This window comes from Allobosea sp. GW822-FHT05A11 (assembly GCF_058800455.1).
Window position 1 is genome coordinate 568,775 of sequence record NZ_JBXAMI010000002.1, and the last position, 112,326, is coordinate 681,100.

A 112,326-nucleotide genomic window follows, 5' to 3' on the forward strand; every position below is an offset into this window, starting at 1 on the left:
TGGCCGAGAATACGCCGAAGCTTGACCGCCAGCGCCTCGCCGAAGCGGGCCGAGAGCGTTTCCGAAGGGCGCTCCGCGAGATGGGCCAGCGTCTTGAGGCCGGCACGGGAGAGCGCGATCACGGTCTCGGCGTCGGTATCCAACGCGGCGGTCGGCAGCGGGCGCAACAGCGCCTCCTCCTGGCCGGGCGGGATGATGCCGCCGCGGCCGTGCCGCGCGCAGGCACGGGCGGCGTCAGGCGTGCCGGCGATGGCGGCTTTCACCTTGAGGCCGCCGTGCTGCATGGCGCGCCCGGCAAGATTACCGAGCCCCCTCTCTCCGCCAAAGAGATGGGCGCAGCCGGTGATGTCGAGGATCAGGCCATGCGGCTCGTCGAGCGCGACCAGCGGGGTGAAGCGGTCGCAGAAACCGGCAAGCGCTTCGAGGAATTCGTGGTCGGCCTGAGCTTGCGTCTCCAGCGCGACGAGATCGGGAATGCGAGCGCGAGCATCGGCCAGCGTCATCCCGCGCGTCAGGCCGAGATCGACGGCGCGCTGGTCGCAATCGACGAGGCGCAGGGCGTTGCCCTGCATCTCGGTCAGTACGTGCGGCTTCTCAGCCGGCGCGCCGGAGGCCGGTATCGCGCCCGTCCGCCGCAATCTGTCCGTCGCCAGAAAGGGGAACCAGAGGGCGAGATAGCGGCGCGGCATGGTCTGTCCGGAAAGATCGATCGAAAAGGCTGCATTCCGCAAAGCGATGTCGGTCACGGTCCCACTCCACACGCCACTCACGCTCGGCCACGCCACCACGCTGGCGCAGCAATCTCAGGGCGAAGGCCGGCGCGCCCGGCGCATTCGCCTCCAAGGCCCGCGAGGCCAGCGCCCTCACCTGCCAGCGCGTGCGCGCCGCGCTCGGCGCCTCGGCAGCGGCCACGCGCAGCAGCAGCACCGGCACGCCCGAGGCTTCCGCCGCCAGGGCGAGACGGCGGCTTGCGGTCAGATCGAAAGGGCGCGGCTCGCCCCAGGGCTCGATCAGCACGGCGCCCAGCGCGGCACAGCGCGCCGCCTCGGCGCCCGCCCGCAACACGCCCTCGCCGTCGCGCGCCCGCACCAGCAGGAGGCGTGACGGATCGAGGCCAAATTCGTTCAATCCCGGCGCGTGCAATCGCCCGGCTTCGGCATCGACGAAATCCTGCCGCGCCCACAGGATGGAGCGCTCGCTGGAGCCATTCCGCGTTTCTTCACGCGAGCCGGGGGCGGCTTCGCTCGAAAATGCTCCGGCCTTCTCATCTGCCGCCCCCGCCCGCAGCGCGAGGCCGAGCGCGAAGCCGGTCGCGGCGGCGAGATCGGCGACCTCGGCAGCGTAAACCTCATGCAGCGCCGCCCGCGCGAGCCCGCCGTTCAGGGCTTCGTCCAGCCCAGGCACGCCGAGGCCGATCCGCCCGGCCGCAACCGGCCCGCCCCGCAAGGCGGCCTCTGAGAGGCTGCGGCGCAGATCGGACAGGGTCGAGGCGGTTTCGGGCATGGGGCAAAGCTTATGTTCTCTCTTTGTTCTTTATAGAACGCTCCCCACCGGAAGGCGAGTCGAGTCTTCCCCGCCTTCCCCATGCCCCTGCCAGAGAGTGACGCGGGGCGGGTCTCGTCATTCCGAAGCTGCTTGCGCAAACAGCTCTCGAGGCCACGGCGCTGACTTATGCAGAGGCGCGTTCGGAAGAGCAGCGCCCGGAATATCCGCTCCGCCGAGGCTCTCGGTTTTCATTTATCGCAATTTCTTCACGCGAACCGACGCCCACTTCGCTCGGAAATGCTCTAGCCTCAGCGGCATGTGGGGGATTCTCTCGACCTATTGGCCGCATATCCTCGCGGTCATCACGATCGCGCTGTCGGCCGTCGCCGGCGCGCATGCGGTGATGACCAAGGACGAGGTGCGCGCCGCCATCGGCTGGGTCGGCGTCATCATCCTCTCGCCGATCATCGGGCCGCTGCTCTACGCCATCGCCGGGGTCAACCGCATCCGCCGTGCCTCGATCCTGGCCCAGCGCCCCGGCCATGGCATGGCGGCGGCCGATTTCCATGTCGAGGACGAGGCGGTCGCGACGCATTTCGGCCGGCGCTTCCTCGCGCTCAAGACGCTCGGCGACCGCGTCGCCCGCCACCCCCTGACCACCGGCAACCGCATCGACACGCTGGAAACCGGCGACGAGGCCTATGGCGCGATGCTCGCCGCCATCGCGGCGGCTGAGCGCAGCATCATCCTGGAAAGCTACATCTTCGACCGGGACCCGATCGGCCTGCGCATCGCCGATGCGCTGATCGAGGCGCAGAAACGCGGCATCGCGGTCCGGGTGCTGATCGACGCGGTCGGAGCGCGCTATTCGGTGCCGAGCATCGCCGGGCACCTGCGCGAAGGCGGGGTCGCGGTCGACGTCTTCAACGGCAACATCATCATGGGCCTGCGGCTGCCCTATGCCAATCTCAGGACGCACCGGAAGATCATCGTCGTCGACGGAATCATCGGCTTCATGGGCGGAATGAACATCCGCGAGGGTTTCACCCGCGAATTCGCCGGCGACGCCTTCGCCCATGACACGCATTTCCGCATCGAAGGGCCTGTGGTGGCCGATCTCTTCGCCGTCGCAGCCGAGGACTGGTGCTTCGCCACCGGCGAAGCACTTGCCGGCCCGGCCTGGGAGATTCCGGAGCTGGCGCGGGGCGGTATGCCGGTGCTGGCGCGCGCGGTGCCCACGGGACCGGATTCCTATCTGGAAACCAATCACAAGCTGTTGATGGGTGCACTGTCGGTGGCGCGCCAGTCGGTCAAGATCATGTCGCCCTATTTCCTGCCCGACCAGGAGCTGATCAGCGCGCTCGTCACCGCGGCGCGACGCGGCGTCGACATCGATATCGTCGTGCCCTCGGTCAACAACCTCGTGCTGGTCGACCGCGCCATGACCGCGCAATTCGACCAGATCCTGAAGAATTATTGCCGGATCTGGCGCTCCACCGGTGCCTTCGACCATTCCAAGCTCCTCGCCGTCGACGGGAGCTGGGCCTATGTCGGCTCCTCCAATCTCGACCCGCGTTCGCTGCGCCTGAACTTCGAGATCGACCTCGAGGTTCTCGACCATGGATTCGCCCGCGCGATCGAGCGCCGGATCGAGACGGTGATGTCGACTGCGACCCCGGTCACGCTTGCCGGCCTGCGCGCCCGGCCCTATGTCATGCGTCTGATCGACAGGCTGATCTGGCTCGGCTCGCCCTATCTCTGAGCCGAAGCAGTCATATCCCTGATGCCAGAGGCGCCTAAACCGTTGCCCGCCCTACCAAGGCGGGTCCGGAGCACGAGCCGGCGGAGCGATGCAGAAGAAGAACCAGAGCCTGCCCGCCAGCATCATCGCCTCGCTGCGCCAGCGCAACAACCGCCCCGGCACCGTTTCGGCCGGAGAGAACGGTCGTGCTGGAGGCACGCTGGTCGCCTCCTATAACGTCCATAAATGCGTCGGCGTCGATGGCCGCTTCGATCCCGGCCGGATCGGGCAGGTGATCCGCGAGATCGCGCCGGATGTCATCGCCCTGCAGGAGGCCGACAAGCGCTTCGGCGCCCGCCACGGCCTGCTCGACCTCGCCCGACTGAAAGACGAGACCGGCCTCGTCCCTGTTCCCGTGGAAAGCACCAATGCCGCGGCGCATGGCTGGCACGGCAATGTCGTGCTGTTCCGGCAGGGGCTGGTGCGCGACGTCCATCAGGTCTCGCTGCCGGGGCTGGAGCCGCGCGGCGCGCTGGTCGTCGATATCGACCTCGAGAGCGGCGCGGCACTTCGGATCGTCGCGGCCCATCTTGGCCTGCTCAGGCGCTCGCGCTCGCAGCAGGCCCGGATGATCATCGACCTGATGCGCAGCCGGGACGAGCGCCCCACCCTCCTGCTCGGCGATCTCAACGAATGGCGCCTCGGCGGCCGCTCGGCACTGAGCGCGCTCGATGCCGCCTTCGGCGCGATGCCCGTGCCGGTCCCGAGCTTCCCGGCCGGGCTGCCCTTGCTGGCGCTCGACCGGATCATCGCCAACCGCCCGGAAATCCTGTCGCAGGTCGCGGTCCACGATACGCCGCTCGCGCGCATCGCCTCCGACCATCTGCCGATCAAGGCCTTCGTCGATCCGGCCATGGCGGCGCTGCCGGTCAGCGGTCCCGATTTCATGATCGCGCCGGCCGAGCCGGCGGGCCCCGGCAGGGCAGCCTTGCATGCCAGGGAGGCGCCCCTGCCCCTTCCCGCGTCCTCACCAGGCGGCAAGGGACGCGCGGGCAGCAATCGCGAACTCGTGCGCAAGGCCGGCGCCCAATTGAAGCGCGCCGTCAAACGCACCTTGCGACGGCCGGACGCCCCTTCCCGCTGATAGGCCGTTTGGAAAACCCCTTAGCCCTCATCCTGAGGAGCCATTCTGACAGGAATGGCGTCTCGAAGGATGCTCCAGGAGGCTCAGGAACCATCTGGAGCATCCTTCGAGACGCGCCTGCGGCGCTCCTCAGGATGAGGGCTCCTTATTTCAGACAGCCTCTGCAGAGCACTGCTTCATGCGGGCAATGCGCTTCAGCGCTGGCCAATCCTGGTGAAGCCTGCTTTCTGGATTCATCAGCCGTCTCATGGCGCAGAATCAGATGCCGGATAACTTGGCCGAGCGCCCGAGCGCGCCGCAGCTCTTCCTGATCTTCACGCGGATCGGGCTGACCAGTTTCGGCGGCGGCCTGAGCGGCTGGATGCTCCGGGAATTCGTGCAGCGCCGGCGCCTGATGAGCGAAGAGGATTTCCTCAACGGGCTCTCGGTCGCGCAGGCCCTGCCCGGCGTCAACGTCACTAACATGGCGATCTGGATCGGCTACAAGCTCGGCGGACGCAACGGCGCCATCGCCTCCTGGCTCGGCATCGTCGTGCCCGCCGCCTTCGTCATCGTCCTGATCGGCAGCGCCTTCGCCTCGCTCAGCAGCTATGAACTCAGCCATGTCGCCCTGAGCGGCGCGGCTTCGGGCGCGATCGGCCTGTCGCTGGCGATGGGGCTGACCGCCGCGCGCCGGGTACCGCGCCGGGTCTTCCCGCTCGCGATCATGGCCGCGACCTTCGTCGCAGTCGCGATCCTGAAATGGCCATTGCTCTGGACGGTGCTCGGCTTCGGCTCGCTCAGCGTCGCCGTGACCTACCGGGACGGTTGAGCGACCGGATGCAATCCCTGCCCTTCAGCATCCTGCTCGTCTTCCTGCCGCTCTCGCTGGTGACCATCGGCGGCGGCCAGAGCGCCATCGCCGACATGCATCGCCAGATCGTCGAGGTGCATCAGTGGATGAGCGCCGCGCAATTCGTCGACGCCTTCGCGATCGCGCGGCTGGCGCCGGGGCCGGGCTCGCTGCTGGCGACGCTGATCGGCTGGCAGATCGCCGGGTTCTGGGGCGCGCTCGCCGCCACCGCCGGCATCTTCGGGCCGACCGCCTTCCTGATCTACGGGGTCGCCCATATCTGGTCGCGCTACGAGGGCGCCCGCCTGCTGCGCGCCCTTGAGAAGGGCTTGCGACCGGTCGCTGCGGGCATGATCCTGGCGGCGAGCTATGTGCTGATCCAGTCCCTCGACAGCGGCTGGCTCGGCCGCGGCATCGCGCTGGTCTCGACAGCCCTGCTGATGCTGACGCCGGTCAATCCGCTCCTGCTGATCGCCGGCGGCGCCGGCTGTTTCGTCGGGCTGCACCTGCTGGCACTGATCTGACCGCCGCCCGCGGAGCCGGGGCCAAGGCTCCAGTTTCACTGGCCACGGAACATTGAACAAAACCCCTTCCTATTTGTTCAGATAGGGCTTTACACAACAGATTATTGTAATAACTATATTATATCGAAGGCTTTTCTTTTGAATTATAGCAATTATTATATTGCTATCACACAAAGAATCAACTTGCGAATCCTTTGATAGGACTATTACACGCCCCGGACATGGGACTGGGGTTACGTAATGAATAATAATTCTAGATTGGCTTTCCTGGCAGCTTTGCTGTCGACAACAGCTCTTTCGGTGGCACAGGCACAAACGCAAGCGCCGCAGGTCAATGCGCCCAGCAGCGAGCAGATGATCCCGCTCGACCAGATCACGGTCACGGCATCGCGCGGCGAGAAGCAGGCTCTCGATGTTCCCGGCACCGTCAGCGTGATCACGCGGCAGGAACTCGACGAGCGGATCACGCGCGATACGCAGGACCTCGTGCGCTACCAGCCCGGCGTCAGCGTCAACCGCATCACCAGCAGCACCGACCCGTTCGGCAATTACGGCGGTTTCACCATCCGCGGCGTCGGCGGCAACCGGGTGCAGATGCAGGTCGACGGTTCGCGCGTGATCGAGCGCGTCACCGACGGCAACCGCGACTTCGTCGACCTGCCCTTCCTCAAGAATGTCGAGATCGTGCGCGGGCCGGGCTCGGTGCTGTGGGGCGCGGACGCGCTCGGCGGCATCGTCGCCTACCGCACGCTCGACCCGGAAGACCTGCTGAAGGGCAAGGACAAGCCCTACGCCGCCAGGCTGAGCACCAGCTATGACAGCCTCGACCGATCCTTCGTGAAGACCGGGATCGCGGCCTTCCGCTTCTCACCGATGCTGGAGGGCATCGTCGGCGTCAGCCAGAAGAGCGCCCAGGAGGCACGGTTGACCAAGGCGCGGGCCGATGGCGGCCGCTGGGGCTGCCCGGTGCCGACGATGCGCTTCCTCGGCTGCGACAGGCTTAATCCGCTCGACGTCACCGTCTGGAACAGCTTCGCCAAGCTCGTCTTCAAGCCGACAACAGACCACACCTTCAAGCTAACCGGCGAATACTACGACAGCGATTCGACGGTGAACCAGCTCTACAACTACAACGTCGTGAGTTCCGGCATCCGCAACGGGCCGAACATCCGCAACCAGGTCAAGAGCCGCAAGCGGGTCGCGCTCGAGCACGAATGGCAGGCGGGCTTGAGCTTCCTCGATTCCGTGCGCTGGCAGGCCTCGTTCTCGCCGCAGGAGCGGACCTTCGTCACAAACAACCTGCAGACACTCGCCAACGGCCAGCAGCGCCTGACACGCGGCCTGCACGACTATTCCGAGCAGTTCTCGCAGCTCGACATCCAGGCAAAGTCGAGCTTCGGGCTCGGCCCGAGCTTCCATCGCCTGACCTACGGCTTCCAGGGCGACATCACCAAGACCAACTACAAGCGCCAGGACGACGTCAGGAATCTCGCCACGGGCGTGACGACGACGACGATCGCCGGCGGCTTCAACTTTGCGAACTCGACGACGAACCGCTACGATTTCTATCTCCAGGACGAGATCGAGCTGCTGTCCGGCCGCTGGACGATCACGCCCGGCCTGCGCTACGCGAACTACAATATCGATCCCAAGCCGGGGCCGGGCTACCAGATCGCGGTGGGCAAGGAGCCGCGCGAACTCACCTCGCACCGGCTGGTCCCGCAGATCGGCACGATCTTCAAGCTCGACGACACCTATTCGATCTATGGCCGCTATGCCGAAGGCTTCAAGATGCCGACGGCCGAGCAGCTCTATACCTCGCTGCCGTCGACGGGCTTCAACCTGATCCCGAACCCTGACCTGCGGCCGGAAAGCGTCCGCTCCTACGAAGCCGGTTTCCGTGGCAAGTTCGCGGATGGCTGGTTCTCGGTCGGCGTTTTCCACGCGCGCTACAAGGACTTCATCCAGTCCCTGTACAACATCCCCGGCACCAACGATTACACCTCCCGCAACCTGTCGCAGGTGCAGATCTCCGGTATCGAGGCCTCCGCCGAATGGCGCTTCCACGAGCGCTGGCTGGCGAGCGCGACGCTCAGCTACCAATACGGCAAGCAGCGCGTCGAGGCGGGCCTGCCCGTCACGCCCTTCGACGTCAATCCGTTCAAGGCCGTCACCGGGTTGAAATACATGATGCCCGAATACGGGCTCGAGGCCGAAGTGATCGGCACCTTCGCGGGTGGCGCGACCCGGGCAAGCTCGCCCACCCTCTTCAAGCAGGGCGGCTATTCGGTGTTCGACGCCTATCTGAGCTGGAAGCCGACCTCGGCCATCACCGTGCGCGGCGGCGTCGATAACATCTTCGACAAGCGCTACTTCGCCAACCTGGTCGGCGGGACGACCTATGCGAACACGACTGCTGTGTGCACCAGCCCGGCCAGTTGCGTTGCCGCCGCCAACCCACTGGAATTGCAGACGGCGCCGGGACGCACCTTCAAGCTCTCCGCTTCCGTCGAATTCTGATCCTGTTCGAGACGCCGGACGCCAAAAGCCCGGCGGATCAGCGGCGCCCCGGCCGAGACCCCGGGGCGTCGCAACCCTTTTGGAGACCATCATGAGCAACGAGACCAACCCGCGCGAAAAGCTCGTGCAATCGCCGGCCGAAATCCTGCAGAGCCTGCCCGCCATGGGCCGCGTCATGCTGAGCACCCGTTCCGGCGGTGCCACCCATGAACGGATGGGCGCAGTCGAGACCGTGACCATCGCCGGGAACGAAGCCCGCCTGTCCGGCGCCTTCCACGACAGCCGGATCGACCTCGCAACCGTCGTGCGCATCGTCGCCGACCGGACCAGCAAGATGCGCGAGCGCGTGCTGCCGCGCCTCGAATGCCAGGATGCTGCCGGCGAAACCCTGTTCAGCCTGATCGGGCTCGACGGTCTGGAGCCCTTCGACAAGGCGCTGGAGCCGTTCGGCGCCGGCGAGACGCTGGAGCCGGTGCAGCGCGAAGCGCCGGGCGGCAGCGGCCCGTCAGACGTACCTGAAGATGATCTCGGCGCCCGCAGCTTCGCGGCGATCCTGGCAACCGGTGAAGCGATCGCCATCGATGTCGAGCGCTCCGGCCTGTTCCAGCACTGGCAGGGCGCCCTGCCCGAACCGAAGCCGGCGATGGGCTTCGTCAACATCATGCAGGGCGATTTCCACCTGCATCTCAAGGCCGGCGCGGTTTCCGGCTGGGCGCTAACGGAGAGCGATGGAGTCGTTTCCCTTCAGGCCCGCGACGCCGACGGCAAGGACTTCGGCCTCACCCTGCGTGGTCCGGCGGCAGCTTTCGCAGGGGTGCCTGATGTCTCGCGCGGCTGACGCTGGTCCGGCAGGGGCAAGCTTCGCCCATCCGCGCGCAAGCTGGCTCTACCCGGAGACGGGCCGGCTGGTGGAGCAGGGCGAACTGATGCAGGCGATGGCGCGAAAACGCGTCGTCCTGCTCGGCGAGACGCATGACGTTGCCGAAATCCACCGCTGGCAGCTCCATGTCACGACCTGCCTGCACCTGCTGCGGCCACAGATGGCTGTCGGCTTCGAGATGTTTCCGCTGCGCATCCAGCCGGTGCTCGACGCCTGGGTCGCGGGCGAGATGAACACCGAGACCTTCATCCAACGCAGCGAGTGGGCGCAGGTCTGGGGTTTCGATCCCGAGCTTTACCTGCCGCTGTTCCATTTCTGCCGGCAGCAGCGGGTGAAGATGCTGGCACTGAACTGCCATCGGCCTCTGGTCACGCGGGTCGGACAGGTCGGCTGGGAAGCGATCCCGGTCGACGAGCGGGACGGCGTCACGCCGGCCGCCCCTGCGACCGAGGGCTATCGTGCCTATCTCGCGGCGATCACCGGCCGGTTCAGCGGATCGGCCCGACCGGAAGCGATGGCGCCGGAGCGGTTCGACCGCTTCGTGCGGGCGCAGCAGTGCTGGGATCGCTCCTTCGCCTGCCGGATCGCTGACCATCTCGCGGCAACGGAGGACGATCCGCTAGTCGTGGGGATCATCGGGCGTGGCCATCTCGAATACGGCCATGGCACGCCGTTCCAGCTGCGCGATCTCGGCATCGAGGATGTCGCGGTACTGCTGCCGGAGACAGCCGCAACCCATGACCCCAGCGCCGTGGCCGGCATCGCCGACGCGCTCTTCCGACTCGATACGCCCGAGCCTCCGCAATCGCGGCGGACGACGCGGGCCGCGTGATGAAGGCCGTGCTCTCGCAGATCGTCGGGCTGACCCGGCTTTGCATCGCCGGGCCGGGCGGCAAGGTCGGCGCGCTCTATTTCCTGCTGATCTTCGGGCTCGGCCTCGCCAGCGTTCAAGTCATGGTCCGGCTGATTTCCTGGACCGCTGATTTCTACAACGCGCTGCAGAAGCTCGATGTCGACGGCGCGCTGAGGCAGATCGCGGTCTTCTTCGGCCTCATCGCGATCAGCGTGGGCCTGCATCTCTCCAGCGCCTATCTGCGCAAGATGGTGCAGATCCGCTGGCGGCGCGCGCTGACCGAGGCCGCGCTGGATCGCTGGCTCGCCGGCAAGGCCTATTGGCATCTGCGCGAGCGCACCGACCACGGGCTCGACAATCCTGACCAGCGCATCGCCGAGGACTGCCGCATCTTCGTCGAGAAGCTCACGATCGAAGGCATGGAGCTCGCCACAAATAGCGTCGCGCTGGTGACCTATGTCTCGATCCTCTGGTCGCTTTCAACGTTCGCGCTGTCGTTCAGCCTGTTCGGCTACGCGATTGAAATCCCGCGCTACATGGTCTGGGCCGCGCCGCTCTACGTGGCGATCGCCACTTTCATCACGCATGGGCTCGGGCACCCGCTGAAGGCGCTCAACATCGAGCAGCAGCGGCGCGAGGCCGATTTCCGCTTCTCGCTGGTCAGGCTGCGCGAACATGTCGAGGCCGTGGCGCTGGCCGATGGCGAGCCGGCCGAGCGAAGGCTGTTCCGCGAGCGCTTCGGCGCGATCGCCGGGAACTGGCAGAGGCTGGCCAATCGCGAGCTGATCCTCGGCTTCTTCACGCGGCCCTATTTCCAGACAGTGCTGCGCATCCCGCTCTTCCTCGCGCTGCCGGCCTATCTCGCCGGGCGCGTCACCTTCGGCGGGCTGATGCAGATCGGCTCGGCCTTCCAGAACGTGGTGACGACGCTGTCCTGGTTCGTGTTCTCCTATCGCGACCTGACCGAGCTCGCGGCGGCAGCGAGCCGCCTGTCGCATTTCATGACGGCTGCCGAAGGCGCGGCCGCACCGGTGGCGGGCCCTGCCCTGCACAAGACGGGCGAGGCGAGGCTGCGGCTGCGCGATCTCATGCTCGCGACGCCCGCGGGGCGCCATCTCGCGCCGATCCCGAATCTCATGCTGGAGGCCGGCGGCAGCTATTGGCTCGCGGCGCCTTCCGGCCATGGCAAGAGCACGCTGGCCAAGGCCATCGCCGGGCTCTGGATACATGGCGAGGGCCGGATCGAACGGCCGGAGGGGCGCATCCTCGTCCTGCCGCAGCAACCCTATCTGCCGCTCGGCGATCTCCGCACCACCCTCGCCTATCCGCAATCGCCGGAGGCCGTCGACGACGAGAGGCTGCGCGAGGCGCTCGCCGCCGTCGGGCTGGAGGCGCTTTGGCCGCTCGACGCGGAAGGCTGGATGGACATGCGGCGCGGCCTCTCCGGGGGCGAGCGGCAGCGCTTCGCCCTGGCGCGCGCCTTGCTTCAGAAGCCCGACTGGCTCGTGCTCGATGAGGCGACCAGCGCACTGGATGCCGAGAGCGAGGCGCGGGTGCTCGCCGCACTGCGCCGGGCCCTACCGACGAGCGCCCTGATCCTGATCGCGCATCGCGCGCCGCAAGGCCTCGGCTCGCTCCGGATGATCGAACTCGTGCAGCCGCCGTCGCGAGCGGATACCGGTCTCGCCACTGCCGTTGTGCAGGCTGAACCCGTAGGTTAAGCGGCGTTGGGGCTCGCCGCGGCTACCGCCCGCGGAGCAGGTCGGCGGCCTGGTAGCCCCAATAGGTCAACTGGACGGCGGCGGTGCCGAAAGGACCGCCGTTCCAGACCAGACCGAAGGGCGCGAAGAGCTTGTAGCGGTCGCTGGCACCGCGGATCGCCTCGGCGATGACGGTGCCGCCGATCGCGGTGGTGTTCATGCCGTGGCCGCCGAAGGCCGTGCAGTACCAGACCCCCGGCCGGTACTGGCCGATCTGCGGCATGAGATGGCGCGCATAGGACATCAGGCCGGACCAAGCGGCCTCGACCTTGAGTTCGGCGAGCTGCGGATAGGTCGTGACCATCTCGTGGCGCAGGATCGCGGCGACGTCGCTGGGCTCGGTCGTGCGCGTGGTGATGCGCCCGCCCCAGAGAATGCGCGAGCCGCCCTCGACCGTGCGGTAATAGTCGCCCGCCCGCCGGTCGTCGCCGACGCCGGTGCCGATGCGGATCGCCTGGCGGATCAGGTCCGGCGCGGCCTCGGTCAGCAGCACATAGGTCGCGATCGGGATATAGGCGCGCCGCAGCGCCGGCAGCACGTCGCCGGTATAGCCGCCGGTCGTGAACAGCACCTGATCGGCCTCGATCGTCGCCTTCGCCGTCTTCAGCCGCTTCACGGCGCCGTCGAGTTCACAGGAGATGACCGGCGAGCCCTCATAAATCTTGCCGCCGAGCCGGACGATCTCGCGGGCGAGCGCGCGGGCGTAGTTCAGCGGGTGGAAATGGAAGGAATCGTCGGCCGTCAGCGAGGCGTGGTATTTTGGCGAATTGAGCAGCGCGCGCGTCTCGTCGCGTCCGAGATAGCGAAGCTTGCGGCCGAAGCGCTTCTCCTGCGTGTCGCGCACTGCCTGAAGCCCGGCGCCACCGTCATAGCGGACGACCTTCATGATGCCCGGCGACGGAGCCGCTTCCGTGATCGCGAGGCTTTCGATATTGCCACGGACGATCTCGACGCCTTCCATCGTCAGGCGATAGAGCTCGTCGGCCTGCTCGCGGCCGGTCTGGCGCTCGATCGCGGCCAGCGAGGTCGCATAGCCCGGACTGACGAAGCCGCCATTGCGTCCGGACGCGCCCCAGGCGACGCGCTGCGCCTCCAGCAACAGGACGGAACGGCCGGCGCGGGCAAGGTCGAGCGCGGCGGTGAGGCCAGCGAGGCCGCCGCCGACGATGCAGATATCCGTCTTCAGCGTGCCTTCGGCCGGCGGATAGCTCTCCTGCGTCGCGAGGGTGCGGCGGTAATAGGTGTCGATATAGGAGGACATGCGGTCTCGCGGAGGCAGGCGGCGGGTGGTTTCGTCGTCGGCGCGCGCGATCCGCCACCGGTTTTCCCAGCGGCGGATCGCGGATTTCGGTGTTTACTCAGCGGCTTCCGCCGTGCGCGACCCCGGCGGATCGAAGGCCTGAATCGGCGGCAGGTTGCCGTCGAAGCGCGCGACCTGCACCGTCGTGAGCTGCCCGGTGCAGCCCTGCGCCAGCGCCGAGGTGCCGATATCGCGGGTCAGCACGTTCGGATTGCCGTGGACGCAGAGCGGCTTGTCCTCGTTCGCGTCGGCGGGGTCGTACCAGGCGCCCGTCGGCAACTGGATCACGCCCTTGCGGATACCGTCGGTGACATGGACGGCGGCCAGGCAGGCACCGCGCTCGTTCGAAAGCCGGATGATGTCGCCGTCGGCGATGCCGCGCAGGCCTGCATCGTCCGGATGCATATGCGCGATCTCGCGGCCGCGATGCTTGGCGTCGCTGCTATGGCCGCCGAAATCGAACTGGCTGTGCAGCCGGGTCCGGGGCTGGTTGGCGACGAGCACATAGGGGTTGGCGTCATCCGGCACATTGGTCGCGCCGAGCCAGGTCGGGTGGCCGGGGCAATCGGCCTCGCCGAAGCCGGCGATGGTTTCCGAGTAGATTTCCAGCTTGCCCGATGGCGTCGGCAGCGGCGCGGCCACCGGATCAGCGCGGAAGGCGCGCAGATTGCCGCCATCATCCGGCTGCTGCGGCAAGTCGAAACCCTCGCCCGCCCAGAACTCGGCAAAGCTCGGTGCCGGCAGGCCCTTCGCCGCCAACGCATTACGGGTCGGCTCGTAGAGATGCTCCAGCCATTGCCGGGCGGTGCGGCCCTCGGTGAAGGCGTCGCCGGTGCCGAGGCGCTCGGCGAGATCGGCGAAGATCGCGTAATCGTCGCGGGCCTCGCCATAGGGCGCGACCACCGGGTGCATCGGCACCAGCAGCGGGTCGTTGGGATTGCCGCCGATATCCTCGCGCTCCAGCGTCATCGTGCAGGGCAGCACGATATCGGCATGGCGCGCGGTTGCGGTCCAGGCGAGCTCGTGCACGACCAGCGTGTCGATGCGGGCGAAGGCCTCGCGCAGGCGGTTCAGGTCCTGGTGGTGGTGGAACGGGTTGCCGCCGGCCCAGTAGACCAGCTTGATCTCGGGATAGGTCCGGGTCTGGCCGTTATAGCGATAGGTCGTGCCCGGGTTGAGCAGCATGTCCGAGATGCGGGCGACCGGGATGTAATCGCTGATCGGGTTTTTCCCTTGCGAGAAGGTCGGCATCGGCACGGCATTGTAGCGCCGGCCGTAATAGGCGATGGCGCCGAGGCCGTAGCCGTAGCCGCCGCCGGGCAGGCCGATCTGGCCCAGCGCCGCCGCGAGCACCATGCCCATCCAGACCGGCTGCTCGCCATGGGCAGCGCGCTGCAGGGCATGGGCCACGACGATGAGCGCGCGCTTGCCGTGGAGGCGCTTCGCCAGCGCGACGATCTCCTCGGCCGGCAGGCCGGCGATCGGGGCGGCCCAGTTGGCGTCCTTGGGCTGGCCGTCGCTCTCGCCGGTGAGATAGCGCTCGAAGACCGGCCAGCCGGCCGTGTAGCGGTCGAGGAAGGCGCGGTCATGCAGGCCGTTGACGACGAGCGTGTGGACCAGCGCCAGCATCAGCGCAGTGTCGCTTCCGGGCTTGTTCGCCACCCAGTCGGCGCGGGCTCCGGCCGGCAGATCGCTGCGCAACGGGCTGACCAGCACGAATTCGCAACCGCGCTCCTGCGCCCGCTCCATCGCGCCGCGCTCGACATGGCGGCTGGTGCCGCCACCGGCGACCATGCTGTTCTTCAGCGCCATGCCGCCGAAGGCGAGCACGATCTCGCTGTGATCGGCGATCTGCTCCCAGGAGACGTTGCGCTTCACCAGATCCTCGTAGTCGCCGATGATATGCGGCACGAGGACGGAGGAGGCGCCCGAGGAATAGCTGTTGACCGACTTCACATAGCCACCGGTCGAGGTGTTCAGGAAGCGGTGAATCTGGCTCTGGGCATGGTGGAAGCGGCCGGCGCTGGCCCAGCCATAGGAGCCGCCGAAGATCGCGCCGGGCCCAAAATCGTCGCGCACGCGGCGCAGTTCGGCCGCGAGCTTGTCGAGCACGGCAGACCAGGACATCGGCACGTATTCGTCGCGTCCGCGGCGATCGTCGGGACCCGGCCCGTTCTCCAGCCAGCCGCGGCGGACCATCGGCTGCGCGATGCGGGCGCGGTGGCGCAGCGCCGCCGGGAAATTCTGGATGATCTCGTTGGGATCAGGATCACCCTCATGCGGACGGACTTCGAGCTGCCCTTCCTTCATGCGGGCCGAGAACACGCCCCAATGCGAGGTATGCGGGCGGAACGCCTCGCTTTCGGCCACAGCTTCGCCTGCCGGAACGATCGGAGCCGTCATCGCCTTTACCCTCACCTTTTCGGACTGAAACAGCCCCTCCCTCATTCCGCCGGTCCGCGAACGATCGCAAGGGGTTTTCGCGGATTGCGGACAAGCGCCGCACGCTTGGCCCAATGCAGAAAGGCCCGGCTGCTCGTCGCAGCCGGGCCTTTCCTTATTCCATCAACCGGACCGCGTCGTGATCAGCGGATCGGCGCCGCGTATTGCAGGCCGCCATTGGTCCAGAGCGCATTCTGGCCGCGCGCGATCTTGAGGAGCGAGCCCTGGCCGAGATTGCGCTCGAACATCTCGCCGTAATTGCCGGTCGCCTTGATGGCGTTATAGGCCCAGTCGTTCTTGAGGCCGAGCGCCTCGCCGAAGGTGCCTTCCTTGCCGAGCAGGCGCTTGATCTCCGGGTTGTCGGACTTCTCGCGCATCTCGTCGACATTCGCCTGGGTCACGCCGAGCTCCTCGGCCGTGACCTGGGCGAAATGGACCCAGGTGACGATGTCGAACCACTGGTCGTCGCCGTGGCGGGTGACGTAACCCAGCGGCTCCTTCGAGATCGTCTCCGGCAGCACGATGTGATCGGCCGGGGCCTTGAAGCGCATGCGCTCGGCATAGAGGCCGGACGCGTCCGTGGTGAAGGCGTCGCAGCGGCCGCTCTCATAGGCCTCGGTCGCCTCGTTGTTGGTGGCGAAGGTCACCGGCTCGAACTTCATGTTGTTCTTGCGGAAATAGTCCGCGGTGTTGAGCTCGGTCGTGGTGCCCTGCTGGATGCAGATCGAGGCGCCGCTGAGCTCCTTCGCCGATTTGATGTTCAGCGACTTCTTCACCATGAAGCCCTGGCCGTCATAGTAGTAGGTCGCGCGGAAGTTCTGGCCGAGCGTGGTGTCGCGGCTCATGGTCCAGGTTGTGGTGGCGGCGATGAGATCGGTCTCGCCCGACTGGAGCGCGGTGATCCGGTCCTTCGAGGGGAGCTGGATGAACTTCACCTTGGACTTGTCGCCGAAGACGGCCGCGGCCAGCGCCCGGCAATAATCGGCATTGATGCCGGTCAGGACGCCATTCGCGTCCGGCACCGCGAAGCCGGCGAGATTCGCACCGGTCCCGCAGTTCAGGACGCCACGCGACTGAATGGTCTTCAGGGTCTGCGCTTCGGCCGACACCGAAACGGCGCAAACGGCAGCAGCGGCAAGCGCCAAGGTCAACTTCATTGTTCCATCCCCATATTACGGTAGTGCCGACGATGTTCCACGCGGCCCGGCTTCCGTCAATCGGCAGCACGGGCCTTTCCTTCCGGAAGCTTGCCGTTCCGTCTTATTGCAGGTCGGCGAAGGCGAGCTTCAGGCGCTCGACCGCCTCCGTGACCACATCGCGCGGCGTCGCGAGGTTGAAGCGCAGGAAGCTCTCGCCGCCCTTGCCGAAGGTCGGGCCGTGATTGATGGCGATCTTCGCCTGCTTCTCGACGCGCGCCGTGACCTCGGCCGTATCCATCCCCGTTCCCGAGAAATCCGCCCAGGCGAGATAGGTCGACTCGAGCGGCATCGAGCGCACGCCCGGAATCGCGTTGATCCCGGTGTCGAAGATACGGCGGTTGCCGTCGAGATAGAGGTTGAGGGCATCGACCCAGGCGGCGCCCTCCGGGCTGTAGGCCGCGGTCGCCATCGCCATGCCGAAGGAATTCGGGGAGATGCCGAGTGCTTCCATGCGCCCGCGGAACAGGTCGCGCAGCCGCTCGTCGGGGATGATGACGTTGCCGATATGGGCGCCGGCGATGTTGAAGGTCTTGGTCGTCGCCGTCATCATGACCAGGCGGTCCATGATCTCGGGCGCCGCGACCGGCATCACCATGTGCTTCTGGCCGGGCATGACCAGATCGTGGTGGATCTCGTCCGAGACGAGGATGAGGTCGTGGCGCTTGCAGAAATCGGCGATCGCCCGCAATTCATCCCGCGTCCAGACGCGCCCGCCCGGATTATGCGGCGAGCAGAGGATGAGCATGCGCTCGGTGCCGGTCATCGCGGCATCCCAGGCGGCGATGTCGAGGACGTAGCGTCCTTCCTCCAGCGCCAGCGGGCATTCGACGACGCGCCGCCCGGACGAAGTCACGATGCGCGCGAAGGCGTGATAGACCGGCGTCATCAGCACGACGCCGTCGCCGGGCTTGGTATAGGCCTCGACGCAGAGCGCCGTGCCGTTGACGAGGCCATGCGTGGTGAAGATCGAGGCCGGCTCGACCTCCCAGCCGTGCCGGTTCGACATCCACCAGCGGATCGCCGCGAGATAGGCCCGGTCATCGCCAAAATAGCCGTAGATGCCATGGGCGTTCATGCCATCGAGCGCGGTCTGGACGCAGGCCGGCGGGCGGAAGTCCATATCCGCCACCCACATCGCGATGCCGCCATCGGCCGGCACGCCATAGACGGTTTCCATCTTGTCCCATTTGGCCGAATGGGTGCCGCGGCGATCGATCCGCTCGTCGAAATTGGGAGAAAACTGCATGAGACCCTGCCGGCTAACACGGAGAATATCCTTCCCCTAGCAGGTCCCGCGGGAGAACACAGCCGCTGCCGGGCGCAACCCGGGAGAACGGGGAATGCATTCGCCGCCCTCGGTAGACAGATACCTTGGTGGGCAGATACCGAAGCGATGCTGCCGATCGCCCTTCCCCGTCAACGCTGCTTGCGGACCTCCTCCGCCGTGACAGTCGGTTGCTGGCCGCCCCAGCTTGCGCGCAGCCAGTTGGAGAGATCGGCGACCTGCTGGTCGGTGAGATGCGCGGCAAAGCCGGGCATAGGCTGCATGCGCTCAAGCCCCGGGAAGCGTTGGGCAGGAATGCCGGAGAGGATGACCTTGTTGAGGTTGCGCGCATCCGCCAGGCGCAGCGAGGCATTGGTCGCGAGCGGCACCACGACATGCGGGATGCCCTGCCCCTCGCCGCCATGGCAACTGGCGCAGACGGCGAGATAGCTGGCGCGCGCCGAGGCCGCGGTCTCAGCCGAGACCGTGACGGGAGTTGGCGGCGCCGGCGGGGTCGCCTGCGTCGGCAACTTGTCGAGATCGAAGAGATAGGCCGACATCGCAGCGAGGTCGTCGGCGGTGAAATACTGGGTCGAGAAATGGACGACCTCGAACATCTGGTTGGTCATCGCGCCTTGCGCCGAGATGCCCGATTTCATGAAGCTCGCGAACACCAGCGGGTCGAAGCCCATCCGCGTCAGCCCGGCCTTGGTGATATCGGGCGCGACGACGCCTTCGAGTTCCGCGCCTTGCAGATAGGCGTTGTCCTTCATCCCCATCGTGAGGTTGCGCGGCGTATGGCATTCGCCGCAATGGGCGAGCGCGTCGGTCAGATAGCGGCCGCGATTCCATTGAGCCGAGCGGCCGGCGACCTCCGTCTTGGTGTCGGAGGAGAGGTTGACCAGGTTCCAGAAGGCCAGACCCTGCCGGATGTTGAAGGGAAAGGGCAGATGATTGGCCTTGTTCGCCACCTTCATCGGCTCACGGCTCATCAGGAAGGCATAGACCGCGTCGACGTCCTCGGCCGTCAGCTTGCGATAGGAAGCATAAGGCATGGCCGGGTAGAGATGGCCCTGCTTGCCGACGCCGTCGCGCACCGCGCGATGAAACTCGGCCCGCGTCCAGGCGCCGATGCCGTGCTCCTTGTCGGGTGAGATATTGGTCGAATAGATCGTCCCGAACGGTGTCTCGAACGGCAGACCGCCTGCCCAGGGCGCGCCGCCCTTGGTGACGTGGCAGGCATAGCAATCGGCGGCGACGGCGACATAGGCGCCGCGCTTGGCGAGCGTCTTCATCTGCTCGGCCGAGAGCGGCTGCTCGATATCCTTGGCCACGACACTGCGTTCGAACAGGCCGAGGAAGACGGCACCCGCCGCAAGCACCCCGAGGACGGCGATCGTCAGAACCGCCAGAAGCAGCTTCCTCGCCATGCGCACTACGCCTTCACCAAGCCGGGAGTCTTGAGGACGAGGTCGCGCACGGCCTCGAAATAGCGGACATAGCCGGTGCAGCGGCAGATATGGCGGTCGAGCGCCTCGCTGATCACCTGCTCCAGCGCCTCGCGCTTGACCGGATTGCGCTTCAACTGGTCGAGCAGCACCGTCGCGCCGGTGACGAAGCCCGGCGTGCAATAGCCGCACTGGAACGAGAAGTGCTCGATGAAGGCCTGCTGGACCGGCGAAAGCGCGGTGATGGTTCCGCTGGCGTCGCGTTTGGCTTGCCCTTCCACCGTCCTGACCTTGCGGCCGGCGAACCAGTGCGCGCCGGTGATGCAGGTGCGCATTTCCTCGAGCGAGCCATCCGGCTTCTCCAGCACCACCGTGCAGGCGTGACAGATGCCCTGGCCGCAGCCCATGCGCGAGCCGGTGAGGTCGAGATACTCGAAGAGGAAATCCTGCATCATCATCGTCTCGGGCACGTCGATCGGTCCGACGGGCTTGTCGTTGATGGTGAGGGAGAGCGGCTTCATCGCGATGGTCATGCCAGCGCCTCCCGGATCTTCTCGGATGTGATCGGCAGGCTGTAGAAGCGCTTGCCGATGGCATGGGCGACGGCGTTCGCGATCGCCGGAACGACCGCGATCATCACCACCTCGGCCATGCCCTTGGGCGGATCGGTGTCCGAGAGCGGCGGCAGCACCTCCGCAGTCTGCGACCAGACGGCGACGTCCTTCGAGACCGGCAATTCATAGCGGTTCCAGTTCCAGGTGCCGTCGCCCGGTCCGTCCTCATGGAGCGGCAGATACTCCTTCAGCGCGTGGCCGATGCCCATGGCGATGCCGCCCTGGATCTGGCCCGAGACCAGCTCCGGCACGATCTGGTTGCCGCATTCGAGGATCGAGTGATGCGAGAGCAGGCTGATCTCGCCGCTGCCGGTATCGACCACGATCTCGGCCAGCGTCGCCATCGGCGCGTAATAGGTGACGCCGGCATTGTTGCGCTGCGCCGGCGGGTAGAAGACCGCAGCACGCTCGACGAAATGCCAGCCTTCGAGCGTCATGAGCGCCTTGCGCGCGGCCGGGGCGCCCTCGCCATATTTCACGGCGAGGGCGTCGATGGCGAAGCGGCGCTTTCCGGTATCGGGCAGGTCGAATTCCGCTTCGGCCCATTGCCAGCGGTTGAAGCTGTGCACGGTGACGCCGGTGACGAGGCCTAGCCGGTGCGCTTCCGCCGCGATCTCGGCGAAGGCGAGCGGCTGCATCGCGGCGGCCGTGACCCTGCCATCGACGATGCGCAGGTCCTCGCGGCGCACCGCCTCCGGCGCCATCTGGCCGCCGCCGATGCCGCGCGACCAGAGCGAGCGCGCCGCCGGCCAGATCGCGAGATCGACCAGCACCCGGGCGGCCTCGCGCGTCGCATGGCCGAGATAATAGACGCTGTTGGAGGCGCTCATCGGCGAGGTGAAGCTCGGCGTCCAGCGCGGATTGGCCTTGCGCTTGTCCTCTTCCTCCTGGGAGAGCGTGTAGGGCTCGTCGGTGGTCTCCAGCGGCATCTGCGGCCAGCGCACCTTGCCGAACTCGGTTTCATCGGGCTGGCGGCCGAGCAGGCCGGCGGCCATCACCGCCTGCGAGGTCGTGGCGCCCGTGCCGATCTCATGCGCGACATGGGAGAGCTTCAATCGCCCGGCCGCATCGAATTCGAGCGCGCAGAGCGCGGCTTCCGCGCCGGTGCCGTAATCCTTGTGCACATGGCCGTAGCCGACGCCGTATTTCTTGCCGGGATTGGCGGCCTCGAAGGCTGCCTTGCGCGTCTGCCTGTTCGCCCAGAGCGGGTGCTGCTGCGCGCGGTCGAGGATCTCGCCATGGCGCATGGCGCCGGAGGGGATCGCGCCCTGCGAGTTCTTCATCCCCGCCTTCAGCGCGTTGCGGCGCCGGAACTCCATCGGGTCGAGGCCGAGCGCCTCGGCGGCTTCATCGACCATCATCTCGGTCGCCGCCATCGTCTGGAGCGTGCCGTAGCCGCGCATCGAACCGGCATCGACCGCGCGCGACGAGACGATCGTCGCCGAGAAATCGCTCTTCGGCAGGTAATAGATCGACTGCGCCGCCGTCGCGCCGACCGTTCCGACCGAGACCGAGAAGTTCTCGCGCCCGCCGCCATCGGTGCGGTAGCGCCCGGTCATCGCCCGGAACCGGCCGCTCTTGCGGTCGATGACCATGACCTTCTCCATCTGGAAGGCATGGCGCTTCAGCGCGGTCTGGAACTGTTCGTAGCGGTCGTTGGCGAGCCTGACCGGGCGGCCGTCGCCATAAAGCCCGGCGAGCACGCAGTAATACGGGAAAATCGCGTGGTCCTTGGTGCCGTAGCCGACGGTGTAGCCGATCTTGAGGTCGATGCTTTTCAGCGGGAATGTCGACTTCGAGACCATGTGAGCCGCCATCTCCGCCACCTCATAGGGCGACTGGGTGGCGATCAGCGCGTGCAGCAGGCCGCTGGCGCGGTCGTACCAGACATTGCCGTTATCGGCTTCCATGGCCGAGGCATCGGCGGACTGGCTGGTGAAGGAACGCCGCAGCACCAGCGCGTCATCGCCGGCAGCGGCGATCTCGCGCTCGATCTCGGCTGCTGCCGCCATGCCGCGCGCCATCGCATCACCGTCGCCGGGGGCCGGCCATTGCGGCTCCTCGCCCTTGAAGCCGGCGCGGATCGTCGTCTCCTTGAGCGCGGAATAGCGATCATCGGCATCAGGATTGCCGCCATCGATCCGGACATAGCGCGCCGCGCCGTAAGGCCCCGGCGTCGTCGAGGCGCCCTCGGGACCGTAGCGCACGACCTTGTCGTTGAAGCGCAGCTTGCGCTTGGCCGCGTCGTAGCGGGCGAAGTCGTGATAGATGAGCATGGCGACGGGCTGGCCGAGCAGCCGGGCCGTCTGGCCCTTGGGAACGAAGAAGACGTCGCCATAGAAGCCCGGCACGGGAATCGCGACGCCATCGGCAACGAGATCCTCATGCAGGACGAGCCGGTCGGGCTTCAGCTCCTCGCCGAGCAGGCCGAGATCGATGCCGTCGAAGACGCGATCGACCCGCGTCGCCTTGAGCGTGAAGGCGTGCGCCTGCTCTGTCGGCCAGCCTGCGAGGTCGCGGGCCCGATAGTCGCGCGAGAAGGTCTTGCCGCCGGTCACCTTGGCAATCGCGTCGAGGCGGTATTTTGGCTTGCCACCGGCAGCGAGCCAATCGGCGCCGGGACGCGGCGGGGTCTCGATCAGCTCCGCTTGCGTGGGCGACGGCAGCAGCGAAACCTTGATGGCAACGCCGGCTGCGCCAGCCTTGAGAAAGCTTCTGCGGGACAGGCCTGTCTTCACGTCCGATCCTCCGCCCGCTGGCGAGCCGATTCCACTTGCCGGCGCGACGGCACCGACGAGCTGGCCTACGAGATACTTGAATTGTTCTGATTTCAAGTGCCGGAGCCGGAGGGTCGCATGACGTGGGAGAGCGGATGACGGCCGGAATCTTATGGGCCTGAACGCAGGGAGCCCTCGAAAGAGGCCTCGAACGTCGCCATGCGGCCGCGCGCCCATGGCCGACAGGCTATTCCAAAGAAGCGGCTGACATCGCCGAGCGCCCATCGTTCGATCCGATGAAACGAAACGGTCGGAATAATGCAATGGACAGCTGAATTCTTCTCCGGCTAGGTCAGTGGAGAGGACAATTTCCCTATGGCTACCATGCGTTCTTCCAATCCTTTGCCCCTGTCTCCCGGTTCGATATCGCGGGGAGCGGGACGAATCCTGCCCGGCCTGGGCCTTTGCGTCGGCATCAGCGCGATCGCCTTCGCGCTGGAGCACGTCGAGGCTGCGACCACGGGCCGGGCCTGGCTCGAGGCCCTGGTGCTGGCAATCCTGATCGGCGCCGCTGTCCGGTCCGTCTGGACGCCCTCGGACACCTGGCGCGCCGGGATCGCATTCTCGGCGAAAACCGTCCTGGAGATTGCCATCGTCCTGCTCGGCGCGTCCTTGAACGCTGCGATGATCGTCGCCGCCGGGCCGGCATTGATCGCCGGCATCGCAGTGGTGGTGGCGCTAACCCTCGCCTTCAGCTTCCTGATCGGGCGGACGCTCGGCCTGCCGAAGCGCATGGCGGTCCTCGTCGCCTGCGGCAATTCGATCTGCGGCAACTCCGCCATCGCCGCGGTCGCACCGGTCATCGGCGCTGACGGCAAGGACGTTGCCGCCTCCATTGCTTTCACCGCGGTGCTGGGCGTCCTGGTCGTGCTCGGCCTGCCCCTGCTCGTCCCGCTGCTCAGGCTGTCCGAAACTCAGTACGGCGTCCTGGCCGGGCTGACGGTTTATGCCGTCCCGCAGGTGCTGGCCGCGACCGCGCCTGTCGCCACCGCCAGCGTCCAGATCGGGACGCTCGTCAAGCTCGTCCGTGTCCTCATGCTCGGGCCTGTCGTCCTGGTGCTGTCGCTGCTGCGGCACAGGCTGCAGGACGACGCGACCGGGACGGCTCCGGCAGGCGCGGTCGGGAACAGCGCCACGCGGCAGCGCATCGCCTTCAACAAGCTGGTCCCGTGGTTCATCATCGCCTTCCTGGCGATGGCAGCCCTGCGCACGCATGGCTTCATCCCGGAGGCCGCGCTCGGCCCGATCTCCCACATCGCAACCGTCCTGACCATCGTTTCGATGGCGGCTCTGGGCCTGGGAGTCGATGTCCGTGTCGTTGCCAGGGCCGGCGGACGCGTCACCACCGCAGTCACCCTTTCGCTGATCATCCTGGCGATCATCAGCCTCGGCCTGATCCGCCTGCTCGGGATCAGCTGAGCCGACAGCGGCTGGCGCGAATGCGGGAACGATGCGGGCCGCAGAGATACCTTCAGCGAGCCGGCGCCTGGGAGCCCACTGGCGCCAGTTCCGCTGCGAGATTTCGGACCGATTGCCGGATACCCTCGAACATCGCGAAATTGACGCGGCTTGCCGCCACGAAGATCCCGAGCTTGCGATTGGGGGCGAGCACGACATAGGTCATGAATCCGCCGAGCCCGCCGCTCTTCCCGAGCAGCAGCGGCACGCCGTCGCGGGCGCGGCTGACGACCCAGCCCAGCCCCATGCCTTCCGAATCCGTGACCTCGACCCCGACAGCGCGGCGCAAGCCGTCATGCGGGCGCCAGAGCGCATGGGCCAGCGCCATCGTCGCCTGAGCCTCGCCTGAAAGGTGCCAGCGCATCCAGCGCGCCATGTCATCGGCCGTCGAGTAAAGCCCACCGCTGGCCGCCATGATCGGGGTCGCCTCCCAGTTCGGGTCGGGATTGCCGAACAGGTCGAGCCCCGTCATCACGCGCGGCTTCTGCGCTTCCGAAAGCCGGGCGACCGTATCGGCCATGCCGAGCGGCGCGGTGATCCTGTCGCGCAGCAGGTCGGGGAAGGATTTGCCGCCGGCCTGGGCGAGAGCCTCGCCGAGCAGCCCGAAGCCGACATTTGAGTAGATCGCGGTTGTGCCCGGTGCGTAAGCCGGCGCGTTCTGCCGCATCCAGCTCCAGTAGTAATCGGCCCTGTAGGCGGCAAACGGGTTGCCTTCGCCCGTGACGGCCGGATCACGCAACTCGCGCGGCAGTCCCGCCGAATGCGTCGCGAGATCCAGCAAGGTGAAGGGTTCGCCGCCGAAGGATTTCACGCTGCTTCCGGGCGGCGCGTAGCGGGAGAACGGATCGCTCAGGCCGACGCGGCCTTGTGCCGCCATGTCGGCCAGGAGATCGCCGGTGAGCACTTTCGAGATCGAGCCGAGGCGCAGGATCGAGCGCCCGTCCGGCTCGACCTTGCTGCCCGGTGCGGTCTCGCCGACCCCAACGATCTCGGTCTCGTCACCCTGGACGACCGCAACGATCAGGCCGGGCGCACCGGAATTCAGGAACATCGCCGTGGCCGCCATCGAGACGGCATCGCGCAGCGCGAGGTCCTTGGTTTGCGCACCGGCCGTTGCCGTCAGGATATGGAGCGCCGCCAATGCGACGCCCGCCTTGCCGATGAATGTCATGATCGCTCCGTGTCATTCCGATGTGTCGCCGGGTACAGGGTCTAGAACCGGTAGGCCGCGCGCAGGGTCGCCGACTGGTCGAGATAGCGGCTGGCGGCACGCGCCGTGTATTCGGCGCGGAGTTCGAAGCCTTTCGCGGTGACCAGTTCCAGGCCGGCCGAGACGTTGCCATAGGTCTTCGGCAGCCCTGTCACGAGGGTGAAGGGGGCTGCGTCGAAGGCGGCGAGATGCAGCTTCGAGGTCCAGTCGCTGGTCGGCAGGATGCTCACGCCCGCCGAGAGATAGGAGCGCAACGTCATGCCGTTGAGGTCGTGGCGCGCGCCGATCTCCAGGCTCGGTGTCGCCATGACGGTGAAACGGTCGCTGCGATGCACCGCGAGATCGAACCAGCCGGCCCCGCTTTCGCGATGGCCGCGCTGCACCGTGTAGTTGAGATCGAGATCAACGAAGGGCTTGGCGTACCAGCTGCCGAAATCCATCTGGTAGGCGGCGCGCAGGCGGCCGCCGCCGAAATCGAGCTGCGGCTCGCTCGTGGCGATGCCTCCCGGCGCCCGGCGCGACGTCTTCGCCATGTCGCGGCCGATCTGCACCGCCGCGGCGAACTGCCAGGGGCCGAGCTGGCGCTTCAGCGTGAGACCACCGATGAAGCTGTCATTGTCGCTCGTCGAGCCCGCCGCCGTGCTGGTCCGCCCGAAGCCATAGCTCGCCGCACCGCCGAGAAACCAACCGGGTGCGAACTCTCGCTGCGCCCCGAGGCTCAACGTGGTCTGCCTGATCCGAAAGCCGCTATCGCTGGCGCTGCTGCCGCGGCGCATCCAGTTCGAGCCGACCCGCGCCCAGTTGCAATCGCTTTCGGAGAGCGCCGCACCGGGCCCCGTGAAGGCCGGACAGCTCATCAGCCGGTTGAAGAAGGCGAACGATTCGTTGATCTGGTTGGCGGACCGCGCGCCGACCCCATCATTGGCGATCGCATCGACGACGCTGCCGTGATGCGCGAGCGACTCGACGCTCGTGAAAGCATCGAACAATGGGCCTGCCCGCATGTCGCCGCTGTCCCACAGCGCCTGGATGTGCTTCGCGACGCGCGACCGGTCAGCGCTCAGGCCGCCATTGGCGAGCCCGAAATGGCCGTCGACCGTCAGGAAAAGGTCGCGCCCGTCCGGGCTTTGAAGCATCCGGTAGCTATAGGCGGTCGTCCCGCTCTTGATCGCGAAGGCGCCGGTCGGCCGATCGTCGAAATGCGCGACCTGCAGCGAGACGCCCGGCCGGGGCTTCTGGAGCTGCGGTTCAAGCTGGCCGGCCAGTGACGGCGCCGTGCCCGAGCTTGCTACGGAGATCATGTCGGCGGTGCCGGCGCCGAAATCGACGTCGGCCTGATAGATTCCGCCCGGGCTCTGTTCGAAGACGCTCGCGATCCGCGTCGTGGCGATGCTTCCGCCATGTGCCACCGCACCGCCCGGATTGATCGTCCCGGAGTTGTACAGCCGTGTCTGATATTGCGCGCCCATCGCAAGGACGCCGCCGGGCCGGTTGTCGATGTCGCTGTTGAAGGGGTCCCCGGTGGTGAGGATATCACCGATCATGGTCCCGCTGTTGCTGATTGACAGGCCGCCATTCGTCGAGCGCCCGGCGACCTTGCCACTGATCACGCCGGCATTGTCGACGCGCGTGTAGAACTCGCTGATCGCGAGGATCGCGGCATCCCGCTCGCTGGTGACATGCGCACCGGGCGCGATGCTGATCGCGATCGGCGTCGAGCGATTGTTCACGTCGGGGCTGGCGCTCATGCTGACGGCGACGATGGCCGGCGCCCCTGCCCCGCCAGCATGCACGACGGCATCGCGCCCGACCGTGATCTCGACCTTGCCGCCCTTTGTGTTGGTCCCCCAACTGCCCTGGTTCGCCTCGAGCAGGATGCCGCCATCCTTGAAGACAGCGCCGCCGCCGAGGCTCATCGCCACGATGGCAGGTGCGCGAGCACCAAAGCTCGCGACCCAGCCATTGTCCCCGACAGCGACCTTCACCGCACCGCCATTGCCACCTGCGCCCTGGACGTTGCCGGGCGCGGACCGGACCAGCCCGGTATCGTAGGAGATCGACGAGAGGTCGCCGGCGATGCCGCCGCCCCCGCCGATGCTCTGCGCCAGGATGCCGATGGCGCCCTGGCCATAGGTCTCGACCGATCCGTCGATCCTGACGCCGACCGCGCCGCCATCGCCATAGGTCACCGAACCGAAGAGGGAGACCGGATTGAGGGTGACAAGGCCCGGCTGCGTCGTCAGCGCGGCCATGCCGCCGCCGGCACCGACGCTCTGGGCGACGATGCCATGCGCCGCCTTGCCCGTGGTCGTGAGATCGCCGTCCTTGCCCAGGGCGACGGCGATGTCCTGCCCCCAGCCCTGCACGCCGCGGGTGGCATTGAGGGTGAGCGTCATCGGAAAGGCGAGCGCGCCCTGCGTGGCCGCCGTTGCGACATAGCCGCCGCCGGCGCCGACGCTCTGGGCGAGAACGCCGAAGGCGAGGTCGCCGGAGGTCCTGATCAGGCCGTCGACGGCGACCCTGACCTTGCCGCCATCGGCCTTGCCGCGTCCAGTTTCCGCCCCAAGCGTGATGTCGTGCGAGCCGGAGGCGGGGCGGTCGAACACCAGGCTCGCCGCGCCGCCGCCGCCGCCGATGCTCTGGGCCATGATCGCGTGCGACAGCAGGCCCGAGGTTTCGATTCGGCCAGTCGACCGGACGAAGACATTGCCGCCGTGCCCGTTCGCGCCGAAGGCTCCGACCTTGGTCGCACCGCTGAGCGAGATCGGCATGTTGCCGACGCCGGCGCCGCCACCGAAGCGGGACGCACTGCGTCCTCCACCGCCACCGACGCTCTGGGCGAGGATGCCGGGTGAATCCACGCCGAAGGTGCTGATCCGCCCGCGGTTCTCGATCACGACCGCATAGTCGGTCGGATCATCGGCGACGCGTAGTCCCCCACCGCCATGGCCGCCGGCTCCGCCGCCTCGGCCGATGTTCAGGCCGATATTGAAGGACTGGTTGCCGAGCACCGTATGGCTGCTGCCGGCATTGCCGCCGCCGCCGCCGACCGTCTGGGCGAAGATGGCCGGCGCCTGATCGCCATGGGTCGTGATCTGGCCGGTATTGGCGATCTCGACATGGCCGGCATTGCCGCCGCTGCCGCCGGCGCCGCCAACATTGAAGGAAAGGCTCGCCCCGCCTTGCGCCTGCAGGAGCGGAACCGCGTCGAGCAGCGCGCGCAGAACGGTCGTGCGCATGTTGGCGTCGGAGAACAGATCCTTGGCGATGTCCTCGACGCTGCGGCCGACGCTGCCGCCGTTGCCACCGCCACCGCCGATGCTCTGGGCGAAGATGCCGGCTGCTCCGGCGCCGCCCGTCTCGACCGTTCCGCTATTGGCGACCTTGACCGCGCCGCCATCGCTGGAGCCGCCGCCGCGCCCGCCGAGATTGAGGTTGAGGCCGAAGGTCTCGGGAAATTGCCGGAAATTCGCGCCGGCGGCAGCGAGCGTCCCGAGCGCATCGACCAGGGTCGTCGTCAGCGTGCTGATCGCATGGGAATCGGCGCTGCCGCCATTGCCGCCGCCACCACCGATGCTCTGCGCGACGATCGCATGCGCGCCGGTTCCCGTGGTCCGCAACGTTCCGGCATTGTCGATCGCGACCGTGCCGCCATGGCTGCCGCTACCGCCATTGCCGCCGACCGTCACATTGCTGGTGAAGGAGGGTGTGAACTGGCTCGTCACCCATTTATCTGCCGAGACCGCGCGCAATGTGCTGATCAGGCGGAAGAGTGCGCTGATGTCTCCGCCGATCGCGGATGCCAACGAATTGCCGGTGAGCCGCTCCGCATTGCCGCCATCGCCGCCGCCGCCACCGATGCTCTGTGCGAAGATTCCATAGGACATCTCGCCGGCCGTCGAGACGGTGCCGCGATTGGCGATCGTGACCGAGCCGCCGTGATTGCCGCTGCCGCCGGTGCCGCCGATCGTGATCGCGCTGGTCCCGCGCTGCGACGGGCTGGTCTTGCCCTGGGAACTTCCGCCCGCCCCGCCACCGCCGCCCACGCTCTGGGCATAGATGCCGGCCGCGGCGATGCCCGTGCTGGTGATCGTCCCCTCATTGGTGAGGACGACGCTGCCACCGACAGCGCCGAGACCGCCATGCCCGCCAACCGAGGTCGCGACGCCGAACGTCGTCGGCGCAGCCTGCGGCGTTCCTTCCGGCAGGGGCACGATCTGCGCGCCGCTGACCTCGGCTAGCGCGCTGCCGCCGACACCGCCGCTCCCACCGATGCTTTGCGCGATGATGCCCCGAGCATTGTCGCCACCGGTCGCGATCGTGCCTCTGTTCAGGACGTTGACCGCGCCGCCGACGCCGCCGATGCCGCCCGCTCCGCCAACGGCGACGCCAGTGGTGAATTGCGAGGCGGCGAGCAGGGTCAGGCTCTGCGTGGCGGTTGAGCCGCCGATGCCGCCGCCACCGCCGATGCTTTGGGCGACGAGGCCATGCGCGCCGGCGCCTGCCGTCCTGATCGCGCCCAATTGCTGGGCGTCGACGCTGCCGCCGGTCCCGCCACTGCCGCCGGCGCCGCCGACCGCGACGCTCAGCGCGGCGGCCGCAGGCCCTGTCGGGCTGCCGCTGATCGGCACGCCCACGGTGAGTTGCTTCGTCCAGACCGAACCGCCATTACCGCCACCGCCGCCGATGCTCTGTACGGTCGCGCCGATGCTCTGTGCGCCGGCCGTCGTAACCTCGCCCTCGTTGACGAGGCTGGCGGTGCCGCCATTGCCGCCGCTGCCGCCACTCCCGCCGATATTGACGCCGACATTGAGCCCGACCCCGATCGCGATCAGGTTCGCGGCGCCGCCACTGCCGCCGCCGCCACCGATGCTCTTGACGCTGATGCCGGTGGCATTGGCGCCGAAGGTCGCGACCACGCCGCTATTGCCGACCGAGACGGCACCGCCCGAACGGCCACCACCACCGCTTCCGCCGAGGCTGACGCCGAGCGGCCCGACGCTGATGGCGCGCGCGATGCCGGCATCGCCACCGCCGCCGCCGATCGACATCGCGTCGATCCCCGTGCCGAAGGCGCCATGGGTGGCGATGCTGCCGGAGCGCGTGTTCGTCACCGTGACCAGGCCGCCATCGCCGGCATTGCCGCCGCTACCTCCCGCAGAGACGAAGCCGCCCTGCGTGCTGCCGCCGGTGGCACCGCCGCCGCCGATGCTGCGCGCGACAATGCCCCTGGCGTTCTCGCTGTTCTCCGGCGCGTCGCCGCCGGCGCTGATCGCGCCCGCATTGGTGATGCTGATCGCGGCATCGCTGCCGCCGCTGCCACCACTGCCGCCGCTCGACCAGATCACGCCGTGGTCGTTACCGCCGGCACCGCCCTTCCCGCCTGTGGCGAAGGCGCCGATGCCATAGCTGTCGCGGCCGATCGTGGTGATGCCGATCGCGTTCGAGATGGTGATCCGGCCGGTGCCGCCGCCATTGCCGCCGTCATAGCCTTCCGGCCCCGCGATATGCCCCTTGCTGCCATCGCCGCCGTTGCCGCCGATGCTCGTGGTACGGACGCCGAAGGTGCCGTCTCCCGTCGCCGTGATATGCGAAGCCGTACCGCGCAGGATGATGTTGATGTCGCCGCCCCGGCCGCCGGCGCCACCGGCACTGCCGGAGCTCAACGCCCCCGCCGGCAGCCCGGAGCCGCCATGCCCGCCGATGCTGCTGGCTGCGATGCCGCCGGTCGCCGTCGTCAGCACGCCGCTGAAGGTCAGGTCGATCCGCCCGCCGGCGCCGCCAAGGCCCGATTCGCCATCATAGTTGGGATTGACGCTGTTGCCGCGACCGCCGCCACCATTGCCGCCGCTCGAGGCAAGTCCGATCGCGGCTCCGACCATGCTCGGCCCCTGAACCGTGATCGTCCCGGCCGAGATCTTCGAGGCGATGTCGCCGCCGCGCCCGCCATCGCCGGCCTTCTCGTTGACCGCAGCACGCCGCGCCGCCGCGTCGAAAGCCGAGCCGCCCGCGGTGGTCGCCCACAGGAAATGCCCCGTGACGGTCGCGTTGGAGAGAGTCAGATCCGTCGTCAGCTTTCCGCCATGACCCGCCTGGCCATAGCTGTGACCGCCGGTGACGATGCTCGTCGCCCCGCCATTGCCGCCGAGCGAGACCAGCGTCAGTCCCGGCCCGAGCTGGCTGAAGAATGGGCCGGAGGGCATCTGCGACGTCGGGCGTGCGATGACTGTGATCGCGCCTCCGTCGCCGCCATTGCCGCCCCAATGGTTGTGGCGGTCCGAGCTCTCGCCGCCCTTGCCACCATTACTGCGCAGCAGGACGCCGCCTTGACCGGGAATGGTCGAAGCCACTCCGAGTGACGGAATCTGGGCCGTGATATCGCGCCCCGACTGCCCGTTCTCGCCGTTGTCATTGTGGTTTCCGGCCGATTTCCCGTCGCGCCCGCCGGCTCCCGAGTTGTCGATGCAGATGACGGCGCCTGAAGGACAGCTCTGGGCGAGCGCCGGCATGCCGGCAAGCAGGTCGGCAGCCGTCACCAATGCCAGGCCGGAGACGGAACAGGACAGCCAGCGCGACGAGAGACCGAAGCTCCTGCGCATCACGGTACCCCCTCGAAACGCTCGTCCGATGCCGGAGAGGCCGCGAATGGAGGCAACCGAAGCCCAGGCTGGCAAGCCCGTTTCGACCGATTGCCGGCTGGTGCCGACGAATCGACATGCCATTTCGCACGAGGATTAATCCGGCCTTACCGCCGCGCCGGCAGGATGCCCTGAAACCGTTTGCCCCGAACCTGCCGCGAATCAGATGCCAAGGCGTTCCCGGAGAGCCTGCCGGTAAGGGCGCGAGACGCTCCAGACCGCCTCGCTGGCGCGCAGCTGCACCGTCCACTTGCCATTGCCCGCGCCTGCCGGTCCGATCTTGCCGACATGCTTCAGGTTGACGATCGCGGTGCGGTGAATGCGCAGGAAGTCGGCCGCGGGCAGGAGCGCGGTCCACAAGCCCAATGGGCGGGCATCGAGCATGACGGAGCCCCCGATCAACCAGACCTGCGTATAGTCCCTGGCCGAGCGCAGGCCGAGAATCTCGCCCGGCGCGACACCCCGAACCTCGCCGCCTCGGCGCAGATAGAGCAGCGGCGGAAATGCGCCCACGCTGCGCGCCTGCGCCTCGGGCGGCGGAAGCCCCTCGGCAGTTTCCTTGTAGAGCGCCAGGCTGATCAGTTCGGCGCAGGCTGCGAGCGAGCCCGCCTCGCTCGCGTTCCATGTCCGCCGCGTCCGCGTCATGTCGAAGCCGATACAGGCCCGCAGCCTGTCCTTGCCGAAGACCGGCACGCTCAGGACGCTCTTGTCGTCCTGTCGCAGCATCTCGGTCGCCAGGGGGCCGGCGAGCCGCGGCAAGCGCTCGACATCGTGGATCATGACCGCGTCGCCCTTCACCAGGGAGCGATGCAGCCAGCCGATCATGGTCACCGGGGCGTCCTGAAGGTCCTGGACATGCGAGCGCACGCCGTCCCGGCACCATTCATGGGTGTTGTGGAAGCGCAGCAGGCCATCGTCATATTCGAACATCCAGGCCCGATCGACATCGGCCCGCGTGCCAAGATCCTTCAGGATGCCGGAGATCGCGCCCCATGCCGGTTCTCTCAGCAGGTGGCGTGCCGCCAGGAACGGCCAGTCCGCTCCGGATCCGCAGGGCTCGCCGACCGGGACATTTTCGAAAGAGCGCATGGGGGGACAGAGCTTCGTGGCGCGTGCCGACAGGGACTTCATCCCATCACGGAAGTGAAACCCACGCAAAGCTGCCTTAGCGCAACGACGTACGGGTTCCGTGCCAGAAAGCTGGCTTCGCCGAAGTAAATGGGAATCTCGGGCAGTTCCGGCAGATCGATCGCGGTAATCGTGGTCTCGGTGCCATCGATGCACCAGGCGGGGATGATCGCATAGCCGAGACCTGCCTCGACGCAGCGTTTGACGCTCGAACTCCCCGAAGTCGAGATCGCGATCTCCATCTCGGTATCGCCCGCCTGCAGGTAGTCGATGGCGAGGTTGCGCAGAAGCTGGCCGGGCTCATAGGTCACGAAGGGGCGCCCCTGGACCCATTGCCTGATCTCTCCTTGTGGCGGCGCCCCCCATTCGCGCGGGAAAACGAGCGCCGGCCGATACGTGCAGACGAGGTGCTGCGGCACATTGGGGTCGCCGAAATAGCGCTCGGTAATGCACAGGTCGAGGCTGCCGTCGCGGATCATCTCCGGCAGGGCGGTATCGCGCTCGAAGGCGATGATCTCGACCTGCGGGAAAAGAGCGCGGAATTGCGCCAGGATCGGCGGCATCAGATAAAAGAAGATCGCCTGCGGCAAGCCGATGCGCAGCACCGGCCGCTCCTTCTGAAGCGTCCGGTCAAGCCGGGTCAGCATCGTGTCGAGCTCAGGCAGCAGGAGCTTGTAGAGGCTGCGTCCGCGCGGCGTCAGGGTCACCGTCTTCGCGCCCTGCTCGGAGACGACCAGCCGTTCGCTCAACAGCTGCTCGAGCCGACGCACATGGTTCGCGGCCGATTGGTAGCTCATGCCGAGCTTGCGGGCGGCGGCGGAATACGAGCCGTCGCGCGCGACGATGAAGAACGTCTGGATGAGCGTCAGATTGGCTTCGCGCATGCGCCCCCCTCGGCCGGTGCGTCACCTCTCCTACAACAGCCTGGCTTCGATGACTTGCAAACAATGATGCAAGTCGAGGCGGATGATTTGGATCGACCCCATAGGTGAAGCCGACGAGGTTCGGGCCATCGCTTTACGGGACGAACCGCTTCTGCATGGCCTCCTCTTCACCCCTTCATGTCGCCGTGATCGGCACGGGGATCGTCGGCGCCTCCGCCGCCCATTTCCTCGCCGCCGCAGGGGCGCGGGTGACGCTGCTCGATGCTTCCGGACCGGCGGCGGGCGCGACCGGCGCCTCGGACGGAGCGGTCTCGGTGGCGAGCAAGCGACCGGGTCCGATGATGGATCTCGCCCGCCATGCGCGCGCCTTCTACGTGCGCCACGAGCGGGACGGGTTGTTTCGCGGCCTGTTCCATCGCCGCTCGACCTTCCTCGTCGCCCGCACGGCCATCGAGGCCGATCTCGTCGCCCGGCATGGCGCGGACCTGGCGGCCGCGGGCGAACGCGTCATCGAGGTCGATCGTGCGACGCTTCTCGCGCGCATTCCGGGCCTCGGCGACAGCGTCTGCGCCGCGCTCGAGATTCCCGATGACGGGCATGCGCTGGGCTACGAGATCACGCAGCGCCTGCTGGCGACGAGCCGTGTCGACATCCGCCGCAACGCGCCCGTTTCAGAGATCGTCATGCGGGCCGGCCGCGCCTGCGGCGTCCTGATCCGCGACGAACTCCTTCCGGCCGATGCGGTGCTCGTTGCAGCGGGCATCGGCTCGGCGCCGCTGCTCGGACTCGGCGAGATCCTGATCCCGCGGAAGGGCCAGATGGCCGTCACCGATCGAGCGACAACTGCCGGCCCGGCCATCGACGGTCATTTGATGGCTGCTTCATATCTCGCGGCGAAACGCGGCATCGTACGCGACAACAGCCATATCGGGCTGGTGATCGACCCGCTGATGACGGGCCAGTTCCTCATCGGGGGCAGCCGCGAGGACCATCGCAGCGACCACAGCACCGATGCCGCGACGATCGCGGCGATCCTGCGGGAGGCGCTCGATCTCTACCCGCCGCTGGCGGCCCGCCGCGTCCTGCGCAGCTTCGCCGGCGTCAGGTCGGCATCCCGCGACGGCCTGCCGATCGTCGGCCCGCATCCGCATCGCCCGGGCGTGGTCATCGCCACCGGCTTCGAAGGCGACGGCATCTGCCTCGGCCCGTTCATGGGCGCGAGCGCCGCCCGCCTGCTGCTCGGCGAGAGACCCGAAGCCGACTTGTCCTCCTTGTCGCCGCAACGCCTGGTCCGGGCCGAGGTCCACGCATGACCAGCCATTTCTTCTGGAACGGCGGCCCGGTAACCTTCCAGCCGGGCGAGACGATCGCCGCGGCGCTGCTACGTGCCGGCCTTGCCGATCTCGGCCGGCCATCGAATGCGCCAGGCGGGCGCGTCTTCTGCGGAATTGGCGCCTGCCAGGGCTGCGTCGTCGCCGTGATGGGCGCGGCACCGGTCGAGGCCTGCCTGACGCCGGCGCGCGAGGGCCTCCGGCTCGGCTCGCTGCCCCTTGTCGGAGCCCGACATGCGTGAGGCTCCCATCCTCGTCGTCGGCGCCGGGCCGGCAGGCGCGAGCGCGGCCGCGACCATCGCGGAAGCCGGGCTGCCCGTCCTCCTGATCGAGCAGCGAGACCAGTTCGGCGGCGCCATCCATCGCCAGCCGGCCGCGGGCAACGACAGCCATGTCTGGCGCCCTGCCCGGCACCGCCGCAACTGGGCCGGGTTGATGGTCCGGCTGCAAGCCTGCGCCGGCCGGATCGAGACCCGGACCGAGACCATCTTTCTCGGGGTCGACAGCGAAGGGCGTTTCCTGTTCGACGATCGTCGCGCGGCCTGCGTCTTCGCGCGCCGCCCTCGCGCGGCGATCATCGCCGTCGGCGCCGTCGAGGCGATCCGTCCTTTCCCCGGCTGGGAACGGCCCGGCGTGATGAGCGCCGGCGGGGCGCAGGTGCTGCTCAAGGAAACCGGCCGCCCTCCGGAAGGCCCGATCCTGGTGGCCGGCAGCGGGGCGCTTCTGCCCGCCCTGGCGGCCCAACTGGCCAAGGCCGGCAATCCGCCCGTCGCCGTGCTGGAGCGCGGCCGGCCCTGGAACGCCCCGGCGGCGCTGGCCCGACTCGCTCTGTCATGGGGCCCGATGAGCGAGGCTGCGGCCTATGCGACGACGCTCGCTGCGAGCCGCGTGCCCTATCGCTGCGGAGCGGCCGTCACGCAGGCGGAGCCGGATGGTGACGCGCTCAAGGTCGGCATCCGCGTCGGCGATCAGCGGCACGTCCTGCGCGTGCGGCATCTGCTGATCCATGACGGCATCGAGCCGAACCGTACGGGCATTCCGCTGCCAGATCCCGACGCGGCCGTACCGGTCCTGCTCGCCGGCGACGGGCGGGAAGCGCTCGGAGCCGATGCCGCGATCCTCGATGGCCGCCGCGCTGCAACGCAGGTACTCGTCCGCCTCGGCCACGCCGCGCCGCGCGCGTGGCCGGACGAGCGGGGCCTGATCCGGGCGCGCGGCTTCCAGGCCGCCCTCACCCGGGCGCTCCATAGCGAGCCTGTCGTGCCCGCCCCCGAGACGCTGATCTGCCGATGCGAAGGCCGCAGCTATGCCGACCTTGCGGCTCTGGCGCAGGACGCTTCCGCTCGCGAAATCCGGCTGATGGGCCGCTTCGGGCTCGGCGCCTGCCAAGGCCGTTTCTGCAGCCCGATGATCGCGGCCCTGCATGGCCGGCCACTGCCGGCCGCAATCCCCCCGCGCTGGCCGCTGCGACCGGTTTCGGTCGCAGCGCTCGCCCGCCTGACAACAGATGAAACGGAGTGATCTGACCGTGCCCCTCTCCCTCGCCAAGCCTGCCCGGGCCACCGCCGCCTCCATGGTCGAGGTCACCAATCCATTCGACGGCTCCGTCATCGGTCAGGTTCGCCAGGCCGACGAAATTGCCGTAGCCGACGCCCTGCGCCGGGCGCGCAAGGCCTGGGCGAGCTTCCGCTTCAGCACGCCTGCCGAGCGCAAGGACCTGCTCCATCGCCTCGCGGAACGCCTTGGCGACGAGGCTGAGGCGATGGCCCGGACGATCTGCGCGGAGGTCGGCAAGACGATTACCGAGGCGCGCAACGAGGTTCGTCGCGCCCGCAACACGCTGCGGCTGAGCGGCGATGCCGTGACCGTGCTTCATGGCGAGGTGCTGCCGACGGCCATCGTACCGGGCGCGCCGGACAAGCAGGCCGTGATCACCCATGAACCGGCAGGCGTCCTCGGCGCGATCACGCCGTTCAACTATCCGCTCAACCTGCTCTGCCACAAGCTCGGCCCCGCGATCGCGGCCGGCAACGCCGTCGTGGCCAAGCCCTCGCCGAAGGCCCCGCTCGCCGCCCAGCGACTGGCGGAGCTGGCCGAGGAGGCGGGCTTTCCCGCCGGCCTGTTCAGCGTGGTCCATGGCGGCGCCGATGTCGCGGCGATGATCGCGAGCGGCGATATCGACCTGCTCAGCTTCACCGGCGGGCCGGCGGCGGGCCTGGCGCTGAAGAATGCCTCGGGCCTCGTGCGCTGCCTGATGGAACTCGGCGGCAACGACCCGCTGATCGTCATGCCGGATGCGGATCTCGACCGCGCCGCCGAGGTCGCGATCACCCACCGCTTCGAGATCGCCGGCCAGAGCTGCGCGGCCGTGAAACGCCTCTACCTGCACGATGCGATCCGCGAGACGATGATCGAGCGCATCGCCGCAAAGGTCGCGCAGGTTTCGACCGGCGATCCGGCCGATGCCGCCACCGTCATGGGCACCGTGATCGACGAGCCGGCTGCGGCCGAGGTCGAGCGGCGCGTCAAGCTCGCCGTCGCGGATGGCGCCCGGATCGTCGCCGGCGGCAGCCGCCGCGGCACGCTGTTCGCGCCGACCCTCATCGATGCCGTTCCGGCGCAGACGGAACTCGTCCGATCGGAGACCTTCGGGCCAGTGCTCGCGGTGCGCCCCTTCCACGATCCCGAAGCGGTGATCGCCGAGATCAATGGCGGCGCCTACGGGCTGCAGGCCGGCCTTTTCACCAATGACCATGCGCTGGTGAAGCGCGTTGCGCGCCGGCTGCGCGTCGGTGGCGTCATGGTCAATGAGGGGCCCGATTTCCGCGCCGAGAACGTGCCGTTCGGCGGCATCAAGTCGAGCGGGCTCGGCCGCGAGGGCGTCCACATGACGTTGCGTGAAATGAGCGAAATCAAGGTCGTCATCGACTGACGACGCAGGGGAGTTAAGCCGATGATCGATCCAGAACTGCGCCGCCGGCTCACCGGCGTCTTCACTGCACTGGTCACGCCGTTCCGTGCCGGGGGGCTCGATATTCCCGCGCTCGCGAATCTCATCGAGGCGCAGATCGCCGCCGGTGTCGCCGGGCTGGTGCCTGTCGGCACGACCGGCGAGGCCGCGACGCTGAGCGACGAGGAAGCCGACACCGTCATCCGCACCACGATCAAGGCTGCGCGCGAGCGGGCCTTCGTCATGGCCGGCGCAGGCTCGAACGCGACACAGCTCGCGATCGGCAAGGCGGTACGCGCCGAGGCGGCGGGCGCGGACGGCCTCCTGCTGGTGACGCCCTACTACAACAAGCCCTCGCAGGACGGGCTGTTCGATCACTTCTCGGCCATCGCCAGCGCGGTCGGCCTGCCGATCATGCTCTACAGCGTGCCAGGGCGCACCGGCGTCGAGATCGCTCCCGCGACCGCGGCCCGGCTCGCGGCGGCTCATTCCAACATCGTCGGCCTCAAGGAAGCGGGCGGCAAGGCGGAGCGCATCACGGAACTCAGGCTGGCGGTCGGGCAGGATTTCGTGATCCATTCGGGCGATGACGGGCTGACCCTGCCTTTCCTGGCGCTCGGCGCCGACGGCGTGACAAGCGTGGCCTCGAACCTCCTCCCGGCCGAGATCGTGGCTTTGTGCCGGGCCTGGTTCGAGGGCCGCCCGCACGAGGCCCGCCGCATCCACGAGGCGCTGTTCGACCTGATCGGCGACCTCTTCATCGAGAGCAACCCGGTGCCGGTGAAGACCGCGCTGGCGAGAACCGGCCTGATCGGCAGCGAACTGCGTGCCCCCCTTGCACCCCTGCGCCCGGAGAACCTCAAGGTCCTGGAGGCGAGCCTGAAGGCCTTCGCGAGCCACCCGAACATATAAGAAAACCGGTAGGAGGATGTCCTACTCTCGCATTGTCCGCTCAAGTGTGTCGCATAGGCTTTTGCCGTCCTAGCAACCAGCACAAGACCGAAAAACATCGGCAAAGGGAACGGAGTGGAAATCTCATGAAGTCGATCATTCGCGCCATCTGCGCCGCCGGCCTTGGATTGCTGGCACTTCAATCCTCGGCCCGGGCCGAGGACACCATCGAGGCGATCCGCGCGCGCGGCGTGCTGCGCATTCCCGGGATCATCAACGAGGACCCCTACTTCAACAAGGATCCGCGCACCGGCGAATGGCGCGGTTTCGCCATCGAGATGGCCCGCGACATCGCCAACACCCTCGGCGTCAAGCTGGAGGTCGTCGAGTCCAGCTGGCCGAACTCCATCCTCGACGTGCAGAGCGGCAAGGCCGATCTCGCGCTCGGCGTCACAGCCACGCCGCAGCGCTCGCTTTCGGTCGCCTTCTCGAACCCGACCTATTTCAACAGCTTCATCATCGTCTCGCCCAAGGCGGAGCTCTCGAAGCTGAGCTGGGCCGAGCTCAACGACCCGAAATACACCTTCGCGGTCGACCTGGGTTCGTCGCAGGATCTCATCTCCCAGCAGTACCTGCCCAAGGCGAAGATGCTGCGCTTCAAGTCGCGCGACGAGGCCATCGTGGCTGTCGTCACCGGCAAGGCCGATGGCCTGGTCAACACGATGCTGAACGGCCTCGTCATGAGCAAGAAGGCGAGCGGCATCGGCAAGGTGATGGTGCCGTCGCCGGTTCTCTCGACTCCGTCCGTGGTCGCGATGAACTGGAAGGCCGACGAGAAGTCGCGTGCCTTCGTCTCCGCCTGGGCCGAGTACAATCGGCGCATCGGCAACAACCAGACCTGGATCGTGAAGAGCCTGGCGCCCTTCGGCATCACGCTCGACGACATGCCCGAAGGCTTCGGCTTCGGCGGCTGAACAAGGCCCGGTCAGGCTGCATGATTTCAGGCGGAATCACCATGATCCGCCTGAAACCCGAACCGGACTCCCGTCGCGAATGAGGGCAGGATAACCGCGAAAACGGCTTGCCGACCTTCGCATCCTGCTTTCGGGCCGTTTCCAACAAAGATTGGCATGACATGTATACGTGGAGCTTCGCCCCGATCTTCCAGGCGAGCGACCTGTTCCTTTGGGGCGCCTGGATCACCATCGTCTACACGGTGAGTTCCATCGCCATCGGGCTGGTCCTCGGGCTGCTCCTCTGCTTCGCGCGGCTCTCCGGCATCCGTCCGCTGAGCTGGCTGGCGCAGGGCTTTCAGGAACTGTTCCGGTGCACGCCGCTGCTCGTGCAACTGCTCTGGATCTATTACGCCCTGCCGCTGCTGCTCGGCTTCGATCTGGCCAACTGGGCGGCAGCGCTGATCACGCTCTCGCTCTATGCGGCAGCGTTCTATGCCGAGGTCTTCCGCGGCGGCATCGTCTCGATCGACAAGGGGCAGTCCGAAGCGGGCGCTGCGATCGGCATGTCCGGCTGGCAGGTCATGCGGCGCATCGTGCTGCCGCAGGCAATCCGCCGGATGATGCCGGCCTTCATCAACCAGTCGGTGACGCAGTTCAAGAACACCTCGCTGATCTCGGTGATCTCGGTGGCCGAGCTCACCTATATGGCCAGCATCGTCAACGGGCAGACCTACCGCCCGCTTGAATCCTACACCGTCCTAGCGGTGCTCTATTTCGTCATCCTGTTCCCGATCACGAAGTTCGCCGACATCGTCGAGAGCCGGACGCGCGGCAGCCATTGAGCGAGAACCATCCCATGAGCACCCTTCCCACATCCGGCGCCCGCGAAACCGTCCTCGAAGCCCGCGCCATCACCAAGAGCTTCGGCGCGTTTCCCGTCCTTCACGGCATCGATCTGTCCCTGACGAGCGGCGAGGTCGTCGCGATCATCGGCCCCTCGGGCTCCGGCAAGTCGACCTTCATTCGCTGCATGAACATGCTCGAGGTGCCGGACAGCGGAGAGATCCTCTATCGCGGCCGCCGCGTCGTCCCGAAGTTCCGCGGCGACGGCCAGCTCCTCGGCCTCGGCGAGTTGAGGCGCCATGTCGGCATGGTGTTCCAGCACTTCAACCTGTTTCCGCATATGAGCGTGCTGGAGAACGTGATCGAAGGCCCCGTCACCGTGCAGCGCAAGCCGCGCGGAGAGGCGGTCGACATCGCGATGGACTATATCGCCAAGGTCGGCCTCGCCGAGAAGCGCGATGCGCGACCTGACCAGCTTTCGGGCGGGCAGAAGCAACGCGTGGCCATCGCCCGGGCACTTGCCATGCAGCCGGACGCGCTCCTGCTCGACGAGATCACCAGCGCGCTCGATCCCGAGCTCGTCGGCGAGGTGCTGGGCGTCGTGCGCAGCCTCGCCGAGCAGGGCATGACGATGGTCCTCGTCACGCACGAGATCTCCTTCGCCGCCGATGTCTCCGACCGCGTCGTCTTCATGGAAGATGGGCGTATCGCCGAACAGGGCAGCCCGGATCAGGTTCTGCACACCCCCGACAACGAACGTCTCAAGTCGTTCCTCGCCCGCTTCCATGCCTGACCGGCCGGAAAACGGCATGCGGCGCTTCAAGGTCGTCATCATCGGCGCCGGCCGCATCGGCACGGCGCTGGCGCTGCTCCTGCGTGAGAAGCCGGAATTCGAGATCCTCCTGGCCGATCCGACGGAGCCCGGACGCCGAAGGGTCAAGGAGCTTGGGCTCCCGCTCGCCGATGCCGATCCCAGCCACCCGGCCCGGCTGGATCAGCTCCTGACCGGTGCCGATGCCGTCGTCGCAGCGCTGCCATCCTCGGCGACACCGATGGTGGCTGCGGCGGCCCGGCGCCACGGCACGCATTATCTCGACCTCGGCGACGACGGGGCTGCACTGGAGGCTATCCGGCGCGAGGCCGAGGTCGCCTCCAGCTGCTTCGTCGCGCAATGCGGCATCTCTCCGGGCCTGGTTTCGGGGCTGGTGCTCGACCTCGCCTCGCGCTGCGGGAACGAGCCGGACATCGCGGTGCGGATCGGCGGATTGCCGCAGCAGCCGTCCGGCCGCCTGGGCTACGGGTTGATCTGGGATATCGACGCGACGCTGCGCGAGTACACGCGCCCCTCCGTCGCCCTGATCGACGGCCACAAGACCGAGCTCGCGCCAATGTCGCGCTGCAGCCCCTTGCGCCTCGGTTCATGCGATTATGAGGTCTTCGTTTCGAGCGCCATTCCCGACACGCTCTGCGAGCGCCTGGCGGGGAAGGTCGCGAGCCTGGTCTCCTATACGATCCGCTATCCCGGGCATGCCGACTCCATCGCGTTCCTGCTGGACGAGCTGAAGCTGCGCGAGCGCCTTTATCTGCTGCGCAATCTCTTCCTCAACGGCTTGCCCGAGATCCAGGATGATCGCCTGCTGATCTCGATCGTCGCGACCTCCGGCCATGACGGCGGCGAGGTTGCCGAGCATTTTCTGAGAGAGATCGAACCGGTGGAGATCGGCGGCGGCGTGGTCGGCGCCATGCGGCGCACCGCCGCGTCCCATGTCGCGGCCGTGCTGGACCTTCTCCGTTGCGGTTCGATCGGGAAGTCCGGGCTCCTCGCGCAGGAGGACATCCCCTTTGCGCTGCTGCGGGAGAACCGCTTCCTCGCCTGGTTCTTCGAAGCCTCGGCAACAGCGCTGCAGCAAAGCTTATCGGAGCCCCTCTCATGACCGATGCCACGACACGCCCGCCGGCCGCCGCCGTCAACGATCTGAGCATCGGCGTGCTGATGCTCGACACGCATTTCCGCCGGCTGCCGGGCGATATCGGCAATGGCCGGACATGGCGGTTCCCGGTGCAGTTTCGCGTGGTGCGTGGCGCCGATCCGGCGGCGATCGTCCATGGCCGCCCGGAGGAATTCCTGAAGCCCTTCATCGCGGCAGCACAGGATCTCATCGCCTGCGGCGTGCGCGGCATCACGACGAGTTGCGGGTTCCTGGCCCTGCTGCAGAAGGAGCTCTGCGCCGCACTGCCGGTCCCCGTCGCGACGAGCAGCCTGCTGCAGGCGCCGCTGATCGAGGCGATGCTGCCGGCGGGCCAGCAGGTCGGCATCCTCACTTTCGCGGCCGAGGCCCTGAGCGCGCAGCATCTCGCGGCCGTGGGCGTCCGCCCGGACACACCGATCGCAGGATTGCCGCCAGATACCCTGTTCCGGTCGGTCTATGGCAACCGTGGCGGTGTTTCCGACTTCGCCGAGCTGGAACGCGAGGCCGTCGCCGCCGCGCAGGCCCTGGTGCATCGTCACCCGAATGTCGGGGCGATCCTGTGCGAATGCACCAATCTGCCGCCCCATTCGGCCGCAATCGCCGCGGCAACCGGCCGCCCGGTCTTCGACATCATCGGCTTCGTCGAGTGGTTCGGGCATGCGATATCGCCGCCGGGCTTCCGCTGAGACGCGCCGCCCAGCGTCGCGTAGGCCATCGCCTCTTCTTCGCGGGGGCCGATATTCGCAGTTCTGCACCGGAATGGGAGAATGGCGCGGTCTACGGGAAACGCCGTGCGATCCTGCAAGATATTGAAAACGCTAGAGCTTTATGATGCGCCTCGAGTGGCCTACGTACCAGTGTGACGTAGTGATGTCTAGGCGCTCTGCGCCCCGGATGCCCTAGAAGGCCACAGCGCGAATAGTGGATATCGCTAGGCCCGCGCCCCGAGCAACGTTACACGCCCAGTACGCCACGTTACGCTCTCTTCCATAAACCGTGAAAAGCAGGGGGGAGGCTAGCACTATGGCAATAACAACTGCGGGTGTGATCAGCCGTCACGATGTCGCAAAATCAGCATGGACGGGGCTAAAGCTGTTTCACCACACCCCGACTCTAACAGAAAAACTCATCGACCTTCATAAAATCCCCAAATCTCAGCATAAAAATGCAAAAAAACAGGCTGCTCAGATTAGGTATTGTCTAATTCAGGCAAGCGAATACCGCGAAGCATCAAAAATAGTTTCTATGGCAACTAGACCTGCTTTACTTTATTATTCAATAATGTGCCTCGCTATGGCGCAAACTCTTCTTAAGAGCGATGGAACTGCAAGTCTAGATCAAGCTCGTTCTGAACACGCCCATCACGGCCTAACATTCAACGTCAGCGGCCCGCATAAGCCTGACGTCAAACTAATCGAATCGGCCAATCGCCTTCGGGCAAAACCTCTTATTGGGCAAGGAAACCTACGGCGCGGGACCTTCGAGCTATGGCATAGAACAGCTAGAGCGGAGCCGCTCATCGGAAAAATCATACACCACGAAGGGCGCGGCGGCTCATCGGAAACCACCGGCCTCGTCATCGGCCCCGGCGAAGACCCACTCCCGCATCTCAGGCCAAATGGTCTGACATTCCTAGACTGCCTGACACACTCGCCAACAATGTGGGATCATGTGGATCAATTCGCAATCCAAAGTAAAATCATTAGAGGGAAGGCGCAGTATGATACCTACAAGGATAGACCTCACCAATTTAAATTGATCGTTCATCCAGCCCGCCCTGACGCTCTGGAAGCGTTTTCAGAGCGAATAAAAGCCTCGCCCAATGATTTGGAAGATTTAGAAGTAGATCAACTTGAATCTGGCTACATAATCAAAATTAAAATCAGAGACACCGAAAACCATTTCGAAATACCTCACGGATCAACAATAAACTCGAAAGAAATCAGATTCTATCCAAACGATCTCGGACTGAATGAATTTGGTATAACCTATGCCGGTCTTTACATTCTCGGGAACTACGCAAGGTATTTTCCTGACGAGTGGATTGCGGATGTTGAAGCATGCTCACCTATATCTCAGGCAGCCGAGTATTTTATGGAAGACGCAGATTCGAGGATGTCTCTCCTCACGCTTTCCGATTTCCGAAGCAGGTATCTCGTCCCCGAGGGCTAAATTGACCGTGCTTGCCGGCCATGCGCAACCTCAGGCCTGCCACGCGGTGCCGCCTCCTCCTCGCGAACCGCACTCATTACCCGCCAGCCTCCGCCATGAACGCCTCAAGGTCTCCCGGAAGCTCTCCATAACGCCCGATCACAACGGCGGGCTCAAAGTCACCTGAGGCCGGGTCTCCAGTCCGCGAGAAGGCGATGGCTCCGGGATGGTGCAAGGATAGACCGCGAGCCCGGCTCTGAGCCTGCCACGCATTGAGCGCCTCCACGCCTTCGCCGGGCAAGAGGTCGCCGTCTTCCGTGCGGACGATAGGCAGCGCCACATAGTAGGTAATGGAGGCCATGGCGGTCTGAGGCTCCCTTGATGAATTGGAACAAAAAGGGAACAATGAGGATCGCGCGGAGTCAAGCTCTTGAGGTTGGCACCTGTTGCGCATAAGCCCAATCGAAGGCCTAGCTCAACTTTGGGGAAGAACGTGGCTCAAACTGCATTGCTGAAAAAGAGATTCTCCGAGCTTACGGCGCAGATTGCGAGCGTCGAGGCAACTCGATATAGAAACGACGGTGAGTATTCTTTCGGTCATAGCGTTGATGTTAATGTATTTCTAAATTGGTCTGTCAAAGTCCGCAACCTGATCACGCTGGTATGCGGCCCAGATTCTGAGCAACTTAAGCGTTTCGTGGAAGCGGAAGAGATCAGGGCGTATGGAACGAATGAAGAGGCGCTAGGAAGGGCCAAGGCCGTCTTTCTAGCCCTAAAGGAAGACTACGAGGGCGGGTACCTGGGGTCCATGCGAAAGCTCGTGCAAGCCGAAGTCTTCGACACCGAGTTGGAGCAAGCAAGTGAACTACTGCGCAACGGATATCTATCGGCAGCGGCCGTGATCGCAGGGACGGTCTTAGAGACGGCTTTGCGGGAGCTTTGCGCCGACGCCGGGATAGCGGCGGGCAACCTCAATAAGATGAATGCGGACCTCGCGCGAGCCAACGCCTACAGCTTGCTAGTCCAAAAGCGCATCACGGCGCTGGCTGACATCAGGAACAACGCAGCCCACGGCAATCCAGAGAAGTTCACGGAAGCTGATGTCACCGACATGATCAAGCACGTAGGGTCTTTCCTGATCGATCACCTTCAGTAGGCCGGCAGACCTCCACAGGGGTCACCCACGCGAGAGACCACCCTCGTGGCGACGGACGCGAGTTTCCCCCCATGTGGGGTCGGGGAATTCCTAGAGCGCCCGCGACTGGCACCCACCCCCCACCAATGCCGCGAGGAGCTGGGAGCCCGCCCGCTGTTGGCGCTGTGCCGGCTCTCGGGATAGCGTGGGGTTAGGCCGAGCTACGGCTCGGTCTGGATGTAGGACTCTAGTGCTGTGATACTAGGCGACTTGGTTAAAAGGTCTGCGGTCGCCCACAATTCCACTAGCGCCCCATCAATGTCTGTCTTGCTGAGCAAGGGAGGGAGGTCGATTCGCGTGAAGGAAGCGAGGTTAGTAGAAATAACCGGCATATCCCCCTCCAGGTTCATCTTCCAGGCATGGCGGGCCCGTCTGATGAGCCGCTCTCTATCATCCTTGGGCTCACCCGAATGCACGCCCTCAGCAACATTCGCCATGTATCGCAAGATTTCTCGTCTACTCAGCCAATCTCCTTGGAAAACCATAACTCCCTGCTTCATGAAGTGCTCAAGGTCTAACTCTTGGCGTGCGTCGGGAGATGTCGCCTGGAGGTCGCGGGGCGCCGCACGGTTCTCTACCATCACAAAAGCGACCTGGATGCCGAACATCTCAACATTGCCGATCCCCGCGTAGGTGTACGGCTCTTCACGATTGAGCTTAATGACTTCGTCGATCACGGGTGCCAGTAGCCGGATTTTCCCTACTCGTGGCCCCGCAACCTTCTCCAGCGTCCCGTCCACCAATATCCGCCGCAATTGGGCGCTCAGCCTTCGTAAGTCGCCAGCAGTCGGTATGTCCTTGGCAAGCACGTCGCGGAAGAAGGAGAGATCATCAACGAACGCAGCGGCAGCCTCTCGGGTCTTTGCTCGGCGGCTGGCCTTGTAATCCTCTTGTGTCATACCAATCCGAAACGCCTCCGCTCAGCCGAACGTGAAGACGAAGCGCTTCCCGCCGAAGTCACCCGTTCCTGTGCCGCGCGTTCCGGTGGAGACAAACTCAAAGGGCCCCGTGCGCCCATCCGCGCATGTGAACGTGCCTTTGCCCTCGCGGCGGGTGATGTAGACGAATTGGCCGGTGCAGGTTGTCTTGCCGGAGCTGATCTTGAGGTTGCCGCCACCGTCCGAATACCCGGTGGCCTCGCCTGTGAAGGCCTCTCCGGTCCCCTCGACATGGCCATTGACCGGAAGCGTCATGGAGCAGCCGCCGAGCATAATCCCAGCGGTGACAAATACGATGCTTGAACAGCGCATAGCCTTCTCCCCCAAGGCAGCCTCTTCGGACTGTCGCTACTCGGGTAACAGCCCCTTGCCGCTCGGTCAAAGCTTGGGCCTTATGCTCCACTCACGGATCGTCACATTTGGGTACACCCTCGCGTTACGTCGCAATGTTACGCCTCAAGCGTTACATCAGGGTTGACATGCGGCATTTGTTACGTCTAGCTAGCGACCTCTAGACCCTGAGGTTACATCAGCGAGGCCGACGATGACCAAGATTGGCTATGCCCGCGTCTCCACCACCGACCAAGACTACGAGGGCCAGATAGAGCGGCTCAAGGCGGAAGGCTGCACGGTCATCCGCAAGGAGAAGGTCAGTGGCGCCACCCGCGAAGGTCGCGATGAGCTTGCCGCAATCCTAGAGTTCCTCCGCCCCGGCGATGAACTGATGGTCACCCGCCTGGACCGCTTGGGCCGCTCCACACGGGACGTGCTCAACATCGTCCACGAGTGCGACCAGCGCGGGGCCTGCCTCACGGTGCTGGAGCCTCACGTTTCCACGAAGGGCGATACTGGCCGGATCGTGCTTACAGTCCTCGGCATGGTGGCGGAGATGGAGCGAGGTTTCATCAAAGCCCGGCAGCGGGATGGCATCGCCAAGGCCAAGGCGCAGGGGGTCTACAAGGGCGGCAAGGCCCGCATTGATACCGGCAAGGTGCTGGGCTTGAGGCAGGCCGGCAAGGGTCCCTCAGAAATCGCCCGTGAGCTGGGGGTCAGCCGCATGCAAATCCACCGCATCCTCAAGGCGGGCGGCGCTGTGAATGCCTCCGTGTAAACGCACGGGAGCCGCGAAACGGTAATCTGTGGATAATTTTCGCTCGGAATCATGTGCTCAGATTGCCCTTGCACGACTTAGGCGGGCTCGCGTCGTACGAATACCGCGCCATGCTGTCCGGCAAGATGGGGCCTGAGGCACGCGCTCAAGCCATCGGACAGGCGAGCATGGGGTCACTCTTCCTCGGGGTGGCCGCTCTGGCTGCGTGGTCTGGCAATATCACAGGCGGCGGTCCCCGCGACCCGAAGCTCAGGCAGGCCGCTCTCCAGTCGGGATGGCAGCCGTATTCCTTCGTGAGCGTCGGGCCCGATGGCCAGAAGCGCTACCGGAGCTTTGGCCGGATGGACCCTATCGCCATGCCCCTCGGCATCATGGCGGACCTGATGGACGCTGCCTCCCAGACCGACGATGAGGCCACCATCGCGGACAACGCGGCCAGTGTAGGCACGGCCATGCTCTTCGGCTTCATGAAGATGATGGGCGATAAGACCTACCTAAAGAGCATTTCCGACCTCGTGAACGCCTTCACGGAACCGGACTCGCGGTTTGACCGGGAGGCGTCTGGGCTTGCGGTCAACTTCGTGCCGGCCGCCAGCCTGCTCCGCACGATCAAAGAGGAGATGACAGACCCGCACATGCGCGAGGCCCGCTCGCTTGCGGATCGCATCATGGCCATCACCCCCGGCCTATCCGACAAAGTACCCCCCAAGCGCGACATGTGGGGCGATCCGCAGACGGTCGCACAGGGTCTGTGGGTGACCAACGAGAAAGACGCGGTGGATGCGGAGGTGCGTCGCATGGCTACCGGAAGCGACTTCGTGATGGCCCGGCCCAGCTACAATATGGGCGAAGTGGACCTGCGCGACATCACGATGGTCAACGGTAAGAACGCCTACGACCAGTACCAGGAGTGGGCAGCACGGCCCTCCAAGAACGGACGGAGCATCAAAGAAACCGTCGCGCGGATCATGCAGACGGATGCCTACAAGCGAGCGCCTGACGGCAGCGTTGGCACGCGAGGCACCCGGCAGTGGATGGTTGCGGGCGTGATGCACAAGTACCGCGAGATGGGAGCACGGAGGATGCGCACCGATGCCAATGTGCGGGCCGCTCTCGCGGAGAAGCACCGGGAGGTTCAGAGGGCCTTTGCTGCGAAGAACGCACCGCAGACCCCCGAGCAACAGGGTAAGGGGACGATCAGCAATATCGGCCGGGCATTCGGCATAGACCTGGATGGGCTCATGAAGTGAGACCGGCCTGACGCGAGACATAGGGGAGTGGAGCCTTCGGGTCCTGCTCTCCTTTTTTTGCTCGATGCGGTTACTGCCAGCGCAATCCCGCCAGCTCCACCACGATGAGCCCGGCGCCGAGGCACCATGCGAAACGCTGCCAACCGGGTGTGGCGGGAGCCATTGCCACCTGACAGGCTGCCCCGGCGAAGCACAAGACAGCAGCGCCGACCAGCGGCAGGAAGAGGAGCGAGAGCAGGAAGCTCAGGAGGCTTTCCATCGGGTCAGCCCTCTTTCCGAGGGCGGAGAGGCCGCGTCCGATACTTGATGGTCCGCTCCGGCTTCGGTCTGGGCGGTGCCTTCGGCTTCCACTTCCCCGCCTGCCACTTCAAGCCCTGCACCACGGCCGGCGCCGGGACGCTGGAGAGCGCTTCGAGCATAGCCGCGAGCCCGAACCCCTGCCCGTAGCTGCCGCTCACGGAGTCGCTGGAGTGCCCAGTGATAGCGTTGTGCATCTCCTCGGAGACCTTGGCGTCTCGGGCGTTGCGCTTGAAGCTGTGGCGGAACGAATGGAAGACCTTCCGGCCATCCTTGATGCCCGCCTTGGAGCGCAGGTAGCGGTTGAACCACTTGGACCACAGTCCTGCCCTACGCCCCGCGCTGTCGGTGGTGATGTCAGGCCAAAGAGGCTGCGTACCATCGCCGCCTAGCCGCTTCGAGATGGCCTCGCGGTATTGCAGAATGCCGACCTCGATAAGCGCCGGGTGAAGCGGGACCTTGCGGCGGGAGCTTGCGGTCTTGATCGAGCGCCCGCCTTCGGTGCCGATATCGAGATGCCAGACCCCCGTCTCCGCATCCTTCGCCAAGTCTTTCAGCCGCAGCTCGGCAATCTCGTTCTGCCGGGCTCCCGTCAGCAGCGCGATGAGCGGTAGCCAGAAGGCAGCCTCCCCGCCCCCGCCCGTGGGTCTGGCGCTCTTGGCGTAGACGGGGCTGGCGAATATCCGGTCCAGGTCCGCCGCCGTGAAGCGCTCGCGGCTGTCTTCCGCCCGGTCATCCACCTGGAGCTTTACCCGCTTGCCGAACGGATTTTGGAAGCCGGCGATGTGGTCTAGCTGCCCTTCCCGCTCCGCCGCGCTGATAATGGCCCCGAGCATGCCCAGGAGCTTGTTCACGGTGGTTCCGTTCGGGGTCTTGAAGCTTCCTGCATCCGGGTGCGCCAGCAGCTCCGGCAGCGTCTTCCCTTGCAGCTCGCCTGTCAGCCGAGTGGGCATCTTAGCGTAGGAGTCTCGGAACTGGCGGGCCTTCTCGAAGCTGATGGCCCCAATCGCCAAATCCCCGTGCAGCTCCGTGAAGAGACGGACGGCGTGCTCATTGATCTGCACCGAACGCTGGGACGGCTTGCGGGCGCCCCGTGCCTCGTTCCCGTCGCGCCACTGCTTGAACGCCTCGGAGAGCTTTGGGCCTTGGCCTGAGGGGGCTGGCGTGCGGCTGGCCGGGGCGACGGTCGGCGTAGGAACGTCATCACCCTTCTGTCGTGCCTCAAGCAGCCCGTAGGCCTTCACATGGGCACGCAGAGCTGCCAGTGCGGCCATAGGCCTCCACGGCACGTCTGGATCGATGGTCCGGCCGTTCCTCCGCAACCACGAGTTCAGCTCCGGCTCCACAATGCGGGCGTCCTGCATCGCGAGCGCCTTCCGATAATCCCCGTGCAGTTCCTCGATGTGGGTCCCGAGAAACAGATAGTGGTCTATTTCCATGCCGATTGAGCCGGCCGGGCGGACCTGCATGAGGTCTGGCCACTGCTTCCGCTCCTCGGGGGTCTGTAGGTGGCGCCGGGCATCGCCCTGCTGCCGGTCCTCCTCATCAGCGTGCAGGATTGCCGCGACCATTTCCTCTTGGAGGCGCTCAAGGTCAGGCGGTTCGCGGCTCTTATCGGGAGGTGGACCGGCCGCGAGGAGCGACAATGCGGTCTCGATGAGCACGGCAACGCGGGCCTGCTCCTTGGCGTATTCCCGCTTCGCTGCCGCCGTCTCCGAGGTCTTGAGGGAGACCGTCAGCTCCAGCTTGAAGCGGCCCGTCTTAGGGTTAGTCAGCTCCGCCAGCGCGGGAAGCGCATAGGCCGGCACTGGCTGCCCCGCAATGGACCGGGGAAGCATGCGGCGAAACTCGTAAATGCCCGAAGGCCGTCGCTTCATGTAGGTGATCGCCATTGCCCGACCCGCTCCGTACAAACAAAACGTACAAGCGCGTCAGCTCTAAGCCCATGAAAGGGCAAGAGTTCTAGCATTGCAAGTGCTTGAAGGAGCGATGGCGCGGTCTACGGGAGTCGAACCCGTCTCCCCAGCGTGAAAGGCTGGTGTCCTAACCGATAGACGAAGACCGCTCTGCCGCGAACCGCTTGGGTTCGTGCCGAAGCGGGGCGAGGTATAGTGGCAGGCCTGCTCCTCCGCAAGCACCCGATCACAAGAAAATAGCCGGCAGCCTCTCAGACCGGCCGGGCGAGATCGAGGATGCGCAGTTCCGCCGTTTCCCGCCCGCCCCAGCGGTTGAGCGAGAGCGTCGCGGCGAGGTGCACGCTCTCGCCGCGCGCGGCGAACAGCGCCTGCCCCAGCGGCTCCTGCGCAGCGCGGAAGGCGATGCCGCCGATGCTGGCGCCATCGCCAGAACGCAGCTTGATGCGGACATGGCCGCCGGTGCCGATTTCGACAGCGTCGGTCAGCCGATGCGCCGGGAAGACGAAGACAGGCTCCGGGCTGCCGGAGCCGAAGGGGCCGGCCTTGTCGATCTCGGCGAGCAGCCGCGGACTGGCACCGCCGGCGCTGAGCGCGGCATCGACGAGCAGGGCCTCGGCGTCGCCAACGGCGGTGACCTCGCGCAAAAGATGCGCGTTCAGGAAAGCGTGGAAGGCGCTGGCCTGGCCAGCCGCCAGCGTCACGCCCGCCGCCATGGCATGGCCCCCGCCCTTGACCGCGTGGCCGGCCTCGACGGCGGCGCGCACGGCGCGGCCAAGATCGACGCCGGCGACCGAGCGGCCGGAGCCGGTCGCCCCGCCCTCCCCGTTGAGCGCCAGCGCGAAGGCCGGGCGGCGGAAACGCTCCTTCAACCGAGCCGCGACGAGGCCGACGATGCCGGGATGCCAGTCGGCGCTGCCGGCGAGCAGCACCGGCATCTCGGCCATGCCCGCAAGCTCATGCTCGGCCTGCGAGACCGCCTCCAGCACGGCGAGGCGCTCGATCTCCTGGCGCTCCTGGTTCAGGCGGTTGAGCTCGGTCGCGATGGTCCGGGCCTCGACCTCGTCATCGGTCAGGAGCAGGCGGGCGCCCAACGCGGCATCGCCGATGCGGCCGCCGGCATTGATGCGTGGCCCGAGCAGGAAGCCGAGATGCCAGGGCTGGATCGGCCCGTCGAGGCCGGAGACGTCCATCAGCGCGGCGAGGCCCGGCCGGGCGCGGCTGCGCATCATGGCGAGCCCCTGCCGGACGAAGGCGCGGTTGAGGCCTTGCAGCGGCACGACATCCGCGACGGTCGCCAGGGCGACGAGATCGAGCGCCGCCAGCAGATCGGGCTCGCCGCCGCGTGCCGCCCAATGGTCCAGTCGGCGCAGCGCCCGGCTGGTCGCGACCAGCGCGAGGAAGACCACGCCGGCGGCGCAGAGATGGCCGAGGCCGGAGAGATCGTCCTGCCGGTTCGGATTGACCAGCGCCTCGACAGCGGGCAGCCGCTCCGGCGCCTGGTGATGGTCGAGCACGACGACGTCGAGGCCGAGCCGGCGCGCCTCGGCGAGCGGCTCCTCGCTGGTGGTGCCGCAATCGACCGTGACGAGCAGGGTCGCGCCCTCGCCCGCCAGCATGCGGATCGCCTCGCTGTTGGGGCCGTAGCCTTCGATCAGGCGGTCGGGGATATGGATGCGCGGGCGCGCGCCGGCCTGGGCCAGGAAGCCTGCGAGCAGGGCTGAAGAGCTGGCGCCGTCGACATCGTAATCGCCGAAGATCGCGACGCGCTCGCCTTTCATGCCCGCCTGCGCCAGTCGGGCGGCAGCGGCCTCCATGTCGATCAGGACAGCGGGATCGGGCAGGACGTCGCGCAGCTTCGGCTCGAGGAAGCGGGCGGCCTCACCGGGCTCGACACCGCGCGCGGCAAGCAGGCGGGCGAGGATATCCGGCAGACCCTGCAGCTGGCTCAGCGCCTCGGCGCGGCCGAGGCCGGCAATGTCGAGCCGGTCGCGCCAGGGGCGGCCGAGCACCGAACGGGTCACGCCGAGAAAGGCACGGGGCGGCATCAGACTCATGATGCATCCGGCGTCGCGCAAGCGGCCGGCGAGGTCAACCTGTGTCGACCTTGCCGGGCCGTCGGCATCCGCCCTACGCGCCGCAAACAAGTGGAAAAGGCAGCCGGCAGAGGACCGTCATGCTCGGGCTTGTCCCGAGCATCTCTTGACGAGGGAGGTTGCTCACGCCTCTTCCCGCGCGAGATTCTCGGATCAGCCCGAGAATGACGTCTCGTCGACTCGGTTCAGCTCAATCGAGCTGGAACTTCGAGAACTCGCGGTGCTCGCCATAGATGCGGCGGACCGTGCCGGTGATCGAGCGATAGACCAGCGTCTCGGTCTCGATGAAATCCTTGCCGAAGCGCACGCCCGAAAGCATGCCGCCATCGGTGACGCCGGTGGCGCAGACGATGACGTCGCCCGAGGCCATTTCCGACATGTCGTATTTCTTGTTGGGATCGAGCACGCCCATGCCGTGCGCTCGCACACGCTTCTCCTCGGTGTCGAGGATCAAACGGCCCTGCATCTGGCCGCCGACGCAGCGCAAGGCTGCCGCAGCGAGCACGCCCTCCGGCGCGCCGCCGATGCCGAGATAGAGGTCGATACCGGTCTTCTCGGGCTGGGTGCAGAAGATCACGCCGGCGACGTCGCCATCGGTGATCAGGCGGATCGAGCAGCCGGTCTTGCGGACTTCCTCGATCAGCTTGGCATGGCGCGGGCGGTCCATGATCAGCGTCGAGATCTCGTTCGGCTTGACGCCCTTGGCCTTGGCGAGCGCGTTGATGTTGTCGGCCGGCGAGGCGTCGAGGTCGATCACGCCCTTGGCGTAGCCGGGGCCGCAGGCGATCTTGTCCATGTAGACGTCGGGGGCATAGAGCAGGCTGCCGGCGCCGGCCATCGCCATCACGGCGATCGAACCGGGCATGTCCTTGGCGCAGAGCGTGGTGCCTTCGAGCGGATCGACCGCGATATGCACCTTGGGCCCCTGCTTGTTGCCGACCTTCTCGCCGATGAAGAGCATCGGCGCCTCGTCGCGCTCGCCCTCGCCGATGACGATCTCGCCATCGATCGGCAGGCGGTTCAATTCACGGCGCATCGCATCGACCGCGGCCTGGTCGGCCGCCTTCTCGTTGCCGTGGCCACGCAGGCGGGCCGCTGCGACGGCGGCGCGCTCGGTGACGCGCACGAGCTCCATCGAGAGATAGCGCTCGATGATCTGGTCGGGGGAGATGCGGAGATCGACGGACATGAAATAAGTCCCCTTGCAATGAGTTTGGCGGGTACGGCGCTAGAGCAAGATAGTGTCAGAGCAGGATTGGCGCGAAAAACCGGTTCCCACTTTTACGCATCCTGCTCTAGGCCTGTTCCCGCTCTATGCGGATAACTTGCGGCGGTTCCGCGACATGGCCGTCGGCCGTGACCTTTTCGAGCGCGGCGCGGATGGCGGCTTCGCTCGTGGCATAGGTAATGAGCACGACCGGAACCGGCGCGCCGGAGCGGCCGCCGGGATCGCGCGTCACGGCCTCGGGCGAGCGGCGCTGGACGATGCTTTCCAGCGAGATATCGGCCTCGGCCATGCGGGTCGCGATGGCCGCGGCGGCGCCGGGACGGTCGGCCACCGCGAGGCGGACATAATAGCCGCCCTCGTGACGCTGCATCGGGGCACGCTTCGGCTCTTCCAGGCGCGCGATCGGCAGGCCGAAGGGCAGGCCGGCGGTGCCCCGCGCGACATCGGCGATGTCGGCGACGACGGCGGAGGCCGTCGGGTCGCCGCCGGCGCCGGGGCCGACCAGCGTGATCTCGCGGACCGCATCGGCGTCGATCGAGACCGCGTTGAGCACGCCCATCACCTGCGCGATCGGGGAGGATTTCGGCACCATGGTCGGGTGCACGCGCTGCTCGATACCGGTCTTGGTCCGCTCGGCGACGCCGAGCAGCTTGATGCGGTAGCCGAGATCGTCAGCCATCTTCAGGTCGAGCGGCGTGATCGCCGAAATCCCTTCGACATGAATCGCTTCGGCGTCGATCTTCGTACCGAAGGCGAGGCTCGTCAGGATCGCAAGCTTGTGGGCGGTGTCGAAGCCCTCGACGTCGAAAGTCGGGTCGGCTTCGGCATAGCCGAGGCGCTGCGCGTCCTTTAGGCAGGCCTCGAAGGTCAGCCCCTCCTGCTCCATCCGGGAGAGGATGTAGTTGCAGGTACCGTTGAGAATGCCGGAGATGCGGCTGACATTGTTGCCGGCCAGCGCCTCGCGCAGGGTCTTCACGACGGGAATGCCACCGGCCGAGGAGGCCTCGAAGGCCAGCGCCACGCCCTTGCTCTCGGCGAGGTCGGCGAGCGCGACGCCATGCGCCGCGAGCAGAGCTTTGTTGGCGGTGACGACATGCTTGCCGGCCGACAGGGCCGCCTCGACAGCTGCCTTGGCCGGGCCGTCGGAGCCGCCGATCAGTTCGACGAAGCAGTCGATATCATCCGAATTCGCCAGCGCGACCGGATCGTCGAACCAGGCGAGCCCGCCGAGATCGATGCCGCGGTCGCGGTTACGGTCGCGCGCCGAGACGGCGGTGACCCGGATTGCGCGGCCGCAGCGCGCTGCAAGCGCATTTTCCTGCCGGCGCAGGATGCGCAAGGTGGAGGCGCCGACCGTACCGAGGCCGGCAAGTCCGACGCGCAGGGGCTGGGAGGCAGGCGAAAGAGGCACGCTGGTCATGCGCGCGGCGTCGCATGAGGCGGGTTTCGTGTCAACGGAGAGCCACACTCCGACACTCCCGGAATCGCCTCAAGCCTCGGCTTTCCGGGCCGAAACCACGAAGGCGGAGAGAGCTCCCTCGATCGCGCCTGAACCGAAGCGGCGCTCCAGAGCCTTCGCCACGGCCTCCGTAACCGCTCCGAGCTCCGGCGTGCCGCGCGCCTCGATCTCGCCACGCATCGGCGTGCCCTGGCAGAGGCCGATCGCGACACCAGCGGCGGAATCGGCACGGGAACGCTTCTCGACCCGCTCGATCTCCGGCCGCGGAAAGCCACCGGACATGATGTCGAGTTCGATCGTGCCGACATCATGATAGCCATGCGGCGTGCGCGCGAGAAAGCGCGGCGGATCGCCGGGAAACAGCTCGGCCAGCGCATCCAGCATGACCGCCGTGAAATCGTTGCTCTCGACCGCGTCCCAGACATTGAACAGAAAGCGCCCGCCCGGCTTCAGCACGCGGCGCGCCTCGGCATAACCCTTCGCCTTGTCCGGAAAGAACATCGCTCCGAACTGGCAGGTGACGGTGTCGAAGCTCTGGTCAGCGAAGGGCAGATCGAGCGCATCCGCCTGGCGGCAGGTGATCCTGCCGTCGTTCGGGAATCGCGCGGCAGCGAGATCGAGCATCGCGGGGTTGAGATCGGTCGCGACGATGCTTCCTCCATCGAGCCGCGCCGCCATTTCCTGTGTCAGTGCGCCCGTCCCCGCCGCGACCTCGAGAATGCGCCGGGGGTCCCCGGCCATCACGCGGGCCGCCAGGTCTTCGGCATAGGGTTGAAAGATCAGGGGTACGAGCAGCCGGTCGTAAATCTGCGGAACGGGACCGGCGAAAACCTTGTCCGTCGCTTCCATGGCAGCACCTGTCGTTGCAGCCCTCCGACAGGATAGCGCAGCAACTGACCTAGCGAAACGCCCCTGTTCGGATCGACCGCGTCTCAACCAAAATGGCAGACGACCTCGGCGGCGACGCGCTTGACCTTGCCGTCCTCGAAACCGAGATAGATGCGCAGCAGGTTGGTGCCGAAGGCGGTCGCCTTGATGGTATGCAGCGCCTCGATCGTCGTGCCTTCGGACACGGTGCTGTTCTCGACAGCGGGAGTCCAGAACCACGGTTTGGGCGGGTCGATCGTCACTTCGGAGAGAACGCGCTCGGCATCGGCCCGGCCGGTCCCGAGCGGAATGTAGCGGGTGACGATCTCGGTTGCGTCGCGGGCACATTCGCGGCCATTGGTCACCGCCAGCACATCCAAGACCAGAGCCGAGCGCGTCTGCGGGATGCGCCCCCTGGAATAGTCGTAGGTCGCGACGAAGCAGACCAGCGCGAAGACGGCGAAAGCGACGCCGAGCAGACGGCCTTTTCGTGACATGGAAACGAGCCTCGGGCGCGATGCGGAGCGATCCGTCCGCACCGCATCGGTTCCCATGTTTTGCGGGCGCGGTCCAGAGGCATGCGATGCCGCAGCCGAAGTGCCCTATCCCGCCTTCGGCATCTGGATGACGTTGTGCAGGGTCGTATCGGCGCCCTTGAGGAAGCGGCCGATATTGCGCGCGGCCTGACGGATGCGCTGCTCGTTCTCGACGATGGCGATGCGGACATAGTCGTCGCCATGTTCGCCGAAGCCGATGCCCGGCGCGACCGCGACCTCGGCCTTCTCGATCAGCAGCTTCGAGAATTCCAACGAGCCGAGATGGCGGAACTTCTCGGGGATAGCGACCCAGGCGAACATCGAGGCTTCCGGTGCCGGGAAGTCCCAGCCGGCCTTGCCGAAGCTCTCGACCAGCGCATCGCGGCGCTTGCGGTAGATCTCGCGCATCTCGCGGATGCAGTCGTCAGGGCCGTTGAGCGCGGCGGCGGCCGCGACCTGGATCGGCGTATAGGCGCCGTAGTCGAGATAGGACTTCACCCGCGCGAGTGCCGCAAGCAAACGCTCGTTGCCGACGGCGAAGCCCATGCGCCAGCCGGCCATCGAGAAGGTCTTCGACATCGAGGTGAACTCGACCGCGACATCGATCGCGCCCGGCACCTGCAGCATCGAGGGCGGCGGGTTGTTCTCGTCGAAATAGACCTCGGCATAGGCGAGGTCCGAAAGCAGGATCAATTCATGCTTCTTCGCGAAGGCGACGAGGTCGCGATAGAAATCGAGCGAGGCGACATAGGCTGTCGGGTTGGCCGGATAGCAGGTGACGAGCGCGATCGGCTTCGGCACCGAATGCATCATCGCCCGCTCCAGCGCCGGGAACATCGCAGGGGTCGGCTCGGCCGGAACGGAGCGAATCACGCCGCCGGCCATCAGGAAGCCGAAAGCGTGGATCGGGTAGCTCGGATTCGGCACCAGCACGACATCGCCCGGCCCGGTGATGGCCTGCGCCATATTGGCGAAGCCTTCCTTCGAGCCCAGCGTCGCGACGACCTGCGTGTCGGGGTTCAGCTTCACGCCGAAGCGGCGCTCGTAATAGTTGGCCTGGGCGCGGCGCAGGCCCCCGATGCCCTTCGAGGCGGAGTAGCGGTCGGTGCGCGGCTTGCCGGCGGTCTCGACCAGCTTCTCGATGACATGCTTGGGCGCCGGCAGGTCGGGATTGCCCATGCCGAGGTCGATGATGTCGACGCCCTTGGCGCGCTCGGCGGCCTTAATCTTGTTGACCTGTTCGAAAACGTAGGGCGGCAGGCGCTTGATGCGGTGAAAATCGGTCATCTCGAACAGGTCCTCGGCCGCCTGGGGGCGGTGTCATGTTTTCGCCCGGATTACATCCTTGCGCCGAGGGTGCTTAGCATCGCATCTTTCGTCATGACAGAGCCAATGACGCAATATTGTGCGATTCGCAGTGCGGAGAAGTTGGTCAGCAGCCGCATCGCCCTGCTGGAAGCGAGCCTGTCCTCAGTTCTGCGGGATCTTCGCCGGTTCTGGTGGCGGCGTCGCGCCCAGCGCCTTAGCCGTGTTGCCAGCAGCTTCGTTGGCCTTCTGCTTGGCGTCGAGCCCGGCCTCGATCTTCTTGTAGTCCTCGACCGGCTTGCGCGGCGCCGCCCGGGTCACGCTCGACCCGATCGGAACATATTCGAGATCGGTCGGGCGAGCCTCCCGGACAAAGGCCTTCGATTGCTGCGGGGTGGTTGCCAGACCCGCAGCCTCGGCGACCCCCTTGAAGCCCTCGTCGCTGCCGCAGCCGGCGAGCGCCGCGCCGACCACGACCAGCGCCGCCGGCATCAGGAGCAGCTTTTTCGCGGAGATTTCAGTCGGCATCGGGTCATCCAACGGTTGTCGATTTTGCTTGGTAAAGCATAGCGGCTGCGTCCTTAATAGGACCAAAATGGAGCGCCATGCGCTATCCTATAACGACTGGGGGAAAGGGCGAGACATGAGCGGGAAAAGCGACAGGCCGAAGGACACCGCCGGCCCGGCCGAGGCCGCCGCTCCCGATTTCGACCAGTTCGCGCAGAATATGGGGCGGCTCGTCGAGGAATACGGCAAGATCACCGCCGCCTACCTCAAACCGATCGAGCGCGGCGAGGCCAAGACCGGCCAGGCCGACGAGGCCAGCGACATGGTCAAGACGCTCGGCCGCGTCGCCGAGCGCTGGGTCAACGATCCCTCCAAGATCATCGAGGCGCAGGCGTCCCTCACCAGCGACTTCATGAACCTGTGGAGCACGGCGCTGAAGCGCGCGAGCGGCGAGGAGGTCGCGCCCGTCGCCGAGCCGGACAAGCGCGACGGCCGCTTCAAGGATCCCGACTGGAACCACCCGACCTTCGACTTCATCAAGCAGGCCTATCTGATCGGCTCGCGCTGGGCCGAGACCATGGTCGACAAGGCTGACGATCTCGACCCGCATACGCGCGAGAAGGCCCGCTTCTACATCAAGCAGATCGCAGGCGCCCTCTCGCCGACCAATTTCGTCGCCACCAACCCCGAATTGCTGCGCGAGACGATGCAGCAGAACGGCGAGAACCTCGTGCGCGGCATGAAGATGTACGCCGAGGACGTCGAGGCCGGCGGCGGCGAACTCAAGATCCGCCAGTCCGACGGCGGCTCCTTCGAGGTCGGCGTCAATATCGCGACGACGCCGGGCAAGGTGATCTTTCGCAACGAGATCATCGAGCTGATCCAGTATGCACCCTCGACCCCGCAGGTGCTGAAGCGGCCGCTATTGATCGTGCCGCCCTGGATCAACAAGTTCTACATCCTCGACCTCAACCCGGAGAAGAGCTTCATCCGCTGGTGCGTGGCGCAGGGGCTGACCGTCTTCTGCATCTCCTGGGTCAATCCGGATGCGCGACATGCCGCGAAGGATTTCGAGAGCTATATGCGCGAGGGCATCTTCGCCGCGCTCGACACGATCGAGGAAGCGACCGGGGAAAAGAAGGTCTCGGCGATCGGCTACTGCGTCGGCGGCACGCTGCTGGGCGTGACGCTGGCCTATATGGCAGCGGTGCGCGACAAGCGCATCGAGAGCGCGACCTTCTTCACGACGCAGGTCGATTTCTCGCAGGCCGGCGAGCTCTCGGTCTTCGTCGACGAGGAGCAGATCCGCGCCATTGAGGAGCAGATGGCCAAGACCGGCTATCTCGACGGCGCGCGCATGTCGGGCGCTTTCAACATGCTGCGGCCGAACGACCTGATCTGGTCATATGCCGTCAACAACTACCTGAAGGGCAAGGCGCCGACGCCCTTCGACCTGCTCTACTGGAATTCGGATTCGACGCGGATGCCGGCGGCGAACCACTCTTTCTACCTGCGCAACTGCTATCTCGACAACAAGCTGTCCAAGGGCGGGATGCGGATCGGCGGCAAGGCGCTCGACCTCAAGCAGGTGACGATCCCGATCTACAATCTCGCGGCGCGCGAGGACCATATCGCGCCGGCCCAGTCGGTCTTCAACGGCTCGCAATGCTTCGGCGGGCCGGTCGAGCATGTCGTCGCCGGATCGGGCCATATCGCCGGCGTCGTCAACTCACCGGCGAAGGTGAAGTACCAGTACTGGACCGGCGGCCCGGTGGAGGGCCGCTATGCCGACTGGCTGGCCAAGGCGGACGAGCATCCGGGGTCCTGGTGGCCGCATTGGTTCAGCTGGCTTGAAGCCCAGGCGCCGAAGAAGGTCCCGGCCCGCGAGCCCGGCGGCGGCAAGCTCAAGGCGCTCGCCGACGCGCCCGGCACCTATGTGAAGGTGAAGGCGTAGGGCAGTAACTCCCCCTGTCATTCTCGGGCGGAGCGTAGCGCAGACCCGAGAATGACAGGAAGGTCTGGTTCTTCCGGAGCCTTCGCGTCACGAGATGCTCGGGTCGAGCCCGAGCATGACGGCCACTGGGAACGCCAACAACAAAAAAGCCGGCCCGAAGGCCGGCTCTTGTCGCGGAAACGGTCCCGCTCAGTATTTGCGGACCACCGGCTGCACCGGGATGTTCTGCTTCGGATCGTCCCAGCGATAGGTGATGCCAACCGAGGCGATATGGACGTAGGGCTTGGCTTCGGCGGCGTAGTAGACCGGCACGGCCGGGTTCCATTGCGGGTGCCCCGGATTGTAATTCACCGACGCCTTCTTCACGTCGATATAGGTGTAGCCGAGATCCAGCTTGATCCGGTCGGTGATCTGATAGCTCGCGCCTGCGCTGAGCCAGAGACGATCATTATCGGAGATATAGATGGTGCGGTTGCGGTCGTTGACCGCGGACATCTCGTATCCGATGCCGGCGCGCAGCGTCAGGTCCTTGCTGTACTTGTACTCGACGCCGCCGCTGAAGAACCAGGCGTCGTCATACTGGAAATTCAGGCTGGTCTGCGGACGACCGTTGAGCTCGTTGACGATCGGGATGTTGCGGAAGCGGCTCCAGTTCGTCCACTCGACCCCGGCATGGACCTGCCACTGGTCGTTGATGACCTGCGAAACGCCGACGACGACCGAGTCGGGCAGGTTCAGGTTGGCCTTCACCGGGAAGCGGGCGAGGATGGGCGTCGGCGTGGCCAGCGACCCTTCGAGCGTCTGGCGGATCGCAGAACGATAGGCCACGCCGATATTGGTTCCCTCGAACGGGGTCAGCGTCACGCCGAGGCGATAGCCGAAATCGATCGTGTCGCCTTCGAGGATGACCGGGGAGGCCGCGGGCCCGAGGCCACCGGCCTGCTTCAGCTTGGCGCTCAGGTACTGGACCTGCAGGGCGGCGCCGACCGAGAGCCAGTCGTTGACCTTGTAGCCGACGGTCGGCGAGACGTTGATGGTCGTGACCTTGGCCGAACGGCCGTAAACCTGGGCGGCGTGAACCTGGTTTTCAGGCTTGGAACGCAGGCCATAGGGGGCGCCCGTGGTCATGCCGACCCAGAGCCGGTCGGTGAGCTGCCAGGCGCTGGCCGAGGCAGGGATCATCGCGCCGTCGCCACCGAGATTGCCGGTGCCGAACTGGATCGGGTTCAGCGGCGCCGGCGCGGCCGGACCGCCGATCCGCGAGGGCCTCGTCGGCTCATAGTCGCCATTGGCGTTGAGATAGGTGTAGTTCCAGTTGCTGGTGCGGCCGGGGAACATGGTGATGGTCGCGGGGTTCCAGGCCATCGCGCTCATGCCGATGCCGCCCGAGGCCGAGCCGGCATAGGCCATGCCGAGACCTTCGGCGCCCTGGCCGCTGCGGATGGCGAAGGAACTCGCCGAGGCGGCTCCGGCCGCGAGGAGAGCAGCGAGCGAAACCGAGGCGGCAGCGGCTGTACGAACAAGGCCCTTCATCGAATCCATCCCGGTTCCAAGGTTTTTCGAGGCCAGACACCTCGCTTGATTCGAAGCATGACCTGAGCCGTTTGCGGCCGCAATCCTGCTTCACGTGCCACGGATTCGCCGTGCGACACCCTCATTCGGACCCACGATCTTCAAAAACGATCCAAAAATGACCTTTTCTGAACAAGCCTCACCGAGATCGTTCAGAAAGATATAGTTTATATGAGAACTATTGCCAATTTTGAGTGTTCGCGGCCGCCCTGCCCTCGGCTGAGTCCTTCGTCGGAAACTTCGCTTTGCAAAGAGTCGTGGCATTCCGGCAACAACCCACCCGCCTGCGCGCCGCGGATACGCTATGCGCGGTGACGGGCTTGTGTTTCGGGCCGGCATCCGATCAGAATCCCCGACCCATTTAGATCGTTTGAAAACGGGGGAAACACCTTGAAACTGCTCCGCTACGGCGCACCCGGCCAGGAGAAACCGGCCCTTCTCGATGCCAAGGGCGGGTTGCGCGACCTGTCCGGCGTCATTCCAGACCTCGCCGGCAAGGCGCTGACCGCGGCCTCGCTCGCCAAGATCAAGGCGCTCTCGCCGGAATCGCTGCCCCTGGTCTCAGGCTCGCCGCGCATCGGCGCCTGCGTCGCGGATGTCCGCAACTTCATCGCCGTCGGCCTGAACTTCGCCGACCATGCGGCGGAGACGGGCGCCGAGATCCCGAAGGAGCCGATCCTGTTCAACAAGGCCCCGAACTGCATCGTCGGGCCCAATGACGACGTGATCATCCCGAAGGGCTCGCAGAAGACCGACTGGGAAGTCGAACTCGCCATCGTGATCGGCGATGGCGGCTCCTATATCGAGGAGAAGGACGCGATGGCCGCGATCGCCGGCTTCTGCGTCTGCAACGACGTCTCGGAGCGCGCCTTCCAGCAGGAGCGCGGCGGCCAGTGGGCCAAGGGCAAGGGCTGCCCGACCTTCGGGCCGCTCGGCCCGTGGCTCGTCACCACCGACGAGGTCAAGGACATCCAGAATCTCGGCATGTGGCTCAAGGTCGATGGCGAGCGCGTGCAGAACGGCTCGACCAAGACGATGATCTTCGGCGCGGCCTATCTGGTCCATTATATCAGCCAGTTCATGCGCCTCGATCCGGGTGACGTCATCACCACCGGCACGCCTCCCGGCGTCGGCCTCGGCTTCAAGCCGCCGCGCTTCCTCAAGGGCGGCGAAGTCGTCACCCTCGGCATTGAGGGGCTCGGCGAGCAGAAGCAGAACTTCGTGCCCTACAAGGGCTGATCCAGGAGGGGCGCTACGGCGCCCCTTTTCATGTCAGCGGGAAGCGCCGGCATGCGGGCAGCGCGAAAAGGCACTGCCGAAGCTGCTTGACCCGGCTTCGGCAGTGCAAGCTGTGCCCGCCTCCAAGCCTTGCGGCCTTGTCGAGCCGCCCCACCATGGCTGCACAGAACCGATTTTCCACCCCCAAATGGGGGGCTTGTTGCTTGCTGGGTGTAATATCCGGCGGAAAAATCGGCTTATTCCGGCCGATCCATTGACTTCCCCGATGGCAGCGAACGGATTTCCCGATCTGCTCGCAACGACCTCAGCGCGGCCCGGCCGCGCTCTTCAACAGGCCGACCAGATCGGCCTGCCGGCGCGTGCCTGTCTTGGCGAGGATGCGTTTTAGCGTCGTGCGTGCCGTAGCCTCGGTCACGCCGAGACGCACGGCCGCAGCCCGCGGCGGGTGCCCGGCGGCGATGGCCGCTGCCAGCCGCGCCTCGGCCGGAGTCAGATCGAACAAGCCGGCGATCAGGCCGGCATCAGGCCCCGCCCCCGCTGCAACCGGCGTGGCGACGATGATGGCACCCGCAAAGGAGAAGATGTCGCGTGCGCGGCCTCGCACGGGCGCGACATGCACGACCATCGGATTCGTACCGCGCCAGGCCGGAATCGGCAGGGAACGGACGGGCTGGGGCAGGTCCGCGCGCGAGAAGCCCGCGATCACCGTCGCGAGCATGTCGTCGGCCGGGCCGTAGGCGAGGGAAAGGCGCGCCGCACGATCGAGGAACACCCCTGGAATCAGGTCCTGGAACAGGGCGTTAGCATCGAGCACATGGCCACGCAGACCGAGAACCGCCGCCGGAAGCCCCATCAGCTCCAGCGCCTGCGAGGCGGCGCGCGCGCGCTCCATCGCCAGCCGGCGCCCAAGCAGCCCGGCCCGGGCGAAATGCGGGCGCAAGCGATCCAGCGCGGCGATGGCCTGCCCATCGACGGTGCCTTCGGCAAAATTCCGCTCGCAATGGACGATCGTGGTGTCGCCGGTCGGAGCCGCAATCACCGTCGCGACCCCGGAGCCGTATCCGGCCGGGATCAGGAAGTCCTGATAAACCGGCTCGCGCGCGAGCTCGTCGCGGCTGAAAACATCCTCGTCGGTGATGAAGCCGTGGCGCCCATGCGCGAGCAGGCGCTGCGCCCGCTCGTTGACCGCAAACGGGATGCGGCGCAGGACTTCCTCGTAGTCGTTGCTGAACTCGGGTGACGAGGCGAGCAGACGCACGTCGTCATGCAGAACCGTTCCGAGCAGCGCCTCGCGGCAGCTGGCGATCCGGGCCGTGTCGCGGAGCACGGCGGGCCAACTCTCAGGCACGATCGCGGCTTCGTAGATGCCGTCGATCAACGCATTCTCGAACTCACTGCCTGCCACGTCCGTCCCTCTCGCGGGACCAACAATCTAACGCTCCGCGCGCAAATGTCTCCTTCAAATGATGGAGATCAGATGCATTTTTAGGTGAAAGCCACAGGCTGCGGCTCAGCCCTCCGGCAGGCCGAGCATCAGGCGGATGTTCTGCGCCGCCGCACCCGACGCGCCCTTGCCGAGATTGTCGAGCCGCGCGACCAGCACCGCCTGGCCGAGATCGTCCTGCCCGAACACAGTGAGCTCCAGCTTGTTGGTGTCGTTCAGCGCTTCCGGCTCGATCTTGCCGCCCTTGCCGTCCTGCGGGACGACGCTGACATAGGTCGAGCCAGCATAGCGCTCGGCCAGGGCGTGGTGGAGATCGGCGACGCCGGGCCGTCCGGGAAGCGCGTCGAGATGCAGCGGCACCGAGACCAGCATGCCCTGCCGGAAATTACCGACGGAAGGCACGAAGATCGGCCGCCGGGTCAGGCGGGCATAGGCCTGCAATTCAGGTAGGTGCTTGTGGCGCAGGCCGAGGCCGTAAAGCTCGAAGGCCGGAGCGACGCCGGTCTCGAAATCCTCGATCATCGACTTGCCGCCGCCGGAATAGCCGGAGACGGCATTGACCGTGACCGGATGGTCCTGCGCCATCAGCCCGGCATCGACGAGCGGGCGCAAGAGCGCGATGGCGCCGGTCGGATAGCAGCCGGGATTGGCGACGCGGTCGGCTTTGGCGATCTTCCCGGCATGGCCGGGTTCGAGCTCGGCGAAGCCGTAGACCCAGCCCGGAGCGACGCGATGCGCGGTCGCGGCATCGACGATCTTGGGCGCATCGGAGCCAAGCTGATCAGCCAGCGCGACCGATTCCTTCGCAGCCTCGTCCGGCAGGCAGAGCACGACGAGATCGACGCTCGCCATCATGTCCTTGCGCGCGGCGGGGTCCTTGCGCTTGTCGGGGTCGATGCTCTTGACCGCGACCTCCGGCACCGCGGCCAGACGTTCGCGGATGCCGAGCCCAGTGGTGCCGGCTTCGCCGTCGATGAAGATGGTTTTCAGGTTCTGGCTCATCGGGACCCCCGGTGGCTGGGCAGACACAGCAATGGATGGGCTTCGGGCATAAAAAAACCGCGCCTCGGGCGCGGTCGCGGGCATTCGGGCTTCAGCCGAACGTCATCGCGGGCGCGCCGGGGCGGCCTGGCAGGGGCGACGTCGGGTGGAGCTCGTCATCATGGCCTCGTATATGTTCGCGCTTGAGCGAGCTGTCAATCGGAGCTTGCGCTCCGGTCCCGTCACTGCAAGCGCAGCGAAGCAATGACGACGGACTTGTCGGGCACGAAAGTTGAAGCGCGGGAATCGCTTCCCGGTCTTTCCTCGCAAAGCGATTCAATGCTTTCGCGCATCGTTTCGACATGCCGGTCGCTTCGACCGTGGGCGCCTCGAACGATCAGCGGCGCGCGGTCAGCCAGACATAGAGGCACCAGGGCAGGATCAGGGCGAGCGCGGTCAGGACGAGCCGCAGCATCGTCCAGGCATTGGGATTGTTGAGCGCCCGGCCATCGAGGTCCGGCACGCCGTGGATCAGGCCGAGCGCTATCGCCGGAGCCAGGAAGACGAGCAGCGCCCGGCCGATGCGCTGCGCGCGCGGGAGTTCCTCACGCGCCAGCATCAGCAGGGCCGGCACCGCGATCATGCCGAAGGCGATCAGGACAAGAAGGACGCGCATGGGCATTTGCTACATCAGAGGCGGAGATTGCGCGAGCCCGCCGCTGAAGCTAGCGCCCGCCGGCGACCTTGAGAATGATGCCGGTCGTGTAGCTCGATGCCTCCGAGAGCAGGAACAGCACCGCCTCGGCGATCTCTTCGGCGGTCGCAGCGCGCTTCAGCGGAATCAGCGGCGCGATCCGGGCGACGCGACCAGCCTCGCCGGTGGACAGCGCGTGGATCTCGGTCTCGGTGATGCCGGGTGCCACCGCGTTCACGCGGACACCGTGCGGCGCGAGTTCCTTGGCGAGGCCGATGGTCAGGGAATCCACGGCTCCCTTCGAGGCAGCGTACCAGACATATTCGCCGGGCGAGCCCAGCTCGGCCGCAACGGAGGAGATGTTCACGATCGCCCTGCCCTGCACGCCCTCGTTCGCCATCAGCGCGCGGGCCGCCTCCCGCGCGACAAGGATCGCCCCGGTGACGTTGACGTCGATGCATTCGCGGATGACCGCGGTATCCGCCTCGGCCAGCGGGCCGGATTTGCCGGTGATGCCTGCATTGTTGACGATATGGGTCAGCGGGCCGAGCGCCGCCTTCGCCTCGGCAAAGATGCGGATGATGTCGGTGACATCAGCCATGTCGCCCTGCAGCGCCACAGCCTTCGCGCCTGCCGCCTCGCAGGCCGCGACGACTTCGGCCGCGGCCTTGGCGTTGCTCTGGTAGTTCACCGCGACGTCGTAGCCGCACCCGGCGGCCATGATGCAGATCGCGGCGCCGATGCCGCGGCTGCCGCCGGTGACGAGAAGAACGGGACGGCTCATGGCAGGCTCCTGCTGATCGGGCGCGACAGTGCCAGCCAATACGAAAAGGGCGGCTCTTGCGAGCCGCCCTTCCGCATACCGGATGATCCGGAAACGATCAGCGCTTCGAGAACTGGAAGCTGCGGCGGGCCTTGGCCTTGCCGAACTTCTTACGCTCGACGACACGCGAGTCGCGGGTCAGGAAGCCTTCCTTCTTGAGTGGGCCGCGAAGCTCCGGCTCGTAGAAGGTCAGCGCCTTGGAGATGCCGTGGCGCACCGCGCCGGCCTGGCCGGAGAGGCCGCCGCCCTTGACCGAGACGACGACGTCGTACTGGGTCACGCGGTCGACGAGCTGCAGCGGCTGCTTGAGCACGAGGCGCAGCACCGGGCGGGCGAAGTAGACCTCCTGGTCGCGGCCGTTGACGGTGACCTTGCCCGAGCCGGGCTTGATCCAGACGCGAGCGATGGCGTTCTTGCGCTTGCCGGTGGCATAGGCGCGGCCCTGCGCATCGACCTTCTTGACGTGGACGGGAGCGGCGGGCTGCTCGGGCTTGGCGACTTCGCCGAGCTGGGAGAGAGACTGAAGAACCTCGGCCATCGTCAGACCCTCTTGTTCTTGCTGTTGAGCGCGGCGACGTCGAGCGCCTCCGGCGACTGAGCAGCATGCGGATGCTCCGCGCCCTTGTAGACGCGCAGGTTGCCAAGGATCTGGCGGAAGAGCGGCCCGCGCGGCAGCATGCGCTCGACGGCCTTCTCGAGGATACGCTCAGGGAAGCGGCCTTCCAGGATGAACTTGGCCGAACGCTCCTTGATGCCACCCGGGAAGCCCGTGTGGTGATAGTAGTTCTTCTGCTCGCGCTTGCGGCCGGTCAGGGAGACCTTCTCGGCGTTGATCACGATGACATTGTCGCCGCAGTCGACATGGGGGGTGTAGGCGGCCTTGTGCTTGCCGCGCAGACGCATCGCCACAACGGAGGCGAGACGGCCGACGACGAGCCCGGAGGCGTCGATCACAACCCACTTCTTTTCGACATCGGCGGGCTTGAGCGAGACGGTCTTCATCGCGGCACCCTTCGGTTGCGTTAAAAAAGGACAAGCCGCCGGAGAGCCCGGCGGCGGTGTGGCGTCGGGATAGGGGCAAGGAAGCCGGCTGTCAAGCGTTACGATCGACACTCAAAAGCGGAAAACGTCTATTTTTCAACTGACTGAGAAAAACGGTATCAGGATACCGTATATTCTTTTGCACGGCGGTTCGGACCGGATGCGGCTCAACGTTCTGCCGGGATCGAATAAGTCCCGGTCGCGTGGCAGACCATCTCCACCTCGCCTTGCGAATAGAGACCGACCTCGCCCACTGCGAGCCGCTTGCCGAGCTTGAGCAGCTTGGCTTCGCCGATCAGCGCCGTCTGGCCGGGCTTGCGCAGGAAGTTGAAATTGAGGCTCGTCGTCACCGCGAGGCCGACCGGCCCGATCTGGGCGAGGATCGCCGCATAGAGCGCGAGATCGGCCAGTGCCATCATGGTCGGGCCCGAGATCGTGCCGCCCGGGCGCAGATGCTTCTCATGATAGTCGCAGCGCATCCGGGCCGTCATCGGCCCGACCGCCTCGATGAAATAGGTGCGCCCGCCATAATGAAGCTGCGGGAAGACCTCGTCGAGATAGGCATCGATCTCGGAGGCGCTCATGCGGGTCGTCATGCGGAAAACCGAAGGCTGGGGCGGGACTTCTCCCCTTGCAGCATGGCGGGCCGGCTCCGACAATAGGCGGAAATGCGGAAAGGAAGCGCCATGAACGCCCATCATCAGCCGGAGGCCGCGCCCGTCCTGCTGCGCCAGGACGCCGGCGGCATCGCGACGCTGACGCTGAACCGCCCGCAAGCGCGCAACCCGCTGAGCGAGGCGATGCTGGCGGCGCTGAGCGAGACCTTTGCCGCCATCGCCACCGATCGATCGGTCAAGGTCCTGATCCTCACGGCGGCCGGACCAGTATTCAGCGCCGGGCACGACCTCAAGGAGATGACCGCCCATCGCGCCGACCCCGATCGGGGCCGGGCCTATTTCACGGATGTCCTCGGGCGCTGCTCGGCCATGATGCAGCAGATCACCGCCCTGCCCCAGCCGGTGATCGCAGCCGTCGAGGGCACGGCGACGGCCGCAGGTTGCCAGCTCGTCGCGAGTTGCGACCTCGCGGTGGCAGGCGAAGGCGCCCGCTTCTGCACGCCGGGCGTCCATATCGGGTTGTTCTGTTCGACGCCGATGGTCGCGCTCTCGCGCAACCTCTCGGCCAAGCATGCGCTGGAAATGCTCCTGCTCGGCGAGATGGTGCCGGCGGACGAAGCGGCCCGGATGGGGCTGATCAATCGCGTCGTACCGGCCGGCGACGCACTGGCGGAGGCGCGGCGGCTTGCTGCGATCATCGCCTCGAAATCGCCGGCGACCGTCAAGATCGGCAAGCGCGCCTTCTACGAGCAGCGCGAGATGGGACAGAAGACAGCTTACGACCACGCCTCAGCCGTGATGGTCGAGAACATGCTGGCGCGGGACGCCGAGGAGGGCATCGGCGCCTTCGTCGAAAAGCGCGCGCCGGTGTGGGAGGGGTGAAGGCCGTCACGCCGGGGCTTGACCCGGGCATCTCGTAAACCAGAAACCCCTATCGAAGAGATTCTCGGGTCTGTGCTTCGCTCCGCCCGAGAATGACGCAGAGTGTCCCCCATGACCCACGACGCCTATCCCGACAGCCTGATCCGCGACATCCTGAAATCCGTGAAGCGGATCGCGCTGGTCGGCGCCTCTGCCAACGAGGCGCGGCCGAGCTGGATCGTGACGAAATACCTGCTCGACCGCGGCTATGACATGATCCCGGTCAATCCCGGTCTCGCCGGCCAGACGATCCTCGGCAAGACGGTCTATGCCTCGCTCAAGGACATCCCCGGCCCGCTCGACATGGTCGAGATCTTCCGCAATTCGCAAGCCGCCGGCCCGATCACCGACGAGGCGCTGGCGCTCGATCCGCTGCCCAAGGTGATCTGGATGCAGCTTTCGGTGCGCAACGACGACGCCGCGGCGCGGGCCGAGGCGAAGGGCGTCACCGTGATCATGAACCGTTGTCCCAAGATCGAATACGGCCGTCTTTCCGGCGAGATCGGCTGGCAGGGCATCAATTCGCGCATCCTGTCGTCGAAGAAGCCGGTGCTCGCCGGCAAGGGCTTCCAGAAGCTGACGATCCACCGGCCGGGCACCTGACCCCGCCGCCTGCTCCGAATTGACGCCTCGCGAGCCGTTCGTTAAATCGAACGATCCGTTTTCGACGTCAGACCATAGGGAGCAGCCATGACCGACCGCGCACCGGGGTTCCACACACTCGCCATCCATGCCGGAGCGGCTCCCGACGCAGCGACCGGCGCACGCGCCACGCCGATCTATCAGACAACCTCCTTCGTCTTCGACGATGTCGACCATGCCGCCTCGCTGTTCGGACTGCAGGCCTTCGGCAATATCTACACCCGCCTCGGCAACCCGACGAACGCGGTGCTGGAAGAGCGCGTCGCGGCGCTGGAGGGCGGCACGGCGGCGCTCGCCGTCGCCTCGGGCCATGCGGCCGAGTTCCTGTGCTTCCACGCGCTGCTGCAGCCGGGCGACGAATTCGTCGCGTCGCGCAAGCTCTATGGCGGCTCGATCAACCAGTTCAACCATTCCTACAAGAACTTCGGCTGGAACGTGATCTGGGCCGATCCTGACGACCTCGAAGGCTTCGCCGCCGCCGTGACGCCGAAGACCAAGGCGATCTTCATCGAATCCATCGCCAATCCCGGCGGCGTCATCGTCGATATCGCCGCGATCAGCGCGATCGCGAAGAAGCACAACATCCCGCTCATCGTCGACAACACGATGGCCTCGCCCTATCTGCTGCGCCCCTTCGAGCACGGCGCCGACATCGTCGTGCATTCGGCGACCAAGTTCCTCGGCGGCCATGGCAACTCGATCGGCGGCCTGATCGTCGACGGCGGCTCATTCAACTGGGTCGGCGACGACCGCTACCCGATGCTCTCCAAGCCGCGGCCGGAATATAACGGCATGGTGCTGGGCGAGACCTTCGGCAATTTCGCCTTCGCCATCGCGACCCGCGTGCTCGGCCTGCGAGATCTCGGCCCCGCGCTCTCGCCCTTCAACGCCTTCATGCTGCTGACCGGCATCGAGACCTTGCCGCTGCGCATGCAACGCCATTGCGAGAGCACACAGAAGGTCGCCGAGCACCTCCAGAAGCATCCGGCGGTCGAGTGGGTCAGCTATCCCGGCCTGGCCGGCGATAAATACGAGGCATTGGCCAAGCGCTATACGCCGAAGGGCGCCGGCGCGGTCTTCACCTTCGGCCTCAAGGGCGGCTACGACGCCGGCGTCAAGCTGGTCTCGAATCTCAAGCTGTTCTCGCATCTCGCCAATATCGGCGACACGCGCTCGCTGGTGATCCACCCGGCCTCGACGACGCATCGCCAGCTCACGGACGAGCAGAAGACCGCGTCGGGCGCGGGGCCGCAGGTGGTGCGCCTCTCGATCGGCCTCGAGGATGTCGAGGACCTGATTGCGGATCTGGATCAGGCGCTGGCCTAAGCGAGTGCGTCATTCTCGGGCTTGACCCGAGAATCTCATGACAAAGCAGGCGTCGGCAACGGCGCCTTTTTCTTTGGGAGGTGCTCGGGTCAAGCCCGAGCATGACGCTCTTTAACCCCGCGCCGCCTGCTCAGTGCGGGTGAGGTGGACCACGCCCATCGCCAGCACGGCGAAGCCGAGCGCCTGATGGGCGAGCCCGGCCCAGAGCGGCACCACCAGCAACAGCGTGACGACGCCGAGCGCCGATTGCGCCAGCACGAGCCCGGCGATGGCGGCCGAACGCTTGGCGCTGCCCGATCCCGGCGCCGCCCGGCGCAATCTCAGCACATTCCACAACGCGATGGCGAAAAGGATGTAGGCGCCGATGCGGTGGTTGAACTGCACCAGCGCGACATTGTCGACGAAGTTCTCCCAGAACGGCGTCCGGGCGAAGAGCTGCGAGCCGGGCGGCACCAGCGCGCCATCCATCAGCGGCCAGGTGTTGAAGGTGAAGCCCGCCTTGGAGCCGGCGACGAGCCCGCCGAGCGCGATCTGCACAAAGAGCAGGAGCAGCAGCAGCCATGCAGCTCCCCTGCCTCGCACCGGTTCGATCCGGCGCAGCGGCGTCAATGTCGTCGCGAAGGCGACGACCGAGGCGAAGAACAGGCCGGCGAAAGTCAGATGCAGCGTCAGCTTGACCGGTGCGACCGCGACCATCCCGGGCTGGAGACCCGACGCGACCATGATCCAGCCGATCGTGCCCTGCAGGCCGAGCAGCAGGCCCATGCCGAACAGCGTCGCGATCTGCCGGGCCGGCAGAGCGCGGCGCAAGGCGACGACGAGGAAGCCGGCGAGATAGATCAGTCCGATGAAGCGGCCGAGCTGGCGGTGGCCCCATTCCCACCAGTAGATGAACTGGAACTGGCCGAGGCTCATGCCCTCGTTGAGGAGCTGATATTGCGGGCTCGCGCGGTACTTGCCGAATTCCTCGGCCCAGGCATCGGCGGAAAGCGGCGGCATCGCCCCGGTGATCGGCTTCCATTCGGTGATCGAGAGGCCGGAGCCGGTGAGCCGCGTCGCGCCGCCGACCACGACCATCAGGAAGACGAGGCCGGCCACGATCCAGAGCCAGCGGCGGGTGCCGGCATGGTCGGCCCTGGCGTCGGCGCGTGTCTGGTCGAGGGCGAGTGTCACGGGCGGGCTTTCGGTCGCAGGCAGGGATATTCAGGCGTGCATCGCTTCACAAGCGCGGCTGCCGGTGACATAGACCCGTCGCTCCGGCGCGACAACGCCCGCATTGCCGCAGCAGCCAGGTCTGCCCCGTGGAGAGCCCGATGAAACAACGCAACCGCAAGCTGCTCGGGACCGTGCTGATCCTCGTCTTCGTCTGCGTCTATGCGCTCGTGGCGATGGCGCTGGCGCAGGGGCGGATCACCGAGGCGTCGAAGCCGGTGCAGACCATCGCCTATATCGTGCTCGGCCTCGCCTGGGTCCTGCCGCTGCTGCCGCTGATCAAGTGGATGGAGAGGAAAGACGAGGCTTGATCGTTATCAGGCGACGTCCAGTTTCCGCCCCTTGTTCCGCAACCAGAACGGCAGCCCCGACAGCAGCGCCCGCAGCGCTGCCTCGTTCTGGTGAAGGCCGTTGAGCGAGACCCGCGGCAGGGCATGGAGATGGGCGGCGTGCTCGGGGAGGAGATGACCCGGCCGCGTCGTCACCGCGCTCTCGAAGCCCGCCTCAGCGGCAAGCGCGAAATCGCGCGGCCCGGCCGAGCCGGGATCGCCGACCGGATAGGCGAAATGGCGGATCGGGATGCCCAGTTCCGCCTCTAACCGCTCCTTGCTCCCCACGATCTCGCGGCGCGCGACATCCGCGTCGTGCTTCGCCAGCATCGGGTGCGTCAGGGTATGGGCGCCGATGGTCACGCCCGGTGCGCCGGACAAGGCCCGCAGCGTATCCCAAGGCAGGCACTCGCGCTCGACGAGAGCGACGGGGTCGATGCCGGCCTCGGCCGCAAGATCGGAAATCACTGAGAGCAGAATCGCTTCCGGGCCACGGCGCAGACGCCAGTAGAGCTTCGCAAAGGCGCGGTTCTTCTCGGCATCGGTCTCGGTCCGGGCGGTGAAACGGCCATCCGGCAAGGCAAGATCGAGCCGCGGCAAAGCGCGGATCGCCTCCTCCAGCTCCAGCCACCAGAGCCGCGCGGTACGGTCGGCAAAGCCCGGCGTCACGAACAGCGTCCAGGGCGCCTCGTGCCCGGCCAGGACTGGCCAGGCCTCCTCGACATTGTCGCGATAGCCGTCGTCGAAGGTCAGCGCGACGAAAAAGCGGCCGGGCTTCGGATTGCGCAGGCGCGCCAGCGCCTCCTGCAGCGAGACGATGTCGTAGCCCTCGGCCCGGATCAGGCGTAGCGCTCGGTCGAGGAAGCCGGGGGTGATGTCGAGCAGGGCGTTCGGCGCGAAGCCACGCGTCTGCGCCGCCCGGACATGATGCAGGGTCAGGATCACGCCCTGCCCTTGCGCGACACCGCGGCTCCAGCGATCGGCGCCCGTCGCCGCCATCACCCGGAATGCGGCCGCAATGGCCTTGTGACGCCCGTTCATCGCCGCCAACTGCAACCGTCCCTTTGCAACCACCCGTCCTTGATCTGTCGCATTGTCTTCACGCGAACCGGTATCCACTTCTCTCGACAATGCTTTAACGCTATCGCGCGATCACGCGGCCGGGCCGGGCGAGTGTGGCCGATCCGTTCACAATGACGGGTTAAGGACGCTTACATCTGTTCTGCTCGCACGGGCGAAGGACGCATGCCCACCATCGCCGCACCAACGCCGGCCCCGCCGGACGCGATCACCGCCAGCCGCCCCGCAACGCGCCCCTGGGCCTCGATCGCGATCGAGACAGATGTCGCCGCGCTGGCGGACACATGGCGCGCCTTCGAAGCGACGGCGCTGGTGACGCCCTATCAGAGCTATGACTGGGTCAGGCATTTCGCCGAGACGATCGGGGCGGCGCATGACATGACCTTCCGCTACGCCCTGGTGCATGACGCCGCCGGGACGCTCTGCGCGCTGCTGCCGCTTGTCGTCACCGGGCGCAGTGGCTTCCGCTTCGCCGAGTTCATCGGCGGCAAGCACGCGAACTACCATATGGGGCTCTACGCTCCGGGTTTCGCCGCACAGCTCGATGTGGCGCTGACCGCACGGATGCTGACGGAGATCGGCAGCGCGATCGGCGGGCTCGATGCGCTGGCCTTCGTCAACCAGCCTGTCACCTGGCAGGGCGTCACCAATCCCGCGGCGCAACTCGCCGCCGGTCCGAGCCCGAGCCGCGCCTACAAGCTCGCCCTGATCGCCGGGGACGGGGACGCGACGCTCAGGCGCTCGATGAGCAGCCATGCCCGCAAGAAGCTCAAGAACAAGCACAGCCGCTTCAAGGATTTCGGGCCATCGACGCTGGTACGAGCGGCAGCGCCCGAAGAGATCACGCGCATCATCGACGCCTTCCTGTCACAGAAGGCCGAGCGCTTCCGCAGCATGGGCGTGCCCGACCCCTTCGCCGAGCCGGCGATGCGCGCCTTCCTGGAGCGCGCGGCGATAGCATGCGGCAGCCCTCGCCCGTCGATCGAACTCTATTCCCTCGACCTGGCCGGCCGCTCGGTGGCGACCTATGTCGGCACGATCCAGGGCGAACGCTTCTCCGGCATGGCGACCTCGTTCGACATGGCCAGCGAAACCGTCAAGACCAGCCCGGGGGAGTTGCTGCTGGCCGAACTGATCCGCCTGAAAGCCCGCGAGGGTGTCGCGGTCTTCGATCTCGGCGTCGGCGAGGCCCGCTACAAGACCACCTTCTGCGACGACCATGACGATCTCGTCGACAGCTTCCTGCCCCTGACCTTCAAGGGCCGCGTCTTCGCCCGGATCGCCCGGACGAAGCGCGACTTGAAACGGCGGATCAAGCGCTCGCCGATGGCGCTGAAGCTCGCCCAGCGCGCATCGGGCTGGCTCAGGAGCAGGCGCTCCGAGGAGGAGTAGGGCCGCCCTGCTCCTCAGGCGCCGACGGGCATTTCCGTGCGCGAAACCGGGGGCATGGGCACGCCGCCCTCGGCGTCGAGGATCAGCGTGACCGGCGCTTCGGTCAGTTCGCTCAGGCGGTAGGCCGTCTCGAGGGCATGGCCGTTGCCGACCTGCCCGCTCATGACGAGCCCGGCCTGCGCCCGGCGGGCGACCGGCGCCAGCACCGTGCCGTCGTCGTTGGAGGCGGCGGCGACCAGCACCCAGTCATAGGTCTCGCAAAGCGCATCGAGCGCGACGTCGACCAGATCGGGCGCCGCCAGAACCGCAGCGCGGCCGGCGCGGCCGGCGCCGATGCGATGCAGCCGCGAACCCGACGCCCGGGTGATGATGTCGGAGAACAGGGCCTCACCGGCAAGCAGCTCCGAGAAGCCGGCCTCCCCGCCCCCGTGATCCGAGGACAGGTCGACGAGCACGCAGCGGCAGCGCTGGGCGAGCAGTTCGGCGAGATCGCGCGGCCTGGCGGCCCCGTCGCCCGCGCCATCCAGGACCAGCGCCAGCGGCGCCATGCCGCGCGCCGGCTCGTGGGTCCGCTCGGCGATCTCCGCCAAGGTCAGCTCGGGCCGGTCGAGGTCGAGCCGGCTCTGACCGAGCTTTCCGGCATGCGTGAGCAGACCGGCGACACGCGCATGGCGCGGCGTACCCGGCACCGGGTCAGGCGTCTCCATCTCATCTTCCGAGGAGCCGGCGGACACCCAGCGCGGTCCGCGCGGAGCGTCCGGCAGAGACCTGCCCTGGCCGTTGAGCAATTCGCGGGTCACGATCGTCGCAAGCGCGATCAGGAAGGTCGCGAGCGTCGCGACCAGCACCACCGGCACCTTCTTCGGGAAGGAAGGTTCGGTCGGCTCCACCGCGCGCGAGATGATGCGCGCATCGGCCGGCGTCGCATTCATCGTGTCGCGCGCGACGGCCTCGCGGTAGCGCTGCATGTACTGCTCGAGCTGTTCGCGCAGCGTGCGGGCCTCGCGCTCCAGCGCGCGCAGCTGCACCTCGCTGTCATTGGCGCTGGAGACGTTCTTCTTCTGCCCGTCGAGCGCGGCCTGGAAGCTCTCGACGCGCTGGCCGGCGATCTTGGCCTCGTTCTCCAGCGTGCGCACGGTGCGCTCGGCAGCGGCGCGGAGCTGGCCTTCGAGATCGAGAAGCTGGGCGTTGAGCTCCTTGATCCGCGGATGCTCCGGCAGGAGGCTGCGTGATTCCGCCGCGATCTGGGCGCGCAGGTTGACGCGCTGCTCGATCAGCCGGCGGACGAGGTCGTTATTGGCGACATCCGGGATCTCGAACGTGCGCCCCTGCTTGATGGCGTCGCGGATCAACCCCGCCTTGGCCTGCGACTCCGCCTGCTGGCTGCGAGCGCTGGAGAGCTGCGCCGACAGGTCGGTGAGCTGCTGGGACGAGATGGTCGTGTTGTTGGGCCCGGAGAACAGGCCGTTCTTCGAGCGGTAATCCTCGACCTTGGCCTCGGCTTCGGCGACGCGCTTGCGCAGGGGCTCGATCGTGGTCGAGAGCCAGTTCGAGGCGTTGCGGGCGTTCTCCTGCTTCGCCACTTCCTGGAACTCGAGATAGGTCTCGGCGATGGTGTTGGCGCCCTTGGCGGCGAGCGCCGCATCGCGCGAGGTGAACTCGACGGAGACGATGCGCGAACGGCCGACGGGGTAGACCAGCAAACGGTCATAATATTTCTCGAGGACGCGCTCCTCGGGAGAGCGGTCGGCCGGATGGCCGCCGAGCCCGATCATCACGGCGAGCTTGCGCAGGGCGCTCAACGCACCGACGCCCGAATCGAATTCGCCGTTGCCGACCAGCCCGATCCGCTTGATCGCCTCGCGCGCCAAGTCGCGGGACATGATGACCTGGACCTGGCTCTGCACGGCCTCGGAATCGAACTGGCTGCTATCGGCCGGCGCCTGGCCCGATAGCGTAAAGAAGCCGCCGCGACTCTCCAGCAGCAGCTTCGCTTCGCCGGTATAACGCGGTGTCACCACGTTCACCGCGACAAAGGACAGGCCGAGCGCGGCGAGCGTCGGCGCAATGATCCAGAACTTGCGGCGCTTGATCGCCGCCCAGAGGGCGGAGAGATCGAGCATGTCGCCCCGGCCTTCTCCGGCGCCGCGCGCATCAATGCCAGCTTGAGCGGTCATGGGCCCACCTATCGACGCAAAACTCTCGCCCCCTGGAAGGGACGCGGGCGACATTGAACCCTCAGTAAGCCTAATGAACTGCTAACAATCTCAATTTGTTAATCATGATCACTGGCGGCACCGGGTATCTATCTGGAGGCTTTTCACCTCAAGACTTGCCGTTTTCGGTGCAGGCGTTCGACTTGGCCATCGAGCTTATTGACGGCTGTCGCCAGTCCGCCGAGCACGACATTCTGGGCCTTGATCTCGACGGCCGGACGGCGGCGCTTGAACCATCCTTCCGCCGCCCCGGCACCCAAAACGGCCCACGGGAAGCCTTTGTTAACCATACCGGGCCTAAAGATCGGGCGAGTTCTGCACGGGTAAGCCAGTGATGAGTCGACGTCTCGCCTCTCTCGCCTTGGCCGCCGCCATGATGGCGGGCGCTTGCGCGCCCCGCTATCCGGCGTCGGACTATGCGCTCGCCGAACCGGCGGGGCCTTATCGGCTCGCCAGTGGCGACCGGCTGCGCATCATCGTCTTCGGGCAGGACAATCTCTCCAATATCTATGCGGTCGACGGCGCCGGGCGCATCGCCATGCCGCTGATCGGCTCGGTCGAGGCGCAGGGGCGCACGACGCAGCAGCTCGCCCAGGCGGTCGAGGCCAAGCTGCGCGGCGGCTATCTGCGCGAGCCCAAGGTTTCGGTCGAGGTCGATACCTACCGGCCGTTCTTCGTGCTCGGCGAGGTCACCACGTCCGGCCAGTTCCCCTATGTGAACGGCATGACCGTGCAGACGGCCGTTGCCATTGCCGGTGGCTTCACGCCGCGAGGCCTGCGCTCCTCTGCCGAGGTGACGCGCCAGATCGAGGGACAGACCGTGACCGCGACCGTGCCGATCACCTATCCGGTCCAGCCCGGCGACACCATCGTCATCAAGGAACGCTGGTTCTGAGATCGCGCCTCGCCCCATGACGGACAGCCCGGCTTCCCGCCGCTTGAAAATCCTGCATGTCTTTCGGGCACCGCTTGGCGGGCTGTTCCGGCACGTCCTCGACGTCGCCCGCGGCCAGGTCGAGCGCGGGCACGATGTCGGCATCTTCTGCGATTCCAGCACCGGCGGGGCACGAGCCGACGAAGTCTTTCGCGAGCTCGCCGGGCAGTTGACGCTGGGCGTGACGCGGGTGCCGATGTCGCGCTATCCGAGCGCCACCGACCTCAAGGCGCAGCTGTCAGAGATGTCGCTGCGGCGGCGCCTCGCGCCGGATGTCGTGCATTGCCACGGCTCGAAAGGCGGGGTCTATGGCCGCATCCCTGCCCTGTTCTCGCCCGGCCGGCGCTATGTCACCGCCTACACGCCCCATGGCGGCAGCTTCAACTACAAGCCCGGCAGCGTGGAGCATAAAGTCTATATGAGCGTCGAGCGCCTGCTCGAGGGCGCTACCGACATGTTCCTGTTCGAGAGCCGCTTCATCGCCGGGCGCTTCGAGGCCCATGTCGGCCATGTGCCGCGCACGGACCATCGGGTGGTGCTCAACGGCGTCTCCGACGCGGAATTCGAGCCGATCGATCATGGCGCCGCGGAATTCGACCTGCTCTATCTGGGTGAACTGCGCTCGGCCAAGGGCGTCGACACGCTGATCGACGCGCTGGCGCTGCTGCGCCGCCGCGACGGGCTGACGCCGCGGATCCTCATCATCGGCTCGGGGCCGGACGAAGACGAATTGCGGCAGATGACGCGCGAACGCGGCGTCGCCGACCAGTGCGTCTTTGAGCCGCCGGCACCCATCCGCAAGGCCCTGGCCCGCGCCCGCGCCATGGTGATCCCGTCGCGGGCCGAATCCCTGCCCTATGTCATCCTGGAAGCAGCCGCGGCTGCCCAGCCGCTGATCTCGACCGATGTCGGCGGTATCGGCGAGATCTACGGCCCCAATCATCGCCAGCGATTGATCCAGGCCAACGACCCGACGATCCTTGCCGGGGCGATCCGGGCGATGCTTGATACGCCGGAAGCCGAACGCCTAGCCCAGGCGGCCGACCTCGCCGGCCATGTCCACCAGAACTTCCGCCTGGACGACATGATCGACGGCGTCATCGCCGCCTATCGCGATGCGCTGGAGACGCGCGGCATCGCCTGAAGCCTTGCTTCAGACCAGCTTGAGCGCGACGACGCCGCAGACCACCAGCAGGATGCCGAGCCAGCCCACCGGCCTGATGCGCTGGCCGAAGACCAGCGCGCCGATGATCGCGGTGATCACCAGACCCGCCCCGCCCCAGACCGCATAGGCGACCGACAGGTCCATGCCCCTGATCGCCTGGGCGAGCGCCGCGAAGGCGCCCATGACGAGCACGATACCGCCGGCGCCCATCGTGCGACGGATCATGCCGTCCGAGAGCTTGAGCAGATAGGTGCCGCCGATTTCGAGCGTGACGGCCAGCAGCAGCCAGAGGAAAGGCGCAGCCTGCGTGAAGGAGGCGGTCACACGAGCCTCCCGTCACCCTCGCTGCGTTCGTGCCCCACTCCGTTCTCGATGAGGAGAATGCCGGCCAGGATCGCGGCCAGGCCGGCCGCGCGGGCAGCCGTCAGATGCTCGCCGAAGAGCACATGGCCGATCAGCGCGATGCCGACGATGCCGAGCCCTTCCCAGACGGCATAGGCGACCGCCATCGGAATGACCCGCAACGCGATGCTGAGCAGGATGAAGGAGAAGCCGATCAGGATCAGCGGCAGCGTGCCGACGAGCCATGAGGTGGAGACAGCCGACTTCAACGCGGCCGTCGCGACGATCTCGACGGCGATCGCCGCGAGCAGAACCAACCAATGAAAAGACATGTTGCACACGGGCGAAGCCGGCGCTGAACGTCACGGGTGCGACGCAGGGACAGCCAAGCAATCGTTAGAGTTTTAAATCGACAGATCCGAAAAGAAGACTGAGCCGGAGCTTAACTCCAGCAACCGACGCCATAGGAAAAACACCTGTCGGGGCGCGGCGCTCTTCTTGAGCGTTATATGCTTCTCAGACACTCATCGACAGCCAATATGCCTACGCCGCTCTATTCTGTCAACACACGATCACTTGCAATAACAATCACTTGCGGGAAATCGCAACTTTTTCCGGCGTTTTAAACCTGTGCCAAATCACTGGCCGACCAAGACAAAATCCACTTTTTCGCCATCGCGTTTTGGCACCCTCCATAGAGCATGCGGCAAGCGCCTTCGCGGCGCTCCGGAGCCTTACGAATCCGCCGAAACAGCAAGCGGTCGGGTTAAATGTTCCGAGAGCAATTTCGGATACAGCCGAACCGGGATCGCCGCACTCCGGCGCGACGCTCCGAGTTGAGGGTGTATGGGTCATGGGGACTTTCGACGTCCGCGATATGATGAAGGCGGATGCGGCCGCCTCGGCCTCGCCGGCGATGTTCGGCGGGTCCGACAAGGGCCAGACGCGGCGCTTCCACCCGCTGGCCGAGCGCATCGCGGCCATTCCCGTCAAGCCGACGCTGTCGCCCGTGATGATCGAAGGCGCGGCCCGGCTGCTCGACCTGATCGCCGTGCTCGGGACTGGCGGGCTGATCTACTGGCTCTATGCGGCCGGCAAGGTCGAATACACGCTGCCCTATCAGGTGACGGTCGCGGCGCTGGCTCTCGGCTCGCTTGCGGTCTTCCAGGCGCTGCAACTCTACCCGATCGGAGCTTTGCGCCATTTCGTCGGCAGCGGCGTGCGCCTGGTCGCCGGCTGGACGATGCTGTTCCTGGTCGCGCTCGCGGCCTTCTTCTTCCTGAAGATCGGCGATCAGGTTTCGCGCGGCTGGCTGATCGGTTTCTATTTCGCCGGTGCGGGCGCCCTGCTCGCCGGGCGCGTGCTCACCACGGCGGGCGTGCGCTATCTCACCCGCACCGGCCGGCTGGAGCGGCGCACGGCCATCGTCGGCGGCGGCGAGGCCGGCGAAGCGCTGATCCGCGCCCTGGAAAGCCAGAAGGATACGGGCCTGCGCATCTGCGGCGTCTTCGACGACCGCAACGACGAGCGCTCGCCCGATCTCGTCGCCGGTTATCCCAAGCTCGGCACGATCGACGACCTCGTCGAATTCGCACGCCGCACCAAGCTCGACCTCGTCATCTTCACCCTGCCGATCTCGGCTGAGGCGCGGCTTCTGACCATGCTGCGCAAGCTCTGGGTGCTGCCGATCGACATCCGCCTCTCGGCTCATCTGTCGAAGCTGCGGTTGCGGCCGCGCTCCTATTCCTATTTCGGCGCCGTGCCCGTGCTCGACGTGTTCGACCGGCCGATCGCCGACTGGGACATCGTCGTCAAATGGGCGTTCGACAAGGTCGTCGGCACGCTCGCCCTGATCGCGCTCTCGCCGGTGATGCTGGTGACGGCGATCGCGATCAAGCTCGATACCACGGGGCCGGTGTTCTTCCGCCAGAAGCGGTACGGCTTCAACAACGAGACCGTCGACGTCCTGAAGTTCCGCTCGCTGCGCAACGACATGGCCGACCATAACGCTGCCAAGCAGGTCACCCGGGACGATCCGCGCGTGACGCGCGTCGGCCGCTTCATCCGCAAGACCTCGATCGACGAATTGCCGCAGCTCCTGAACGTCGTCTTCAAGGGCGACCTGTCGCTGGTCGGCCCCCGGCCGCATGCCATCCATGCCAAGGCCTCCGACCGCGCCTATGAGCAGGTGGTGGACGGCTATTTTGCGCGTCACAAGGTCAAGCCCGGCATCACCGGCTGGGCCCAGATCAACGGCTGGCGCGGCGAGACCGACACCGAGGAAAAGATCCAGCGGCGCGTCGAGCACGACCTCTACTATATCGAGAACTGGTCAGTGCTGCTCGACCTCTACATCCTGGTGAAGACGCCGTTCTCGCTCCTGACCAAGAACGAGAACGCCTATTGAGCGCGCTGGCGCGAAACCCGCCGCAGGCAGGCCGGGCCTCGCGCCTGGCGATTTCCTACGCCGCCATCAAGCGCGGCACCCTCTGGCTGCTCGGCGCCGCCAGCGGCCTCGCCCTGGTCGAGCCCTCGCCCTACGAGGTCGTCTTCCTGCTGGCGCTGTTCGTCTTCGCGCTCACCGGCATCCGGTTCTCGCAGAAGCTTCTGCCGCTCGCGGTCCTGCTGCTCGGCTACAATATCGGCGGCATTCTCTCGCTCATTCCCTGGATGGGCGACGGCGACTCGGTGCGCTTCACCGCGGTCTCGGTCTATCTGATGATCACCTGCGTCTTCATCGCCGGGATCATGTCCCAGGATGCGGCCGGCCGGCTGGAGACCCTGCGCCGCGGCTGGCTGTTCGCCGCCTGGGTCGCAGGGTTTGCGGGGCTGCTCGGCTATTTCGACATTGCCGGGCTCGGCTCGATCTTCACGCTCTATGGCCGCGCCGCCGGAACGTTCAAGGACCCCAACGTGCTGGGCCCTTATCTGGCCCTGCCGATCGTCTATGTGCTGCAGCGCATCCTGACCGGCCAGGTCGGCATGGCGCGCGGCCTGGTCACGCTGAGCATCCCGCTCGCCGCGCTGTTCTTCACCTTCTCGCGCGGCGCCTGGGGCGTGCTCGTCGTCTCGACGGCGCTCATGATCGCCCTCACCTTCCTGACCGCTCCGAGCGCCGCCAGCCGGCGCCGGATCGTCACCATGTCGCTGGCGGCGCTCGTCGCCATGGTGGCCGCGCTCCTGGTCGCACTGTCCTTCGAGGATATCCGCAACGTCTTCGACGCGCGCGCCAGCCTCGACCAGGAATATGACCAGGGCGTCACGGGGCGCTTCGGCAACCAGTTGCGCGCCATCCCGATGCTGCTGGACGCGCCGAACGGTTTCGGGCCGCTGCAGTTCCGCTGGCTCTTCAACCAGGCCGACCCGCACAACGTCTATATCAACGCCTTCGCCTCCTATGGCTGGCTCGGCGGGCTGTCATGGATCAGCCTGATGGTGGCGACCTGCTATGTCGGCTGGCGGGTGGTGTTCCGGCCCGGCCCGACCCAGCTCCACGCCATCGCGATCTGGTCGGTGCTCTTCGTCACCATCCTGCAGGGCTTCCAGATCGACAGTGACCACTGGCGGCATCTCTACCTGATGCTCGGCCTGATCTGGGGTCTGGCGGCACTCGGGCCGGGCGACGGCGGCGCGGAGGGGCGCTCATGACGGCGGCTGCGCCATTGGCCAGCGAAACGGCGCCATCCGGCCAGATCGAGAGCATCCAGGCCCTGCGCGCGATCGCGGCGCTGCTGGTCGTCCTCGGCCATGCCGCCCATGAGACGGAAGCCATCGGCGCGCGCGTGGGCCTGCCCGCCATCGACCTGTCCTTCATGCGCTGGGGCATCGGCGTCGACATCTTCTTCGTGATTTCCGGCTTCATCATGGTCCACACCTCGGCCGATCTGTTCGGCCGGCCGGGGGCATGGCGGGTGTTCCTCACCCGGCGGATCGCCAGGATCGTGCCGCTCTACTGGCTCCTGACCAGCGTCCTGCTGCTCGGCGGCCTCGCCGCTCCCCAGCTCCTGAACGTTCCGCTCGGCGACTGGCAGCACATCCTCGCCTCCTATCTCTTCATCCCGAGCCTGCGCGGCGGCGACGAGACCAGGCCCGTGATGGCGCTGGGCTGGACGCTCAACCTGGAAATGTTCTTCTACGTGCTGTTTGCCGGCGCGATGCTGCTGCCCCTGCGGCGCGGAATGGCCGCACTGACGCTCGTCATCGGCGGCCTCGCCCTGGCGGGGATGCTGCTGCAGCCGGCGCAGGTCCAGCTCGCCTTCTGGACGCAGCAGATCATCCTCGAATTCCTGTTCGGCTGCCTCCTGGCACTGCTCCACAGGCAAGGCGTGAGCCTTCCGGGGCCGGGCGCTGCGCTGCTCGTGGTCCTCGGCTTCGCCGCCATCTTCAGGATCCACGGCCTCGACGCCGGGGAAACGACCCTGCCGGCGCTGCGCTGGGGCATCCCGGCCGTGATGATCGTCGCAGGAGCGGCGCTCTATCGCGGCGCCACGCCGCGCCTGGCGCTGCTCCTCACCGGGCTCGGCAATGCCTCCTACAGCCTCTATCTGTTCCACCCCTTCGCGCTGCGCCCGCTCCGGGAGGTCTGGATCAGGCTGGTCGGCGGGTCACTGCCACTGGAGATCTACATCGCGGTCGCCATCGCGGTCGCAGCCGTCGCATCCACCCTGCTCTATCGCTGGGTCGAACGTCCGATCGGGCGCAGGCTGCGTTTCCCCTCCACCACGGGCACGGCGCGCGAACAGCGTCCGGCCATGGACAGATCACGCTGGGCAAAAGACGGCGAAGCCGGCCATACCGCAGGCTGAGGCAGGTCTTCTCAGTCCCGGTTGACGCCGTCTCGAAGCTGGCGAAGCGTGCTCAGCCCCGGCCCTTGCGGACGACGACATAGGCATAGGTCGTCACGAAGCTCCAGCCGACACGCGCCGCCAGCGCGTTGAAGACGTGATCGACCTGCTTCAGACCCGGCATCCGGTCGAAATAGCCGTGCCCCCAGAAGCGCTGGACATGGGCTTCGGCGAAGCCGGCCCGCTTCAGCATCGGCTCGAGCAAGGCCGGGTTGCCGCGGCACCAATCATAGAGCGCGGGGAATTTCGGGTCGCCGCCGCCGTCGCGACGTGCCGGGAACAGGGCGTGGACGATGGCGTGCGAGACCTTCTCCGGCAGGACATGGTTCAGCGCGAAGACCGGCGCCCAGAGCGTCGGGAAGAAGGCCAGCGCCACGCCGCCGGGAGCCAGCAGTTCATGGATATTGGCCCAGGCCCGCTCGACCCCGTCGACATGTTCGAAGACCATGCGCGACACCATCATGTCATAGCCGCCACGCGTGACATCCGGCTCGCTCAGGTCCCCGGCGATATCGAAGCGTGCGGTCTTGAGTCCGCGCGCCGTCAGCGCCAGCTCGCCGGCATCGATATCGTTGACGATGAGATCGATGCCGTTGCGGGCGGCCTGCTCCTGGGTGAACAGGGGGTCGCGGCCGCCGCCGATCTCGCAGACGCGGCGCAGGCCGAACTGATGCGCCAGTCCGAGGATGGTCGCCTCATAGTGATCCCAGGCCCATTGCGAGTGCCAATCGGGCTTGATCCCGGTGAAGAAATTCGCAAGTGAACCGGCGGCTTCCGTCATCTCCCGACGGCCCGGCTCGGCGGCCGTGATCGCAAGACTCGCCATGGACATGATCGCTTCCGCCTCTTCGTGCCCTGCCCGCCCCGATCACAACATTGGCTGCGCGACGGCGCGAGAGCAACGACAAGCCTAAGGAAGGGTTAATCACGGGAGCCGCAACGGCGGGTGCAAAGGGCGAATCCATCGCCTCGAATCAGACTCGGCTCATAGCGCCGCAAAGGCGCCTCGCGACGCCCGAAAGCATGCGAGAGATGGCTGGCCGCTGATTTTCAGGGATTTGAATGGTCGGAGCGAGAGGATTCGAACCTCCGACCCCTTGTCCCCCAGACAAGTGCGCTAACCGGGCTGCGCTACGCTCCGACGGGTCGGCTTATAGTGGCGAGGCGCGGCAGATGCAATGCGCTTCGAGACGATCATGAACAATCCCGTCGCATGACGGCAACGGCTCGTATCGCCCAGGCGATTGCCGTCAGGCCGACGGCGCCGAACCCGCCTTCTAGAGCGTCGGATCGGCGATCAACGGGCGCGGCCCTGATCCTCATTCTCGGAACCTGATCCGGACATCGCAGCGGCCTTTCGAAAGCGGACACCCCAAATGGGGGCTGCGCGAACACTTGCGTTGGAGCGATGATGAAAGTGCGGCTCCGGGTCATTCGATCATGAAACACAAGCAACAGATGTCGCTTATCGCGCGGCGTGCCCAAATCCGGCGTGCGGCCGCCGGGCGGAAAGATCTCGCTTCGGCGCCGCCGGCGGTCCGCCCGGTCCTGCGCCTGGTCTCTTCGCGCTCCGAAGCCGAGCGAAACCAGCATAACCAGCATCGCGAACTGACCTCCACCGTCGAATAGTCGCCGGCTTCCGATCACGAAGCGCGTTCAGGCAACGGTCATCTGCGATGGCCTTTGATGCCGACGCGGCACGCGGATTGCTGCTGCGTCGACGATCAGCATGGACGGTATCGCGTTGAGACAAAATGGATTCCATTGCGGGGATTGCGGCTCGCCGGGTGTCTCGGTTCCGCACGCGCTCAGCGATGCGAGCGTGGTCTCCTGCGCCAATTGCGGATTGAACCTGGGGTCCTGGGCGGAGTATCGCCAACGGATCGACATGGCCCTGATGGCCGAGCAGGCCGGGAAGGCGCGCCGCGTCATCGTGGCGGACCCGGTCGGAAACGTGCTCGCCCGGGCCTAGAGCACCGGACTGAATGCCGTAATCAGTCCGATGCTCCCGATGCCGCCCTTGATCAGTTGCGCGCCAGCCAGTCGCCGAGAAGGCCGATATCGGCCTGCCCGAGACCATGCCCCGCGGGCAATGCGCGATGCTCGACGGCGGCGCCGCTCTCACCGAGCTGGCGCGCCAGCGCTTCGGCATTGGCTTTCGGCACGATCGGATCGAGCGCGCCCGACAGGATCAATACCGGCTTGCCCGTGAGATCGGCACGCGGCGGCTCGGCGAAGGGAACCATCGCGCGCAGAAGCGCGGCACCGGCCAGGATCTCGGGCCGCTGCAGCAACAGCGCCGCCGCAATATTCGCACCGTTGGAGAAGCCGAGCGCGATCGGCGCCGGCAGGCCGTAGCGCTCCCGCGCCTGCGACACGAACGCCGCGAGCTCATCGGTCCGCCGCCTGAGGTCCGCTTCGTCGAAGACGCCTTCGGCCAGGCGGCGGAAGAAGCGCGGCGCCGTTCCTTCGAGAACCTTGCCGCGCGGCGAGAGCAGGCTTGCTCCCGGCGCGACGGTGCGACCGAGCGAGAGCAGGTCGCGCTCGTCGCCGCCGGTGCCGTGCAGGAGCAGGAGCGGCCTGCGGGCCGGATCGCTGCCCGGCTCGAAGACATGGATGAAATCGGCATCGACGGTCGTGGCGGTCATGGTCGTCTCCCTTCGTCAAGCGGAAGCACCCTGCCCCTTGCGATAAGCAGGCAGGGCGTCGTGGTATCGCTCCGCCGCCCGCCTGAACGGCGGGCGGCGGGTCTCGTCAGCCGAGGTCGGGCAGGACCGCCTCGATCTCCTTGCGATGCGCCTCGTACTGAGGCGGCAGCTTCAGCGAACGGCCGAGCTCGGCCGCGGGCTCGTCGATCGCGAAGCCGGGGATATCGGTCGCGATCTCGAACAGGACATGGCCCGGCTCCCGGAAATAGACCGAGCGGAAATAATTCCGGTCGCGCTGTTCCGTGGGGCTGATGCCGTGGTTCTGAACGAGACGGCGCACCATCTCCCCCTGCGCGGCGTCATCGGCCGCCCGGAAGGCGATATGGTGGACCGAGCCCGCGCCCTGCCGGGCCGGCAGGAAGCCGCCGGCGACGCGCAGGTCGATCACCCCGCCGACCGCCGTGCCCTTCGCGGCATAACGGATCAACGTGTCCTCACGGCCGATCTCGGTGAAACCGAAAACGTCGCTGAGGATAGCCCCCGTCGGCGCGGCATCGGCCAGCAGCAGGCTGACGCTGTGGAAGCCGCGCAGCCCATGCTCGGCGGGAATGCCGCCGTCAGCCCAGGCCGGCTCCTTCTCGACACCGGGCAGGCCAACAAGGGCGAGCCTCATGCCGTCCGGATCGCGGAAGCTCAGCACGGTCTCGCCGAAGCGCTTGACCGGCACCTCATGCGGCACGCCCTGCTCGACGAAGCGATGCGCCCAGAAGCCGATCGAACCTTCCGGAACCCGGAAGACCGTCTCCTGCGTCTCGCCGACGCCGAGGCGGCCCGGAGCGGCATGCTCCCACGGGAAGAAGGTCAGGATCGAGCCGGGCGCGGCATCCACATCGCCGAAATAGAGGTGATAGGTGCCGGGATCGTCGAAATTGACGGTCTTCTTGACGAGGCGCAGGCCGAGCACCCGAGCATAGAAGTCGAGATTGCGGCGCGCTGGGCCAGAGATGGCAGTGACGTGATGAAGGCCGTTGATCTGCATGGCAAGCTCCTCCGTGTTCTCGATCGCGATGGGCAGATATCCGCCCCGTTGGCTGGAAGATCGGCATGGAGGCGGCCAAGCGCCAGAGGCAATTCATTGCATTGGTGCAATGTGACTATCGCCATTCTACAATTTGATTTGCACATAAGTCCGATCGATCTTCTGCCTCGAGACCAACCGGTCCTGTTTCAGGAGACGTCCCATGATCGACAATCGCCTCGCTCCTTATGGCGCCCTTGGCCTGCGCGTCGCGCTCGGCCTGATGTTCATCGCCCACGCCTATCTCAAGCTCGTCATCTTCACGCCCGCCGGCTTCACCGGTTTTCTTGGGCAGGTCGGGCTGCCCGGCTTCCTCGCCTGGCCGATCATGCTGGCCGAGCTCATCGGCGGCATCGCCATCCTCATCGGATTCCATGGCCGTCTCGTCTCGGCCGCGCTGCTGCCGGTCCTGCTGGGCGCTCTCGCCATCCACGCCCCGAACGGCTGGGTCTTCAATGCGCCGAACGGCGGCTGGGAATATCCGGCCTTCCTTGCACTCACCGCCTTCGCGCATGTGCTGATCGGCGATGGCGCGCTTGCCGTCACCGGCACGCGCTCGGCCATCAGCGCCAAGCCGGCCTTGGCGTGACGCGAGCCCGCCTTGAAGGGGAGCGTCCCTTGGCCGAGAGTGAGCGGATGAATCAAGCCGCGAAGCCTCTGGCCTGGGACGATTTCCGCCTGATCAAGGCGATCTCCGACAAACGGGCGCTGCCGGCCGCCGCGGCAGCGCTCGGCGTCAACCACTCGACGGTGTTCCGTCGCCTCGGCCAGATCGAGGAGGCGCTCGGCACCAAGCTGTTCGAGCGTCACCGCAGCGGCTATGTCGCGACGCCAGCCGGCGAGGAAATGATCCAGCTCGCCGGCCGCGTCGACGACGACATCACCGCTTTCTCGCGCAAGCTTGCGGGGCAGGAGATCAAGCCGGCCGGCGAGTTGCGCGTCGCCACCAACGACTCCCTGCTGGTCGACCTGCTGACGCCGCTCTTCGCCCGTTTCCTTGCGCAATGCCCGGACATCCGGCTCGATATCCTGATCGGCAACCAGGCCGCCAATCTCTCCAAGCGCGACGCCGATGTCGCGATCCGCGCCACCGACAATCCGCCGGAGACGCTGGTCGGCCGCAAGCCCGCCCGGATCGCCTGGGCGCTCTATGGCCGTGCCGCCGATTTTCCCGATGCGGAGCTGCCCTCTCGCGAAAGCCTGTGGGAACGCGGCTGGGTTTCGCTCGGCGACCAGTTCACCATGCTGAGCGCGGTGCGCTATCTCGCCCGCCACGTCACGCCGGAGCGTGTCGTCTACAAGCTCAATACCGTGCTCGGCCTTGCCGAGGCGGTCGAGGCCGGGATCGGCATCGGCTTCCTGCCCTGCTTCATCGGCGACACGCGCCCCGGCCTCAGGCGGTTCGGCGAGCCCGATCCCGATCTCGCAGCCGACCTCTGGCTGCTGACCCATCGGGACATGCGGCATACGCCCCGCGTCCGGCTCTTCCTCGATTTCCTGGCGGTCGAGCTCGGGCGGTTGAAGCCGCTGGTCGAGGGGGAGCGCCCGATCGGCCGGACCGCGGCGCCGGCCTGAGCAACGCCCAGCCGCTCCTTCATGTGAAGGACGCCCGGCCGAAATCGTACTGCTAGCTGTTTCGAGAACGGAGCAGCGGCTCTCAAGCCGCCCCGGCGATCGCGCGAAAGGCGGCCTGTCCGCGATCCACCTTGCCGGCCGCGACGGAGGCTGACGCCATGCCGGAGCCTGGCAAAAAATGGGTCGAAAAGGGATCTCGCTGCAACAACACAGCTGGCATCCAGAACGCGATCAACGTCTACAATGGCGGTCGCAACAATCTCAAGGTGGACGGCATTTTCGGCGACAACACCGAAAGTGCGATCAAGACTTTCCAACGCGCCTGCGGTCTCAAGGACGACGGCAAGGTCGGAGACGATACCGGCTCCAGATTGTTCGATGAGCACTCATTGGTCCAGACGCTGACTGTGACGATTCCGGCCAATACCTTCCAGTTCACCGGCAAGACATTGCCGCCCCGGGCGCTTCTCGATACTGCCGGGACATTGCTCACGCGACAAAAGGCCGTGGAGGCCTGGACGAGTGCTCCTCGGGTAGAGAAGGCCGGCATCGACATCCCCAAGCTCGAACTGCGTCATATCGGCCTGCAGGCGGCGAGCATGCTCGCCCACGGCGCAAAACAGATTCCGCCGCTCGGCTTTCTTCAGAAACTGCCGAAACTCGACGCCAAGCTGCCCCATACCCTGCAATTCGTCGGGGAAACCACGGATTTCAAGACTTTCAAGATCAGCTATACCGTCGACAAGGTTCTTCAGCCACGCACCCCGAGCTTCATCAAGCCGTATTTCAAGAACGAGTTCAAACCGGGGTTCGACCTCGAAAATCCCGGCCTGAAGGTCGAATTCAGGTCCGAAGTCGGCCTTTCCAGTCCCAAGATCATCATCGGGAAATACCTGGAAGCCGGAGCCAACCTCAACCTGTGGACGAGCGCGAAGGGGGCGATCGGCTTGGGCGGGGCCGTGGGGGAGCTGTCAGGCGGAGCCAAGGCCGAAGCGCGGGCCATCGGCCACATATTCCAGTCGGAGTTCCGGCTTGGACCGATCAGACGCATGCAGCTCGATGCCATCGCCGGTTTCAACATGGGATTGTCGGCGCATCTGTTCTTCAATTCGGCCGGAGCGATGTTCAACGTCATCCCGCCCCGCCTGGAATTCGGGCCACTCGCGCAAGGCCAGTTAACTGTCGGCTTCGAATAAAGGGCGAATGGCTCGGAATGGCTGTCCAAGAAGCGCCGATGCCCTAAGCTTTTGATTTTGCATCGGCATGTTCCGAAAACCGCGTTCCACTTTTCGGGCCGATGCTCTAAGCTGCCGTCATGGAGATCGTCATCCCCCTGATCATCGGCCTCAGCCTGATCTGGCTGATCGGCCGCGGCGTGCCCTGGAACGCGAAGCTCATGACCATCCTGGTCACGCTCGCGATCATCGTCCTGATCGTCCTGATCGAGCGCGGCGGCTACTGGCCGGAATCCTGGCGCCGGAGCTGAGCCCCGGCGCTTACGCCGAGACCAGCTTGAGCCCGACGATCCCGGCAACGATCAGGCCGATGCAGGCGAGCCGCAGGGCGCCCGCCGGTTCGCCCAGCAGGGCGATGCCGAGGATCGCCGTGCCAATCGTGCCGATGCCTGTCCAGACCGCGTAAGCCGTGCCAACCGGCAGCGATTTCAGGGCGAGGCCGAGCAGGCCCAAGCTGACAACCATGCTGGCACCGGTGAACAAGGTCGGGACGAGCCGGGTGAAACCTTGCGTGTATTTCAGACCGATGGCCCAGCCGACCTCGAACAGGCCCGCGACGAACAGATAAAGCCAGGCCATGCCGGCGCTCCCCAGTGATGAGGCGCGACGATCCGCGCCGATACGGGACGTGCAGGTCGTCCTCGGCCTTGAAGCTATGGTCAAGAGCGGAGCGATCAACCCGCGTCGCGCCTGCATCGGCGCAAACGCCCCGAGCACGACCGCAAGTCTGGATCAGGCCGTGTCCGGCGCCGGCTGCAGGGCCTGCTCGAGGATGCGTCGGCACTCGCCGAGCTCCTTCAGCACCGCCGTGAGGACCGAGATGTCGTCAAGCCCTTCGGGAACGGGCTGCCGGTAAGGCGCCAGCCGTTCGGGCCCCGCCTCGGCAGCGGCGCCAGGCATGGCGCCCGGACCGCCCGGCGTGACCGCCGGCGCTGCGCTGCTCATCGCCCCGATCGGTGCACCCCGGCCGATCGCCTGGACATGGCGCGGCCCCTGCTCCTTCAGGATGCGCTGCAGGCCCTTGATCGTGTAGCCTTCGCCATAGAGCAGGCGCCGGATGCCCTTGAGCAGGGCGACGTCGTCAGGCCGGTAATAACGGCGTCCGCCGCCGCGCTTCAGCGGCTTGATCTGGCTGAAGCGGGTCTCCCAGAAACGCAGGACGTGCTGGGGTATGTCGAGGTCTTCGGCGACCTCGCTGATGGTCCGGAAGGCATCTGGGCTCTTGGTGTCCAATTCGGCCTCGGTATCGCCGGCGTGGAACTCCAGGCTCACTCAGTCTCACCCTCACCCGTCTGTCCGTTGATGCGGGCTTTCATCACGTTCGACGGCTTGAACACCATCACGCGACGCGGCTCGATCGGGACCTCAACGCCAGTTTTGGGATTACGCCCGATTCGTTCGCCTTTGTCTCGCACGACGAACGATCCGAACGAGGACAACTTCACATTCTCGCCGCGCGCGACCGCGTCGCAGATCTCATCGAGCACCGCCTCGACAAGCTTCGACGACTCCGTCCGCGACAAGCCGATCTTCTGGTAGACAGCCTCGCACAGGTCCGCACGAGTGACCGTTTGCCCCGCCATTCATATCCTCCAAGGCGTATTGCGGGCGGCGGCCTGAAACCGCCAACCCTTCGCCATTATGGACGGCGGACGCTAGGCGCCCCCGCCGCGCGGGTCAATCCTCAAGCGCGGCGATTGTGCCGGCTTAGGCCAGAACCGACCCGAAATGACGATGATTCATGACAATTTTCGTGAATTATCTACCGCTGGGTCACCAGCGGATCAGGGCCGAGCCCCAGGTGAAGCCGCCGCCCATCGCCTCGATCAGGACGAGCTGTCCGCGCTTGATGCGGCCATCGGCATGGGCCTCGGCCAAGGCAAGCGGGATCGAGGCCGCAGAGGTGTTGCCATGACGGTCGACGGTGACGACGACATGGTCGTGGCTGATGCCGAGCTTGTCGGCCGTGGCGTCGATGATGCGCCGGTTAGCCTGGTGCGGCACGAACCAGTCGATATCGGCGCCGGACAAGCCCGTCTGCTCGAAGGTGTGGCGTACCGTCTCGGCCAGGTTGGTGACGGCATGGCGGAAGACTTCCTTGCCTTCCATGCGCAGGAAGCCGACCGTCTTGGTCGAGCCCGCGCCGCCGTCGACATAGAGCTTGTCCTTGTGGCGGCCGTCCGAGCGGATATGGGTGGTGAGGATGCCGCGATCGGCAAGCGTCCCCTCGCCCGGCGCGGCTTTCAGCACGACGGCGCCAGCGCCGTCGCCGAACAGCACGCAGGTGGCGCGGTCCTCCCAGTCGAGGATGCGCGAGAAGGTCTCGGCGCCGATCACCAGGGCGGCGCGGGCACCGCCCGTGGTCAGGAACTTGTCGGCGGTCGCCAGCGCAAAGACGAAGCCCGAGCAGACCGCCTGCAGGTCGAAGGCCGCGCCGCCGGTAATGCCGAGCGCCGCCTGGATCTGCGTCGCCGTGGCGGGAAAGGTGTGATCCGGCGTCGCGGTCGCGACGATGATCAGGTCGATCTCGGACGGGTCGATGCCGGCGTCGGCGATCGCCGCCTGCGCCGCCTTGAGGCCGACCACCGAGGTCGGTTCGTCATCGGCCGCGACATGGCGCTGGCGGATGCCGGTGCGCTGGACGATCCACTCGTCGCTGGTGTCGACGCGGGCGGCCAGCTCGGCATTCGTGACGATGCGCGCGGGCAGGTAGGAGCCGCAGCCGACGACTTGAGAGCGCAGGATGGACAAGAAGGTTGTTCCCTATTCCGCCTCGGCGGGCTGCGCGGCCATCAGCTCCGGACGCGTGCTCGCGGCGACCATTTCGCGGACCTTCGCCATCAGGTCCTCGCGTGCCATTTCATAGCCCAATTCGGCGGCGCTGGCGAAGCCGATCGCATCCGTACCGCCATGGCTCTTGATGACGATGCCTTCCAGCCCGAGAAAGACGCCGCCGTTCGACTTGCGCGGGTCGAGCTTGTCCTTCAGCGCCGCGAAGGCGCCACGGGCGAAGACATAGCCGATCTTCGCCATCAGCGAGCGGCTCATCGCGGCGCGCAGGTAATCGGCGATCTGACGGGCGGTGCCTTCGGCTGTCTTCAGGGCGATGTTACCGGTGAAGCCCTCGGTGACCACGACATCGACCGTGCCCTTGCCGAGATCATCGCCCTCGACGAAGCCGTGATAGGCGAGATGCGGCAGGTTGCTTTCGCGCAGGATGCGGCCGGCTTCCTTGACCGCCTCGACGCCCTTGATCTCCTCGACGCCGACATTGAGCAGGCCGACGGTCGGCCGGTCGAGATCGAGCACGACGCGGGCCATGGCCGCGCCCATCACAGCGAGGTCGACGAGATGGCGCGCATCCGCGCCGATGGTGGCGCCGACATCGAGCACAATGCTCTCGCCGCGGGCCGTCGGCCACAGGCAGGCGATCGCCGGCCGGTCGACCTGCGCCATCGACTTCAGGCAGAATTTCGACATCGCCATCAGCGCGCCGGTATTGCCGGCCGAAACCGTGACATCCGCCTCGCCCGTCTTGGTCGCGTCGATCGCGCGCCACATCGAGGATTTGTAGCGGCCATAGCGCAACGCCTGGCTCGGCTTGTCGTCCATCTTCACCGAGACCTCGGTGTGGTGGAATGTCGTGACCGCCTTGAGTTTCGGGTGCTGGTCGATCAGCGGCAGCACCTGCTTCTCGTCGCCGAAGATGACGAATCGGGCATCCGGACGGCGCTCGAGCATCAACGCGGCGCCGGGTATGACGATGGTCGGGCCGTGGTCCCCGCCCATCGCATCGAGCGCGATTGTAACCGGTCTTGTCATGGAATTCTGGCGTGTCCCGGAGATGGCCGACCTTCAATCCGGGGCGGCTCAGTGCCGGCCGGACAATAGCGGTTTGGGCCAGCGCCGCAAGCCGCGCAAGGGCCGCGAAGCGCTTCAGTCACCGCGTTTCAACTTTGCCAGCGCCGCGAAAGGCGATTCCACGGCGGCGTCGCCCGCGGACGAGTCGAAGCTGGCACCGGGCTTGCGCGGATAGGGATCGAGCGCCAGCGCGAGGAACTCCAGCGTGACCCCGCCGAGATCGATCACGCCGTCGATGATCGGCTCGGGCGGATCGTCCTCGTTCAGCAGCACTTCGATATCGATCTCGGTATCGTCCCGCTCGTTGCGCCGGGCGAAGGCCGCGCTCTCCTCCTCCGATGTGAAATCGAGCTTGACGGGTATGTCGAGCTGAACCGGGAACGGCTCGAGCGTCACGACGCAGGCCTGATGGAGCCGGGCCGCAATGCGCCCTTCGAGCTTAACGCGCTCGCCATTGCGCGACAGGACATGGCGCGCCTCCAGCAATTCGATGGACACGAGGCCGAGCTGCGCCGCGATGGCCGGCAGCTGCGCGGCCTCAGCCCGCACCACGACCTCGGTGCCGCGGGTGCGGATCGCCTCGATCCGGATCGGATGGCTGAGCGGCAAGGCTGGGGCACGATCAGGCGTCATGAGCGACCTCCCGGGCCGAGAAGGCGGGAAAGAGATTGTCCCGGTTCATGATGCCGTCCAGATCGGCGGTGGCGAGCGCCTCCTGCGCGGCACGGGCATAGGCGGCCAGCGCAGGCGCCGCTTCCCGTGCGCAGGCGTTGCGCCCCAGCGCTTCGGCCAGTGTCTCCAGGCCGGGAGCGGCCAGCGCGGCCTCATAGGCCTGCACCCGGCCGTAGAACATCTGGCCGATCTTCTTCATTCGCTTGGGCACGGCGACATCGCTGATGCCGCCATTGCGGAAACCGAGCTCGAGATAAGCGAAGCAGGCATCGATGAATTCCTGCGCCAGATCGGCGGCCGGAGGCGGCAATTCGCGCAGCCGGCGCAGCACCAGCAGGACATGCAGGGTCAGCGATTCGAAACGGCCTTCGAAGCTGTCGGGAATACCGCCATCGATATAAAGCGCAGGCAGGCGCGAAGCCTCGGCGACCCGCCCGAACAGCGTGTCCACAGGAGAGCGCCGATTGGCACGCTTGCCGAACAACCCGAAAATCACCTGTTTACTCCCGCCCGCTGCTGCCGGGGCGCACTCGCCTTGCCAAAGCCATTCTCGGGCGTTACGCCAACCCTTACCCTTTTGACAAGCGGCTTGGGATCGTCCCGGGCCGTGCTCGCCTTTCGGATCGTGCCCGCATGACCCAGATCACCCGCCGCACGGCTCTGCTCGGAGCCCTCGCGACCACCTCCCTCATGCTTGCAGGCTGCGGCCCCGATGCAGGCGGCTTCGTGCTGCCGACCTCGGCGGGCATCAACGAGGTGTTCAACCGCGGCTTCGTGATGGACGATGCGCTGATCGCGCAGGTCAAGCCGGGCATGGACGTGCAGGCCGTGCTGACGACGCTCGGCACCCCGTCGACGACCTCGACGATCGGCAACCGGACCTTCTATTATATCAGCCAGACGATGCGCCGCCGGTTCCAGTTCCAGGACCCGCAGACCATCGACCAGCAGGTGCTGGTGATCTATTTCAACAAGAGCTTCAAGGTCGAGCGCATCGCGCATTACGGCCTGCAGGACGGCATCATCTTCGACTTCATCAGCCGCACCACACCGACCGGCGGCGAGGAGCAGAGCTTCCTGCGCAACCTGTTCAAGGGCGTCACCAAGTTCAACCCGCTCGGCTCGTAAGCGGGGCGCCTTCAGGTCACCGGACATCAAAAGCCCGCGGTGCGAACCGCGGGCTTTTTTGCGCCTTCGCGGCACTGAGGGTTGATCAGGCTGCCGGCGAGCGACTGCGCAGCGGCAACGTCATCGCCAGCACGCCGGCGATGACGAGGACGAGCCCGGCCCAGGCGGTCGGCACCAGCGCCTCGCCGAGGAAGACCATGCCGATCAGCACGCCGGTGGGCACCCGCAGATAGGCGACCGATGTCGTCGCGACCGAGCCCAGCCGCGCGATCAGCCGGAAATAGATCACGAAGGCCAGAGCGGTCGAGACCAGCGACAGCGCGACCAGCGCCTGGATCGATTGCACCGAGGGCGCCAGCGTCCAGGGTCGGTCCAGCACCAGACTGAGCGGCAGCAGGACGAACGCGCCGCAGAGGAGCGAGCCCGCAGCCGGCATGATCGGATCGAGCCCCTTGAAACTGCGCCCGAACAAGGCCGCCCCGCCATAGCAGATGCTGGCGGCGACCAGGGCGATCTGGGCCCAGAGCTGCTCGCCGAAACCCGACATCGCCTGCCTGCCGACGATCAGGACGGTGCCGGCGAGACCGGCGGCGATTCCGGCCAGGCGCAGGCGCGGCAGGCGTTCCGCCGAAGCCGACAGGCAGGAGAGCAGGACGACGAAGATCGGGCTGGTCGAGCTCAAGATCGTCGCCAGCCCGGCATCGACGCTGCGCTCGGCCCAGGCGATCAGAGTGAAGGGGACGACGCTGTTGAGGCAGGCTTGGACGATGAATAGTCGCCACGTCGCGAGGTCGCGCGGCAAGCGCAGGCCGCGCCAGCGGATGACCATGAGCAGAACGAGGCCAGCGATGAGGGTCCGGGCCGCGATCAGGGTCAGCGGCGGGATCGTCTCCACGCCGAGCTTGATGAAGGTGTAGGAGCCGCCCCAGAGCACGGCCAGCACCAGCAGGAGTGCGAACTCCACAGCGCGGTTGGGGGCAGCGGCGGGGCGGTCGAGCGTTTGCGTGGACATGGGTCCTCCTGGGGTTGGCGGGACCATGCCAGCGGGGCGATGCCGGCGCATGCGGGAACGCTACGGACCCGGCCGTAGCTTCGGAGCTTGATTCAAGAGGTTGTCGAACCGATTCAAGTCAGGTTCGCAAGCTATTGCCTTCAAACATTTTCCGCTCTCCGGCGAGCCCAAAGAAAAACCCGCGGCTTTCGCCGCGGGTTCGCGATTGTCTCGATGCTGCCTGCGATCAGGAATGCGCCAGGATCGCCAGCAGCAGCAGGGCGATGATGTTGGTGATCTTGATCGCCGGGTTCACGGCGGGGCCCGCCGTGTCCTTGTAGGGGTCGCCGACGGTGTCGCCGGTCACCGAGGCCTTGTGCGCCTCGGAGCCCTTGAGATGGCGCACGCCGTCCTTGTCGACGAAGCCGTCCTCGAAGCTCTTCTTGGCGTTGTCCCAGGCGCCGCCGCCCGAGGTCATCGAGATCGCGACGAAGATGCCGGTGACAATCACGCCCATCAGCATGGCGCCGACGGCTGCGAAGGCGTTGTTCTTGCCGGCGATCCAGTAAATCACGAAATAGGTCACGATCGGCGCCAGCACCGGCAGGAGCGAGGGCACCACCATTTCCTTGATCGCGGCGCGCGTCAGCATGTCGACGGCGCGGCCGTAATCGGGCCGGTCCGTGCCTTGCATGATGCCGGGCTTCTCCTTGAACTGCCGGCGCACTTCCTCGACGACGGAGCCCGCAGCGCGTCCGACCGCCGTCATGCCCATGCCAGCGAAGAGGAAGGGGATCAGGCCGCCGAGCAGCAGGCCGACGACGACATAGGGGTTCGACAGGGTGAAATCGACCGTGACGCCCTTGAAATACTGGAAGGTCGTCGATCCCGCCTTGTTGGCTTCCCCGATGAAGAAGTTCAGGTCCGAGGTATAGGCCGCGAAGAGCACCAATGCGCCGAGGCCGGCCGAGCCGATGGCATAACCCTTGGTGATCGCCTTGGTGGTGTTGCCGACCGCGTCGAGCGCGTCGGTGGAGTGGCGGACTTCCTTGGGCAGGCCCGCCATCTCGGCGATGCCGCCGGCATTGTCCGTGACCGGGCCGAAGGCATCGAGCGCCACGACGACACCGGCCAGTGCCAGCATGGCCGTCGTCGCGATGGCGATGCCGAACAGGCCGGCGAAGCTGTAGGATACGATGATGCCGGCGATGATGACGATGGTCGGCAGCGCGGTCGATTCCAGCGAGACCGCGAGGCCCTGGATGACGTTGGTGCCGTGGCCGGTCACCGAGGCCTGGGCGATCGAAACCACCGGGCGCTTGCCGGTGCCGGTGTAGTATTCGGTGATGACGACGATGAGCAGCGTCACCGCGAGGCCTACCAGCGCGCAGGCGAAGAGGCTGCCCGAGGTGAAGGTGACGTTCTGCGTCGTGGTGAAGGAGGCCGAGAAGCCGCCGAACATGGCATAGTTCACCGCCGCGATCGCACCGACCGACAGCACGCCGGCGGCGATGAAGCCCTTGTAGAGCGCACCCATGATCGACTGGTTGGCGCCGAGCTTCACGAAGAAGGTGCCGATGATCGAGGTGACGATGCAGGCCGCGCCGATCGCCATCGGGTAGAGCATCATCGTGCCGAGAGCGGGCTGGCCGGCGAAGAAGATCGCGGCGAGAACCATGGTCGCGACCAGCGTCACCGCATAGGTCTCGAACAGGTCGGCGGCCATGCCGGCGCAGTCGCCGACATTGTCGCCGACATTGTCGGCGATGGTCGCGGGGTTGCGTGGATCGTCTTCGGGGATGCCGGCCTCGACCTTGCCGACGAGGTCGGCGCCGACGTCAGCACCCTTGGTGAAGATACCGCCGCCGAGACGGGCGAAAATCGAGATCAGCGACGCACCGAAGCCCAGCGCCACCAGTGAATCGATCACCGTGCGGCTGGAAGGCTCGAAGCCGAGATAGGAGGTCAGGACGCCGTAGTAGACCGCGACGCCAAGGAGCGCGAGGCCGGCGACGAGCATGCCGGTAACCGCGCCCGCCTTGAAGGCGACGTCGAGGCCCTCGCCCAGCGACTGCATCGCAGCCTGGGCGGTGCGGACGTTGGCGCGTACCGAAACGTTCATGCCGATGAAGCCGGCGACGCCCGAGAGCACCGCGCCGATCAGGAAGCCGATCGCCACCCATTTGCCGAGCAGCCAGGCGAGCGCGATGAAGAGCACGACGCCGACCATGGAAATCGTGAGATACTGGCGCTTGAGATAGGCCTGCGCGCCTTCGGCGACCGCACCGGAAATCTCCTGCATGCGCTGGTTGCCGGCATCGCGCTTCATCACATCGCCATAGGCCCAGACGCCGTAGGCTATGGAAAGCGCACTCAATATGATGATGAGAAGCAGAGCTGACATTCGATTTCCTGACCCTAGAGCTTGCAGTCGGCGGGAGCGCTGTCGCTCCTCATTTTTTGCAGCATTGGACGTCAGGCAGCGAAAAAACGGGCCCTCAAGACTCAGGGCCCGCTCCGCGTCGCCAGTGTCAGGCGAATTTGTGGCAAGTTTCGGCGAAGAGCGCAAACGCCTCGACTGACAAATCCGCTCGAATGTCAGGCGGATCGGTGGATCGTCACAGGGCGAGGTCGCGATTGACGTTCTTGTAGAGCAGATAGCAGGCGTCACCGTAGCCGGTCGGATAGAATTGCTGCGGGCAAAAGCCGCCCATCCAGATGAAATCCCGCTCCCAGATCTCGTGCCAGTCGGCGCCGAGCAGGTAGAGTCCCTGCCCTTCCAGCATGTAGAGGCCGTGCTCCATCACATGGGTCTCGACCGCCGGGAAGCAGACGCCCGGCTTGAACCACATCAGGTTCATCTCGAAATCGAAGCGCATGTCGCCATAGGGCAGCAGGAACTGGAAGCCGCGCCCTTCCATGCCGGTGTGATTCGCCATCGGCACAGCGTCCTGATGCGAGACGATCGGCTCCGGCACGGCGAGCCCCGGCGCCGGCTCGTAGCGCTTGCGCAGGGCGAGCACGCGGACGCCCTCCGTCGATTCGTTGCGCAGGGTGAACGCGGTCGCCGGCGGCAGATAGGCGAACCCGCCCTTCGTGAGCGCCTGCATCGCACCGCCTGCGACGGCGATCCGGACTTCGCCGGAGAGGACATAGAAGAAGTGCTGGATGCCGTCTTCGCTGAAGGCGGCCGGCGTACCGCCGCCGGGCGCGATCTCGAGGACGTATTGAGCGAAGGCCGCGCCCATGACCGGCCCGGTAAGGACGCGCACGATCGTGTCGCGATATTGCGGCAGGCGGCTGACCAGCACGCCCTCCGGCGGCATGAAGGCGTAGTTGGATTTGATGACACCGCGATTATGCCCGATGGCGCCGGGCGGAACCTGGCCGGTCGCGGGCGGGAAGGCGCGGTTGTTCATCAGCTTGCTCCGATCGAGGTTAGCGGGCCTGGCTCAGGCCGTGGCGGGCCGCTGGAAGCGCTGCCATGCCACCAGCAGGAGAGCAACCATCACCGGCGGGAAGACCAGCCAGTTCACGGCGTTCCAGCCGCCATGGCTGAGCAGGCCGCCCGACGAGAAGGAGGCGATGGCGACCGAACCGAAGACGAGGAAATCGTTGGCCGCCTGGACCTTCACCCGCTCCTCCGGCCGGTAGCAATCCGTCACCAGGGCGGTGGCGCCGATGAAGCCGAAGTTCCAGCCGACGCCGAGCAGGATCAGCGCCAGCCAGAAATGGCCGACGCTCAAGCCGGTGAGGCCGACGACGGCGGCGAGCGCGGTCAGGCCGAGGCCAACCGCCGTGACCGTGCCCTTGCCGAAGCGGGCGATCAGGCGGCCGGTGAAGAAGCTCGGCCCGAACATCGCCAGCACATGCCACTGGATGCCGAGCGTGGCGTCACCGACCGAATGGCCGCAGGCGACCATCGCCATCGGCGCGGCCGTCATGACGAAGCTCATCAGCCCGTAGGCGACGAGCGAGGCCGTGACCGAGGCGATGAATTTCGGTTGGCGCATGATCTCGCCGAGCGGACGCCCGCCGCCTGAACGGATTGCGGCCATCGGCGGCGCGCGCAGGCGCGAGACGATCAGGATCGCGACCAGCGCGAGCATGCCCTGGGCGATGAAGCTCGCGGCGAAGGGCGCGGCCGGCGTCAGGTCGCGCGTCCAGTAGACCGATTGCGGGCCGATGACGCCTGCGGCAAGGCCGCCGATCATGACCCAGGAAATCGCGCGGGGCCTGAAATGATCGGTCGCGGTATCGGCCGCCGCGAAGCGGTAGCTCTGGACGAAGGAGCCATAGAGCCCGCAAACGAAGGTGCCGAGGCAGAACAGCCAGAACAGGCGCAGCGAGACACCGCCGGCCGCAATGCTCGCACCCGCCGCGCCGACGAGCGCTCCGATCAGGTAGCCGCTGCGCCGGCCCAGCCGGCGCATGATCATCGCAGCCGGGATGACGCCCGCAGCGATGCCGAGTTGAAGCAGGCTGACCGGCACGGTCGCAAAGGCCTGGTCGGCCACGAGCTGCGCCCCGACAATGCCGCCAAGCGAGACGATGATCGCCGGATTGGCGCCGCCGAGCGCCTGGGCACCGGCGAGGACCAGCGCATTGCGCTTTGCGAGCCCGTCGCCATCAAGAGCCGGAACATGCTGATTCATCACAACGCGCCTCGCGGTCGCCGTGATGCGCCGCCGTCAGAAATGAGAGAAGGAGCCCTGCGCGAAGCTGTGCGCCCCACCCTTCCCGCGATAAGTCACCACACCGGCCTCGTCCGAGATCCGCCCGATCGGCGTTAGCAGAAGCATTGATCCTTCCGCCGCCGCAATCAGAGCAGGATATTCCCTTTCAGAGGCCGTGCAGAGAATTTCGTAGTCGTCTCCGCCGGTCCAGGCCAGTTCCGCCAGTGCGGGAGCGGCCATGAGCGCGGCGCGGGCCGGGCCCGAGAGCGGGATCGCGTCGAGATCGATCTCGGCGCCTGCACTCGAGGCTTTCAACAGCTTGGCGAGATCGCCGACGAGTCCGTCTGAGATGTCCATCGCAGCCGAAGCATGGCGCTGCAAGGCGTCGGCGAGTGCATGGCGCGGCTGCGGATGGAGATAGCGATCGGCGAGGAAGGCGCGATCCTCGGCGCCGAGCGTAGCGACCCAGTCCGGCTTGTCGGGGCCATGGACCTTGAGGCCAAGCGCGCCGTCGCCGATGCTGCCGGAGACGAGCACGATGTCGCCTGGCTTCGCGCCGGAGCGTTTCACCATCCGCCCGGCTGGGACCGTGCCGAAGGCGGTGATCGACAAGGTGAGCGGCCCCGAGGTCGAAACGGTATCGCCGCCGATCAGCGGACAGCCCGCCGCCTCGGCCATGCGGGCGAGCCCCGCTGCGAAATCGGCGAGCCAGCCCTCGGTCCAGCCGCGCGGCAAAGCGAGCGTCAGGACGAAGCCTTCGGGCTTGGCGCCCTTGGCGGCGAGATCGGAGAGATTGACGGCCAGCGCCTTCCAGCCGATCGCGTCCGGCGGATCGTCAGGAAAGAAGTGGACGCCGGCGACGAGAGCGTCGGCTGTCACGACCACCTCATAGCCGCGGCCTGGCCGCAGCAGCCCGGCATCGTCGAGGAGGCCAAGCCCGCCCGGCCCGGCGATCGGCGCGAAATAGCGGGCGATCAGCTCGAATTCGCCGGGGCGGGACGGTTCGGTCATCAGGCGCTGGCTGGGTCGAACTCTTCGGCGCGGAAGTCGCGGGCCATACGGTCGAGCACGGCGTTGATCATGCCGATCTCGTCGCCCTCGTAGAAGGCGCGCGCGACCGCGACATATTCGGAAATCACGGCGCGGGCCGGCACGTCCTTGCGGAAGGCGAGCTCATAGGCGCCGGCGCGCAGGATCGCACGCACGACGGCCTCGACGCGCTTCAACGGCCAGTCCTTGGCCAGCAATTCGTCGACCGTCCGGTCCACCAGGCGCTGCTCGCGGACGACGCCGCCGAGGATGTCGCGGAAGAAGGCGATCTCGGCTTGCGGCAGTTCGATCTCCTCGACCTCCTTGCCGATCCAGAAATGCTCGAACTCGGCCATCGCCTCGACGACGCCGCGGCCGCCGATTTCCATCTCGTAGAGCGCCTGCACGACCGAGAGCCGCGCCCCGCGCCGCTTCTCGGCGCGGCTCATTGGGACGGCTCCGCCAGGGAGCGCTTGTAGCGCAGCACGGCGAGCGCCGCTTCGGCGGCCCCGCCGCCCTTGTTCATGTCCGAGCGGTTGGCGCGAGCCCAGGCCTGCGCCTCGTTCTCGACGGTGAGGATGCCGTTGCCGAGCGGGAGCGCAAAAGCGACCGAGAGGTCCATCAGCGCGCGCGAGCTTTCACCGGCGACGATGTCGTAATGGCCGGTCTCGCCGCGGATGACGGTGCCGAGCGCGACGACCGCCTCATAGGGATCCACTGACTCGTCAGCGGCACGCAGGCCGATGACGATCGCCGAGGGGATTTCAAGCGCGCCGGGGACGGTGACGACGTCGACGCGGCAGCCTGCCTCTTCCAGCACGGCGGTCGCGCCGGCCAGCAGTTCATCGGCAAGCTTGTCGTAGAAGCGTGCCTCGACGACGAGGACGCGTGCGCCGTCGATCTCGACGGCAGGAGTTGCGGCCTTGTCGGCCGAGGTCTGCCGGGGTCCGGCCATTTCTTGTGTCCTTCTTGGAACGTGATCGGGCTCGTTACCCTTGCGGGCGCGCCTCCGCAAGCCGCGCGGCATACCGTGCCATCAGATCGACCTCGACATGAACGGAGTCACCCTCCTTGCGCTCCCCCCAGGTGGTGACCGCGAAGGAGTGCGGGATCAGCAGCACGGTGAAGACATCATCCTCCACCGTGTTGATGGTGAGCGAGGTGCCGTCGAGGCAGATCGAGCCCTTGGTCGCGATGAAACGCTCCAGCCCCTGCGGGGCGCGGATGTGGAAGCGTGCCGTCGCGCCCCAGGGCTCGTCGGGGTCGGGCTCGATCGCATCGATCTTCAGGATGCGGCCGGGGCCGTCGACATGGCCGACGACGAGATGGCCGCCGAGTTCGTCGCCAACCTTGAGCGAGCGCTCGAGATTGATGCGCGTGCCCGGCTCCCAGGTGCCGACGACCGTCTTCGCCAGCGTCTCGGCGGCAGCCTCGACCTGGAAGATGCAGCCGGGCTCGCCATCCGTGCGAGCGCGCAATGCGGTGACGGTGAGGCAGACACCGGCGCAGGCGATCGAAGCGCCGATCGCGATGCCTTCGGCCTCATAGGGGCAGGCGATCGCGAGGCGCTTGAGGCTCGGCCCCTTGCGCTGCGCCTCCACGACCTCGCCGATGGCGGTGACGATGCCGGTGAACATCAGCCTCTCCTCGTGAAATGCTCGAAACGGTCGTGACCGATCTGACCGGCCTCGACAAGGGCGTATAGATCGGGGTCGGCCAACTGTGCGGCAAGGCCTGGACGCACCGCAACGACGCCGGGCTGCCCCAGCGTTTTCGGAGAGGTCGAGACGATGACCTCATCCGCCAGACCCGCGAGCGCCAGCTTCTCGCCGATGCGCGGGCCGCCTTCCGAAAAGACGCGGTTGATCCCGCGCGTGCCAAGCAGCGTCAGCGCCTCGCCGAGATCGAGATGGCCGTCGGGGCCCAGCGAGACCCGCATGACCTCGACGCCGGCTTCGACCAGCGCCTGCTCCGGCTCGATTGGCGCGGTCTCGGCCGCGATCACCCAAACGGGAACCTCATGGGCCGTGCGGACGAGCTTCGAGGTCAGGGGCAGGCGTAGATGCGTGTCGAGGATGACGCGGATCGGCGAACGGTCCGCCATGCCCGGCAGCCGCACGGTGAGCTGCGGATCGTCCGCCAGCACGGAGCCGATGCCGAGCATGATGACATCGTGATGCGCGCGCTGGAGATGGACCCAGCCGCCGGCAACCGGGCTCGACACGGAGAGCGGGACGCCCCCTGCCCCACCGGCATAGCCGTCGGCCGTGCGGGCGATCTTGAAGGTCACCATCGGGCGGCCTTGCGTGATGCGCGTGAGATAGCCGCGATGGGCCTGCCGCGCCTCCTCCTCCAGCACACCGACCGTGACCTCGATGCCGGCTGTGCGCAGCAGGGCATGGCCGAGCCCGGCGATGAAGGGGTTCGGGTCGGACATCGAGGAGACGACGCGCTTCACGCCCGAGAGGATGGTGTGCTCGACGCAAGGGATGCCGCCGCGCACCGAGCGATGCGAGCAGGGTTCGAGCGTGACATAGAGCGTGCCGCCCATCGAGGCCGCACCCGCCCGCGAGAAGGCATGCGCCTCTCCATGCGGGCGACCGCCGGGCTGGGTATGGCCACGCGCGACCACCACGGGACCGTCCGGCGTATCGCGGGTAATGATGGCGCCGACAGACGGGTTCGTCGAAGTCGTGCCGAGCCCCCGTGCGCCATAGGCGATCGCCTGGCGCATGAAGGCGCGGTCGATCGCAGATTTTTGTTCTGGCGCATTTTCCCGATGCGAAGCGGGGCCCGCTTCGCGCGAAAATGCTCTGGGATCAGTCATCGGCGCGCGGCGGCGGGGCGGAGATGCCCTCCTCGTCGATGGTGCCGAGCTGGCCGAGCAGTTCCTCGAAATCCTTCGCCTCGCGGAAGTTCTTGTAGACCGAGGCGAAGCGGACATAGGCGACGTCGTCGAGGCCTTTCAGCCCCTCCATCACCAGTTCGCCGACGGTCGAGCTCTGGATCTCCGCCTCGCCCGAGCTTTCAAGCTGACGAACGATGCCGTTGACCATGCGCTCGATCCGCTCCGGCGTGACCGGGCGCTTGCGCAGGGCATGCGCGATCGAGATCTCCAGCTTGTCGCGGTCGAAGGGCGTCCGCCGGCCCGAACGCTTCACGACGGTGAGCTCGCGCAACTGCACGCGCTCGAAGGTGGTGAAGCGGCCGCCGCAATCGGGGCAGACCCGGCGGCGGCGGATCGAGGCGTGATCGTCGGTGGGACGGGAGTCCTTCACCTGCGTGTCGAGGGAGCTGCAATAGGGACAGCGCATTCCGGTTCGCCAGCCTTTCTCAGAGCCCCTTCAACGAAGCCTCAATAGATCGGGAAGCGCGCGGTGAGCGCCTTGACCTTGGCGGTCACAGCCTGCTCGACGGCGGCATTGCCTTCCTCGCCATTCTGGCTGAGGCTGTCCAGCACCTCGGCGATCAGTTCGCCGACCTGCTTGAACTCGGCGATGCCGAAGCCGCGCGAGGTCGCCGCCGGCGTGCCGAGGCGGATGCCCGAAGTGGTCATCGGCTTCTCGGGGTCGAAGGGGATGCCGTTCTTGTTGCAGGTGATGTGGGCGCGGCCGAGCGCGGCTTCCGCCGCCTTGCCGGTCAGTTTCTTCGAGCGCAGGTCGACCAGCATCAGGTGGTTGTCGGTGCCGCCGGTGACGAGGTCGAAGCCCTTCGACTTCAGCGTTTCGGCCAGTGCCTTGGCATTGGCGACGACGGCGTGCGCATAGGTCTTGAACTCCGGCTGCAGCGCCTCGTGGAAGGAGACCGCCTTGGCCGCGATGACATGCATCAGCGGGCCGCCCTGGATACCCGGGAAGATCGCCGAGTTGAACTTCTTCGCCAGAGCCTCGTCATTGGTCAGGATCATGCCGCCGCGCGGGCCGCGCAGGGTCTTGTGCGTCGTGGTGGTGACGACATGGGCATGCGGGAACGGCGAGGGATGCGCGCCGCCGGCGACGAGCCCGGCGAAATGCGCGATGTCGACCATGAAATAGGCGCCGACCTTGTCGGCGATCTCGCGGAAGCGGGCGAAGTCCCAGTGACGGGCATAGGCCGAGCCGCCGGCGACGATGACCTTCGGCTTGTGCTCGACGGCAAGCCGCTCCATCGCGTCGTAGTCGATCATCTGGTCGACCACGCAGACGCCGTAGGAGACGACGTTGAACCACTTGCCGGACTGGTTGACCGGCGCGCCGTGGGTCAGGTGCCCGCCGGCGGCGAGATCGAGGCCCATGAAGGTGTCGCCCGGCTGCATCAGCGCCATGAAGACGCCCTGGTTGGCCTGCGAGCCGGAGTTCGGCTGAACGTTGGCGTAAGTGCAGCCGAAGAGTCGGGTGGCGCGCTCGATCGCGAGCTTCTCGGCGATGTCGACGAACTGGCAACCGCCGTAATAGCGGCGGCCCGGATAACCCTCGGCGTATTTATTGGTCATCACCGAGCCCTGCGCCTCGAGCACGGCGCGGGAGACGATGTTCTCGGAGGCGATCAATTCGATCTCGTCGCGCTGGCGACCGAGCTCCAGGTCGATCGCGCGCGCGATCTCGGGATCGGCATCATGCAGCGAAGCGCCGAAGAAGGAGTTCGAGAGGTGCTTGTTCAGCGCGGCGTCGGTCATGTCCGGCTCCTGAAGTTCAACGGCCGGTGGGCGCCCGGCTTCGTCGCGGCTCCCCTATCATGCGGCGGAGGGCTGTCCAAGCGATAGATCGCGCGCGGGAAAAGCTGCATCGCCGCAGCGGTCAATTGCCCGGAGCGCGCCGCTTCGACAGCATTTTCTTCTCCTTCTCCGGCCGGGACGGCGTGTAGGCGAGCTCGCGGCGCGAAGCCGTGCGCAGCAGCGCCCGGAAGGTCGGGCATTCCAGGTGAGTCGGCGCACGGCAATCCGCGACATGGCGCAGAGCATCGCGCAGGGTCCTCAGCCCGACCATCTGCCGCTGGAGCTCGTCGGCCCGGGCCCGCAACTGCTCGCGCGGGATGTTCGGCTTCCCGTCCGCGCCGAACATCGCGGCGATCTCCTCCAGCGAGAAGCCCGCGGTCTTGCCCAGCCCGATCAGCGACAGCCTGAGCAGGACATCGGGGTCGAACTGCCGCCGAAGGCCGCGACGCGCCTCCGAGCGAATGAGGCCGACCTCCTCGTAATAGCGCAGGGTCGAGGCCGGCACGCCCGAGCGCTCCGCGACCTTTCCAATATCCAGCAACAGCATGCTTGACCTCAAGTCGACTTGAATTCGTAGGCTCTGCCGAACGCATGAATTCGGCAAGAGGAAAAATCATGGAAAGCATTGTTACAACACGAGAAAGCCCGATCTGGGCGGACTCGCGCGCCATCGCCCTGCTGATGGCCGCATCGCTTACCACCATGGCGAACGCGACGATCAGCCCCGCGCTTCCGGGCATAGAGCGCCTGTTCGCCGACGACCCCAACGCGGCGCTGCTGACGCGGCTCCTGGTGCCGGCGCCCTCGCTCAGCGTCGCGTTGTTTGCGCCGCTCACCGGTTTCGCTGCCGACCGGATCGGCCGGCGTGCGATGCTTCTCGTCGGCGTCGTACTGTTCGTGATCGCGGGCAGCGCCGGGCTTGTCCTGCCCGACCTGCCGTCGATCTTCGCAAGCCGCCTCGTGCTCGGCGTCGCCGTCGCGCTGATCATGACGGCGCAGACCGCGCTGATCGGTGATTATTTCACCGGCGACGACCGCAACGCCCTGACCGGCCTGCAGATCTCGGCGCGGAATTTCGGCGGGCTGGTCTTCATTTCGCTGGCCGGCGGGGCGGCGACGCTGTCGCCTCGCCTGCCCTTCGCGATCTACGGGCTGGCCGCAATCTTCCTGCCGCTGATGTGGCTGGCCATCGTCGAGCCGCCACGCGTCGCTGCCGCTACGGGCGCCATGCCCGCCAGCGACCATGACGGACACCCGTCCTGGCGCAGCCTGCTCGCTGCGCTCGTCCTGCTGCAGGGCGCGACGAACATGATCTTCTTCCTGATGCCGACGCAGATCTCGTTCTTCCTGGAGACCCGGGGCTATGAGAGCGCGGTGATGACCGGGACGGTCCTCGGCCTGCTGATGATCTCCGGCGGCTGCACCGCCCTGCTCTATCGGCATGTCCGGCGGGCGAGCGGTGCGGCGGGCGTTTTCGCAATCGGCTACGCGGCGATGGCGCTGGGCTTCCTGCTCCTGTCGCGCACGGCATCGATGCCGGGTCTGCTTGCGGCGGCGCTCCTGATCGGGGCCGGCTACGCGCTGGTTTCGCCGAGCTTCGTCGCCATGGCGCTCGATCTCGCGCCCCGGCGCTCGCGGGGCATGGCGGGGGGCATCCTGACCGCATCGATCTTCATCGGCCAGTTTTGCTCGCCTCTGGTCAGCACGCCCCTGATCGCCGCCCATGGGTATGGCGAACTGTTCCGCGGGACGGCCTGGCTTCTGACGATCATGGCGCTTGCAGCCCTGCTGACGAGGTTCGGGGCGATCGTCCGCTCGAAGCGTTGATCGTCCTCTCGCAAGATGAGGAGCGGTCGGCCGGCTCCCCTTCTGCCCCTATCGCGCGAGCCGGAACCGGACGTCGACGCAACGACATCGGGCCGCCATCATGGTTAACGATTTATGGCTTGCAGCTTGCTGCGCATGACCTAGCGCAACACTGGATGCCTCTCGATGACACAGAACGCCCCAAAACAGAACGCGAGCCGTGTTCCAGCTTCGACTCTGCCGATCTCCAAGCAGATCAGGAAGGCATTTC

At 66.5% G+C, this 112,326-nt stretch carries 102 protein-coding genes, 2 tRNA genes and 1 pseudogene (2 of these 105 only partly in view); 44 read left to right on the plus strand and 61 right to left on the minus strand.

Annotated features, from left to right (window positions below; translation table 11 throughout):
• A protein-coding gene (locus AC1RLU_RS07980) for a Y-family DNA polymerase (protein ID WP_492794876.1) crosses the window boundary here: on the minus strand, positions 1-689 show its beginning. Its footprint begins 856 nt before the window's first position; only the first 689 of its 1,545 coding nucleotides appear in the window; it begins with the start codon at positions 687-689; the stop codon falls past the left edge of the window.
• On the minus strand, positions 595-1,446 hold the full coding sequence (locus tag AC1RLU_RS07985) for an ImuA family protein (protein WP_492794878.1): 852 nt from the start codon (positions 1,444-1,446) through the stop codon (positions 595-597). Before AC1RLU_RS07985 ends, AC1RLU_RS07980 begins: the two co-directional genes overlap by 95 nt.
• Positions 1,447-1,801: 355 nt before the next feature.
• Between AC1RLU_RS07985 and AC1RLU_RS07990 the strand changes: the two genes are divergently transcribed.
• The 8 genes and pseudogenes from AC1RLU_RS07990 to AC1RLU_RS08025 all read left to right on the plus strand — a co-directional run bounded on the left by AC1RLU_RS07990 (position 1,802) and on the right by AC1RLU_RS08025 (position 11,700).
• Positions 1,802-3,247 (plus strand): phospholipase D-like domain-containing protein, encoded by a 1,446-nt coding sequence (locus AC1RLU_RS07990; protein ID WP_492794879.1) that lies wholly within the window; start codon positions 1,802-1,804, stop codon positions 3,245-3,247.
• Positions 3,248-3,335: 88 nt separating this feature from the next.
• Positions 3,336-4,133 (plus strand): annotated as a pseudogene (locus tag AC1RLU_RS07995) (endonuclease/exonuclease/phosphatase family protein); the annotation flags it as partial.
• Between the two features lie 499 nt (positions 4,134-4,632).
• Entirely contained in the window at positions 4,633-5,181 is a 549-nt protein-coding gene (locus AC1RLU_RS08000) for a chromate transporter (protein ID WP_142115283.1), read from the plus strand.
• A gap of 8 nt (positions 5,182-5,189) precedes the next feature.
• Positions 5,190-5,726 carry a chromate transporter gene (locus tag AC1RLU_RS08005; RefSeq protein ID WP_061963888.1) on the plus strand — a complete coding sequence of 179 codons (537 nt, stop codon included), beginning with the start codon at positions 5,190-5,192 and terminating at the stop codon, positions 5,724-5,726.
• 300 nt (positions 5,727-6,026) lie between these two features.
• On the plus strand, positions 6,027-8,246 hold the full coding sequence (locus tag AC1RLU_RS08010; protein WP_492794880.1) for a TonB-dependent hemoglobin/transferrin/lactoferrin family receptor: 2,220 nt from the start codon (positions 6,027-6,029) through the stop codon (positions 8,244-8,246).
• 91 nt (positions 8,247-8,337) lie between these two features.
• Positions 8,338-9,084 (plus strand): ChuX/HutX family heme-like substrate-binding protein, encoded by a 747-nt coding sequence (locus tag AC1RLU_RS08015; RefSeq protein WP_492794882.1) that lies wholly within the window; start codon positions 8,338-8,340, stop codon positions 9,082-9,084.
• Complete coding sequence (locus AC1RLU_RS08020; RefSeq protein WP_492794884.1) at positions 9,068-9,958, plus strand: ChaN family lipoprotein; 891 nt, start codon at positions 9,068-9,070, stop codon at positions 9,956-9,958. Before AC1RLU_RS08015 ends, AC1RLU_RS08020 begins: the two co-directional genes overlap by 17 nt.
• Positions 9,958-11,700 carry an ABC transporter ATP-binding protein/permease gene (locus AC1RLU_RS08025; RefSeq protein WP_492795243.1) on the plus strand — a complete coding sequence of 581 codons (1,743 nt, stop codon included), beginning with the start codon at positions 9,958-9,960 and terminating at the stop codon, positions 11,698-11,700. Before AC1RLU_RS08020 ends, AC1RLU_RS08025 begins: the two co-directional genes overlap by 1 nt.
• Before the next feature lie 22 nt (positions 11,701-11,722).
• Here the strand turns inward: AC1RLU_RS08025 and AC1RLU_RS08030 are convergent, their stop codons facing one another.
• The 7 genes from AC1RLU_RS08030 to AC1RLU_RS08060 all read right to left on the minus strand — a co-directional run bounded on the left by AC1RLU_RS08030 (position 11,723) and on the right by AC1RLU_RS08060 (position 22,744).
• Positions 11,723-13,000 carry an NAD(P)/FAD-dependent oxidoreductase gene (locus AC1RLU_RS08030; protein ID WP_113587360.1) on the minus strand — a complete coding sequence of 426 codons (1,278 nt, stop codon included), beginning with the start codon at positions 12,998-13,000 and terminating at the stop codon, positions 11,723-11,725.
• Positions 13,001-13,093: 93 nt separating this feature from the next.
• Positions 13,094-15,442 (minus strand): molybdopterin guanine dinucleotide-containing S/N-oxide reductase, encoded by a 2,349-nt coding sequence (locus AC1RLU_RS08035; RefSeq protein ID WP_492794886.1) that lies wholly within the window; start codon positions 15,440-15,442, stop codon positions 13,094-13,096.
• A gap of 182 nt (positions 15,443-15,624) precedes the next feature.
• Positions 15,625-16,638 carry an amino acid ABC transporter substrate-binding protein gene (locus tag AC1RLU_RS08040; RefSeq protein ID WP_061963901.1) on the minus strand — a complete coding sequence of 338 codons (1,014 nt, stop codon included), beginning with the start codon at positions 16,636-16,638 and terminating at the stop codon, positions 15,625-15,627.
• Between the two features lie 103 nt (positions 16,639-16,741).
• The gene (locus tag AC1RLU_RS08045; protein WP_492794887.1) at positions 16,742-17,926 is read right to left on the minus strand and encodes a MalY/PatB family protein; all 1,185 of its coding nucleotides are present in this window, start codon (positions 17,924-17,926) and stop codon (positions 16,742-16,744) included.
• 170 nt (positions 17,927-18,096) lie between these two features.
• Positions 18,097-19,374, minus strand: coding sequence for a cytochrome c (locus AC1RLU_RS08050; RefSeq protein WP_492794888.1), 1,278 nt, complete (start codon positions 19,372-19,374; stop codon positions 18,097-18,099).
• A gap of 5 nt (positions 19,375-19,379) precedes the next feature.
• Positions 19,380-19,925 (minus strand): (2Fe-2S)-binding protein, encoded by a 546-nt coding sequence (locus AC1RLU_RS08055; protein ID WP_492794889.1) that lies wholly within the window; start codon positions 19,923-19,925, stop codon positions 19,380-19,382.
• A complete protein-coding gene (locus AC1RLU_RS08060) occupies positions 19,922-22,744 on the minus strand; it encodes a xanthine dehydrogenase family protein molybdopterin-binding subunit (protein ID WP_492794890.1) in 2,823 nt (940 codons plus the stop codon). The genes AC1RLU_RS08055 and AC1RLU_RS08060 overlap by 4 nt, the downstream gene beginning before the upstream one ends.
• 354 nt (positions 22,745-23,098) lie before the next feature.
• Here AC1RLU_RS08060 and AC1RLU_RS08065 point away from each other — a divergent pair, with 354 nt between their 5' ends.
• Positions 23,099-24,202 (plus strand): YeiH family protein, encoded by a 1,104-nt coding sequence (locus AC1RLU_RS08065; RefSeq protein ID WP_492794892.1) that lies wholly within the window; start codon positions 23,099-23,101, stop codon positions 24,200-24,202.
• Positions 24,203-24,254: 52 nt separating this feature from the next.
• Here the strand turns inward: AC1RLU_RS08065 and ampH are convergent, their stop codons facing one another.
• From ampH to AC1RLU_RS08085, 4 genes are all read right to left on the minus strand, one after another.
• Positions 24,255-25,412 (minus strand): D-alanyl-D-alanine-carboxypeptidase/endopeptidase AmpH, encoded by a 1,158-nt coding sequence (ampH, locus tag AC1RLU_RS08070; RefSeq protein WP_492794893.1) that lies wholly within the window; start codon positions 25,410-25,412, stop codon positions 24,255-24,257.
• Between the two features lie 41 nt (positions 25,413-25,453).
• Positions 25,454-32,050: a hypothetical protein gene (locus AC1RLU_RS08075; RefSeq protein WP_492794894.1), complete on the minus strand. Its 6,597-nt coding sequence runs from the start codon at positions 32,048-32,050 to the stop codon at positions 25,454-25,456.
• Positions 32,051-32,251: 201 nt separating this feature from the next.
• Entirely contained in the window at positions 32,252-33,178 is a 927-nt protein-coding gene (locus AC1RLU_RS08080; RefSeq protein ID WP_492794895.1) for a GAF domain-containing DNA-binding protein, read from the minus strand.
• Positions 33,179-33,216: 38 nt separating this feature from the next.
• On the minus strand, positions 33,217-34,101 hold the full coding sequence (locus AC1RLU_RS08085) for a LysR family transcriptional regulator (RefSeq protein WP_091855491.1): 885 nt from the start codon (positions 34,099-34,101) through the stop codon (positions 33,217-33,219).
• A 155-nt stretch (positions 34,102-34,256) separates the two neighbouring features.
• On the opposite strand from AC1RLU_RS08085, the gene AC1RLU_RS08090 reads away from it, so the two are divergent.
• From AC1RLU_RS08090 to AC1RLU_RS08145, 12 genes are all read left to right on the plus strand, one after another.
• Entirely contained in the window at positions 34,257-35,414 is a 1,158-nt protein-coding gene (locus AC1RLU_RS08090) for an NAD(P)/FAD-dependent oxidoreductase (protein WP_492794897.1), read from the plus strand.
• Positions 35,411-35,674, plus strand: a complete 264-nt coding sequence (locus AC1RLU_RS08095) for a 2Fe-2S iron-sulfur cluster-binding protein (protein WP_492794899.1) — start codon at positions 35,411-35,413, stop codon at positions 35,672-35,674. The genes AC1RLU_RS08090 and AC1RLU_RS08095 overlap by 4 nt, the downstream gene beginning before the upstream one ends.
• Positions 35,667-36,953, plus strand: coding sequence for an FAD-dependent oxidoreductase (locus AC1RLU_RS08100; protein ID WP_492794900.1), 1,287 nt, complete (start codon positions 35,667-35,669; stop codon positions 36,951-36,953). Before AC1RLU_RS08095 ends, AC1RLU_RS08100 begins: the two co-directional genes overlap by 8 nt.
• A 7-nt stretch (positions 36,954-36,960) precedes the next feature.
• Positions 36,961-38,364 (plus strand): aldehyde dehydrogenase family protein, encoded by a 1,404-nt coding sequence (locus AC1RLU_RS08105; RefSeq protein ID WP_492794902.1) that lies wholly within the window; start codon positions 36,961-36,963, stop codon positions 38,362-38,364.
• Positions 38,365-38,385: 21 nt separating this feature from the next.
• Complete coding sequence (dapA, locus tag AC1RLU_RS08110; RefSeq protein ID WP_492794903.1) at positions 38,386-39,294, plus strand: 4-hydroxy-tetrahydrodipicolinate synthase; 909 nt, start codon at positions 38,386-38,388, stop codon at positions 39,292-39,294.
• Positions 39,295-39,419: 125 nt separating this feature from the next.
• Positions 39,420-40,247, plus strand: coding sequence for a transporter substrate-binding domain-containing protein (locus tag AC1RLU_RS08115; RefSeq protein WP_492794905.1), 828 nt, complete (start codon positions 39,420-39,422; stop codon positions 40,245-40,247).
• Between the two features lie 161 nt (positions 40,248-40,408).
• A complete protein-coding gene (locus tag AC1RLU_RS08120; protein ID WP_061965471.1) occupies positions 40,409-41,071 on the plus strand; it encodes an amino acid ABC transporter permease in 663 nt (220 codons plus the stop codon).
• A gap of 14 nt (positions 41,072-41,085) precedes the next feature.
• On the plus strand, positions 41,086-41,865 hold the full coding sequence (locus AC1RLU_RS08125) for an amino acid ABC transporter ATP-binding protein (protein ID WP_492794907.1): 780 nt from the start codon (positions 41,086-41,088) through the stop codon (positions 41,863-41,865).
• Positions 41,866-41,881: 16 nt separating this feature from the next.
• Positions 41,882-43,006 (plus strand): saccharopine dehydrogenase family protein, encoded by a 1,125-nt coding sequence (locus tag AC1RLU_RS08130; RefSeq protein WP_492794909.1) that lies wholly within the window; start codon positions 41,882-41,884, stop codon positions 43,004-43,006.
• A complete protein-coding gene (locus AC1RLU_RS08135) occupies positions 43,003-43,728 on the plus strand; it encodes an aspartate/glutamate racemase family protein (protein WP_492794911.1) in 726 nt (241 codons plus the stop codon). Before AC1RLU_RS08130 ends, AC1RLU_RS08135 begins: the two co-directional genes overlap by 4 nt.
• A gap of 337 nt (positions 43,729-44,065) precedes the next feature.
• Positions 44,066-45,214: a YaaC family protein gene (locus AC1RLU_RS08140; RefSeq protein WP_492794912.1), complete on the plus strand. Its 1,149-nt coding sequence runs from the start codon at positions 44,066-44,068 to the stop codon at positions 45,212-45,214.
• Positions 45,215-45,686: 472 nt separating this feature from the next.
• A complete protein-coding gene (locus AC1RLU_RS08145; protein ID WP_492794913.1) occupies positions 45,687-46,349 on the plus strand; it encodes a DUF4145 domain-containing protein in 663 nt (220 codons plus the stop codon).
• A gap of 200 nt (positions 46,350-46,549) precedes the next feature.
• Here AC1RLU_RS08145 and AC1RLU_RS08150 read toward each other — a convergent pair whose 3' ends face one another.
• Together AC1RLU_RS08150 and AC1RLU_RS08155 are read right to left on the minus strand one after the other, a co-directional pair.
• On the minus strand, positions 46,550-47,287 hold the full coding sequence (locus tag AC1RLU_RS08150; RefSeq protein WP_492794914.1) for a hypothetical protein: 738 nt from the start codon (positions 47,285-47,287) through the stop codon (positions 46,550-46,552).
• 21 nt (positions 47,288-47,308) lie between these two features.
• On the minus strand, positions 47,309-47,581 hold the full coding sequence (locus AC1RLU_RS08155; protein ID WP_492794915.1) for a hypothetical protein: 273 nt from the start codon (positions 47,579-47,581) through the stop codon (positions 47,309-47,311).
• Positions 47,582-47,870: 289 nt separating this feature from the next.
• Here AC1RLU_RS08155 and AC1RLU_RS08160 point away from each other — a divergent pair, with 289 nt between their 5' ends.
• Both AC1RLU_RS08160 and AC1RLU_RS08165 read left to right on the plus strand, forming a co-directional pair.
• Positions 47,871-48,437: a recombinase family protein gene (locus AC1RLU_RS08160; RefSeq protein ID WP_492794916.1), complete on the plus strand. Its 567-nt coding sequence runs from the start codon at positions 47,871-47,873 to the stop codon at positions 48,435-48,437.
• Between the two features lie 110 nt (positions 48,438-48,547).
• Positions 48,548-49,687, plus strand: coding sequence for a hypothetical protein (locus tag AC1RLU_RS08165; RefSeq protein ID WP_492794917.1), 1,140 nt, complete (start codon positions 48,548-48,550; stop codon positions 49,685-49,687).
• Positions 49,688-49,757: 70 nt separating this feature from the next.
• Here the strand turns inward: AC1RLU_RS08165 and AC1RLU_RS08170 are convergent, their stop codons facing one another.
• The 10 genes from AC1RLU_RS08170 to AC1RLU_RS08215 all read right to left on the minus strand — a co-directional run bounded on the left by AC1RLU_RS08170 (position 49,758) and on the right by AC1RLU_RS08215 (position 59,916).
• The gene (locus tag AC1RLU_RS08170; protein ID WP_492794918.1) at positions 49,758-49,946 is read right to left on the minus strand and encodes a hypothetical protein; all 189 of its coding nucleotides are present in this window, start codon (positions 49,944-49,946) and stop codon (positions 49,758-49,760) included.
• Between the two features lie 4 nt (positions 49,947-49,950).
• On the minus strand, positions 49,951-51,876 hold the full coding sequence (locus AC1RLU_RS08175) for a site-specific integrase (protein ID WP_492794919.1): 1,926 nt from the start codon (positions 51,874-51,876) through the stop codon (positions 49,951-49,953).
• A 98-nt stretch (positions 51,877-51,974) separates the two neighbouring features.
• Positions 51,975-52,049 (minus strand) — tRNA-Glu (locus AC1RLU_RS08180).
• A 102-nt stretch (positions 52,050-52,151) separates the two neighbouring features.
• Entirely contained in the window at positions 52,152-53,954 is a 1,803-nt protein-coding gene (recJ, locus tag AC1RLU_RS08185) for a single-stranded-DNA-specific exonuclease RecJ (protein ID WP_492794920.1), read from the minus strand.
• 229 nt (positions 53,955-54,183) lie between these two features.
• A complete protein-coding gene (gene glpX / locus AC1RLU_RS08190) occupies positions 54,184-55,182 on the minus strand; it encodes a class II fructose-bisphosphatase (RefSeq protein ID WP_061963934.1) in 999 nt (332 codons plus the stop codon).
• A gap of 106 nt (positions 55,183-55,288) precedes the next feature.
• Positions 55,289-56,641, minus strand: coding sequence for a homoserine dehydrogenase (locus AC1RLU_RS08195; RefSeq protein WP_061963936.1), 1,353 nt, complete (start codon positions 56,639-56,641; stop codon positions 55,289-55,291).
• 69 nt (positions 56,642-56,710) lie between these two features.
• The gene (locus tag AC1RLU_RS08200; RefSeq protein ID WP_492794921.1) at positions 56,711-57,529 is read right to left on the minus strand and encodes a class I SAM-dependent methyltransferase; all 819 of its coding nucleotides are present in this window, start codon (positions 57,527-57,529) and stop codon (positions 56,711-56,713) included.
• Positions 57,530-57,612: 83 nt separating this feature from the next.
• A complete protein-coding gene (locus AC1RLU_RS08205) occupies positions 57,613-58,044 on the minus strand; it encodes a hypothetical protein (protein WP_061963940.1) in 432 nt (143 codons plus the stop codon).
• A 105-nt stretch (positions 58,045-58,149) separates the two neighbouring features.
• A complete protein-coding gene (locus tag AC1RLU_RS08210) occupies positions 58,150-59,370 on the minus strand; it encodes an LL-diaminopimelate aminotransferase (RefSeq protein ID WP_113585628.1) in 1,221 nt (406 codons plus the stop codon).
• Positions 59,371-59,553: 183 nt separating this feature from the next.
• Complete coding sequence (locus AC1RLU_RS08215) at positions 59,554-59,916, minus strand: hypothetical protein (protein WP_492794922.1); 363 nt, start codon at positions 59,914-59,916, stop codon at positions 59,554-59,556.
• 115 nt (positions 59,917-60,031) lie between these two features.
• Between AC1RLU_RS08215 and phaC the strand changes: the two genes are divergently transcribed.
• Entirely contained in the window at positions 60,032-61,849 is a 1,818-nt protein-coding gene (gene phaC, locus AC1RLU_RS08220; RefSeq protein ID WP_061963946.1) for a class I poly(R)-hydroxyalkanoic acid synthase, read from the plus strand.
• Between the two features lie 189 nt (positions 61,850-62,038).
• Here phaC and AC1RLU_RS08225 read toward each other — a convergent pair whose 3' ends face one another.
• Positions 62,039-63,382, minus strand: a complete 1,344-nt coding sequence (locus tag AC1RLU_RS08225; protein WP_170843269.1) for an OmpP1/FadL family transporter — start codon at positions 63,380-63,382, stop codon at positions 62,039-62,041.
• 429 nt (positions 63,383-63,811) lie between these two features.
• On the opposite strand from AC1RLU_RS08225, the gene AC1RLU_RS08230 reads away from it, so the two are divergent.
• Positions 63,812-64,660, plus strand: a complete 849-nt coding sequence (locus AC1RLU_RS08230) for a fumarylacetoacetate hydrolase family protein (RefSeq protein WP_492794923.1) — start codon at positions 63,812-63,814, stop codon at positions 64,658-64,660.
• Positions 64,661-64,964: 304 nt separating this feature from the next.
• Here the strand turns inward: AC1RLU_RS08230 and AC1RLU_RS08235 are convergent, their stop codons facing one another.
• From AC1RLU_RS08235 to AC1RLU_RS08265, 7 genes are all read right to left on the minus strand, one after another.
• Complete coding sequence (locus AC1RLU_RS08235) at positions 64,965-66,065, minus strand: helix-turn-helix transcriptional regulator (RefSeq protein ID WP_492794924.1); 1,101 nt, start codon at positions 66,063-66,065, stop codon at positions 64,965-64,967.
• Positions 66,066-66,170: 105 nt separating this feature from the next.
• Positions 66,171-67,106 carry an N-acetyl-gamma-glutamyl-phosphate reductase gene (gene argC / locus AC1RLU_RS08240; protein ID WP_492794925.1) on the minus strand — a complete coding sequence of 312 codons (936 nt, stop codon included), beginning with the start codon at positions 67,104-67,106 and terminating at the stop codon, positions 66,171-66,173.
• A gap of 376 nt (positions 67,107-67,482) precedes the next feature.
• Positions 67,483-67,761, minus strand: a complete 279-nt coding sequence (locus AC1RLU_RS08245; RefSeq protein ID WP_492794926.1) for a hypothetical protein — start codon at positions 67,759-67,761, stop codon at positions 67,483-67,485.
• Positions 67,762-67,810: 49 nt separating this feature from the next.
• Entirely contained in the window at positions 67,811-68,563 is a 753-nt protein-coding gene (locus tag AC1RLU_RS08250; RefSeq protein ID WP_492794927.1) for an SDR family oxidoreductase, read from the minus strand.
• 97 nt (positions 68,564-68,660) lie between these two features.
• A complete protein-coding gene (gene rpsI / locus AC1RLU_RS08255) occupies positions 68,661-69,140 on the minus strand; it encodes a 30S ribosomal protein S9 (protein ID WP_061963959.1) in 480 nt (159 codons plus the stop codon).
• A gap of 2 nt (positions 69,141-69,142) precedes the next feature.
• Positions 69,143-69,604: a 50S ribosomal protein L13 gene (gene rplM, locus AC1RLU_RS08260; RefSeq protein WP_061963961.1), complete on the minus strand. Its 462-nt coding sequence runs from the start codon at positions 69,602-69,604 to the stop codon at positions 69,143-69,145.
• Between the two features lie 206 nt (positions 69,605-69,810).
• Positions 69,811-70,239, minus strand: coding sequence for a PaaI family thioesterase (locus AC1RLU_RS08265; protein WP_492794928.1), 429 nt, complete (start codon positions 70,237-70,239; stop codon positions 69,811-69,813).
• A 90-nt stretch (positions 70,240-70,329) separates the two neighbouring features.
• On the opposite strand from AC1RLU_RS08265, the gene AC1RLU_RS08270 reads away from it, so the two are divergent.
• From AC1RLU_RS08270 to AC1RLU_RS08280, 3 genes are all read left to right on the plus strand, one after another.
• Positions 70,330-71,142 (plus strand): enoyl-CoA hydratase, encoded by an 813-nt coding sequence (locus AC1RLU_RS08270; RefSeq protein WP_492794929.1) that lies wholly within the window; start codon positions 70,330-70,332, stop codon positions 71,140-71,142.
• A gap of 111 nt (positions 71,143-71,253) precedes the next feature.
• Entirely contained in the window at positions 71,254-71,784 is a 531-nt protein-coding gene (locus tag AC1RLU_RS08275) for a CoA-binding protein (RefSeq protein WP_492794930.1), read from the plus strand.
• 87 nt (positions 71,785-71,871) lie between these two features.
• Positions 71,872-73,149, plus strand: coding sequence for an O-acetylhomoserine aminocarboxypropyltransferase (locus AC1RLU_RS08280; protein WP_061963973.1), 1,278 nt, complete (start codon positions 71,872-71,874; stop codon positions 73,147-73,149).
• 111 nt (positions 73,150-73,260) lie between these two features.
• Here AC1RLU_RS08280 and AC1RLU_RS08285 read toward each other — a convergent pair whose 3' ends face one another.
• Entirely contained in the window at positions 73,261-74,346 is a 1,086-nt protein-coding gene (locus AC1RLU_RS08285; RefSeq protein WP_492795245.1) for a COX15/CtaA family protein, read from the minus strand.
• A gap of 116 nt (positions 74,347-74,462) precedes the next feature.
• Here AC1RLU_RS08285 and AC1RLU_RS08290 point away from each other — a divergent pair, with 116 nt between their 5' ends.
• A complete protein-coding gene (locus tag AC1RLU_RS08290) occupies positions 74,463-74,672 on the plus strand; it encodes a DUF2842 domain-containing protein (RefSeq protein ID WP_061963975.1) in 210 nt (69 codons plus the stop codon).
• 6 nt (positions 74,673-74,678) lie between these two features.
• On the opposite strand, the gene AC1RLU_RS08295 is transcribed toward AC1RLU_RS08290, so the two are convergent.
• Positions 74,679-75,740, minus strand: a complete 1,062-nt coding sequence (locus AC1RLU_RS08295; protein WP_492794931.1) for a polysaccharide deacetylase family protein — start codon at positions 75,738-75,740, stop codon at positions 74,679-74,681.
• A 195-nt stretch (positions 75,741-75,935) separates the two neighbouring features.
• Between AC1RLU_RS08295 and AC1RLU_RS08300 the strand changes: the two genes are divergently transcribed.
• A complete protein-coding gene (locus tag AC1RLU_RS08300) occupies positions 75,936-77,162 on the plus strand; it encodes a GNAT family N-acetyltransferase (protein ID WP_492794932.1) in 1,227 nt (408 codons plus the stop codon).
• A 14-nt stretch (positions 77,163-77,176) separates the two neighbouring features.
• On the opposite strand, the gene AC1RLU_RS08305 is transcribed toward AC1RLU_RS08300, so the two are convergent.
• Entirely contained in the window at positions 77,177-79,339 is a 2,163-nt protein-coding gene (locus tag AC1RLU_RS08305) for a GumC family protein (protein ID WP_492794933.1), read from the minus strand.
• Between the two features lie 104 nt (positions 79,340-79,443).
• Here AC1RLU_RS08305 and AC1RLU_RS08310 point away from each other — a divergent pair, with 104 nt between their 5' ends.
• Genes AC1RLU_RS08310 through AC1RLU_RS08320 form a run of 3 tightly spaced genes read left to right on the plus strand, consistent with a single transcriptional unit; the run spans position 79,444 to position 81,456 of the window.
• Positions 79,444-79,713, plus strand: a complete 270-nt coding sequence (locus AC1RLU_RS08310; RefSeq protein ID WP_492794934.1) for a hypothetical protein — start codon at positions 79,444-79,446, stop codon at positions 79,711-79,713.
• The gene (locus tag AC1RLU_RS08315) at positions 79,713-80,273 is read left to right on the plus strand and encodes a polysaccharide biosynthesis/export family protein (RefSeq protein WP_492794935.1); all 561 of its coding nucleotides are present in this window, start codon (positions 79,713-79,715) and stop codon (positions 80,271-80,273) included. Before AC1RLU_RS08310 ends, AC1RLU_RS08315 begins: the two co-directional genes overlap by 1 nt.
• 16 nt (positions 80,274-80,289) lie before the next feature.
• Entirely contained in the window at positions 80,290-81,456 is a 1,167-nt protein-coding gene (locus tag AC1RLU_RS08320) for a glycosyltransferase family 4 protein (protein ID WP_492794936.1), read from the plus strand.
• Positions 81,457-81,465: 9 nt separating this feature from the next.
• On the opposite strand, the gene AC1RLU_RS08325 is transcribed toward AC1RLU_RS08320, so the two are convergent.
• Positions 81,466-81,801 carry an SMR family transporter gene (locus AC1RLU_RS08325; protein WP_492794937.1) on the minus strand — a complete coding sequence of 112 codons (336 nt, stop codon included), beginning with the start codon at positions 81,799-81,801 and terminating at the stop codon, positions 81,466-81,468.
• A complete protein-coding gene (locus AC1RLU_RS08330; RefSeq protein WP_082617017.1) occupies positions 81,798-82,151 on the minus strand; it encodes a DMT family transporter in 354 nt (117 codons plus the stop codon). The genes AC1RLU_RS08325 and AC1RLU_RS08330 overlap by 4 nt, the downstream gene beginning before the upstream one ends.
• Before the next feature lie 521 nt (positions 82,152-82,672).
• Here AC1RLU_RS08330 and AC1RLU_RS08335 point away from each other — a divergent pair.
• Genes AC1RLU_RS08335 through AC1RLU_RS08345 form a run of 3 tightly spaced genes read left to right on the plus strand, consistent with a single transcriptional unit; the run spans position 82,673 to position 86,624 of the window.
• Positions 82,673-84,226: an undecaprenyl-phosphate glucose phosphotransferase gene (locus tag AC1RLU_RS08335; protein WP_492794938.1), complete on the plus strand. Its 1,554-nt coding sequence runs from the start codon at positions 82,673-82,675 to the stop codon at positions 84,224-84,226.
• Entirely contained in the window at positions 84,223-85,467 is a 1,245-nt protein-coding gene (locus tag AC1RLU_RS08340; RefSeq protein ID WP_492794939.1) for an O-antigen ligase family protein, read from the plus strand. The genes AC1RLU_RS08335 and AC1RLU_RS08340 overlap by 4 nt, the downstream gene beginning before the upstream one ends.
• A complete protein-coding gene (locus AC1RLU_RS08345) occupies positions 85,464-86,624 on the plus strand; it encodes an acyltransferase family protein (protein WP_492794940.1) in 1,161 nt (386 codons plus the stop codon). Before AC1RLU_RS08340 ends, AC1RLU_RS08345 begins: the two co-directional genes overlap by 4 nt.
• A 52-nt stretch (positions 86,625-86,676) precedes the next feature.
• Here AC1RLU_RS08345 and AC1RLU_RS08350 read toward each other — a convergent pair whose 3' ends face one another.
• A complete protein-coding gene (locus AC1RLU_RS08350; RefSeq protein ID WP_492794942.1) occupies positions 86,677-87,495 on the minus strand; it encodes a class I SAM-dependent methyltransferase in 819 nt (272 codons plus the stop codon).
• A 231-nt stretch (positions 87,496-87,726) separates the two neighbouring features.
• A tRNA-Pro gene (locus AC1RLU_RS08355) sits at positions 87,727-87,804 on the minus strand.
• Positions 87,805-88,392: 588 nt separating this feature from the next.
• On the opposite strand from AC1RLU_RS08355, the gene AC1RLU_RS08360 reads away from it, so the two are divergent.
• On the plus strand, positions 88,393-88,635 hold the full coding sequence (locus AC1RLU_RS08360; protein WP_492794943.1) for a hypothetical protein: 243 nt from the start codon (positions 88,393-88,395) through the stop codon (positions 88,633-88,635).
• Between the two features lie 52 nt (positions 88,636-88,687).
• On the opposite strand, the gene AC1RLU_RS08365 is transcribed toward AC1RLU_RS08360, so the two are convergent.
• Positions 88,688-89,311: an alpha/beta hydrolase gene (locus tag AC1RLU_RS08365; RefSeq protein ID WP_492794944.1), complete on the minus strand. Its 624-nt coding sequence runs from the start codon at positions 89,309-89,311 to the stop codon at positions 88,688-88,690.
• Between the two features lie 106 nt (positions 89,312-89,417).
• Positions 89,418-90,350 (minus strand): ring-cleaving dioxygenase, encoded by a 933-nt coding sequence (locus tag AC1RLU_RS08370; RefSeq protein ID WP_492794945.1) that lies wholly within the window; start codon positions 90,348-90,350, stop codon positions 89,418-89,420.
• Positions 90,351-90,552: 202 nt separating this feature from the next.
• Here AC1RLU_RS08370 and AC1RLU_RS08375 point away from each other — a divergent pair, with 202 nt between their 5' ends.
• The 4 genes from AC1RLU_RS08375 to AC1RLU_RS08390 all read left to right on the plus strand — a co-directional run bounded on the left by AC1RLU_RS08375 (position 90,553) and on the right by AC1RLU_RS08390 (position 93,450).
• A complete protein-coding gene (locus AC1RLU_RS08375) occupies positions 90,553-90,978 on the plus strand; it encodes a DoxX family protein (protein ID WP_492794946.1) in 426 nt (141 codons plus the stop codon).
• 47 nt (positions 90,979-91,025) lie between these two features.
• Positions 91,026-91,964, plus strand: a complete 939-nt coding sequence (locus AC1RLU_RS08380) for a LysR family transcriptional regulator (protein WP_492794947.1) — start codon at positions 91,026-91,028, stop codon at positions 91,962-91,964.
• 158 nt (positions 91,965-92,122) lie between these two features.
• A complete protein-coding gene (locus AC1RLU_RS08385; RefSeq protein ID WP_492794948.1) occupies positions 92,123-93,160 on the plus strand; it encodes a peptidoglycan-binding domain-containing protein in 1,038 nt (345 codons plus the stop codon).
• Between the two features lie 119 nt (positions 93,161-93,279).
• The gene (locus AC1RLU_RS08390; protein WP_170843275.1) at positions 93,280-93,450 is read left to right on the plus strand and encodes a hypothetical protein; all 171 of its coding nucleotides are present in this window, start codon (positions 93,280-93,282) and stop codon (positions 93,448-93,450) included.
• 10 nt (positions 93,451-93,460) lie between these two features.
• Here the strand turns inward: AC1RLU_RS08390 and sugE are convergent, their stop codons facing one another.
• From sugE to AC1RLU_RS08425, 7 genes are all read right to left on the minus strand, one after another.
• Positions 93,461-93,778, minus strand: coding sequence for a quaternary ammonium compound efflux SMR transporter SugE (gene sugE, locus AC1RLU_RS08395; RefSeq protein ID WP_492794950.1), 318 nt, complete (start codon positions 93,776-93,778; stop codon positions 93,461-93,463).
• A 153-nt stretch (positions 93,779-93,931) separates the two neighbouring features.
• Positions 93,932-94,471 carry a MerR family transcriptional regulator gene (locus tag AC1RLU_RS08400; protein ID WP_082617018.1) on the minus strand — a complete coding sequence of 180 codons (540 nt, stop codon included), beginning with the start codon at positions 94,469-94,471 and terminating at the stop codon, positions 93,932-93,934.
• Entirely contained in the window at positions 94,468-94,782 is a 315-nt protein-coding gene (locus AC1RLU_RS08405) for an integration host factor subunit alpha (protein ID WP_047573001.1), read from the minus strand. The genes AC1RLU_RS08400 and AC1RLU_RS08405 overlap by 4 nt, the downstream gene beginning before the upstream one ends.
• A gap of 190 nt (positions 94,783-94,972) precedes the next feature.
• Positions 94,973-95,950 (minus strand): beta-ketoacyl-ACP synthase III, encoded by a 978-nt coding sequence (locus AC1RLU_RS08410; protein ID WP_091855537.1) that lies wholly within the window; start codon positions 95,948-95,950, stop codon positions 94,973-94,975.
• A gap of 12 nt (positions 95,951-95,962) precedes the next feature.
• The gene (gene plsX / locus AC1RLU_RS08415) at positions 95,963-97,021 is read right to left on the minus strand and encodes a phosphate acyltransferase PlsX (RefSeq protein WP_061964015.1); all 1,059 of its coding nucleotides are present in this window, start codon (positions 97,019-97,021) and stop codon (positions 95,963-95,965) included.
• A 114-nt stretch (positions 97,022-97,135) separates the two neighbouring features.
• Positions 97,136-97,693: a YceD family protein gene (locus tag AC1RLU_RS08420; protein WP_492794951.1), complete on the minus strand. Its 558-nt coding sequence runs from the start codon at positions 97,691-97,693 to the stop codon at positions 97,136-97,138.
• Positions 97,683-98,228, minus strand: coding sequence for a ubiquinol-cytochrome C chaperone family protein (locus AC1RLU_RS08425; protein WP_492794952.1), 546 nt, complete (start codon positions 98,226-98,228; stop codon positions 97,683-97,685). The genes AC1RLU_RS08420 and AC1RLU_RS08425 overlap by 11 nt, the downstream gene beginning before the upstream one ends.
• A 137-nt stretch (positions 98,229-98,365) precedes the next feature.
• On the opposite strand from AC1RLU_RS08425, the gene AC1RLU_RS08430 reads away from it, so the two are divergent.
• Positions 98,366-98,860 (plus strand): outer membrane protein assembly factor BamE, encoded by a 495-nt coding sequence (locus AC1RLU_RS08430; protein ID WP_082617020.1) that lies wholly within the window; start codon positions 98,366-98,368, stop codon positions 98,858-98,860.
• Positions 98,861-98,945: 85 nt separating this feature from the next.
• Here AC1RLU_RS08430 and AC1RLU_RS08435 read toward each other — a convergent pair whose 3' ends face one another.
• The 12 genes from AC1RLU_RS08435 to AC1RLU_RS08490 all read right to left on the minus strand — a co-directional run bounded on the left by AC1RLU_RS08435 (position 98,946) and on the right by AC1RLU_RS08490 (position 110,796).
• On the minus strand, positions 98,946-99,872 hold the full coding sequence (locus AC1RLU_RS08435) for a DMT family transporter (RefSeq protein ID WP_492794953.1): 927 nt from the start codon (positions 99,870-99,872) through the stop codon (positions 98,946-98,948).
• Positions 99,873-100,098: 226 nt separating this feature from the next.
• Positions 100,099-102,255: a sodium-translocating pyrophosphatase gene (locus AC1RLU_RS08440; protein WP_113585602.1), complete on the minus strand. Its 2,157-nt coding sequence runs from the start codon at positions 102,253-102,255 to the stop codon at positions 100,099-100,101.
• A gap of 214 nt (positions 102,256-102,469) precedes the next feature.
• On the minus strand, positions 102,470-103,270 hold the full coding sequence (allE, locus tag AC1RLU_RS08445) for a (S)-ureidoglycine aminohydrolase (protein WP_492794954.1): 801 nt from the start codon (positions 103,268-103,270) through the stop codon (positions 102,470-102,472).
• 33 nt (positions 103,271-103,303) lie between these two features.
• On the minus strand, positions 103,304-104,506 hold the full coding sequence (locus tag AC1RLU_RS08450) for an MFS transporter (RefSeq protein WP_492794955.1): 1,203 nt from the start codon (positions 104,504-104,506) through the stop codon (positions 103,304-103,306).
• A 36-nt stretch (positions 104,507-104,542) separates the two neighbouring features.
• Positions 104,543-105,538, minus strand: a complete 996-nt coding sequence (thiL, locus tag AC1RLU_RS08455) for a thiamine-phosphate kinase (RefSeq protein WP_492794956.1) — start codon at positions 105,536-105,538, stop codon at positions 104,543-104,545.
• A complete protein-coding gene (gene nusB / locus AC1RLU_RS08460; protein WP_061964031.1) occupies positions 105,538-106,005 on the minus strand; it encodes a transcription antitermination factor NusB in 468 nt (155 codons plus the stop codon). Before nusB ends, thiL begins: the two co-directional genes overlap by 1 nt.
• Positions 106,002-106,511: a 6,7-dimethyl-8-ribityllumazine synthase gene (gene ribH / locus AC1RLU_RS08465; protein ID WP_061964033.1), complete on the minus strand. Its 510-nt coding sequence runs from the start codon at positions 106,509-106,511 to the stop codon at positions 106,002-106,004. The genes nusB and ribH overlap by 4 nt, the downstream gene beginning before the upstream one ends.
• 34 nt (positions 106,512-106,545) lie before the next feature.
• Positions 106,546-107,193: a riboflavin synthase gene (locus AC1RLU_RS08470; protein WP_061964035.1), complete on the minus strand. Its 648-nt coding sequence runs from the start codon at positions 107,191-107,193 to the stop codon at positions 106,546-106,548.
• Positions 107,193-108,290, minus strand: coding sequence for a bifunctional diaminohydroxyphosphoribosylaminopyrimidine deaminase/5-amino-6-(5-phosphoribosylamino)uracil reductase RibD (ribD, locus tag AC1RLU_RS08475; RefSeq protein WP_492794957.1), 1,098 nt, complete (start codon positions 108,288-108,290; stop codon positions 107,193-107,195). The genes AC1RLU_RS08470 and ribD overlap by 1 nt, the downstream gene beginning before the upstream one ends.
• A gap of 85 nt (positions 108,291-108,375) precedes the next feature.
• Positions 108,376-108,870 carry a transcriptional regulator NrdR gene (nrdR, locus tag AC1RLU_RS08480; RefSeq protein ID WP_061964039.1) on the minus strand — a complete coding sequence of 165 codons (495 nt, stop codon included), beginning with the start codon at positions 108,868-108,870 and terminating at the stop codon, positions 108,376-108,378.
• Between the two features lie 41 nt (positions 108,871-108,911).
• A complete protein-coding gene (gene glyA, locus AC1RLU_RS08485) occupies positions 108,912-110,210 on the minus strand; it encodes a serine hydroxymethyltransferase (RefSeq protein WP_492794958.1) in 1,299 nt (432 codons plus the stop codon).
• Positions 110,211-110,331: 121 nt separating this feature from the next.
• Complete coding sequence (locus AC1RLU_RS08490) at positions 110,332-110,796, minus strand: helix-turn-helix domain-containing protein (protein ID WP_492794959.1); 465 nt, start codon at positions 110,794-110,796, stop codon at positions 110,332-110,334.
• A gap of 68 nt (positions 110,797-110,864) precedes the next feature.
• Between AC1RLU_RS08490 and AC1RLU_RS08495 the strand changes: the two genes are divergently transcribed.
• Together AC1RLU_RS08495 and AC1RLU_RS08500 are read left to right on the plus strand one after the other, a co-directional pair.
• Positions 110,865-112,076: an MFS transporter gene (locus tag AC1RLU_RS08495; RefSeq protein WP_492794961.1), complete on the plus strand. Its 1,212-nt coding sequence runs from the start codon at positions 110,865-110,867 to the stop codon at positions 112,074-112,076.
• Between the two features lie 165 nt (positions 112,077-112,241).
• A protein-coding gene (locus AC1RLU_RS08500) for a hypothetical protein (RefSeq protein WP_492794963.1) crosses the window boundary here: on the plus strand, positions 112,242-112,326 show its start. Its footprint extends 269 nt past the window's final position; the window shows 85 of its 354 coding nt (coding positions 1-85); the start codon lies at positions 112,242-112,244; the stop codon falls past the right edge of the window.

What these genes read in the sequence shown, in the direction of transcription:
- AC1RLU_RS08495 (WP_492794961.1), top strand. Translation starts at nt 110,865, where the DNA reads ATGGAAAGCATTGTTACAACACGAGAAAGCCCGATCTGGGCGGACTCG.
- AC1RLU_RS08045 (WP_492794887.1), bottom strand. Translation starts at nt 17,926, where the DNA reads ATGCAGTTTTCTCCCAATTTCGACGAGCGGATCGATCGCCGCGGCACC.
- AC1RLU_RS08265 (WP_492794928.1), bottom strand. Translation starts at nt 70,239, where the DNA reads ATGACGACCCGCATGAGCGCCTCCGAGATCGATGCCTATCTCGACGAG.
- AC1RLU_RS08030 (WP_113587360.1), bottom strand. Translation starts at nt 13,000, where the DNA reads ATGTCCTCCTATATCGACACCTATTACCGCCGCACCCTCGCGACGCAG.
- AC1RLU_RS08365 (WP_492794944.1), bottom strand. Translation starts at nt 89,311, where the DNA reads ATGACCGCCACGACCGTCGATGCCGATTTCATCCATGTCTTCGAGCCG.
- AC1RLU_RS08470 (WP_061964035.1), bottom strand. Translation starts at nt 107,193, where the DNA reads ATGTTCACCGGCATCGTCACCGCCATCGGCGAGGTCGTGGAGGCGCAG.
- AC1RLU_RS08250 (WP_492794927.1), bottom strand. Translation starts at nt 68,563, where the DNA reads ATGAGCCGTCCCGTTCTTCTCGTCACCGGCGGCAGCCGCGGCATCGGC.
- AC1RLU_RS08440 (WP_113585602.1), bottom strand. Translation starts at nt 102,255, where the DNA reads ATGTCAGCTCTGCTTCTCATCATCATATTGAGTGCGCTTTCCATAGCC.
- argC (WP_492794925.1), bottom strand. Translation starts at nt 67,106, where the DNA reads ATGAGCCAGAACCTGAAAACCATCTTCATCGACGGCGAAGCCGGCACC.
- AC1RLU_RS08165 (WP_492794917.1), top strand. Translation starts at nt 48,548, where the DNA reads ATGCTGTCCGGCAAGATGGGGCCTGAGGCACGCGCTCAAGCCATCGGA.
- AC1RLU_RS08405 (WP_047573001.1), bottom strand. Translation starts at nt 94,782, where the DNA reads ATGGCGGGGCAAACGGTCACTCGTGCGGACCTGTGCGAGGCTGTCTAC.
- recJ (WP_492794920.1), bottom strand. Translation starts at nt 53,954, where the DNA reads ATGAGTCTGATGCCGCCCCGTGCCTTTCTCGGCGTGACCCGTTCGGTG.
- AC1RLU_RS08380 (WP_492794947.1), top strand. Translation starts at nt 91,026, where the DNA reads ATGAATCAAGCCGCGAAGCCTCTGGCCTGGGACGATTTCCGCCTGATC.
- AC1RLU_RS08225 (WP_170843269.1), bottom strand. Translation starts at nt 63,382, where the DNA reads ATGAAGGGCCTTGTTCGTACAGCCGCTGCCGCCTCGGTTTCGCTCGCT.
- allE (WP_492794954.1), bottom strand. Translation starts at nt 103,270, where the DNA reads ATGAACAACCGCGCCTTCCCGCCCGCGACCGGCCAGGTTCCGCCCGGC.
- AC1RLU_RS08450 (WP_492794955.1), bottom strand. Translation starts at nt 104,506, where the DNA reads ATGAATCAGCATGTTCCGGCTCTTGATGGCGACGGGCTCGCAAAGCGC.
- AC1RLU_RS08000 (WP_142115283.1), top strand. Translation starts at nt 4,633, where the DNA reads ATGCCGGATAACTTGGCCGAGCGCCCGAGCGCGCCGCAGCTCTTCCTG.
- AC1RLU_RS08020 (WP_492794884.1), top strand. Translation starts at nt 9,068, where the DNA reads ATGTCTCGCGCGGCTGACGCTGGTCCGGCAGGGGCAAGCTTCGCCCAT.
- AC1RLU_RS08055 (WP_492794889.1), bottom strand. Translation starts at nt 19,925, where the DNA reads ATGACCATCGCGATGAAGCCGCTCTCCCTCACCATCAACGACAAGCCC.
- AC1RLU_RS08210 (WP_113585628.1), bottom strand. Translation starts at nt 59,370, where the DNA reads ATGACCGATTTTCACCGCATCAAGCGCCTGCCGCCCTACGTTTTCGAA.
- AC1RLU_RS08135 (WP_492794911.1), top strand. Translation starts at nt 43,003, where the DNA reads ATGACCGATGCCACGACACGCCCGCCGGCCGCCGCCGTCAACGATCTG.
- plsX (WP_061964015.1), bottom strand. Translation starts at nt 97,021, where the DNA reads ATGACAAGACCGGTTACAATCGCGCTCGATGCGATGGGCGGGGACCAC.
- AC1RLU_RS08385 (WP_492794948.1), top strand. Translation starts at nt 92,123, where the DNA reads ATGCCGGAGCCTGGCAAAAAATGGGTCGAAAAGGGATCTCGCTGCAAC.
- AC1RLU_RS08280 (WP_061963973.1), top strand. Translation starts at nt 71,872, where the DNA reads ATGACCGACCGCGCACCGGGGTTCCACACACTCGCCATCCATGCCGGA.
- AC1RLU_RS08080 (WP_492794895.1), bottom strand. Translation starts at nt 33,178, where the DNA reads ATGCGCTCTTTCGAAAATGTCCCGGTCGGCGAGCCCTGCGGATCCGGA.
- AC1RLU_RS08130 (WP_492794909.1), top strand. Translation starts at nt 41,882, where the DNA reads ATGCGGCGCTTCAAGGTCGTCATCATCGGCGCCGGCCGCATCGGCACG.
- AC1RLU_RS08150 (WP_492794914.1), bottom strand. Translation starts at nt 47,287, where the DNA reads ATGACACAAGAGGATTACAAGGCCAGCCGCCGAGCAAAGACCCGAGAG.
- AC1RLU_RS08100 (WP_492794900.1), top strand. Translation starts at nt 35,667, where the DNA reads ATGCGTGAGGCTCCCATCCTCGTCGTCGGCGCCGGGCCGGCAGGCGCG.
- thiL (WP_492794956.1), bottom strand. Translation starts at nt 105,538, where the DNA reads ATGACCGAACCGTCCCGCCCCGGCGAATTCGAGCTGATCGCCCGCTAT.
- AC1RLU_RS08200 (WP_492794921.1), bottom strand. Translation starts at nt 57,529, where the DNA reads ATGGAAGCGACGGACAAGGTTTTCGCCGGTCCCGTTCCGCAGATTTAC.
- AC1RLU_RS08120 (WP_061965471.1), top strand. Translation starts at nt 40,409, where the DNA reads ATGTATACGTGGAGCTTCGCCCCGATCTTCCAGGCGAGCGACCTGTTC.
- AC1RLU_RS08170 (WP_492794918.1), bottom strand. Translation starts at nt 49,946, where the DNA reads ATGGAAAGCCTCCTGAGCTTCCTGCTCTCGCTCCTCTTCCTGCCGCTG.
- AC1RLU_RS08215 (WP_492794922.1), bottom strand. Translation starts at nt 59,916, where the DNA reads ATGCCGACTGAAATCTCCGCGAAAAAGCTGCTCCTGATGCCGGCGGCG.
- ampH (WP_492794893.1), bottom strand. Translation starts at nt 25,412, where the DNA reads ATGACATTCATCGGCAAGGCGGGCGTCGCATTGGCGGCGCTCCATATC.
- nrdR (WP_061964039.1), bottom strand. Translation starts at nt 108,870, where the DNA reads ATGCGCTGTCCCTATTGCAGCTCCCTCGACACGCAGGTGAAGGACTCC.
- AC1RLU_RS08320 (WP_492794936.1), top strand. Translation starts at nt 80,290, where the DNA reads ATGACGGACAGCCCGGCTTCCCGCCGCTTGAAAATCCTGCATGTCTTT.
- glyA (WP_492794958.1), bottom strand. Translation starts at nt 110,210, where the DNA reads ATGACCGACGCCGCGCTGAACAAGCACCTCTCGAACTCCTTCTTCGGC.
- AC1RLU_RS08025 (WP_492795243.1), top strand. Translation starts at nt 9,958, where the DNA reads ATGAAGGCCGTGCTCTCGCAGATCGTCGGGCTGACCCGGCTTTGCATC.
- AC1RLU_RS08375 (WP_492794946.1), top strand. Translation starts at nt 90,553, where the DNA reads ATGATCGACAATCGCCTCGCTCCTTATGGCGCCCTTGGCCTGCGCGTC.
- AC1RLU_RS08175 (WP_492794919.1), bottom strand. Translation starts at nt 51,876, where the DNA reads ATGGCGATCACCTACATGAAGCGACGGCCTTCGGGCATTTACGAGTTT.
- AC1RLU_RS08040 (WP_061963901.1), bottom strand. Translation starts at nt 16,638, where the DNA reads ATGAAGTTGACCTTGGCGCTTGCCGCTGCTGCCGTTTGCGCCGTTTCG.
- AC1RLU_RS08125 (WP_492794907.1), top strand. Translation starts at nt 41,086, where the DNA reads ATGAGCACCCTTCCCACATCCGGCGCCCGCGAAACCGTCCTCGAAGCC.
- AC1RLU_RS08360 (WP_492794943.1), top strand. Translation starts at nt 88,393, where the DNA reads ATGGACGGTATCGCGTTGAGACAAAATGGATTCCATTGCGGGGATTGC.
- AC1RLU_RS08335 (WP_492794938.1), top strand. Translation starts at nt 82,673, where the DNA reads ATGGGGACTTTCGACGTCCGCGATATGATGAAGGCGGATGCGGCCGCC.
- AC1RLU_RS08305 (WP_492794933.1), bottom strand. Translation starts at nt 79,339, where the DNA reads ATGACCGCTCAAGCTGGCATTGATGCGCGCGGCGCCGGAGAAGGCCGG.
- AC1RLU_RS08245 (WP_492794926.1), bottom strand. Translation starts at nt 67,761, where the DNA reads ATGCGCGTCCTTCTTGTCCTGATCGCCTTCGGCATGATCGCGGTGCCG.
- AC1RLU_RS08075 (WP_492794894.1), bottom strand. Translation starts at nt 32,050, where the DNA reads ATGCGCAGGAGCTTCGGTCTCTCGTCGCGCTGGCTGTCCTGTTCCGTC.
- AC1RLU_RS08015 (WP_492794882.1), top strand. Translation starts at nt 8,338, where the DNA reads ATGAGCAACGAGACCAACCCGCGCGAAAAGCTCGTGCAATCGCCGGCC.
- AC1RLU_RS08330 (WP_082617017.1), bottom strand. Translation starts at nt 82,151, where the DNA reads ATGTCTTTTCATTGGTTGGTTCTGCTCGCGGCGATCGCCGTCGAGATC.
- AC1RLU_RS08275 (WP_492794930.1), top strand. Translation starts at nt 71,254, where the DNA reads ATGACCCACGACGCCTATCCCGACAGCCTGATCCGCGACATCCTGAAA.
- AC1RLU_RS07990 (WP_492794879.1), top strand. Translation starts at nt 1,802, where the DNA reads ATGTGGGGGATTCTCTCGACCTATTGGCCGCATATCCTCGCGGTCATC.
- glpX (WP_061963934.1), bottom strand. Translation starts at nt 55,182, where the DNA reads ATGTCCGTCGATCTCCGCATCTCCCCCGACCAGATCATCGAGCGCTAT.
- AC1RLU_RS08085 (WP_091855491.1), bottom strand. Translation starts at nt 34,101, where the DNA reads ATGCGCGAAGCCAATCTGACGCTCATCCAGACGTTCTTCATCGTCGCG.
- AC1RLU_RS08005 (WP_061963888.1), top strand. Translation starts at nt 5,190, where the DNA reads ATGCAATCCCTGCCCTTCAGCATCCTGCTCGTCTTCCTGCCGCTCTCG.
- AC1RLU_RS08035 (WP_492794886.1), bottom strand. Translation starts at nt 15,442, where the DNA reads ATGACGGCTCCGATCGTTCCGGCAGGCGAAGCTGTGGCCGAAAGCGAG.
- AC1RLU_RS08390 (WP_170843275.1), top strand. Translation starts at nt 93,280, where the DNA reads ATGGAGATCGTCATCCCCCTGATCATCGGCCTCAGCCTGATCTGGCTG.
- AC1RLU_RS08160 (WP_492794916.1), top strand. Translation starts at nt 47,871, where the DNA reads ATGACCAAGATTGGCTATGCCCGCGTCTCCACCACCGACCAAGACTAC.
- AC1RLU_RS08315 (WP_492794935.1), top strand. Translation starts at nt 79,713, where the DNA reads ATGAGTCGACGTCTCGCCTCTCTCGCCTTGGCCGCCGCCATGATGGCG.
- sugE (WP_492794950.1), bottom strand. Translation starts at nt 93,778, where the DNA reads ATGGCCTGGCTTTATCTGTTCGTCGCGGGCCTGTTCGAGGTCGGCTGG.
- AC1RLU_RS08310 (WP_492794934.1), top strand. Translation starts at nt 79,444, where the DNA reads ATGATCACTGGCGGCACCGGGTATCTATCTGGAGGCTTTTCACCTCAA.
- AC1RLU_RS08490 (WP_492794959.1), bottom strand. Translation starts at nt 110,796, where the DNA reads ATGCTGTTGCTGGATATTGGAAAGGTCGCGGAGCGCTCGGGCGTGCCG.
- ribH (WP_061964033.1), bottom strand. Translation starts at nt 106,511, where the DNA reads ATGGCCGGACCCCGGCAGACCTCGGCCGACAAGGCCGCAACTCCTGCC.
- AC1RLU_RS08300 (WP_492794932.1), top strand. Translation starts at nt 75,936, where the DNA reads ATGCCCACCATCGCCGCACCAACGCCGGCCCCGCCGGACGCGATCACC.
- AC1RLU_RS08435 (WP_492794953.1), bottom strand. Translation starts at nt 99,872, where the DNA reads ATGTCCACGCAAACGCTCGACCGCCCCGCCGCTGCCCCCAACCGCGCT.
- AC1RLU_RS08115 (WP_492794905.1), top strand. Translation starts at nt 39,420, where the DNA reads ATGAAGTCGATCATTCGCGCCATCTGCGCCGCCGGCCTTGGATTGCTG.
- AC1RLU_RS08050 (WP_492794888.1), bottom strand. Translation starts at nt 19,374, where the DNA reads ATGGCGAGGAAGCTGCTTCTGGCGGTTCTGACGATCGCCGTCCTCGGG.
- ribD (WP_492794957.1), bottom strand. Translation starts at nt 108,290, where the DNA reads ATGCGCCAGGCGATCGCCTATGGCGCACGGGGGCTCGGCACGACTTCG.
- nusB (WP_061964031.1), bottom strand. Translation starts at nt 106,005, where the DNA reads ATGAGCCGCGCCGAGAAGCGGCGCGGGGCGCGGCTCTCGGTCGTGCAG.
- AC1RLU_RS08065 (WP_492794892.1), top strand. Translation starts at nt 23,099, where the DNA reads ATGGCTACCATGCGTTCTTCCAATCCTTTGCCCCTGTCTCCCGGTTCG.
- AC1RLU_RS08420 (WP_492794951.1), bottom strand. Translation starts at nt 97,693, where the DNA reads ATGACGCCTGATCGTGCCCCAGCCTTGCCGCTCAGCCATCCGATCCGG.
- AC1RLU_RS08195 (WP_061963936.1), bottom strand. Translation starts at nt 56,641, where the DNA reads ATGACCAGCGTGCCTCTTTCGCCTGCCTCCCAGCCCCTGCGCGTCGGA.
- AC1RLU_RS08370 (WP_492794945.1), bottom strand. Translation starts at nt 90,350, where the DNA reads ATGCAGATCAACGGCCTTCATCACGTCACTGCCATCTCTGGCCCAGCG.
- AC1RLU_RS08140 (WP_492794912.1), top strand. Translation starts at nt 44,066, where the DNA reads ATGGCAATAACAACTGCGGGTGTGATCAGCCGTCACGATGTCGCAAAA.
- rplM (WP_061963961.1), bottom strand. Translation starts at nt 69,604, where the DNA reads ATGAAGACCGTCTCGCTCAAGCCCGCCGATGTCGAAAAGAAGTGGGTT.
- rpsI (WP_061963959.1), bottom strand. Translation starts at nt 69,140, where the DNA reads ATGGCCGAGGTTCTTCAGTCTCTCTCCCAGCTCGGCGAAGTCGCCAAG.
- AC1RLU_RS08095 (WP_492794899.1), top strand. Translation starts at nt 35,411, where the DNA reads ATGACCAGCCATTTCTTCTGGAACGGCGGCCCGGTAACCTTCCAGCCG.
- phaC (WP_061963946.1), top strand. Translation starts at nt 60,032, where the DNA reads ATGAGCGGGAAAAGCGACAGGCCGAAGGACACCGCCGGCCCGGCCGAG.
- AC1RLU_RS08205 (WP_061963940.1), bottom strand. Translation starts at nt 58,044, where the DNA reads ATGTCACGAAAAGGCCGTCTGCTCGGCGTCGCTTTCGCCGTCTTCGCG.
- AC1RLU_RS08430 (WP_082617020.1), top strand. Translation starts at nt 98,366, where the DNA reads ATGACCCAGATCACCCGCCGCACGGCTCTGCTCGGAGCCCTCGCGACC.
- dapA (WP_492794903.1), top strand. Translation starts at nt 38,386, where the DNA reads ATGATCGATCCAGAACTGCGCCGCCGGCTCACCGGCGTCTTCACTGCA.
- AC1RLU_RS08155 (WP_492794915.1), bottom strand. Translation starts at nt 47,581, where the DNA reads ATGACGCTTCCGGTCAATGGCCATGTCGAGGGGACCGGAGAGGCCTTC.
- AC1RLU_RS08345 (WP_492794940.1), top strand. Translation starts at nt 85,464, where the DNA reads ATGACGGCGGCTGCGCCATTGGCCAGCGAAACGGCGCCATCCGGCCAG.
- AC1RLU_RS08090 (WP_492794897.1), top strand. Translation starts at nt 34,257, where the DNA reads ATGGCCTCCTCTTCACCCCTTCATGTCGCCGTGATCGGCACGGGGATC.
- AC1RLU_RS08270 (WP_492794929.1), top strand. Translation starts at nt 70,330, where the DNA reads ATGAACGCCCATCATCAGCCGGAGGCCGCGCCCGTCCTGCTGCGCCAG.
- AC1RLU_RS08350 (WP_492794942.1), bottom strand. Translation starts at nt 87,495, where the DNA reads ATGTCCATGGCGAGTCTTGCGATCACGGCCGCCGAGCCGGGCCGTCGG.
- AC1RLU_RS08290 (WP_061963975.1), top strand. Translation starts at nt 74,463, where the DNA reads ATGAAACAACGCAACCGCAAGCTGCTCGGGACCGTGCTGATCCTCGTC.